Genomic DNA, 111,154 nt, shown 5'->3' with positions numbered 1-111,154 from the left:
GTGTACGTCGTGCCCAGGTGGGCAGTGAACTTGACGTCCTTGCCGTACGAGTAGACCTTGCCGTTGTTGTCGACGGTCAGCTTCGGCTTGGCGCGGGAGACGGCGACCGAGTCGGCGGCCTTCGCCGGCGTGTGCGTGGCGTCGCCGTCGTACGAAACCGTGTAGGTGACCTTGCCGCCGGACGGGGGCGTGTCGGTGAAGCCGAACGAGCCGCCGCTGCCCAGCGGCTTGGTGCCGAGCGACTTGCCCTTCGGCGACTCCATGTCCGTGCGGACCACCTTGAGCGGGGTGCCGGCGGGCAGGGCGAGACCGGAGGTGAGCTTGCCGGTGACCTTGAGGGACTTGGCGCGGGGCGCGCTCGTCGGGGCGTTCACCGTCAGGGTCGCCTGGTACTTGCGGGGCTCGTCGATCTGGTGCAGCCGGGAGGTCGAGCCCGAGCCCGTCTGCACGAACAGCTTCGCGCCGTCCGCCGACCAGCTGATCGCGTGCGCGCCCCACGGCATCCAGTCGTGGGAGACGTTGCGGACGCTCGGCTTGTCGGGACCGCCCGTGAAGACGTACGTGTCACCGATGTCGTCGGTGTCCAGGACGGTGGCCGCGACCGTGCCGTCCGGGGCGACGGCCACCGTCTCCGGCTGGTCCTTGACCGGGTACGTGCGCACCTGCGCCAGGTCCGAGAGCCGGTACTCGGTGAGGGCGCGGGTGCCGGGCCCTGCGACCACGACGTTCCGGCCGTCCGGCGTGAGGGCCGCGTCCTTGTAGAAGCCGCCCTTGTCCTCGGTGACGTGGATGACCGGCGTGCCCGAGGAGATGTCGTACACGATGATCGGGCCGGAGCTGATGCCCGCGTCCAGGGCGAGCAGCGTGCCGGGGTTGTCCGGGTCGGCGTACAGCTTGGGCGGGCTGGCGAAGTCGTGCCCGGCGGACAGGTCCAGGGTGACCGTCGGCGTCTCGGCGGTCAGGTCGACCACACCGAGACCGGACCCCCACTGGTCGCCGTAGCCGAACCAGAGCCTGCCGTCGGCGAAGGAGACGCTGGACGGCATGGTGCCCGGACCGGTCGGGTACTCGGCGGTCTGCTTCAGCGTCGCGGTGTCGATCGCGACGATCTTGTCGGCGCCGTAGAGCGCCGCGTACAGGGTGCTGCCGTCCGGGCTCAGTTCGAGGTCCCGGGGCTGAGCGAGGCCGGTGAGGGTGGTGCCGGTGTACCGGCCGGCGGCGTCGGTGACGACGATCCGGTTGCTGTACCGGTCGGCGAGGAAGATGTGCTGGTGGAGGCCGTCCACCACGGTGTCGCCGGCGTCCGAGAGCGGAACGGGCCGGTCGGTGTCGGCGTACGAGGGCACGGCGAGTGCCATCGGGCAGACGAGGGCCGCCAGGGCGGTGGCGGCAAGGAGAGAGCGCTTGCGCACGCTGATTCGAACCCCCCGGAACGAATGAAAGACATGGGTGCCACCCGGGCACGGCCACGGCGGCGTAGGGCCCCCGGTGAATGTGCCGTGTGTGCCTCGTGTGGCGAGTGTGCGCAAAGACTAGGTCATGCCACGGACAACAACGCCAGGGCCCCGGAGACGAGTGTGCGGACACCCGGGGCAACCGTGGACAGGTCGGGCGCGAAGAGGGGGCTGTGGTTGCTCGGCACCGCCGAGAACTTCTCCGCGACGGTGTCGCCGGGCGCCTGCTCCCACACCTCGGCGGGGGTGGAGGTGACGAACCAGAACGCGTACGGGATCGAGCCGAGCGCCAGGTCCGCGAAGTCCTCGCTGCCCATCGCCGGGCCCGGGTCGAACACCGTGCCCGCGCCGAACACCTCGCGGTGCGCGGCGGCCACGGCGGCGTCGGTACCGGCGTCGTTCACGGTCACCGGGAAGGAGCTGCCGACGGTCACGTCCGGCTCGCGCGGGCACCCGGCGGCCAGGCACTCGCCCCGCGCGATGCGCCGGATCGCGGCCAGCATCCGCCCCAGCACCGCCTCGGACTGGGTGCGCAGGTTCAGCGAGATCCGCGCCTCGGCGGGGATGATGTTGTGCCGGGTGCCGGCCTCGATCCGCCCCACCGTCAGTACGGCCGACTCGCCCGCCGCGATCTCCCGCGACACCACCGTCTGGAGCCGGGTGACGAGATAGGCGGCCGTCACCACCGGGTCCACGGTCGTCTCCGGGCGCGAACCGTGCCCGCCCAGGCCGTGCACGACGATGTCCACGTCGGTCGCGGCGGACATGATCAGCCCGGGTACGTGCGGGTACAGGCCCGCCGGGCCCGGGGCCGCGTGCTGCCCGAGCAGCACGTCGGGGCGCCCGAACCGCTCGTACAGTCCGTCGGCGACCATCCGGGACGCGCCCCGCCCGGTCTCCTCGGCGGGCTGTCCCACCACCAGCAGCGTCCCGCGCCAGGTCTCCCGCCCGGCCGCCAGCGCGGCGGCGGCCCCGGCCAGCCAGGTGACGTGCATGTCGTGCCCGCAGGCGTGCATGACCCCGGCCGTCTCCGAGGCGTACGGCAGCCCGGTCTCCTCGGCGACCGGCAGTGCGTCCATGTCGGCCCGCAGCAGTACGGTCGGCCCGTCCCCGTTGCGCAGGACACCGGCGACCCCGGTGCCGCCGACGCCCTCGGCGGTCTCGTACCCCGCCCTCCGGAGCCGCTCGGCCAGCGTGCCGGCCGTGCGGTGCTCGCGCAGCGACAGCTCGGGGTGCCGGTGCAGATCGCGGTACAGATCCTCCAGGCCGGTGACCGGGAGGTCGGAGGTGAGGTCCAGTGCGGTGCGCGCGGCGGCTGAGGTCACCGTCGCAGCGTAGGTCGGTTTCCTGGTTTCCGGCACCCTGCCGCATCCGCTCGGTTACGCTCAGCTACAAGCTGATCGCAGGGGGTGCCTCACGTCATGGTCAACATCCGCGAACTCGACCCCAGTGCCTCTCCGCTGGACTACTTCGGCTCGGAACTGCGGCGGAAACGGGAGGCGGCGGGGCTGACCCAGAAGGAGCTGGGCGCGGTCATCTTCTGCACGGGCTCCCTGATCGGCCAGATCGAGACCACGCTGAAGGTGCCGACGAGGGAGTTCGCCGAACGGGCGGACGCGGCGCTGCTGACGGACGGGTTCTTCTCACGGCTGGTGGGGCTGGTCCTGCGGAGCCAGTTGCCAACGTGGTTTCAGCCGTTCGCCGAGCTGGAGGCCAAGGCGACATACATCTCGACGTACCAGGCGCAGATGATCTACGGCCTCCTTCAGACTGAGGCATACGCCAGCGCTGTGCTGGAGACGGGTATGCCGGACAAGCTCGACGAGCTGGTGGCGGCGCGCATGGAGCGCCAGCGCATTCTGGCCCGCGAGCAGCCGCCGTTGACCTGGGTCGTTCTGGACGAGGCGGCCCTGCACAGGCCCATCGGCGGCGCTGACGTCATGCGTGACCAACTTGCCCACCTGTTGAGCTTCCGGGACGACAAGTGGGTGCGCATTCAGGTTCTGCCGTTCCGCGTCGGCGAACATGCCAGTCTTATCGGGTCGTTCACCGGCCTGCGGTTCAATGATCACCCCGACCTGATCTACACCGAGGATCTGATCTCAGGGCACACAACAGCCAACCCGGAGACCGTCAGGGAAGCGGCCTTTCGTTACGCTCACTTGCAGGCCTCCGCCCTCTCTGTGGAGGATTCGGCGGCACTGATCACTTGTGTGATGGAGGAACGCTATGCGCATACACCAGGACCTGACGAGCGCGCGATGGCGTAAGTCCTCGTACAGCGGCAACACCGGCGGTGAATGTGTCGAGGTCGCCGGTCTCCCCGCCCTCGTCGCCGTGCGGGACTCCAAGAACCCCCACGCTGCGGCGCTCACCATGGGCCCCGGGGCCTGGACCGCCTTCGTGGCCGCTCTCAGCGGTGAGGTGTCGGCGCCGACGCCGTGACCTGTGCCGCCCCGGCCGGCGAGGCCGCCCGTGCCGGGCCGGCGTTCGCCGCTAGGAGCAGGGCCGCCGCGGCGATCACCGCCGCCGAAACGGCCCGCCGGGCGGTGGGGCGTGCGTAAGGTGCGGATGTACGTCCGGACACGGCGACCTCGCAACACGACAACGGCCTGTTAAGCATGCTTAATTCACCGTTTAACCTAGGCGCTGCCGGAGCCTGACGGCAAGAGCCGCCAGGGGAGTTGGGGGGCCTAGGGGCATGCAGGAGCGGGACGACCCGGCGGTGGTCGGGCGGCGGGTACAGCGCCTGCGCACCCAGAAGGGGCTGACGCAGCGGCAGTTGGCGGAGCCCGCCTACACACCCGCCTACATATCCACCCTGGAGGCCGGCCGGGTCCGGGCCTCCGACGACGCGCTCCGGTACCTCGCCGAACGGCTCGGCGTCGCCTTCGAGGAGCTGGCCGTGGGCCGGCCCGCCCACCTCGCCACCGGGCTCCGGCTGCGGCTCACCGAGGCCCAGCGGGTCCTCGCCGACGGACGGTCCGAGGAGGCCGCCGCCCAGTACGCGGTGCTGCGGGCCGAGGCGCAGGCCCACGGGCTCGGCTGCGAAGAGGCCGACGCCCTGCTCGGACTCGGCGAATGCGCCCTGGAGACCGGGCGGTTGACCGAGGCCCGGGAGTGCTTCGAGCAGGCCGAGGAGCGGCTCGCCGGGAAGAGCCTGCCCGACCGGGTGCCCGCCGTGCGCGGCCGGGCCGTCGCGCACTACCTGGCGGGCGAACTCCGGTACGCCGTCTACCTCCTGGAGTCCGCCCTCGATGAGCTGAACCGGGGCGGACTGCACGACCCCGACGCGCTGCTGCTGCTGTACGCGAGCGTCATCGGGCCGTACATGGACATGGGCGCGCACGCCCGCGCCGCCCAGGCCGCCGAGTTCGCCCTCGCGCTCGCCCCGCAGGCCGGCGACCCCGCGCTGATCGCCCGTATGCACCGCTCGGTGGCTCGTACCCTGCTCGCCGAGGGCCGGACCGCCGAGGCCGACGCCTCCCTGGCCAAGGCGGCCGAGCTGTACCGCCAGCTGCGGCTGCGCACCGAGCTGGCCAACTGCCACTGGATGCGCGGCTACGTCTGCGCGCAGAACGGCGAACTGGACCGCGCGGAGACCGAGTTGCGGCTGGCGCACACCATGCTCTCGGAGACCCGGGCCGCCCTGTACCGCAGCCAGGCCGCCGTCGAGCTGGCCGACGTGCTGCACCGGCGGGGCAAGTCCGGGGAGGCCGCCGGGCTGCTGGAGGGCGTCCTCGGGGACTTCTCCTCCGAGCGCGGCGCCGTCCACGCCGCCGCCGCGCACCGCCTGCTCGGCATCATCGCCGAGGACGCCCGGGACACCGAGGCCGCCGAGGAGCACTACGTCCGCGCCCTCAGCCTGCTGGAACGGGCGGGCGCGGCCGGGGACCTGGCCGACCTGTGCCGCCTCCTCGGCGACCTGCTGCGCCGCACCGGCCGGGTCGAGGCCGCCCTGGACGCGTACCGCACCGGCCTCGGCCACCGCAGCACCACACCCGGCACCACCACCCTGGGCCCGGCCCCGGCCCAGCCGCCGCTGTGAGCGTCAGACCTGGGCCCGGCCCTGCCTGCGGATGTCCGCGAGACGGAGGGCGCCGATCTGGACGGCGGCCTGCGTCGCGTCGTTCGGGACGTCACCCAGACCGGCGTTGGTGAACGCGAAGGCGTCCTCGCCGACCCGGACGACTGCGACGTCCATGGTGAGCAGGTACTCCTGCCCGTCCGACGACGTACTGGCCAGCGTCACGCGCAGCCCCTGCCGCCTGTCCCCGACCTCCGGCAGCGGCAGGTCCACGACCTGCACGTCCTCCACGAGGTCGAGTTGCGTGGTGGCCGTGAACCGCGCGCACTGCACCGGCATCGTCCGCAGCCAGGACAGCGTCGCGTCGACGTCCGCCGGGCGGCGGGCGCCGATCTGGTAGCGCAGCTGGGCCTCGGTGTCGGCGTCGTCCAGGCCGATGGCCACCCGGGCCGGGGTGCCGAGGGGCTCGTCGCTGTAGAGGGCGTCCAGCAGCCGCTGGCACTGGCCGGCCGAGGTCTGCGCCTTCAGCAGCCCGTCCCGCCAGGTGGCCGCGCCGCGCGTGCTGGTCCAGGGGGCGCCCAGGTCGGTCTGGTTGATCAGCGCGGCCTCGGCCTGCTCGTCGGTGAGCGTGGAGCCGTCCGGCCGGGCCGGCCCCTTGGACTTCCCGCTCGGCGCGTCGACCGTGGGCAGGGGGTACGGGGCGCTCGCCGGATGATCGAGGCCGAGGGCCGCGCAGCCGCCGGCGACGAGCAGTCCGGTGGCGAGCAGGGGGAGGAGGACGGCACGGGGTATGCGGGGTATCGCGGGGGACATCGGTGCCTCCTGGGCTGCGTGCGGCCGACGGGGTGCCTGCTCTCACGGCACCACCGGCCCGACCCGCCCACCAGCGCTCCGGTCCGTACGGGTGAGGGGCCACGCCCCCGCCGGGGCATCGACGGACGCCCCGCCCGCGACCGGTCCGGCTGATCTAAGGTCGGCACGACGGAAGGAGTCCGCCGTGACCGGTCAGCCCATCCCCGTGATCATCGACTGCGACACGGGTGTCGACGACGCCCTGGCCCTGCTGTTCGCCGTCCGCCACCCGGGTCTCGACCTGCGGGCGGTGACCTGCGTGGCCGGGAACACCGACGTCGACGGGGTGGTCCGCAACACCCTCACCGTGCTGGAGCTCGCGGGCGCCCCCGACATCCCGGTGGGCCGGGGCGCCGAGCGCCCCCTGCTGGAACCGGCCCGCTCGGCCCGGCACGTGCACGGCGCCGACGGCATGGGCGACCTGGGCCTGCCCGCGCCCACCAGGGCCCCGGCGCCCGTCGACGCCGTCACCCTGCTGCGTCGCGAGATCCTCGCCTCGCCGCGCCCGGTCACCCTGATCCCGACCGCGCCCCTGACCAACATCGCCCTGCTGCTGCGCACCCACCCCGAGGTGACCCGGAACATCGAGCGGATCGTGTTCATGGGCGGCGCCGTCGCCACCGGCAACGCCACGCCGGTCGCCGAGTTCAACGTGTGGCACGACCCGGAGGCGGCGGCGATCCTGCTGACGGCCGGGGTGCCGATCACGATGTACGGCCTCGACGTCTTCATGCGGGTCGTCGTCCCCGCCGGCGAGGTGCACCGGCTGCGTGCGAGCGCCGAGCCCGGCACCCGCCTGGCCGGCGACCTGCTCGCGCACCGGCCGACCACCCAGGGCGAGGAGCCGGAGGCGGAGGAGGCGGGCGGCCTCGGCGACGCGGGCGCGGTGTGCGCGGTCGCCGACCCGCAGGGCATCACCACCCGGCCGCTGCCCGTGGAGGTCTCCCTGGCCCCCGGCCCGTCCCGCGGCCAGACGATCGTGGACCGCCGCCCCCGCCCCGGCGAGTCCGAGATCCACGAGGGCGGCCGGGACCGGCCCCTGGTGGACGTGGCCCTGGAGGTGGACGTCGACCGGTACGTGAAGCTGTACCTGGAGACGGTGGAGCGGTAGGGCGTTCCCCTGTCCGGCCGTACGCCGGCGGCCGGACGTTTCCGCTTCCCGGCGCCGTGGACAGAGTCTGTCCATGGCAGACCTTTCGTCCAGGAACCCCGACTGGTGGCGGCAGGCCGTCATCTACCAGGTCTATCCGCGCAGCTTCGCCGACGCCGACGGCGACGGGCTCGGCGACCTCAAGGGCGTCACCGAGCGGCTCGACCACCTCGCCGCGCTCGGCGTGGACGCCCTGTGGCTGAGCCCCTTCTACCCCTCCGAACTCGCCGACGGCGGCTACGACGTCATCGACCCGCGCGGGGTCGACGAGCGCCTCGGCACTCTGGACGACTTCGACGCGCTGGTCGCCGAGGCGCACCGGCTCGGTCTGAAGGTCGTCGTGGACATCGTCCCCAACCACACCTCCCATCTGCACCCCTGGTTCCAGGAGGCGCTGCGCGCCGGACCCGGCTCCGCCGCCCGGGAGCGCTATGTCTTCCGGCCGGGCCGGGGCGCGCACGGCGAACACCCGCCGACCGACTGGCAGTCGGTGTTCGGCGGCAGCGCCTGGCGGCGGGTGGCCGACGGCGAGTGGTACCTCCACCTCTTCGCCCCCGAACAGCCCGACCTCAACTGGGACAGTCCGGAGGTCCGCGCCGACCACCGCACCACCCTGCGTTTCTGGTCCGACCGGGGCGTCGACGGCTTCCGCGTCGACGTCGCCCACGGCCTCGCCAAGGACCTCGCCGAACCGCTGCGGGACGTCGGCGGCATCGGCGCGACCGGCGAGGAGGCGCTGGAGCGGGTCGCGCCGGGCAGCCACCCGTACTGGGACCGGGACGAGGTCCACGAGATCTACCGCGACTGGCGCAAGGTGTTCGACGCCTACAGCCCGCCGCGCACCGCCGTCGCCGAGGCCTGGGTGCCGGCCGTCCGCCGCGCCCTCTACGCCCGCCCCGACGAGCTGGGCCAGGCCTTCAACTTCGAGTACCTGGAGGCCCCGTGGGACGCGGATGCGCTGCGTGAGGTCATCACCGGCTCACTGGCCACCGCCCATGTCGCCGGGGCCTCCGCGACCTGGGTGCTGTCCAACCACGACGTCGTCCGCCACGCCTCCCGGCTCCTGCTGCCGCCCGGCACCGACCCGGGTGCCTGGCTGCTGTCCGGCGGCACCGCACCCGCGCTCGACACGGCGGCCGGGCTGCGCCGGGCCCGCGCCGCGACCCTGCTGATGCTGGCGCTGCCCGGCTCGGCGTATCTGTACCAGGGCGAGGAACTGGGCCTGCCCGAGGTCGCCGATCTGCCCGCCGAGGTGCTCCAGGACCCCATCTGGGAGCAGACCGCGCACACCCGCAAGGGACGCGACGGCTGCCGGGTGCCGCTGCCGTGGACGAGGACCGGACCCTCGTACGGCTTCGGGCCCGGCGCCGGCTGGCTGCCGCAGCCGGAGTCCTTCGCCGCGTACGCCGTCGAGGCCCAGGCCGGCACCGAGGGCTCCACGCTGGAGCTGTACCGCACGGCGCTCCGGCTGCGCCGCAAGCTTCTGGAGGGCGAGACGCTGGCCTGGACACCCGGTGCGCCCGCGCACGTGCTGGACTTCGCCCGCACCGAGACCTGGCGGAACGTCACCAACCTCGGCACCGGGCCGGTGCCGCTGCCGCCGGGCGAGGTCCTGCTGAGCAGCGGACCGCTGCCCGACGGGGGATCGCTCCCGCCGGACACCACGGTGTGGCTGGCCTAGCGCACCGTGGGACCGGGGCTCGCGCCCGCGCCCGCCCCGGGGTCCTGGCCGCCGGCGATGCCGTTGATGTCCACCGGTGTGGAGGTGGCGTTCGGCGGCGGGGTGAGCACCACCTCGGGCTGGCCGGCGTCCGGGGGCGGCGGGGTCAGGTCGGAGTCGGGCAGCTTCGGCGGAGTGGTCTGCTGGAACAGGGTCTGGTCGAAGTCGACGAGACCCGTCTTCTCCATCACGGTGATGTGGTCGAGCACGGTGTCGTTGGCCTGGTCGGCGAGGGCCCGCACCAGCGAGTTCTTCGTGGTGGAACGGATCTTCGCGACCGTGTTGAAGATCGAGCCGTGCGTCATCCGCAGGATGTTGGCGAAGTCGGTGTCGAACTGCTTGCCGCTGTCCGACTTCAGCTGGCTGACGAAGCCCTCCTGCTGGGGGCTGGCGACGTTGGGCAGCGTGATGTTCAGCATCGGCGCGATCTTGCGGCAGGTGGTGTCGAGCGCCGAGTGCCCGTCGATCAGGTGCTGGCTGGCCGTGAGCACCCCCTTCGACTGGCCCTTCTGCAGCCCGATCTGCCCCACCGGGTACTCCCACAGCCCGGCCGCCCGCACCTTCACCACGAAGTCCCGGTCGGACTCGGTCAGCGGACCCCACTGGGTGTTGGCGATGACACGGGTCGGGGAGCTGGAGACGGTGCTCAGTCCGAGCATGCCCGGATAGGCGAGCGCGGCGAGGGTCAGGGCCATCGCACCGCCCACGAAGAGAGTTCCCGTCGCGTTCCGCGAAAAGCGCACCGTGCCTCCTGCCCGGTCGGGGAGCCGTCCCGCACGGCGGCGGGACGGTTCGGACGCACAGCAGTACGGGCGCGGCGGCGATTCGTATCACCGGTGCCGGGTAAAGAATCGCCGGTGACGGTTGGTCAAAGGTTGGCCGCTCCCAGGCAGAAGATTGACCTCTGCCCGGGAGAAGGCAGACCGGGCCCGCGCCTACATTCGCCGCATGCCCCCACAGCCCCCGCCCCGCACCTCCCCCGCGCTGCCCGTCCTGCCCTACCGCAAGCCCACCAAGGGGCGCGACTACTGGGTGTTCGACGACGTCCTGCCCGACGCGGACGCGGTCCGCCGGCGCTGCCTGGCCAAGGACGACTGGGTCGAGGGATACCCGTACACCTCCGAGACCTGGCCGGGCCTGCGGGCCATGCCGGGACTCGAACCCGCCGAGCTGGCCCGGGTGGAGCGGCTGGTGAAGCAGGCGACCGGGGCGAAGGAGCTGTGGGTGCAGCGGGCGCCCGGCGGCGGCACCCTCAACCACAACTGCGTCCAGGTCGTCGGCGAGGGCGAGAGCGAGCCGCGTCCGCACTCCGACTCGCGCGCCCTGTGCCGGTACGCGGCCGTGCTCTACCTCAACCCCGGCGTACCCAAGGACTGCGGTACCGCCTTCTACCGCCAGTCGCTGCCCGGCGGCCGGCTCGGCGGCAACATCGTCCAGGCCCCGCACACCAACCTCGTCGAGGCCCTCGGCACCCGGTTCGTCCCGGCGGACCACTTCGAGGAGGACGTCCGCGTCCCGCACAGGTACAACCGGCTGCTCGTCTACCACGCCAACCTGGTGCACAGCGCGACCGGCTACTCGGGCCGCACGCTGGAGGAGAAGCGCATGACGGCCGTCTTCTTCTGGATGGCCTGACCCGCACCCCCGGCCGGCCCGCGGGTGCCGATGAGTCCGGTGACACGCCTGGTCAGGCTGGGCGCGACGGGCCGGGTACGGCACCATGATCCGGTGACCGAACTTATAGACAAGGCCGGGGGGCTCCTGCCCTCCTGCCGGCCGCTCCAGCTGTCGGGGCAGCTGGCCGCAGGGGGACTGCTGCTCGCGGGGGCCGCCTGGATCGCGCGCGGAGTGTGGGAGGCGCGGCTGGCGCTGGCCGGGGAACCGGCAGCGGGGCCGCCGGACCAGGGGGAAGGGGTGCACCGCCCGCTCAACGCCCTTGAGGACTCGTACCACTTCGTCACCGCGCTGGGCGGCGGCGCGGTGGTGCTCTGCGCGCTGCTCTTCATCGCCTGGCTGTGGCGGGTGCGGGACATCGCGCGCGACCTGTCGGGGCAGCCGCCGAAGTACGCCGGGCTCTGGGTCTACCTCGGCTGGTTCGTCCCGCTCATCAACCTGTGGTTCCCCCGGGGGATCGTCGTCGACGCCTTCCGGCGCGCGGTCCCGGGGCGGCGGCAGCCCGTCTCCGTCGACGTGTGGTGGACGCTGTGGGTGATCGGCATGCTGAGCGGCGTCGGGATCGTGGCCCGCGACTCGACCGACGAGATCATCGCCCGTGCCTACACCGAGGTGTGGCCGCTGCTGGCGAGTGACGCGGCGGTCGTCGGGGCGGCCGTCGCCGGCGCCTTCGCGGTGCGGGCCGTCACCGGCGCGCTGGTGGAGCGCCTGCGGCAGGCGGGGGCACCGCAACCGGTGTGAGGCGGCGGCCGGTGCGGTACGGATGGTGGGCATGACCAGTGTCGCCATCGTGGGAGCCGGGCCCGGGCTCGGGGCCGCAGTCGCCCGGCGGTTCGGGCGGGAGGGCTTCGCCGTCGGGCTCGTCGCCCGGGACCGGGGCCGGCTCGACGTGATCATCGACGCGCTGGCGGGCGAGGGCGTCACCGCGCACGGGTTCGCCGCCGATGTGCGCCGCCCGGAGGAGCTGGCCGGGGTGCTCGGCACCCTCGCCGAGGCCCTGGGGACCGTCGAGGTGCTCCAGTACAGCCCGGTGCCGCACCGGGACTTCATGCGGCCCGTGCTGGACACCGGGTACCGGGATCTGGTGGGCCCGATCGAGTTCTCCGTGTACGGTCCGGTGGCCGCCGTGCAGCAGGTGCTGCCGGGGATGCGGCGGCTCGGGCGCGGGACGATCCTCCTGGTGAACGGCGGTTCCGCCGCCGTACCGCATCCCGAGCGGGCCGGCACCTCGATCGCCTTCGCGGCGGAGAGCGCGTACGGCCATCTGCTGCACGACCGGCTCGCGCCGGACGGCATCCATGTGGCGCAGCTGGTGATCCCGGGGGCGATCACGGCCGGGCATGTGCGCAAGGACCCGGACGTGCTCGCGGAGACCCTGTGGGGCATGCACCGGGACCGGCACGGATTCCGGCACTACGCGGACGACCTCGACAGCTGACGGCGCGCGAACCGCGCCCGGGTTGCCGGTGCGGGGGCGAGCGGTTAAGGGGAGCCACGGGGGAGCGGTCGCCCGGAGCAGTCACCCTGCGGAGTGTGGATTTGTGGGCCAATATGAGCGTATTGGCCGCACTGCTCTCTTCAGAGGGGGCCTCCATGGCTGTCGACATCCCCGCGCTCATCAAGCCGTCCCGCCTCAGAAGCCGGGGCGGCCTGGTGGGTGAGTGCCTGGCGGAGTTCCTCGGAACCTTCGTGCTCATCTCGTTCGGCTGCGGTGTGGTCGCGATGGCCGTCGCCGCGCTGCCCGGTTCGGGCCGGGCGGCGACCGCCACCACGATCTTCCTCGCGGCCGGCGACTGGCTGCTCGTCACCTGGGGCTGGGCGTTCGCCGTCATGCTCGGCGTCTACGTCGCCGGCGGCGTCAGCGGCGCCCACCTCAACCCGGCGGTGACCCTGGCGATGGCGGTGCGCCGCGGGTTCCCCTGGGCCAAGGTCGTGCCGTACTGGTTCTCCCAGGTCGCCGGCGCCCTCACCGGGGCGGCGCTGGTCTACCTCGTCTACCACAACGCGATCGACGCCTACGACCAGACCGTCACGGGGCCGAAGGTGAACGGGCACACCAACACCACGTTCTCCATCTTCGCGACGTTCCCGGCCCCGTACTTCCACGGTGGCATCTGGGGCCCGCTGATCGACCAGATCGTCGGTACGGCGTTCCTGCTCATGCTGATCGCCGCCGTCCTCGACCTGCGCAACCAGGCCGTGAAGTCCAACCTCGCGCCCTTCATCGTGGGCCTGGTCGTCGCCGCCATCGGCATGTCCTACGGCGCCAACGCGGGCTACGCCATCAACCCGGCCCGCGACTTCGGGCCGCGCCTGTTCACCTACGCGGCGGGCTGGGACAGTCTGGCGTTCCCGGGGAGCGTCGCCGGCTCGTTCAGCGCCTACTGGTGGATCCCGATCGTCGGCCCGCTGATCGGCGGCACGATCGGCATCCTCCTCTACGACCTCTTCATCGGTGACGTCCTGCTGCTGCGCAACGAGCTCTCCGAGAGGCCCGAGGCCGGGAGAGCCACCCCGGTACGGACCACCGACGAGGAGTGACCCCGGGCCGGGCGCCGCCCACTGACCCGAGGTCAGACACCGGCGCCGGCGCCCGGACCCCGGCCGGCGTTCAGCGGGGCACGGGCGCCTCGGACTTCCGGCCGGCCGGGTCCGCCTGGTCCGCTTGGTCCCCTTGGGCCGCCTGGTCCGTCGCCTGCGCGGGTGCCGCGTGGGGGCTCGGGCGGCCCGGCGTCCGCAGCAGCGTCACCGCGCAGGCCGCCGCCAGCAGGACGAGGCCCGCGGCGACCAGCAGGCACAGGCGCAGGCCGTCCAGCAGGGACGCGCCGAGGGCGTCGTACACCCGCCCCGCCGCCGGACCCAGCGGCAGCCCGGAGACCGCGCCGAGGCCACCCGAGTCGGCGGTCGCGAGCACCGCGCGGCGGGTGGCCTCGGGCACCCCCGCGTCCGCCAGATGACCGGGCAGGGCGCCGACGGCCCGGGAGGTGAGCAGGGCACCCAGGACGGCCGGTCCCAGGGCCGCGCCGACCTGCCGGAAGGCGTTGTTGCCCGCCGAGGCCATACCGGCCAGGCGGTGCGGCACCGAGGCCACCGCCGTCGCCGTCATCGGCGTGGTGACCGCGCCCATACCGAGGCCCAGCAGCACAAGACGCCAGGCCACGGAGGCGTACGAGGTGTCCGCGTCGAGCGTGGTCAGGGACAGCAGGGCCGACGCGGTCAGCAGCAGCCCGGTGGTGATCAGCACGCGCGGGGAGATCCGGTGCAGCAGCCGGCCCGCCGGGACGCCCGCGGCGATCGCCGCCAGCGGGATGAGCACGATCCGGCCGGCCGCGGCCAGCGTGCCGAGCTGCTGGACCAGGCCGAAGTAGAGGCTCAGGACGAAGAAGAAGCCGATCAGGCCGAGGAAGGTGATCGCGGCCACCAGCGCCGTCGCGGTGAACCCCGCGCTGCGGAACAGGGCCGGGTCCAGCATGGGGCTCGCGCTGCGGCGCTCCGCCAGCACGAACGCGATGACGCCCGCCGCGCCCACCGCCAGCGCGCCGACCACCCGCGCCTCGCCGAAGGAGCCCGCGCCGCCCTCGATGACGCCGTACACCAGCGCGGTCACCGCCACCGCCGCCGTGATCTGGCCGGGCCAGTCCAGCCTGCGGCCGTGCGGGGCACGGGAGTCGGGCAGCAGCCGGGCGGCGATCACCAGCACGAGGAGGGCCACGGGTACGGGGGCGAGATAGATCCAGCGCCAGGAGGCGTGCTCCAGGATCAGGCCGGCCGCCAGCGGGCCGACGGCCAGCGCGGCGAGCAGGGCGGTGGCCCACAGGCCGATGAACTTGCCGCGCTCGCGCGGGTCGGGTATCGCATGGCTGATCAGGGCGAGCGTGGTGGGCAGCAGCGCGGCGGCACCGAGACCGGCCAGCGCCTGCCCCGTCCACAGGGTGTGGATGTCGTCCGCGCACAGCGCGACCGCCGCGCCCGCCGCACAGCAGAGCAGCCCCGCCTGGAAGACCCGCTTGCGGCCGTGGACGTCGCCGAAGACACCGGCGGTGAGGATGAACGCGGCCATGGGCAGGACGAACGCGTCCTGGACCCATGACAGTTGGGCGGTGGTCGCGTGCAGGGCCCGCTGGATCGCGGGCAGGCTGACCGCGACGGTGGTGACGGGCAGATAGGCGACGAACACGCCGAGGCAGGCCATGACGAGCGTGGCCGTACGCCGGCCCGCCGCCCCGGGCGCCGGGGTGAGGGCGTTCACAGGAGGGGTCTCCGGGTTCTGGTCGTCGGGGCGGGGCCCCGGGAGGGTGGAGCGAGGGAGAGGGAGGGAGGAGGGAGGGAGGAAGGAGGGCCGTACGGCCGTTGAAAGGATCCGCGGTTGCGGTCCGGATCCCCGATCCGCTCGTCCGTTCCGCCGAGAAACCTCCGGAATCCCGCCCAGAAGTGCGAGAATCCGCCCATGTTGCCGCCGACCGACGCGAGAATCCTCCACGCCCTCCAGTGCGCGCCCCGGGCGTCGTTCCGCCGGATCGGCGAGGCGGTGGGCGTCTCCGAGCAGACCGTGGCCCGCCGCTACCAGGCCCTGCGCCGGGACGGCGTGCTGCGGGTGGTGGGCCTGGTCGACCCCGCCGTGCACGGCAGGGCGCAGTGGGTGGCCCGGATCCGCTGCCGCCCGGACCGGGTCGAGCCGCTCGCCGAGTCCCTCGCCCGCCGCCCCGACATCGCCTACGCCAACCTGTCCTCCGGCGGCTCGGAGATCATCTGCACGATCCGGGCGCCCTTCGACACCGGCCCCGACGGCCGTGGCGGCGACGCCCTGCTGCGCCGGCTGCCCCGCTCGGCCGCCGTTCTGGACATCACCATCGACCTGCTGATCCACCCGTTCCTGGAGCCGACCGACCCGGCCGGCACCCCCGACTGGACCGGCTACGGCCCCGGACTCACCCCCGAGGAGCGGCTGCGCCTGACCGGCGACCGCCCCCCGCCCCCGGCCGGATCCCCCCGCGCCCCCGCCGACGAGGACGCCCCGCTGCTCGCCGCGCTCGCCGAGGACGGCCGCACCACCCACACCCGCCTCGCCGAACGCACCGGCTGGAGCGTCGCCCGCGTCACCCGCAGGCTGGCCGCCCTGGAGTCCTCGGGCACCCTCGTCTACGACGTCGACCTGCTGCCGGAGCGGCTCGGCCACCACCTGAACGCCACCCTCTGGCTCCGCGTCGCCCCGGCCCGGCTGCGGGCGGTGGGCCGGGAGCTCGCCGCGCATCCCGAGGTCGCCTTCGCCGGCGCGATCAGCGGCCGGCACAACCTGATGCTCAGCGTCATCTGCCGCGACCCCGAGGACTTCTACCACTACCTCACGACCCGTCTCGCCCCGCTGCCCGGCATCGACGCCTACGAGGTCAGCATCCGCGTCCGCCGCCTGAAACAGGCCGCGTCCCTCATCGCGCACGGGCGGCTCGTGCATCCCGGTTCGCCCGCGTCAAGGGACCCTGGTCTGCGATAATCGCGCTCCATGCCGTGACGGGGCGTCAACTCGCTTGAGGCAACGGGGGGTACGAGCACGATGAGTGACGGGCTACGGCGGGCGCTGCTGATCGGGGTGCCCGCGTATCCGCAGCTGGAGCAGGTGCCGGAGCTGAGCGCCGACTTCCCGAGCCTGCCCTTCACGGTGAAGGACACCGCGACGCTGCGCACCGCCCTGCTGCGCAGCGGCTACCAGTCGGAGCACGTGACCGTGCTCGACGAGGAGGAGACCACCGGCGAGGGCAACATCCGCGACCAGCTCGGCCGGTTCCTGAACTCCTGCCGGGACGGCGACGTCGGCCTCGTCTACTTCTCCGGCCACGGCGTCCGCTTCGGCGAGACCGACTACCTCGTGCCCAGTGACGTCCGTGCCCGGTGGGGACCGGACGGCGAACGCACCCTGGGCCCGCACGGGCTCATCGAGATCGTGCCCGACGAACTGCTCGCCCCCCTGCGCTCCAGCGCCACCGTGCTGCTCTGCTTCGACGCCTGCCGGAGCAGCGGGGACACCCCGCCGGCGAGCTTCGACGGGATGAAGATCAGCCGCAGCTGGGACAACGTCGTCCTGCTCAGCGCCTGCGCCCCCGGCGAGGAGGCCCTCGGGCACGCCGACGCCGGCAGCGTCCTGGGCAAGGCCCTCGGCGAGAGCCTGGTCCCGGAGTCGTCGGCGCGCACGTTCGGCCAGGTGATCCGGAGCGTGGAGGAGCGCGCCGGGGAACTGGCGGCGAACTACCGGTACAGCAGACCGCCCAGGCCCGGCCACCGGTGGCTCGGCAGCGACCGGACCGGCGGCAGCCACGCCGAGGTGGCGCTGTGCGAGGCGATACCCTCCGCCGGTCCCTGGACCGACGCCGTCCTGCGGTCGCACCTGTGGGAGCTGACCGAGGGCACACCCGCCCAGCACAACCGGGCCAAGGAGCACCTCGCGGCGGTCGTCGCGAAGACCGTCGCCATCCGCAGGCTGCGCGAGTCCGGCACCGACCCGTGGGACGACCCGCTCGTCCCGCAGCGGCTGATCGAACGGCTCGGCCACCTCGTCGCCGCCTCCGGCGCCCGGCTCAGCCTGATCGAGACCGTGGTGCTCCTGGGCACGCCGTTCCTGCGCGAGGCCGCGCTGTCCTGCGGCCTCGCCGCGCTCCGCACCCTCTACGGCGACGGTCCGGACGACAGCGCCACCGCGCGGGAGCTGCCCGAGGACAGCTTCGCCGCCCATCTCGACCGCGACATGGGCGATGTACGGCGGGCCCACCGGCAGATCGAGGCGACCCGGCGGACGCTGCTGCGCCGCGGGCACACGACCGACGCCATCGGCGCCGAGCACTGGCTGCGGCACCGCTTCCTCGCCGACTGGGACCTGCTGTGGGAACCGCGCGGGGACGCCGAGCTGGACAGCCTGCGCGCCGCGGTCGACCTGCTGGTGCAGGCGGCGGAGAGCGCCGCCGGCCTCACGCTGGGCACCCATGAGCGGGGCGAGCTGCGGCATTCCGTCGTCAAGGTCGTCGCCCAGCTGGGCACGGGCACCCCGGCCGACGCGGTCGCGCCCGACGGCACCCCCTGGGACTCCGCGCACGGCCTGTGCGCCTACCTGTGCGGGGAGGCGGAGCGGTGGAGCTGGCGCCCGCGCGAACTGGCCACGCTGCTGCATCTCGCCGGGCTCCTCGCCATCGACCCGCGCATGCTCGACGGCGTGCTCATCGACCACCTCGGCCCCCGGGAGCCCACCCAGATCCGGCCGCGGGGCATCATCGGCGAGATCGAGGCGAACGACGGCTTCCTTCCCGCCACCGGCGAGTGGACCGGCCGGCCCGCCGCCCCGGCCCATCCGGCGGGCACCTACTGGCGGCTGGTGTTCAAGTGCAGCGGCGCGGCCCTGTTCACGGCGCTCGACCGGCTCGCCGCCCGCATCGTCGCGGCGCTGGAGGTGACCCGGCGCGAGCAGGGCACCCTGCGCTCCGGCGACCTCCTCTTCGGCCTGCCGCAGCTGGTCAAGACCGAGGGGCTGATGCCCAGGAGCGGCGGGTTCGACAAGCCGCCGCCCCGGTTCCGGCTGGCCGAGGACGAGGTCAAGCCGCTCATCATGGGCACCCAGCTCTACGGGGACCGCATGCTGGCGGTGCGCGAGCTGTACCAGAACGCCCTCGACGCCTGCCGGGTGCGCCAGGCCCGGCGCCGCTACGACCGGGAGGAGCGGCAGAGCGCCGGCCAGACCGAGCGCGAGCAGCTCGCCGGGTGCCGCATCGTCTTCACCCAGGGCATCGACCCGGACACCGGCCGGATGTACATCCAGTGCGAGGACAACGGCGTCGGGATGACGGCCGAGGAGCTGCGGGACCTGTTCGCCCAGGCCGGCCGCCGCTCCGAGCAGTCCTCGGCCCGCATGCGGGAGATGCGCCGGTGGCGCCGGCGCGGCATCACCACGGAACTCAACAGCCGGTTCGGCATCGGTGTCTTCAGCTACTTCATGCTGGCCGAGGAGGTCGAGGTGACCACCCGGCCGGTCGACATGTCCGGCCACCTCGCCCGCGCCGACGGCCACCGGGCCAGCGTCACCGCCGGCTCGGGGCTGATGCACCTCAGCCGGGAGCAGCGGGAGCTGGAGGGCGGCGGCACCCGGGTCCGGCTCTACCTGCACGACGCGCCCGAGGAGACGGACGAGCAACGCCCTTCCCTGATCGAGGCGTTGCGGGAGTTCCTGCTGTGCACCCCGGTGTCGGTGAGCGCGACCGAGTTCGACGGCGACCCGGCGGTCTGGCACCCGGGCGAACTGTACGGAGACGCCTTCCTGCCCAGCGAGCGCATCGAGGGCACCGAGGGGGTCTGGTGGGTCCAGGGCACCGGCATGCTGCTGGCGGACGGCCTGCTGGTCTCGGACGCCGAACGCCCCGAGGGCTATGTGGTGAACCTCCGGGGGAGGCACCGCCCGGAACTGAGCGTGGACCGCAACCGCATCCTCGGATACGACCAACAGCGCGTCGAGGAGGATCTCAAGGAGGCCATCCCGGCGCTGGTCGGCTCGGCGTGGCGGCCGTTTCCGCTGGAGTGGCTGTGGACTCTCGCCGACTCCTGGCCGAGGCTCGCTGAGGAGGTCCTCGGTCAGCTGATGACGCACGACGTGATCGTGTCGGTGCCGCCCCGGTCGCGGACCCGGGTGGAGGAGTGGGCCACGCAGCGGTCGCAGCTGCCGCTGCGGGATGTCGGCTGTCTGCCCGTCGACGAGGGCATGCTCAAAGAGGACACGCGGCGGACGACGCTGGACTCCCTCTTCTTCGAGGCATGGCGCCACAGCGTCCTGGGCGTACGGCGTCACCAGGAGCCGATCGTCCGGAAGGGGGGCTTCCCCCGGCCCGAGCCCCTGGACGCGGCGCTGTTCCGCAGGGATCCGGACGGGTCCTTCCTGGGGCCGTTGCGCGCCGCCGCGGCTACGGGACATTCGCTGCGGGAGGCGACCGGCCGGCAGCGCCGGTACGCCATCACCGGCGTGCGGGTTCCGGAGGCGGTGGACATCCGCGCCTTGACCGACGTCGTTCCCAGCCGTCTGGCGGCCACGCTGTACGAGGAGTTCCGCGTGCGGGACCGAGGCGGCTGGCACGAGGACGGAGAGGGTGAGTACGGCGCCATGCGGCGGGCGATGGTGCGGCTCTCGGCCGGCGAGAAGGTGAGCCTCGGAACCCTGGCAGAGCTGTTCCACCAACTGTCGAGCCTCGATCCGTCGATTCCCCCGCCGCCGGACCTCAAGGAATTCGCGGCTCATCGCGTGGATGCGCGAGAACGCCGCGTCCTGCTGTACGAGGACGCGAGCACGGGCTTCATGCAGCGCGACCCCCTGCCGTTCTCGGGCTCCGTCCGGGCGGTGGAGGTCGCCTATCGGGCGGAGCAGACGGGGATCCCGCCCGCGGAGATCGAGGCGGTCGTGCGCCGCTTCGAACCGCTCGGTTACCGACTTGTCGAACCGAGGTTGCCGTGCACCCTCGACGAGGCGCAGCTCGTCGCCCTCAGCCGTGACCTGGACGCCCAGCCGCCCTTCCTCAAGCCGGGCCCGACCGGTCTGCTGCATCTGGTCAGGCTGGCCGCCCGGCGCAAGCAGACGGTGGGGGAGACAGCGAGCTGGCTGGCCGAATGGGCGGGCCCGCTGGGCGTGGAGGCCACGGACCCGGGCCCGCTCGCTCCGTTCCTGCCGCCCCCCTGGTGCGGACGGCTTCCGGCGCCGAGGGCCGCGACAGGCGGGAAGGAGGACGGCGGCGCCCGCGGCGTATCGCCGGTTCCCGCCTGGAGCGTGCTGGGGACGATGGAGGAGCTGGAGGAGGACCACGCCTCGGGGCAGCAGCACGTCGCCGGGGTCGAAGCGCTGGCGGACGCGGGCCTGGTGGAACGCCGGGCGGTCGAAGCGGTCCGGGCCTGGCTGGCCGAGCCCCTCGCCGTGCGGCCCCGGGGCCTGTGGCGGCGCGGCATCCCGCTCGGCACGCTGAGCCCGGGACTCAGCGTGCCGGCGCGGATCGGGCGGGACGCACGGGTGGAACTCGCCTCTCTGGTGTCGCTGGCCGCGGACATGGGCGAGCGCCTCGGCACCGCCGCTCTGCGTGTGTGGGAGCAGGTGGCCGCCTACGGCTTCGACGTTGCCGCGGTTCCCGAGGACGTCGCGGAGATGAAACCGGACCGCGCGGTGCGTAACGCCCTGTGCAGCACCGGAAACTGGCGCAACCGCATATCACTGCACGACCTCGTCACCTACGCGGACAGCAGCGCCACCGACCTCCCCACCGCCGCCGCCACCCTCAACGCCTACCGCTCCCTCGGCGCCCCCACCGTGCCCGTGCCCCCGGGCTGCGAACCGCCCGCCGAGCGCGGCGAACGCGACCGCGCCGCCGAACACGCCCTCCTCCAGCCCTCCCTCGACGAATCCTGGACGCTCACCCCCCTCGCCCTCGTCACAGCGGCGGGGCGGCTCGGGAGCGGGCTGCGGGAGACCTACCGCCGACTCGGGCCGTTCACCCGCGTCGGGCTCGACATCCCCTTCCCCGAGCCCGACTGCGACCGCGTCCCGGACTGGCGGGACGTCATCCTGCTCACCGCCCGGCTCACCGGACGGGAACCCGCGCTGTCCGGTGACGTCGACGCCGACCACGTCCAGCTGGCCGCCGAGGAGACGGACCTGACCGTCGACGAGGTCCGCGAGCGGCTGGCGGACTACGCGCCCCTGTTCGGACTCCGCCTGCCGACGTACGAGAGGACCTGACATGTCGCACCAGGACACCCCCTACGCGTCCCGTCACCTGCCGGACCAGACCGGATTCGTCTGGGACTTCTCCGGTGGCCGGCTCGTGATCACCGGTACCTGCCCGGCCTGCGCCGGCGCGACCCGCCATCCGCTCCCGGACGTCACGCCCGGCGCGATCGCGAAGGGCGCGCGCAGGGGCTCGGCGGCGGACGACGTGCCCGGCGAGGTGTACATGCGCTGCCGGTGCCGGCTGCCCCACCCCGGGGACGAGCAGGAGACCGGCGGCTGCGGCGCCAAGTGGGTGGCCGTCCGGCCGGCGGGCGCCGGCTCATGACGACGCCACCGCGCAGATACGAGCCCGAGGAGCTGGAACGCGCCCAGCTGCGGCTCGACGCGATGACCGAGGCGCAGCTGGAGATCGGGCGGGCGCAGGCGGAGGGCTGGCGGAACTTCCTCACCGTCGCCACCGGGCTGCTGGCCGCCGTGCTGGTCCTCAAGGGCCGGGAGAACGTCGCCGAGCTGCCCGACGGCTACCGCGAGGCGGTCGTCGCGCTGGTGGCTGCCGGTCTCGTCCTGCTGCTCGTGGCCGCCTTCCTCGCCGTGTCGGCGGCCCACGGCCGGCCCGGTGACGTGCTGAAGCACGCGCACGCCGCCAAGCTGCTGGACTGGGAGGAGGACGAGCGGAAGCGGATCGCCTCCCGGATCGGCGGCGCGCTGCGGGCCACCGTGCTCGGCGTGCTGGCCACCGCGGCCGGCATCCTGCTCACCTGGGTGGCGCCGGGACCTGACGAGCCGGCGCAGACCGTGCGGGTGCACACCCGGCAGGAGACGGTGTGCGGCGAACTCCTCGCGGTGGACGGCGCCGGCGTCACCCTCAAGGTCGAACCCAAGGGCGGCAAGAAGAGCAAGGAGGACGGCACCATCCGGCATCTCACCTGGCAGCGCGACGCGGTGAGCGCGGCCCCCGCCGACTCCTGCTGATCCCGCCGCCCCCACAGCTAGTGCAATGTTTGACGATCTTTGAGGATCGTTGACCCTCCTGTGCCTCCGCTGTCACTCCCGTCCCCTACGCTCCCCCTATCCCTTGGCTCAGCAGGGGCTCTTTGAGTTGCGGGGGTTCGAAACCACCGTGCGTATACGCACTCTTCCGGCCGCGACGGCGCTCGCGGTCCTTTCCGGTTCGGCCGCGTTCGCGGTCACGTCGGCCGCGCCCGCGCTGGCCGACTCCAGCGCCGTCCTGCCGGTGACGTCCACCGGTGACATGGTGGTGGACGGCGTCCACCAGCGGGTGTTCATCAGCGACCCGGCCGCGGGCAAGGTCGTCGCGACCGACTACAGCGGCACGGTCGTCGGCACCGTCGACGCGCTGCCCGGCGTCCGCGGCCTGGAACTGTCCGCCGACTCCGGCACGCTGTACGCGGCGGTCGAGGGCGCCGACGCGATCGTCGCCCTCGACACCGCCACGGCCACCGAGGCCCGCCGCTACCCGACGGGCACCGGCACCCGGCCGGAGTACCCGGCCCTGGCCGGCGGCAAGCTCTGGTTCGGCTACGGCAACGGCGGCAGCGGCAACATCGGCTCGCTCGACCTGAGCGGCGCCGACCCGGTGGTCGCCCTCCGGCAGGACACCACCCGCTCCTGGTACAGCGCCCCGGTGCTCGGCTCCTCGGCCGGCGCCCCGGGCACCCTGGTGGCGGGCGCTCCCGACCAGAGCCCGGTCGAACTCGCCGTGTACGACGTGTCGTCGGGCACCGCGAACCGCACCGCGTACGCGTTCGACCCGGGCAACAGCAGCGACCTCGCCGATCTCGCCGTCACCCCGGACGGCAAGGACGTCGTCACCGCCAGCGGCGCCCCCTACCGGCACCAGATGTTCAAGCTCTCGGACCTCTCGGAGGACGGCAGCTACCCCACCACCGCGTACCCGAACGCGGTCGACATCGCCCCGAACGGCGCCGTCGCCGCGGGCACCTTCTCCTGGTACGACCCGGACGTGCACGTCTTCGCGCCGGGCGACTCCGGCACGCTGCGCCAGTACGACCTCCCGAACACCGGCACCAGCACCGGCTCCGACACCCTCGCGGCGAACGGTCTCGCCTGGGCACCGGACACCAGCAAGCTGTTCGCCGTGTCGTACAACGACGCCAACGTGTACGCGCTGCGCGTCTTCACCGACCCGGCCAAGGCGGACACCGCCCTCACGGCCAGCGCCCCGGCCGCCTCGCCCCGCGCCAAGTCCCTCTCCGTCACCGGCAGGCTGACGTCGACGCACGCCTTCCCGGCGGGCGGCACGGTCTCCGTGACCCGCACCGACGCCGAGTCCCCGGCGGGCAGCGCACGCGGCACGGCGACGGTCGGCGCCGACGGCACGTACTCCTTCACCGACGCCCCGCCGGCCGCCGGCAAGGTCACGTACACGGTCACGTACGCGGGCGACACGTACCACGCCCGTGCCACCGCCACCGCCACCGTGACCGTCTCCCCCAGCACGGCCGCCCTGTCCCTGAACAACGGCGGCACGGCGTACGCGTACGACAGCGCGGTGAAGTTCACGGCGCACCTGGGCACGACGTACACGAACCGCAAGGTCGACATCTACGCCGACCCCTACGGCGGCGACAAGCCCGAGAAGCTGGTGAAGTCCGGCACGGTCGACTCGGCGGGCAATCTGTCCGTCACCCTCACCCTGACCCGGGACACCAAGGTCACGGCGAAGTTCGCCGGTGACACCCGGTACGCGCCCGCCGCGGCCACCAGCACGGTCGGCACCCGGGTGCGGGTGTCGTCCGCGCTCAGCGGCTACTACACCTCCAAGAAGGCCTGGGACCAGACCTACCGCTACTTCCACAAGTCCAAGGACCCGGTCTACGACACCACGATGACCGCGTACAAGGGCCGCAAGTACCAGGCGGAGATGCAGAGTTACTCCAAGGGCGCCTGGCGGGACACGCACACGGAGTTCCTCGCGCTCCCCCCGGGCGGCAAGGACACCCTGGAACTCACGGGCACCCCGCCGACCGGCGTCCGCTTCCGGATCCGCTCGTCCTACATCGACACGAAGTCGGGCGACAACGTGAACGCGACGACGTACGGCAGCTGGAAGTACTTCATCTTCACCAGCTGACGGCCCGGCGGCCCGCCGGCTCTCAGGTGCCGTCCCCGGTGAGCACGACCTGGGCGCCGTCGGCCGTGTGCTCGTAGAGCCAGCGGGCGTCGGCGGTGCGCAGACCGATCTGGCCCAGCGTGGACGGCCGGCGCCCGGGGACGTCGACCGCCGCGGGGTCGGTGCCGTAGACGAAGTGCTCGTCGCGCCGCGGGCCGAGGAAGACCAGCACCCACTCGTGCCGCTCCACCACGCCCGTCGGCGCCGAGCTGAACCGCGCGCTGCGCAGGCGCTCGGTGACCCGGCCGACCGAGTCGCCGCGGAACGGCTGGTTCATGCCGGGCGCCGAGATGGGGAACGTCCGCCCGCCCGCGCGCAGTTCCAGCGTGGTCAGGTCGATCCGGATGTCGTGGACGGCGGCGTCGTCGTCGGGGGACGGGGGCGGCGCCGGGGCCCTGGTGGAGGCGGTAGCGGCGGGCGGCGGCACCGGACGGCCGTCGGGGTGCAGCGCGGTGACACCGGCGAGGACGGCCGTGCCGGCGACGACGAGTCCCGCCGTCAGCAGCCCGGCCCTGCGGGTGCGGCGGCGCCGCACGGCCCGCCGCCGTACGTCCGCGCCCGGGGCGGGTGCGAAGCGGCGGCCCTCGGCGGCCACCTCGCGCAACGCCCGCGTCAGCCGGTCGGCCGGCTCCCCGGGCGCGGCCGGGCCCGACGGGTCATGAGGCATGGGTGGTGGCCTCCTTCGTCCCGGTCATGGTCTCAGCCTCCTCGGGCGACAGATGACGAGCGAGCGCGGCCCGGCCCCGGGCCAGCCGCGCCTTGACCGTGCCGGCGGGCGAGCCGGTCTCCGCCGCGATCTGCTCCACGCTCAGGTCGCACACGTGGTGCAGGACCACGGCCAGCCGTTGTGCCGCCGGCAGCTCGCGCAGCGCGGCGACCAGGGCGACATGTTCGGGTCCCGGGCCCGGGGCCCGCTCCGGCGGGGTGTCCGCGCGGACGAGTTCGAGCCAGCGCCGGGCCCGCCGGAAACGGCTGACCGCGAGCCGGGTGGCCACCGTGCGGATCCACGCCTCCGGTGCCTCGGCCGCGTCGAACGAGGCCCGCCGGTCCCAGGCGCGCACGAACGCCTCCTGCACCACGTCCTGGGCCTCGGCATGGTCGCCGGTGAAGGCGTACAACTGCCCCACGAGACGCGGGAACGCGCCCGCGTAGAAGGCGTCGAACTCCTCCTCGGTCACTTCGGCTCCCCCGCCCGTCTCCCCCGTCCCCGACTGGCGATTTTACGGCGCGGCGGCGGGCGGACGTCCCCGTGCGCGGGGCCGGGGAATTCCCCGGAGCCGGATGCAACCGGGCCGCCGCGGGGTGCGTACAGACCATGTCCGCACCGAAATCCAGGGGGAACCTCCGTGGTCACGCACGTCTCGACCGGCCGCCGTCCGAACCGCCCGCACCGTCCGCACCGCCCGCGCACCGCCGCGGCCGTCCTGGCCGCCGCCTGCGCGCTCGTCCTCGGCGCGACCGGCTGCGCCGCCACCACCTCGTCGGCCGGTACCGCGCCGGCCGCCGGCTCGCCGACCGCCTCCGGCGGCACGCACCGGCCCACCGCGGCGCCCAGCCGGACCGCGCCCGCCGTCGCGGAGCCCGCCGCCCTCGCCGGCGCCCGGGTCAACATCGGCGAGGGCGACACGGTCGGCGTCGGCATGCCGATATCCGTCACCTTCCCGCACGCCGTCCCCGCGTCCCGGCGGGCGGCGGTCGAGCACTGGCTCAGCGTCGGCAGCGAGCCCGCCGTCACCGGCGCCTGGAGCTGGGTCAAGGACCGCAACCTGTACGACGGTCAGCGCGTCGACTTCCGCCCGCCGGCGTACTGGAAGCCCGGCACCCGCGTCACGCTGCGCGTCGGCAGCCACGCCGTGCGGCACTTCACCGTCGGCCGCTCCCTGACCGCCACCGTCGACGTGCGCCGGCACACGATGACCGTCGAGGAGGACGGCAAGCCCGCCACCCGCATCCCGGTCACCGCGGGGCGGCCCGGCCTCGACACCTGGAACGGGACCATGGTGGTGATGGACAAGCAGCCCAGGGTCTACATGGACTCCCGGACCGTCGACCTCGGCGACGCCTACCGCGGCTACTACGCCTGGGCCGTGCACATCACCGCCTCCGGCACCTACGTCCACCAGAACCCCAACGCCAACACCTACGCCGGCCGGTCCAACGTCACCCACGGCTGCGTCGGCCTCGCCACCGACGGCACCGCCGAACGCTTCTACCGGCGGCTCGTCCCGGGCGACGTCATCCGCGTCACCGGCTCCACGGACACGGTCGAGGCCGGCAACGGCTACGGCGACTGGAACCTCGCCTGGCCCGCGTGGCTGGAGCACAGCGCGAAGGGACAGGTGAACACCGGGTCGGCGGCCCGGCCGTAGCGATCAGGTGCGCCCCGCACCGGGCCGGGGGCCGTGCCGCCGGCAGGGCTCCGGTCCGGCAGGGCTCCGGTCCGGCAGGGGCCCGGTCCGGTGGACCCTCGGTCCGGTGGGCCCCCGGTCCGGTGGGGCGGCGGTCAGTCCGTGGTGAGGCTGTCCACCTCGGCGGCGAAGAGCCGCGCGGCGTCGAAGCCCATCCCGGTGAAATGGCCGGCGAGTTCCAGGGACAGCACGCCGTGCAGCCGGGTCCAGAAGGCCAGCGCCCGGCGGAGCGCGGCGGCCGGGGCGGGGTGGCCGTCCGCCCAGTCCCGATGGTCCTCCAGATGCGTGTCCAACGGCGTCGCCGGGCCGTCCGAGGGCATCGCCGCGCCGGCGTCCAGCAGCATCGCCATGATCTCGGACGTGATCGCGACGGTGTCGTCGGGCGCGTGGTAGCCGGGCACGGGGGTGCCGTAGACGAGGAAGTAGCGCTGCGGGTCCTCCAGCGCCCAGCTCCGCAGCGCCCGCGCCAGCCCCGCCAGGTCCGCGCCGCTCTGCGCCGCCGCCCGGACGGCGTCGGCGAGGCTGCGGTACGCGTCCCTGATCAGCGCGGTGATCAGCTCGTCCCGGCCGCTGAAGTACCGGTACAGCGCGGGCCCGCTCATGCCCATCTGCTTGGCGATCGCGTTGAGGGAGAGCGCGGACGCGCCCGCCGTGGCGATCTGCTCCCACGCGCGCTGCTTGATCTCCGTACGCACCTGGGCGCGGTAGCGCTCGCGCGGGGTCTCCGTGCCGTGTTCCGCCACTGGTCCGCCACCTCTCGTCCTGCTCGTTCTGCTCGTCGTGCTCGTCCTGCGGCCGCAAGTGAGTTAGAGGTTATCACTAAAGCTATTGACTCCTCTTTCGCTGATGCGTTACAACTTCTAACGAACGCGAAGCCAAGTAACGAGCAGCGGGTGTCCGAGCCGGCTGCCATGGAGGTCGCCATGAACACCGAGGGACTCGTCGAGGTCGTCCTGCCGGGCAAGGTCGAGCCCGAGGGGCTCCAGGTCCGGCACGGGGCCGTGCCCGCCGCCGGCCCCGGCCAGGTCGTGATCCGGATGGAGGCCACCGGCGTCTCCTTCGCCGAGCAGCAGATGCGCCGCGGTCGCTACTACGACCAGCCGCCGTTCCCGTTCGTCCCCGGCTACGACATGGTCGGCACGGTGGGGGCGGCCGGGCCCGGCGTCCGGCCCGACCTGGTCGGCACCCGGGTCGCCGCGCTGGTCAAGGTCGGCGGCTGGGCCAGCCATGTGCTGGTCGACGCGGCGGACGTGGTGCCGGTGCCCGACGGGATCGGCGCGGCGGAGGCGGAGACGCTCGTCGTCAACGGCATCACCGCCTGGCAGATGCTGCACCGCAAGGCCCGCGTCCGCGCCGGACACACGGTCGTGGTGCACGGGGCCAACGGCGGGGTCGGCTCGGTCCTGGTGCAGCTGGCCCAGGCCGCCGGCGCACGGGTGATCGGCACGGCGTCCGCCCGCCACCACGCCGCGCTGCGGGAACGCGGCGTCGATCCCGTCGACTACCGCGCCGCCGACGTCACCGCCCGGATCCGCGCCCTCGCCCCCCGCGGGGCGGACGCCGTCTTCGACCACGTCGGCGGCCCGGGCATCGCCGACTCCTGGAGCCTGCTCGCCCCCGGCGGCACCCTCGTCTCCTACGGCAGCGCCGCCACCCGTGACGCCGAGGGGTCCAAGCAGTGGCCCGTCGTCAAGCTGCTGCTGCGGGTGTGGCTGTGGAACGCGCTCCCCAACCGCCGCCGCGCCTTCTTCTTCAACGTCTGGGCCGGCCGGGCCCTGGCCAAGGACCGCTTCCGCGCCCGGCTCCGCGCCGACCTCACCCAGGTCTTCGCCGCGGTCCTGCGCGGCGAGGTCACCCCCCAGGTCGCGGCCCGGCTGCCGCTCAGCCGCGTGGCCGAGGCCCTGCGACTCGCCGAGTCCGGCACGGTCGCCGGAAAGGTCGTCCTGAACCCGTGACGAGCGCGCACAGCCGCCGGACTCCGCACCCGTCACCGCGAAGAAGCGAAGAGAGGAACCCCATGTCCAGCAACGGCCGGCCGAACTCCCCCGAGCGGCAGCCCCGTTCCACCGCCCCGCACCCGCGCACTCCCGCCCACCGCCGCCGCGCGACCGCGGCCGTGGCGTCCCTCGCCGCCGCCGGCGTGCTCTGGGGCACGGCCCCGGCCGCGCAGGCCGCACCCGTCCACCCGGACCGGCACGGCGGTGCGTCCCGGTGCGCCGGGCGCGGGGTCGACCCCGACGCGCCCATCCGCTACGCGACCGACACCGTGATCAAGGCCCCGCTGAGCACCGTCTGGAAGCTGCAGACGGACATCGAACGCTGGCCGTCCTGGCAGCCCCCGGTCACCACCGCCGAACGCCTCGACGCCGGCCGCCTGCGCGAGGGCTCGCGGTTCCGCTGGACGACGCCCGCCCCCGCGACCCCCACGACGCCCGCCACCACCCTCACGATCACCTCCACGGTCCGGCAACTCCAGCGCGAGCGCTGCCTCCTGTGGACCGGCCCCGCGACCGGCGAGGGGCTGCGCATCGACGAGGGCGTCCATCTGTGGACGTTCCGGAAGGTCGAGGGCGGAGTCCGTGTCCACACCGAGGAGACCTGGACCGGCGACCAGGTCGAAGCGGACGTCCCCACCGCGACCCGGGCGCTCGGCACGGGCCTCGAAGCATGGCTGGACGACCTGAAGACCACCGCCGAGTCCCGCGCCGGCGACGGCCCGGCCCCCCCGCCCCTGACCCGGGGCGCCCGGCCCCCCCGCCCCTGACCCGGGGCGCCCGGCCGCACACCCGGGCCCAGGTCTCGGACCTGGGCCTTCAGCCGGGCGAACCGGCTGCGGGGTGCGGGCGCGAGCACACCCGGGGGAGGGATCAGTGGGGCACGCAGCCGAACCAGTGCACCGTGTTCTTCTCGGAGAGGTGCCCCAGGCATCTGACGGTTCGGTCGTGCACGGTCTTGGTCCGGTCGGCCCGTCCGGTCACGTACTCCGTCTTGTAGTACTTCTGCACGAGGGTGTCGATCTCGATCCGGTACCAGCGGTGGTCCTGGTCCGGGATGCTGCATCCGCGCGCGAACACGTCGATGCCGGGCGCCTCGCTCCACATGTCCCGCTCCGCGCTGTCGCAGTGCGCCCGTTCGGCGGCGCCCGCGCTGCCGGCACCGGCACCGACCAGCGCGGTCGCCGCCATGGTCACCGCCGCGGCGGCACCGAACACTCGCTTCGAGATGAGCTTTATCATCCGTCCTCCAGCCAGCCGTGGTGACCGTCGGTGATCACCGGTCGTCTAGAGGCGATGCTCACACCGATCCGGCGGGTCCGCTCTGCCAGTCCCTCTCCCCGGTGACATCGGTGCTGCCAATGCAGCAGACCCCGCGGCCCGGGGAGGCCGGCGGTGAATTACGCGGCGGCGCAGGGGAGGTGGGCGTCGCGCACCCGCACCGTGTGGGGTGTTCCGTAGTCCGTTCGAGCCGCACGGCCCCCGGACGGCGCCCTCGAAGAGCGCGGCGGGGACTGCCGCACTAGCCTCCGAAATGAGCGCAAAAGTGGATCTTTGGTGCGCTCCAGTCGAGCCGAGGAGGAGAAATGCGCAAGGTAAACAGGGCCGCTGTGGCGGCCGCGATCATCGTCGGTGTCAGCTTCATAGGCACCAGCACCTCCACCGCCCATGCCGCGCAGCACATGGGAGGCGGCGGGTGCAGGTCTCACGACCTGAACATCGACATCCTCGGGGAGGTGGGCATCCTGAACGGACTGGGCGGCAACCTGCTGAACGGCGAGGGCAGTCCGGGTGCCCAGGTCACCGATTTCTCCGACTGCGACGGCGGCTGGTAGGAGCGGTCTCCCGCTCACCGATCGTCTGACCGGCGGAAGTTGCTTGTGCGCATCTCGAAGTGGCTGACAAAGGCCCCGTACCGAGCCTGGTACGGGGCCTTCGTCATCGTTCCCGTCATTCCCGCGCCCGGATCCCGTCCGCTCAGGAAACCCCGCCGGAGTCCGCGCCGGACGCCGCGGCGGACTTGCTGTGGAGGACCTCGCGGGCCTGGTCCGCGGCACGGACGATGCTCTCGGACACGAAGTCGACGAAGCGGGCGATGTTTTCGAGGCGGGCGGCGGCGGGGGTGCCGGAGCCGAGGACGCCGACGCCCTGCCGCGCGACCTCGCCGAGCCGGGCGGTGGAGCGGGCGCCGGCCACCGTGGACTGGTACATGACGTCGTCGTCGACGATGTAGCGCTCCCGCCTGCGTTCGTCGCGTTCCCGGCGGATGAGTCCCTGGCTCTCCAGGAACGCGACCGCCTTGGAGACGGTCGCCGGGCTGACCTGGAGGTGCCGGACCAGTTCGGCGGCGGTGAGGCTGCCGGCGTCGGTGGTGTAGAGGCAGGTCAGCACGCGGGCGGTCATCTTGGGCAGGCCCGATTGCATGAAGACGGTGGTGAACATCTCCTCGTACGCGCGCACCGCCTCGGCGTCGCGTCCGTGCGGCTGCGCGGGGGTGCCCGGGTCGCGGGGGGCGGGCTGCCTGCGGCGGTGGGCGCGGTGCTCGGTGGCGCGGTGGGCGAGGTCGGCGCGGTAGGCGGTGGGGCCGCCGTTGCGCATGACCTCGCGGGTGACGGTCGAGGTGGGGCGCTCCAGACGCCTGGCGATCTCCGCGTAGGCGAGGCCGTCGGCCAGCCCCAGCGCGATCTGCTGCCGTTCCTGCTGGGTGAGCCTGCCTCCCGGCATCGCGGTCTCCTGTCGTGGTCCGTGGGATGCGCAGCATAGCGTTCACTCGCCATCTATTGCAACGGCAAGCAGGATCGCATGTTGCATTAGATGCCAAACCATTGCAATGATTTACCTACGCTGAACAGCGATTACGTAATTCACGCGCAACGAAGTAGTTGCCCAACCTATGAACGCAACGTAGCGTTTCCAATGTCAGAAACAACGGACCGAAGGAGTGCGACACACGATGTCGAAGAACCAGAGCGCCGCGCAGAAGTTCGACACCCCCGCCCCCGTCTCGGCCGTCCTCGACATCCCCGCCGGGCACATCCGCCTCATCGCCGCCGACCGGACCGACACCCTGGTCGAGGTCCTGCCCGCTGACGCCGGCAAGGCCCGCGACGTCAAGGCGGCGGAACTGATCACGGTCGCGTACGCCGACGGCGTCCTGCGGATCGAGGCCCCGGCGGCGAAGAACCGGATCCTCGGCACCTCCGGATCCGTCGAGGTGACCGTCCAGCTGCCCGCCGGCTCCCGCGTCGAGGCGAAGGCGGCCCTCGCCGACCTCCGGGGCGTCGGACGGCTCGGCGACGTCGTCTTCGAGGGCGCGCAGGCCGAGGTGAAGCTGGACGAGACCGCGAGCGCCCGCCTCACCGTCCAGGCCGGCGACATCTCCGTGGGCCGGCTGGGCGGCGCGGCGGAGATCAGCACCCAGAAGGGCGACCTCCGCATCACCGAGGCCGTCCGCGGCACGGTCGTGCTGCGCACCGAGGCGGGCGACATCACGGTCGGCGCCGCACGCGGCGTCTCCGCGTCCCTGGACGCCGGCACCGGCCACGGCCGGATCCACAACGCCCTCAAGAACACGGACGGCACCGACGGCGCCGCGGGCCTGGACATCCACGCGACCACCTCCTACGGCGACATCACCGCCCGCAGCCTGTAGCGGGAACCCCTCCCTGGGCGGCCCCGGCCACCGGGGCCGCCCGAAGGGAGCGCGTTCGGGGGTAGGTTTCCCCGCACAGGCCCGCCGCGAGAGGAACCCACCGTGACCGTCGAACGCATCGGCCCGCCCCTCCTCGGCACGGAACGCGAGACGCTGCGGGCGTTCCTCGAATTCCACCGGGCGACCCTGGCGATGAAGTGCGAGGGCCTGACGGAGGAGCAGCTCAAGGAGCGGTCGAGCCCGCCGTCGACGCTCTCCCTGCTGGCCCTGGTCCGCCACATGGCCGAGGTCGAACGGGCCTGGTTCCGCCGGGTGTTCGACGACAACGCCGCCCCGATGCTCTGGTCGGAGCGGGAGTTCGACTTCCAGGCCGCGTACGACACCGCGGGCGCGAGCGCCGAGGAGGCGTTCGCGGTGTGGCAGGCGGAGGTCGAGCACTCGCGCCGCGTCGAGCAGCAGGCCGGGTCCCTGGACCTCACCGGCCACCAGCCCCGCTGGGGCGAGGACGTGTCCCTGCGGATGGTGATGCTCCACATGATCCTCGAATACGGCCGCCACAACGGCCACGCGGACTTCCTCCGCGAGGGAGTCGACGGCACGGTAGGCGCCTGACCCGCCCCCCGCCACCCGTCCCGCCCCGTTCGAACCGACCACACCCAGCGCCCCTGACCGGAGACGAGTGCCGCGTGCCGGATGCCGCATCCCGCCGGGAACCCGGCCCCGTGCTGAAGGACCTCCTGTTCACGGACTTCGACGGGCTGCCCGCCGAGCCGGACGACGTCATCGCCGACGCCCTCGACGGCGGCTACGCGGAGCGGACCGAGGCCCTGTCGGCGCTGCTGCGCGACGAGGACGCCGATCCGGCCGCGCGCTTCCTGGCGTGCTGCGCACTCGCCTCCTGGGCGGATCCGCTCGGGTACGCGACGGTCGTCGAGGCCGCCGTCAGGCCCGACGACCTCGCGTGGCGGGGCCAGACGTACGACCGCTTCCACAGCCAGGACGACACGTTCGCGCACTTGGCCGAGGCGGTGGGCCGCAGCCGCGACATGACCGGCGAACGCGGTACCGCGGCCGAGCGCGTCGAGGCGGCCCGGGCGCTGATCCGGATCGCCGACCGGGTCCAGCTCGGCCGCGGGGTGAGCGACCTGCTCCACCCGGAACTCGTGTCGGCGTGCCGCGGTCAGCTCTCCGCGACCGTCGACCGGGGCATCGCCCGCCTTGCGGCAGGCGACCGTCCGGCGTTCGACCTCGGCATGCAACTCGCCCTGATCATCGGCGCCCTCGCCGCATCCGGGCCCGCCTGGGCCGCCGACGCCGGGCACCGGCTCGCCGCCGCACATCCCGGCGACCGGGCGCTGCGGGAACTCGCCGAGGCGGGGGCGGTGCTCTCGGGCTGAGGCCGAACGGCGCGGGCCGGGCAGCGGCGGGATTCTTCAGCGCAGCATCGTGCCGCCCGCGTGCCAGGTGTCGAGGAGCCGGGCCGCCAGGGTCTCTTCGAGGCGGGTGGTCGCGCGGATGCCGAAGACCACGTCGGTCTCCAGGGACGGTTCGGCCTCCAGGAGGCCGCCGACGACGTCGTGGCGTACGACCTGCTCGTGGACCGCGTCCGCTTCCACGTGCTCGGTGTAGAACCGCACGGCCGCGGGGCCGGCGCCCACGCGGCGCAGCGCCTCCGCCAGCCGGCGCGAGGCGGGGGACGAGGTCACCTCGACGGCGGCGAAGTGACCGACGAGCGCCCCGCGCAGCGCCCGGTGCAGACCGAACAGGGACATCAGGTTGACGGTGGTCAGCACCTCGGCCGGCGCGGCGTCGACGTAATGCCCGTAACCCGTGTCCAGCCCCAGGTCCGCCATCAGGTCGGCGAACAGCTGCGCGTGGATCTCGTCGGCGCGGCCGGCGCCGAACTCGTCGAACTCCACGGCGACCATGGCCGCCTTGGCCCGCCCGTGCAGCCTCGGGATGACCCAGGCGTGCGGGTCGGCCTCCTTCAGGTGGTACAGCGAGCGAAGTGCCGCGTATTCGCGCAGGTGGCCGAGGGTGCCGTGGTCCCGGAGGAAGTGCGAGACGCTGCCGGAGCCGTCCACCGGTTCGACCTGGAGCTCGTCCAGCGCCCGCCGGGCCGTGTCGGCGGCGTCGACCGGCACGTCCCTGCGCAGCGCGCCCAGGAAACGCTCCTCAAGCGCGCGCCGGCAGGCCAGCGGACGGCTGTCCCACTCCAGGTCCTCGCTCACGCCCTCGAAGCCCTGGTAGTGCAGCTCGTAGAGGACGTAGAGGGCGAGTTGCAGGTCGTCGCCGTACGGCGCGGAGCGCGCAGGGGACGGCATGCTCCCGGGGTCCGATCCCCGCAGCAGGGCCGTCACGGCGGCGGAGAGCGCACCGCGCGGCTCGGGCAGCGGCGGTGGCCGCAGCCGGGACTGCTGTCGCGGGCGCGCGTGGTTCACTCGGCCCCGCCTTCGCCGGGCCGCCTGTCGCGGCGGCGGTGGCTGGTGTCGCACCAGGGGAAGGTGCGGCTGCGGCGGCAGGTGCAGACAGCCACGGTGAAGCGCTCGGAGACGGTCACCTCGCCGTTCTCGCCCACCACTTCGACCGGCCCCTCGATGAGCAGGGGGCCCTCGCGCTGGACGCGGACGCGGCGGGGGCGTTCAGACGGGCCGGGCACGGATCACCACCAGTTCCTCGGTCTCCTCCGTCGTGCCGTCCCCCGTCAGCCCCTGCTCGCGCAGCCAGCCGAGCCGCGAGCGCAGTACGCGGCCGAAGGGCAGCCGGGCCCGGTCGACGACCTCCGCGCGCAGACCGGACCGCGCCAGCCGGGTCAGCGTGGTGCCGGTGCCGCACAGATGGGAGTGCACGATCAGGAGCGTCCCGGTCGGCCGCAGCACCGCCGGCGCGGTGTCGCAGATCCGGTCGATCAGCAGCCGCCCGTCCGCCCCGGCGTCCCAGGCCCGGGCGGGGCCTCTCGCCGGCAGCGGACCGGGGGCGGGCACATAGGGCGGGTTGGAGATCACCAGGTCGAACCGGCGGTCGGGCACGGCGGCCGCGAGATCCCCGTGGCGCACGCGCAGGGTCTCGCCGTTCAGCAGCGCGTTCAGCCAGGCGGCGGCGACCGCCCGCCAGGAGATGTCGACCGCGGTGACCCGGCCGCCGAGGCGGGCGGCCTCCACCGCGAGCATGCCGCTTCCGGTGCCCAGATCCAGTACGTCCGTCTCCGCGCCGACCCCTTCGCGGCGCATCGCCCGCCCCAGGAGCCGGGTGTCGCTCTGGGGGCGGTAGACGCCCGGAGGGACCCAGCAGCGCAGGCGTGGCGCGGCGGTGCGGACCTCAGCCGTCACATGAATTCCAGATAGTCCAGACATTCCGATATTCCGTAGATTCCGTAGATTCCGTAGATTCCAGGAATTGCAGGGACATTCCGCTGTCGACTCACGAGTACCCCCTGCCCGCGGATGTAACGGGTCGGGCCGCACAGGACAGGACAGCGCCCGCGAAGCAGCGCAAGCTGAGGGGAGTGCAAGGGGTGACACCGGAGATCGATCAGGGGGCACGGTGCGGGCCGTCCGCCGGGTCCGCAGGGTGCCGGGAGACGGAAGGCCGCTCATGCCGCGATCCATGCACGCGCTCGTAGCCGGAGAGACCGGCGAGCCGGACGAGGTCCTGCGGCTGGAGTCGCGGCCTGTTCCCGTGCCGGAGCCCGGCCAGGCGTTGATCCGGGTGAAGGCGACCCCGATCCACGCCAGCGACCTGCACGTACTGCGTGGCCGCTACGGCTTTTCCCCGGAGTTCCCCACGGTCGGCGGGCACATGGAGTGCGTGGGCCGGATCGAGGCCCTGGGCCCGGACACCGGGGGGCTGGAGGTCGGCGAGCGCGTGGTGGCCGTCGCCGTCCCGGCCGTACCCGGGCCGCGCGTGTCCGGCACCTGGCAGGAATACCTCGTCGCCGACACCCGCCGGCTGCTGCCGGTCCCCGGCCGGCTGAGCGACTCCAGCGCCTGTCAGCTCGCCGTCAACCCGCTGACCGCGCTGCTCCTGGTGACGCGCGAACTCGACGTGCGGCCGGGCGAATGGCTGGTGCAGACGGCGGCCGGATCCACCGTCGGCCGGCTCGTCATCCAGCTGGCCCGGCATCTGGGCATCCGCACCATCAACGTGGTGCGGCGACGCGCCGCCGTCGAGGAGATCAGGGCACTCGGCGGCGACGAGGTCGTCTGCACCGAGGACGAGGACCTGCCGCGGCGGGTGGCGGAGATCGCGGGGCCGGCCGGCGTGCGCAAGGCCGTCGACTGCGTCGCGGGCCACGTGGGCGCCCAGGTGTCCCAGGCGCTGGCCCCGGGAGGAGAGCTCGTGGTCTACGGCGCGCTCTCCACCCATCGGCAGACCGACCCGGCGGCACTGACCATCCCGCTGTCGGCGCGTTCGGTCATCTACGAGACCAAAGCGGTCCGCGGCTTCTGGCTGAACCGCTGGTTCGGCACCGCCTCGCCCGCGGACGCGCTGCGCGCGCTGTCCGAGGTGCGCGACCTCGTCGCGGACGACGTGCTGAGCATCCCCCGCGGCCGGCCGTTCCCCCTGGAACGCTTCACCGAGGCCATCGCCTTAGCCGAGGCACCCGCGCACGGCGCCAAGCCGCTCTTCGTCTTCGAGGACGGCCGGGACGGGGACGGCGGCCGGGAAGAGGACGGCACGGACGGCGAGTAGGCGCGGACGAGGAGCGGGGCGCGGGGCGCGGGGTGCGGGACGGGGAAGGGTGCCGGGGCGCCGCCCGCCCCCTCCCCGGTCACCGGGCCCAGTACTGGGCGAGGGCGCCCTCGCGGTACGGGGCGGGGCTGACGCTGAGATCCCCGGCGAAGGGGCGGTCCAGGACGAACACCAGGAGCAGGCTGAAGCCGACGAGCCCGGCGACCGACGCGACGAACAGGATCTGCACCCTCAGTTTGCGCATGCCGTAGAGGAACGTGAGCGGTACGAGGACCAGCGCGCCGCCGAAGGCCAAAGCCTGGAGCAGCACGGGGAGTTCCTGGCCCGCCATGGTGATCCGGGCCCGGCGCTGGGTGGCGACGTCGTCGAGATGGCCGACGGCCTGCTCGTAGAAGACCTGCTCCCGCTCGCTCTTCGGGTCGTACGTCTGGAGGACGCGGAAGGCGTCCTGGAGGTGGCGCTCCGTGGCCCCGTAGCTGGGGTGGCCCGCGCGCATCCGGGGCCACTGGTCCTCGACGACGGCGTGGACGTACCCGCTCATGGTGGCGTCGAGGCGGGCACGCACCGAGGCCGGGAACGAGGCGGCGTCACGCGTGATGAGCGCCGCGTCGGTGGCCTCGGAGGCGACGATGGTCTGGGTGTCCTCCAGCTGCGTCCACAGGGTGACGATCACGAACGCGAGGATGATGCCGTAGATGGCGCCGAACATCCCCAGCGTCACCCCGACCATGTCGTTGTGCTCACCGCGGGCCAGCGACGGGTACCTCCGGCGCATCAGCACACTCCCGGCGACGGCCAGGAGAACGGTTCCGCCGACGGTGACGACCGCCAGCGTGAGGGTGCTGAAGTGGTTGAGCAGCCATAGCGACATGAGCGCGGAGTCTAGGTGGGACACACCACTCCAAAACCACCGCTGCGGAGGCCGCTGCGGAGATACGGGAGGCGGTTCACACCACCGAGTGAGAGCCACCGAGTGAGAGCCAGTCCCGCCGCGTGGCTAGGATTGGCCGACTTTCAGGGTCCAAGGGGGAGTTGTCGATGGTGCGACGAAGATCGCTCGCTTTCGCAGGTGTGGCCGCGCTGGTACCGCTGGTCGCTTCCGCGGCTTGCGCCGTTCCCGCGCAGGCGGCCTCGGCCTCACTGGCCGTCACCACGCTGGGGCGGCACGGCGGCAAGGTCCCGACGACGGTCACCGTCGTCGCCGCATCGTCCGGCCAGACGTACAGCGTCAAGTCCGGCAAGCGGATCAGCCTGCCGTCGGGGCGCTACATCGCGATGGCCGACATCTTCGAGAGCGACGGGGACGGTCCGGGCACCGACACCATCGGCGCGCAGGTCGTCCAAGTCTCGGGCGGCAAGTCGGTGACGATCGACGCGCGCAGGGGCAAGGCCGTCAAGGTGTCGCTCGACACCCCCGCCGACGTGACCGGCCGGCCGCGGATCACCGCGCAGGTGTGCGCCGCCACCAGCAGCATGCCCTCCGCCTACAGCGTGGCCGGCTGGAACGACGCGGGCGCCCTCTACGCCATCCCGAACTCCTCCAAGCTGCTGCAGTTCGGGTACCTGGCGCAGTGGTCGGGCGACGACGGCTACGTCGCCGTGAAGAACACCACGGGCATCCCGGCCGCCCCCGGCGGGTCGTTCAAGCGGTCGAAGCTGGCGACGATGCGCTTCTCGGTGCGCGGCGGCACCCAGATGGCCCGGCAGAACAGCACCGCGATCCAGGCCCTGCCGAAGACCGACGACTGCACGACCGACCTGATGGCCGGGGTCCGCGACGACAGCGCGCCGTACACCGCCACCGTCCATGTGACTCCCGGGACCTGGCAGCCGCGTGACGACATCTTCGCGAGCAACGGCGACGACGTCGGCGGCGGTTTCCCGAAGGCCAGGACGCTGAAGGCGGGGCAGAGCGTCACCCAGTCCTTCGGCCGGGCCGTGTGGGGTCCGCTGCACCACCTGCCCATGGTCGGGCAGAAGTCCGTCAGGTTCGTCGCGGAAGGCCTGATCGGGGACCCCGACATCGGCGGCGGCTGGGGCGACCCGACGAAGGAGACGGTGGTCCTGTCCAAGGGGGGCACCACCGTCAAGAAGCAGACCCTGACCGACTGGGGTTCCGGTGACGCGGACTTCTCCGCCCGCATCCGCTCGGCCGGCACGTACCGCCTGACCGTCGACGCCCACCGCCACCGCCCGGGCATCACCTTCCCCGCCGGCATGCTCTCGTCGCGCGTCACCCTCGACTGGCGCTTCAAGGCCGACCCGGCCAAGTCGACGGTCGCGCCCGTCTTCCTGACCCGCTTCCTGCCCGCCGGGCTGGACAGCCGCAACCAGGCCGCGCCGGACAGCATCACGGCGGTCGACGTGCGTACCGTGCGCGCAGCCCAGGACCCCGACCTGAAGTTCCCCAAGGTGACCGCCAAGTCCGTCCGGGTCTGGTCGTCCGCCGACGGCGGCAGGACCTGGCAGGCGGCGACGGTCAAGCGCACCGGCACCAGCTGGCAGGCCGCCGTCCGCAACCCGGCCTCCGGTGCCGTCGCCCTGCGCTCCGAGGTGACGGACGCCGCCGGCAACCGCTCGGTGGAGACGGTGTACCGGGCGTACGCCATCGGCTGAGCGAGCCGCGCCGGCCGGCGGCGGAGAGCGACTTCACCTCCGCCCGCCGGCCTCGCGACGATCAGGCGCCCCCGGCCTCACCGGCCCGGGGCGCCTGGAAACAGCCCGCCGCGCGCTGCTGGCCCGGGGCTTCTCAGCGCTTGAAGGAGTCCTTCGCCCTCTCTTTCTCGCCCCGTATCCTGCCCCGCGCCTCAAGGGCGGCACCCTTGGCGGCGAGGGTCTCCTTGTGAACCGAGTGGGCCACCCGGCGCACGGTCTTCCCCACCGCCTGTTCGGCCTTCGCCTTGGCCTTCTCTCCGACACTCATCTCAGCACCTCCGCGCTCACTGGCCGGGTGCCCTGGGGGCCGGGGGAAAAACCCGGGCATGCGGTGGCCCACCGGCCCAGCCCCTGTCCGGCCCACCGGCCCAGCCCCTGCCGGCCCACCGGCCCCGTGAGCCGCGGCTGCGGACCCGGCCGGCCCGGCCGGGCCGGCACTCCCCGTCACGGCCGGCCGTTCCAGAAGGCGCACCGGTGCCGGGCCGCGGTGTCCGCCGGGCCGGTGTGCTCGGGGGCCAGGGACTGCACCGTGCCGGGCCGCCAGGAGCGGGAGGCCGCCGGGGCGGTCGAGGGGGCGCCGTTCGGGTCGCCCGTGCGCGCGAAGCGGGTCCAGTAGTCGATCATCAGGCCGGCCAGGCGGTGCTGCGCCGGGGTCATGGTCCGGGGACGGCCGCCCAGGTCGAACAGGTACGGGAGTTCGCTCGCGTGCGGTGCGCCGAGCGGGAACGGCGGTGTGCCCGGGGTGAGCGCAGGGGCGTGCTCGTCCGCGAACTCGTAGCGCCAGACCGGGACGCGGGCGGTGAGCAGGGTGCCGGTGCGCAGGGTGGGGCAGGCGAAGTTGCTGTCGCCGATGACCGCGCCGAAGACGGGTCCGCCGTCGGATCCGGTGACCGGGTAGGTGCGGACGACGGCCGCCGCCCGCGCCGGGTCGGGGAAGAAGGCGGCCACGGTGCCGGGCCAGGTCTCCGGGGTGACGGGGTGGCCGGCCTGGATGATCCCGGCGGCCCAGCCGTTGCCCTCGTCGCGGGTGGAGCCGATCAGCACCGGTACGCGGGGGAAGCGTCCCCGGGCGAGGGCCGTGCCGGGGTCCCGCGGCAGCAGGGGTGTTCCGTACGCGGGCTGCTGGTCGGTGTCCTGCGCGGCCAGCAGCCGGGGGACGCTCACCTGCCGCAGGCAGGCCAGCACGTGGGGGGCGCTCTCGCAGCCGACCTCGGCGGCCAGCCGCGCACCCGCCGCCCGTACCGCCGGCAGGGAGGCCGCCGAGGGCGCGAAGGGCCGCTCGGGCCGGCCGGTGCAGGGCCCGCTCTGGATGATCGCGCGGTCGAACAGGCCCGCGGCCGAGGGCGAGGCGAGTTGCGCGCAGACGCTGAAGCCGCCCGCCGACTCACCGGCCAGCGTGACATCGCGGGCGTCGCCGCCGAAGGCGCCGATCTCCGCCCGGACCCAGCGCAGCGCCGCCTGCTGGTCGGCGAGGCCGAAGGTGCCGGAGCCCGGAAGCCCGCCGTGCCCGAGGAAACCCAGGGCGCCCAGCCGGTAGTTGACGGTGACCACCACGACGTCGCCGCGCACCGCCATCCGGTGGGCGTCGTAGGAACTGCCCGCGCCGGTGGTGAACCCTCCGCCGTGCAGCCAGACGATCACCGGCTTCGGCCGCCGGGGCGAGGCGCCGGCGGGAGCGGTCACGTTCAGGTGGAGGCAGTCCTCGTCCGTGCTGCCGCCCGGCACCTCGCCGGCCTGCTGCGGGCACGCGCTGCCCGGCCGGGTCGCGTCCCGCACGCCCGGCCACGGGGACGCGGGCCGGGGCGGGGCCCAGCGCAGGGCGCCGACGGGGGCGGCCGCGTACGGGATGCCCTCGAAGGTGCGGTAACCGTCCCCGGCGCTGCCGCGAAGGGCGCCTTCGTGGGTCCGTACGACAGCGGCGGGTCGCGGCGCCGTCGTCTCCGTGGCCTGGGCCGGGACGGCGGTCCACGCGGCGGCCAGGCACGCCAGGGCCGCGGTCAGTCGTCGTACCGTCATCGTCTCCCCCTGTTCGGTGCGGTGCAGTGCGGTGCGGTGTGGTGGGGTCGTGCTCCGGTCGTGGTTCAGCCGCCGCCCATGCCTCCCTGCGCGGCGATCATGGTCGTGTGAAGTCCGCGTACGGCCTTCTCCAGGCCCGGCGCGAGCGGGCCGAGCCGGCCGGTGAGGTCGTCGACGCGGGCCCGGTGGACCCGGCTGTCCCGGCGCGGGACGACCGACGGGACCCGGCCCGCCGCGCACAGTGCCACCAGAGCGGCGTCGGCGACGTCGACCTCGGCGGCCGGCCCGCCGCCGCGCAGTACGGCGGACGCGTGATCGGTGAGCGCCCTGACGTCCGTCGGGTCGGTCACCGCGAGGCGCCGCCCGGCGAACCGCCACCCGCGCTCGTCGGCCGCCAGGAGCCCGCGCGTCGCGAGCCGGTCCTCCACCGCCGCGAGCGTCCGCGACCGGTGCAGCCGGATCAGGTGCTTCCAGCCGTGCGGGGAGCCGGCGGCCTCCCGCAGGACCTCGTCCAGTACCGGGTCGCCGGTCGGCGGTCCCGGCGCGGCCACCCGGACGACACCGTCGCCGGTCTCCACCAGGCGTCCGCGCAGCACGAGCTCGACGAGCGCGGCGGCCCGCACCAGGAACCCCGTCCTGCGGCGGTCGAAGGGGCCCCGGGCCGAGTCGTCGTAGGCGAGGAGGTACATGCGGTAGGGCAGTGTGTCGGTCACACCGTCGACGCTAGGGCCGCAGCGGCCGTCGCTGATCGGCCCCGGGTACGGACTCGCGATAGGCGCGAAGGGGGAGTGCCCGGCCGGCTCCTCCTCAGGGATGACCCCACCGGGGTGCGGAGCCGGCCGGGCTCAGGGGCGACGCGGTCGGACGAGCCCGCAGTCGTAGGCGGCGACCACGGCCTGGACCCGGTCCCGCAGCCCCAGTTTGCGCAGGACGGCGGAGACGTGGTTCTTGACGGTGGCCTCCGACAGGGCCAGTTCCCGGGCAATCTCGGCGTTGGACAACGCCTGCCCGACCAGCGTGAGCACCTCGGTCTCCCGCTGCGACAGACTCTCCAGACCCTGCGGCGGGCGTACGCGGGGCGCGGTGCGCAGCAGCTTGTCGAGCATGCGGCGGGTGACGCTCGGGGCCAGCGGCAGATCGCCGCGTGCCGTGCCCCGGATGGCGTCGACCAGCTCGGTGGGCCGGATGTCCTTGAGCAGGAATCCGCAGGCTCCCGCCCGCAGCGCCGCCAGCACGTGTTCGTCGACGTCCCAGGTGGTCAGCACCAGGACCCGGGCCGCCCCGCCGTCCGCCACGATCCGCCGGGTCGCCTCGATGCCGTCCAGGACCGGCATCCGTACGTCCATCAGCACCACGTCGGGTCGCGTCCGGCGTACCAGCCGCACCGCCTCGTCCCCGTCGGACGCCTCGCCGACGACCTCGAGGTCGTCCCGGGCATCGATGATCATGCGGAATCCCGTACGGACCAGGGCCTGGTCGTCGGCCACCACGACACGGATCGTCACGACGAGTCCTCCTCCTCGGGCAGTGCCCCGGCCTCCTCGGGCGGTGTCCCGCCCTCCGTGGGCAGTGTCCCGCCCTCCGTGGGCAGTGTCCCGCCCTGCGTGGGCAGGGTGGCGCGCACGCCCCAGCCGCCGCCGTCGAGCGGACCGGCCCGAAAGGTGCCGCCGAGCAGCGCCGCGCGTTCCCGCATGCCCGTGAGACCGTGCCCCGGACCCGCCGGCCCGGCCGGCCGCGCCCGCGAACGGCCGTTGTCGACCACCTCGACGTCCACCGCCCCCGCACCGAGCCGTACCGACACCCGCACCTCGTCGGCGCCGGCGGCATGGCGCAGGACGTTGGTGAGCGCCTCCTGGATGATCCGGTAGGCCGCGAGGTCCACAGCCGTCGGCGGCACACCCCCCGCGCAACCGTCCCCGGGCCCTTCCCGCCGCACGACGACCGAGAGCCCGGCGCCGCGCGCCGCGTCCACCAACTCGTCCAGCCGGGCCAGCCCCACCCGTCCCTGACCGGACCCGGCCTCCGGTCCGTCGTCCCGGAACGCCCGCAGCAGCCACCGCAGATCGGCCAGGGCCGAGCGTCCCACGGCCTCGATGTCCCGCAGCGCCTGCCGGGCCTGCTCGGGACGGGCCGCGAAGCCGTCCTCGGCGGCGCTCGCCTGGATCACCATCACGGACACGGTGTGCGCGACCACGTCGTGCACCTCGCGCGCGATGCGGGCACGTTCCTCCGCCACCGCCCGCCGCGTCTCGGCCGCCGCCCTGGCCCGCCGCGTCCGGTACAGCTCCCCGGCGGTCCAGGCCAGCGCCACGGCCAGCAGATAGAGCGGCAGCAGCCCCGGCCCGCCGCCCGCCAGGAGCGCGAGCGGCACCGGTGCGCACATCGCCGCCGCGCCCCGCAGCGAGACCCACCTCGGCCGCGTAGCCGCCAGCACGCACAGCGCGATCTGCGCGGCGAGCAGCGCGCCCGTCAGACTCAGCGCGGGAAGCAGCGCCCATGCCGCGAGGCCCGTCGCCATCGTCACGCCGAGCACGGCGACCGGGTTGCGCACGACCCGCCACAACGCACAGACCTGCACCACGACGAGGCCCGAGGCCACCGCCGGAGGCCAGCCCGAGCCGGCCCCCGCCACGGCCGCCGACGAGCCGAGCACACTCATCACGGGCGTACGGCACTCGGTGCGCGGCGCAGGCCGCGGAGAATGCGGAGGTCATGGCGGTCGCGCAGGCCATGGCGCTCGTGGCGGTCCTGGTGGTCATGGCGGTCGTTCACACGACATCTGAACCACGCCGCGCCGCACACCGCAAGCTGCCCACTCCTGATCCGCACTGATGCGCACTGATCCGTTCCGATCGGTCCCGATCCGCTGTGATCCACGTCCTGATCCGCACGGTGCCCGGCGATTCCCGCCCGGCGGGTCAGGTGGGTGGTCCGGGTCCGTCCGGGCTCCGGGAGAAGGCCGTGTCGCCGGCCGTCGCCACGATCGCGTCCTTGAGCAGCAGCACGTGCGGCGGGTAGTCCTGCGCCTTGTCGCCCGGGTCGTCCAGCGCGGAGGTGCGCCAGACCTCCGCCCCGGTGCGGCTGTCCAGTGCCAGCAGCCGTCCGAAGCGGTTGGCGAAATAGACCCGCTGGTACCTCCCCGACACCGCGGGCGCGGACAGGCTCTCCACGTCCGTCACCTTCTGCCAGAGTTGTCTGCCGCTGTCCGCCGACACCGCGGTGACCAGCCCGTCGGACCGGACGACGTAGACGACGCCGTCCACCAGGGTGGCCGCGCCGGTCAGCGGACGCGCCAGCGGTATCCGTCTGACCTGCCCGGTCTCCGGGGCCACCCGCAGCAGCGCGTTGTACGGCCGTTCGTACCCGGCTTCGTACACGTCCTTCGCGGTCTGGGGGGCGAGGAAGAGGGGGTGCCCGCCGACGGCGCCGAGCGCCTCCGCCTTCTCGGGCAGGGTGGCGGTCTCGGTCAGGCTGCCGGGTCCGAGCGCCATCAGCTCGACCGGGGCCCGGCCGGGCTCGGTGCCCGCCGAGCACAGGGCGTAGGGGACGCCCCCCGGCGCCGACGGAGTGCAGTACTCGTCCAGCGAGGGCGCCCGCCACAACTCCTTGCCGGAAGGCCCGTAGGCCACGAACGACGAGGAGTCGGGGGACAGGGTCAGCAACCCGCCGTCGAACAGGACCGCGTTCTCGGACTTGCTGATGTCGCGCTGCCACCGCCGGTGCCCGGTGGCGGCGTCGAGGGCCACCACGCGCCTGGTCCAGTCGTTCGGATCCTCGTACGCGAGGACCAGCCCGTCGCGCACGCCGATCGGCCGTGCCCCCTGCGGGCGGGTGCCGGCCCGCCACAGGGTGCGGCCGGAGGCCGCGTCGACCCTGGCGGCCGTGAAGCCCGTACCGCCGCAGAACAGGGCGCTGCCCTCCGCCACGCATCCGGGGTCGTCGTAGTCGAGCGGAACACCCTTCACGGCGGACCGCAGCTCCTTCTGCCACGGCCGCCAGCCGGCGGGCAGTGACGCGGTACGGGTCGCGGTGGTCTCGGCGGCGGAGGCGGTGGTGGTGTCCGTATCGGACACGAAGGCGCCCGCCCCGACGGCCAGCCCCGTGACGGCCAGCGCCGCGCCGAGGCCGGTGAGCAGCATCCGGGTCCGGCGTCGTCTGCCGGCACCGGTCGCGGCGCCCGTGGAGGCGGCGGCCGCGCTCCGGGGAGCGGAGCGGACCGGCGGCTTCGCGGACGGTCCCGTCCGGGGCCCGGTGGCTACGGATTCCGGCAGCGCCCGGAGCATGCGGTGGATGTCCGTGAGCTCCGGCCGTGCGGCCGGGTCCTTGTCCAGGCAGCGCTCGACGACGTCGAGGAAGTCTTCGGGCACCCCGCCGAGGTCCGGGGTCCCGAACACCACCTGGTAGCCGGTGATGTACGGGCTGTCGGCGTCGAACGGTCCCGTGCCGACCGCCGCGAACACCAGCAGCGACCCCAGCGAGAACACGTCCGAGGCCGGAGTGACGTCCCGGGGAGCGGCCAGCTGTTCCGGCGACATGAAGGGCGGGGTGCCGATCATCCGCCCGGTCGTGGTGAGGCGCTGGTTGTCGGAGGCGCGCGATATGCCGAAGTCGATGACGCGCGGCCCGTCCTCGGTCATCAGGACGTTGCTCGGTTTGAGGTCCCGGTGCACCAGGCCCGCCCGGTGGATGTCGCGCAGCGCCTCGGTGAGCCCCAGCCCCAGCGCGCGCAGCTCCCGCCGGCTCAGCGGGCCGTCCCTCTCGACGGTCTCGGCGAGGCTGAGCCCCGGCACGTAGAGCGTCGCCATCCAGGGCCGGTCGGCGTCCGGGTCGGCGTCCACGACGGGTGCGGTGAAGGCGCCGCTCACTTTGCGCGCCGCCGCGATCTCCTGCCGGAAGCGCGTCCGGAACTCCTCCTCCTGGGCGTACGGCCCGTGGACGAGCTTGACCGCGACCTGCCGTCCCGAGGCGGAGGCTCCCAGATAGACGACTCCCATGCCGCCCGCCCCGAGCCGGCCGAGGAGGGTGTACCCGCCTATGGACTCCGGGTCCCCGGTACTCAGGGGCGTCATCGCCGATCATCCTTCCCAGCGCCGGCCTGCCTCACGGTGATCAGCGTAGGGCCTGCCGCGCCGGAGACGGAGGCGCCCGTGTCGCGCGTCGGTGCCCGGCCCCGACTCCCCGCCCTCCCAGCGGAATTGGAGCCGGCGCCGATGGGTGCCGAGGCGTTCCCGCGTACCCGCCCGTTCCATCCGGCGTCCCAGGAAGACCACGTTTCCGCAGGTCAGAACCGGTGCGGGCATTCCAGCGTCCCGAAACCCCCGAGGAGGATGGCGGCCGGAACGCCGCAGGGCACAGGCTTGGGCCATCCGAACGCGGCGCCCCACCGGAGACGGTGACCGGACGCGCTCGACTCAGCCTTCGGGGCGCGTACTTCCGGCGCCCCCCGCGCACACCGAGCGCGGCACGCCTGAGACAAGCCTGTCCGGCACGGCCCCCGTTCGGAAGATCATCTTCCGGATATTCAGAGAAAGCAGCCCACTCATGCGTATCGCCACTCGTCTCGCCTCCCGCGCCGCCGCCTCCTCCATGGTCGTCGCCGCCACCCTGGCGCTCGTCGGCTTCCAGGCCGCCGAGCAGACCGCCTCCGCCGCCCCCGAGAAGGCCCCCTCGGTCGTCACCTGCACCACGGCGAACACCAAGCTGACCGTCACCGAGGTGTCCCGCCCGATCAACCACCTGCTGCTCAAGGCCACCAACACCGGCACCAAGCCCTGCTACGCCTACATCGCCCCGTTCCTGAGGGCCGGCGCCGACGCCCAGGCCCCGCTGGCGTGGGCGGAGGAGACCACGCCGCAGGCCGTGGTGACGCTCGAGCCGGGCAAGTCCGCGTACGCGGGCATCACGACGTCCACCCCCGAGGGCGAGGGCGGCGGCAAGGAGAAGACCCTGGGCGTGTTCTTCGCCGACCGCAAGGGCGACGCGATCGACAAGGAGAAGACCCTGAAGCTGCCGAACGGCGGCGTCTTCTTCAACAGCGCCGCCACCGTCACCTACTGGCAGGACAACGCGCAGGACGCCCTCGCCTGGTAACACCCCGGCGCCCGCCGCTCCCACAACGAACCCCAGGTCACCGACCTGGGGTTTCTCTCCGGAGCGGCCGACGACACACGAACTGGCGCTCTTGGGACTGCCGCTCGTCGAGGAGGGTGACCCTCCTCCGCGGGACTTCCGGCCCGCGCTCTCGTGCGGCCACCACAGGGCGCTCCGGGTGGCCCGAGTCCACGCGGTCAGCCGGAGCCGGAGCTGCCGGCCGCCTCGTCCGCGGCACGACGGTACTCGGCGTTGATGCGCTGAGCTTCCTCGAGCTGGTCCTCGAGGATGACGATGCGGCAGGCGGCCTCGATCGGGGTGCCCCTGTCGACGAGCTCGCGGGCGCGAGCGGCGATCCGCAGCTGGTAGCGGGAGTACCGGCGATGCCCACCCTCCGAGCGGAGCGGAGTGATCAGACGAGCCTCGCCGATGGCTCGAAGGAAGCCCGGTGTGGTGCCGAGCATCTCGGCTGCCCGGCCCATCGTGTAGGCGGGGTAGTCGTCGTCGTCCAGAAAGTCACTAAGAGGGTTGTCTGCTGTCATGTCACCTCGCTGTGGAACGCGTCGAGGGGCCTTGGTGCCGTACGGCACCAAGGCCCCGAAGGAAATTCAACACCATCTGTCGGCCCTACTGCTGTGCCGACCTTCTGTTTCCGCTACCCGGCCCGGCAGAGGGCGGGTGGGCGGGGGATCGCAGCTGCTTGACCGGGGACCACCATCCATTCCGGGGTCTTGCGGTACCCGGGCCGAGTGCTCGTCGGGCCGGGCGATCCTGATGGCGTCTGCTCCTCCGTTCCTCTCTGAACCAACCACTCGATGAATCGGTACTGCGGTACTGCTGCGGCAGCTCCTTGAGATGCGAGCCGCCCAGTGCGGCTCCCAGCGCCGTCGCCGTTCTGGGAAACCTTGGCTTCGAGGCTCGAGAGCCGCACTGACCTGCGAACTTCATGTACAGCTACCCGCCAGTTCGTCTCTGCCGGGTCTCGTTCGACCGTGTTCTACGCCAGAAAGCATAACCACGCCGAGAGGCAATGTCTACTCTGGCAAGAGTAGATTTCACCCCCATGACGGAAGAGGAATCCTGTCACCTGCGACGATGGCCTCCCCCTGGGCCGTCGCGGGCGGCGCCGCCCCGGTGCCCGGCCAGGAGTCCGCGAGCGGACGAGGACACAGCGGTGGGGGCTCTGCCGACACGCGTCGGCAGAGCCCCCACCGGGAATCCTGAGGGCGGTTGCCCGCCCGTTTTCACACGCCCACAGGGCAGGAGCCGTCGAGCAGTGCCGACGGGGCGCGGAGCGGAAGCGGAACGGTCACGGGCGCGGCCGCGGGGCCGTCGTGGCAGGTGAAGCCGAGGCGGGCCATGGCCCGGGTGACTTCGCCGACGGTGGAGTCACGGCGGTCCTGTCCCGTGGTGACCTGGCCCACCTGCTTGACGGGGTAGCGGCGGCGGCCGATGGTCACGGACGCGCCCGTGACCAGCTCGGGCTTGACGCCCTTCATCGAGGCCAGCACCCCGATCTTGGTGAGGTCGAACGGGTACCGGGCGATGACACGACGCATGATGCCTCCCAGGCGTGACGGAAAGGAACTGACCGGGGCGGGGTGGATCAGCCGCGGACGGGAACGGGCCGGAGCCGGCCGCCGAGGACGTCCCGCAGGCGGATGCGGTCCGTGTACGCGGAACTGGCACGGAGAACGGCGAGCCGGGCCAGAGTGACCGAACCCGTGCTCTGGTCGTCCCCGTCGCACACGGTCAGGTACTCGACACGTGCACCCGCCATGACGGCCAGAGCCACCTCCACGGTCATGTCGTCACAGACCCGAGGCCCGTACGCCTCCATGCCGTCGACCGTGGTCGTCGATGCGGGGTCCGCCACGCGGCACTGCGTCTGAGTGAGCGTCACAATGCCTCCCGTGTCACGGGTTGGCTGGCCCGGTGGCCCTTGCGGCCTGGGGAGGCCGCCGCGGCTCCGGGGTCGTGCTGGGCCTAGGCCGTCGGGTCGGCGGCGGGCCGCCGCTGTGTCCTGCGGCGCACCGCCGCGCCGGCGGTGCGCCCCTGGCCGCTGCGGCCCTGACGGCCACGGGACGGGGAGGACGTGCGGCGGGGACGCTCCATGGCCGGAGCGGCGATGACGACCGGGACACCGGACGGCGCCTGGGCGCCGGTGATGCGGCTCAGCTCCGCCTCACCCGAGCGCACCGGAGTGATGCGCGGGGTGATGCCGGCCGAGGCCATCAGTCGGCTCATGCCGCGGCGCTGGCCGGGTGTCACCAGGGTGACGACGCTGCCGGACTCCCCCGCACGGGCCGTACGACCGCCGCGGTGCAGGTAGTCCTTGTGGTCGCCGGGCGGATCCACGTTGACGACCAGGTCGAGGTTGTCGACATGGATGCCGCGGGCCGCGACGTTGGTGGCGACCAGCACCGTGACGTGACCGTCCTTGAACTGAGCCAGGGTCCGGGTGCGCTGCGGCTGGGACCTGCCACCGTGCAGGGCGGCGGCGCGGACGCCGCTGCTGAGCAGGTGCTCGGTCAACCGGTCCACGGCGTGCTTGGTGTCCAGGAACATGATGACCCGGCCGTCCCGTGCCGCGATCTCGGTGGTCGTCCGGTGCTTGTCCGCGTCGTGCACGTGGAGTACGTGGTGCTCCATCGTGGTGACGGCACCGGCCGACGGGTCGACCGAGTGGACCACCGGGTCGGTCAGGTAGCGACGGACCAGCAGGTCCACGTTGCGGTCCAGGGTCGCCGAGAAGAGCATCCGCTGGCCCTCCGGCCGCACCTGGTCGAGCAGGGCGGTGACCTGGGGCATGAAGCCCATGTCGGTCATCTGGTCGGCCTCGTCCAGGACAGTGACGGCGACGTCCCGCAGTCGGCAGTCGCCCCGGTCGATCAGGTCCTTGAGCCGCCCCGGTGTCGCGACGACGATCTCGGCCCCGGCCCGCAGCGCACTCGCCTGCCTGCCGATCGGCATTCCGCCGACCACGGTGGCCAGCCGCAGCCGGACGGCGCGGGCATACGGGGTGAGCGCGGCGGTGACCTGCTGGGCGAGTTCACGGGTGGGTACGAGGATCAGGGCCAGCGGCTCCCGTGGTTCGGCACGCCGGCCTGCCGTGCGGGCCATCACCGCGAGGCCGAAGGCGAGCGTCTTGCCCGAACCGGTGCGGCCACGACCGAGTACGTCCCGGCCGGCCAGCGAGTTCGGCAGGGTCGCCGCCTGGATGGGGAACGGTACGGTCACGCCCTCGTGGACGAGCGCGGCCAGCAACGGCGTCGGCATGGCGAGATCGGCGAACGTCTCGACGGCGGGCAACGCCGGTGTGGTCGTCTTCGGCGGTGCGAACTCACCCTGTGCGGCCCGCCGGTTTCCGTTGCCCTTGGGGCGGCTCTGAACACCGGAGCGGTCGTATGTGCGAGTTGTGCGTGTGCGATTCGTGCGGGCACGGTTCATGTGGAACCTTCCTCGACGTGGGCGCGTATCAAGGAATTTCCGCAGTGGGACGAACGGCGCAGAGAATCGCGAGAACGAGCCGAAAAAAACAGGGCTGAATCGCCCTGAAAATGAAGCGAGCCGGGGCCCGCACCCCAAGGTGCGGGCCCCAGCTGCGAAGTATGCGTCAGTGCCGACGCGTCAGGCGGGAACGATGTTCTCGGCCGTCGGACCCTTCTGGCCCTGCGCGATGTCGAACGAAACCTTCTGACCTTCCAGCAGCTCACGGAAGCCCTGGGCGGCGATGTTGGAGTAGTGGGCGAAGATGTCGGGGCCGCCGCCGTCCTGCTCGATGAAGCCGAAGCCCTTTTCCGCGTTGAACCACTTCACGGTGCCAGTAGCCATTTTGTTTCTCCTTCGGAAACGGTGTCAGGAATGCGCTCTGTGCGCTTTCCGTGTCGCCGTGATGATCAGCCGTCGGAAAAACCGTACTGGCAACCACACCTGCAACTGATACCGACAGTAGCACGGCGTGAGCGACCCGACCCGGTGAATAATTCCCGACCGTCTCCCGGCTCAGGAATATTTCTCGTGAGCCGTGTCGATTTCTCACTTCCCGACCACAGGAATTGCTCTCCCGGGCCGCCACTGTTGCCGTCGAGTCTGCCCGGTCGCAGCTCCGTGACCTCCTCCGACGGCTAGGCCGCGGCTGCCGCCGCCGTCGGCTGACGCCATGCCGGCGAACGCGCCGAGACCCCCAGCCGCGAGACGAAGGCCACACGGCGGTTCCGGCGGGGCGCCCGCGGCGGTCGTGCGACCCGCGGGCCGATCGAGCTCCGCACTTCGACGCGAGTGTCCTCGTACTGAAGTCCCCTCCACGGACGGGACCTGGTAGGCGGTCGCCTTCAGGAGAGGGGCACGCGACTCGGCCTCACCGAGGGAACGGCCGGCCGAGGGCCAGGACATGCGAACGCCTGCCGAGCCGGCCGCGAAACCTCGGACCATCGGCGCCCTTCGACGGACCGGCGCCCGGGGGGGTCTCCAGCAACACAAAGACCCCAGGCCACCGACCTGGGGTCTCATCATGGAGCGGGTGACGAGAATCGAACTCGCGCTCTCAGCTTGGGAAGCTGATGTTCTACCATTAAACTACACCCGCGTAAGTACGGACGGGCCCTGGTGGAGCCGGTGTCCGGACGCTCGCTCACTTTACATCATCGCAGACCCCCGGTGCTCGGATACCGCGGGTCTGATCGCGTTTCAGGGCGGGATCCGGCTGCGGGCGGCCCGAGTTGGGGCGTACCGTGGGGCCCCGGAGCGCCGCCTGGAGCACCGTCCCTTTGATCCCGTAATGTGGCTTTTGGCGTCCGGGCAGAAACGCCGGACGCGGCTCTTGGGGAAGGGACTTGAGGGACTTGATGGAACGCACCGTCGTCCGATGCGCGGACGGGCACGTCTTCAGCACCGCTTCGTTCCCGATGCAGCAGGCCGGCCGGCTCGGCCCCGGCCGGCTCGTGCGGTGCCCGCGGTGTGCCCGGCTCCGCAGCGCGGTCCCGGTGCCTGTCGCGGTGGAAAAGCGCTGACAGGAGAACCGGGGGACCGGCTGTAGTCGGACCGTGACAGCGGGCGCGCGGAGCCGCCGTGATTCCCATGGCCCCGCGCGCCTTGCGTATCCTCGCTACGTGCTTCTCTCAGACAAGGACATCCGGGCCGAGATCGACGCCGGGCGGGTACGGATCGATCCCTATGACGAATCGATGGTGCAGCCGTCGAGCATCGACGTGCGGCTCGACCGCTACTTCCGGGTGTTCGAGAACCACCGCTACCCGCACATCGACCCCTCCGTCGAGCAGGCGGACCTGACGCGGCTGGTGGAACCCGAGGGGGACGAGCCGTTCATCCTGCACCCCGGGGAGTTCGTCCTGGCCTCCACCTACGAGGTCATCACGCTGCCCGACGATCTCGCCTCCCGTCTTGAAGGGAAGAGCTCGCTCGGCCGGCTGGGGCTGGTCACGCACTCCACCGCCGGGTTCATCGACCCCGGGTTCAGCGGGCACGTCACCCTCGAACTGTCCAACCTCGCCACGCTTCCGATCAAGCTGTGGCCGGGGATGAAGATCGGGCAGCTGTGCATGTTCCGGCTGACCTCGCCCGCCGAGTCGCCGTACGGCAGTGAGCGCTACGGCTCCCGGTACCAGGGGCAGCGCGGGCCGACCGCCTCGCGGTCCTTCCTCAATTTCCATCGGACCCAGGTGTGAGGGCGACTACAGCATGAGCAGCGCAGACGTGCGGGAGAACCTGACCTACGAGCGGTTCGGGACCGCCATCCGCGAACTGGCGCAGACCATCGCCGACGACGGGTACGAGCCCGACATCGTGCTGAGCATCGCGCGCGGCGGGGTCTTCGTCGCCGGCGGCCTCGCCTACGCCCTGGACTGCAAGAACATCCACCTGGTGAACGTCGAGTTCTACACGGGCGTCGGGACCACCCTGGAAATGCCCGTCATGCTCGCGCCCGTGCCGAACGTGATCGACTTCTCCGACAAGAAGGTGCTGATCACCGACGACGTCGCGGACACCGGCAAGACCCTCAAGCTCGTCCGTGACTTCTGCCTCGACACCGTCGCCGAGGTGCGCTCCGCGGTGATCTACGAGAAGTCCCACTCCCTCGTGAAGTGCGAGTACGTGTGGAAGCGCACGGATGAGTGGATCAACTTCCCGTGGAGTGTCGAGCCGCCCGTGGTGCGGCGGGCGGGGCAGGTCCTCGACGCCTGAGTCCGCTGCGCGCACCCTCCCTCCGCGCATCCTCCGTACACGGACGAGAAGAGCCCCCGGCCGCACGCGCCGGGGGCTCTTTCCGTGCACGTCCTGCTAGAACGTGCCGAGCTTCACTATCGACAGCAGTGCCACCAGCTGGATCGCCGACGCGCCCAGGGCCTTCGGCCAGGGCAGGTCGTGGGAGCGGGAGACCATCAGGGTCAGCAGGGCGCCCGCGCCGATCCAGGTGGCCCAGCCGAGGATCTGGACGAAGCCGGCGTCGCCGCCGAAGAACATGGCGAAGATCAGCCGGGGGGCGTCCGTCAGGGCCGTGATCAGCATGGACAGGCCCACCGTGGGCTGCCAGGCGCCGTCGCCGCCGAGCTGGCGGGCCAGGGAGTGGGTGACCACACCGAGGACGAACAGGCCGATCACCATCACGACCGCGGTCACCAGCACGATCGGCACCGCGTTGGACAGGGTCGCGTTGATCGCGTCCGCGCGGGCGCCGTCGAAGCCGAAGACGGCGAGCAGGCCGTAGAGGAAGGTCACGACGAGGGCGGGGGCCCACATCGTGTAGTCCCGCATGCGCAGGAACGTCTGGTCGGGGGAGAGGACGATCCCCTTCAGGAGTTCCTTCCAGTGCAGCGGCGGGCCGACCGGGCCCGCGGGCGCCGCGGCGGAGCCGGCGTGGTAGGTCGAGCCCTGGGTGTAGCCGGCGGCCTCGTCCACCGAGAAGGCCTGGGTGTGGCCCGGGTTGTTCGCCGCGTACGGGTCGTACCCGCCGTGGCCGCCCTGTCCGCCGGGCCCGGAATCCGGGTAGCCGCCGTCGCCGAAGTACTCCGGCCCGTCGTCGGCCGGCCCCGGGTATCCGTACGCCTGCCGTCCCGGCTGTCCCTGCTGCTGTCCCTGCGGCGGGTACGGCGGCTGTGGCGCCGACGGGTAGCCGTGCGAGGGGCCCGAGGGGCGGCCCGAGGGTCCCGGCCGTCCGTACGGCGGCTGACCGTACGACGGTCCCCCGGGCTGAGCCGGGCCCTGCCCGCGTCCGTACGACGGTCCCTGGGGCGCCTGCTGTCCTTGGGGGGTGCGGTTGTCCCGGCCCCCACGTCCGATCCTGAATCCAGCCACGTCATCGAACGTACCTGGTCCCGGCCGTCGACGTGCCGGGCCCGGGGGGACGGGCCCGGCTTTGCGGCCGACCTGTGACATCCCCTAAGGGCCCGTCAGGCGCGGGACCAGGGGTTCCTGGGGGTGTTCCCCGGGTTTGGGGCCGGGGTGCCCGCTCAGTCCGCGAACACGACGCCGAACTGCGGGGTGCCGGAGGTCGAGACGCCCACGGTGTCCGCCCCGAAGGCGCGCGAACCGGTCGTGGTGATCTTCGTGCCGCTGGACGGCAGGTAGGTGATCGCGCCGTCGCCGCCGTTCTCGTACGAGCCGATCACCAGGTCGGCCTTGCCGTCGCCGTTGACGTCGTCGAGCTTGACGTCGGCGCCGAACAGGTCGGTCTTCTCGTCGCCGCCGGGCACGCCCGCGGTGCTCTGGGCGAAGGACTGGGCGCCGGAGGTGGTGTTCACCCCGGAGGCGGAGCCGTACAGGACGGTGACCTGGCCGGTGTTGGTGACGCCGCCGATGTCCTCGTTCGGGGTGCTGACGACCAGGTCCTGGTAGCCGTCGCCGTTGACGTCGCCGAGGTCGATGTCCCAGCCGAAGCCGTCGCCCGTCTCGGAGCCGCCGGGCACGTTGCCGGTGTCCTGGTTGATGGACGTGGTGGCGGCCGGCCCCGAGGCGGACCCGTAGGTGACGCTCACCCGGCCGCCCTTGGCGGAGTCGGGGATGGTGCGGCCGTCGCTGGTCCTGGTGTCCCAGGACGCGCCGGAGACGATGTCGCCGAAGCCGTCGTGGTTGATGTCGCCGATGCCGGTGATGATGCCGGACTTCAGGGCCTTGGCGGAGCCGGCGCCCAGCCCGCTCGCGGTGCCGGGCAGCCAGTAGTTGGTGTTCCAGTGCGACGAGGTCTTCGTCTCGTAGCCGTCGACGACGAGGTCGGTGCGGCCGTCGCCGTTCACATCGCCCGCGGTCAGGTTCATCGGGCCGTACGGGTAGTCGTTGCTGCCCGTCTGGATGGGCGGCTTGACGGTGGTGCGGGCGCCCGGGGTGCCGGTGGAGCCGATGCCGCCCTTGTAGAGGTAGAGGGTGGCGGCGGAGCTGCCGACGACCAGGTCGGTCCTGTGGTCGCCGTCGAAGTCGCCGGCGGCCAGGGTCTGGCCCCAGAAGTCGTGGGAGCCGGTGGCCGGGTCCCGGAGGTCGGTGCTCTTGCCGGTCAGGCCGCTCTTGGAGCCCCACAGCAGGGTGACGGTGCCGCCGTTGGTGTCGGTGCCGACCTTCTCGCTCGGGCTGCCGACGGCGAGGTCGTCGTAGTGGTCGCCGTTGAAGTCGCCGTACGCCAGGTCGGCGCCGAACATGTCGCCGGCCTCGGCGGTGCCGGGGACACCGGAGGTGTTCTGGCTGAGGGTGGTGCGCTTGGCGGAGGAGACTCCGGTCTTCGTGCCGTACAGGACGACGACCTGGCCGGCGCCCTTGTGGCCGCTGACGTACGCGGTGGGCGCCGAGGTGGCGATGTCGCCGATGCCGTCGCCGTTGAAGTCGGCCTTGGCGACCTGGAAGGAGTCGGCGGCGGAGGCGGGCGACGCGGCGAAGGTGAGCAGACCGCCCGTCAGAGCGGCGGCCACGGCCGTCGCGAGGGCCAGTCGCGGGTGCTGCGTGTGCATGCGGTCTCCTGCGGCATGCGGGGGACGCCTGGCGGGGCGTCCGCAGTTGATGGGGGCTGGCCGCTCGCCTGTACGGCGGCGCGGCCGGCGATCAGGAGACCCGTGGGGGCAGGCAAGGGTTGTACGCGCGTTCGGCAGGTTCCCGGGGCGCCGTGCCGTGCGCGGTCGCCGGTGTGCCGCGGGGCGGGGCTCCGCCGCCCGGACGGGCGGGCGGGGGAGCCCCCGGCCGGGTCATCTGCCGGCCGCCTCCCAGACGGTCACCGCCAGGGCTGTGCAGGAGACGACCGCGGCCAGCGACGGCAGGGGCCAGCGGGTGCGCTCCAGGGCGTCGAGGCGGTTCTCGTGGTCGCCGAGGGTCTTGTCGGTCTGGTCGGCGCGCTGCAGGAGGAGGGCCAGGTCACCGCGGGTGGTGGCGAAGCCGACGTCCACCGAGCGGCGCAGCCGCTCCAGCTCAAGGGCGACCCCTTCGCCCGGGTGGCCCGTCACGGTGCGTCCTCCTCCCCCTTGCGCAGCCACCGCGGCAGGGCCTCCTCCACGGCGGGCGCCGACATCAGCCGGCTGACCGCCGCCGCCACGGTCACCAGCGCGCCGAACGCAGGCAGGTCGGCCAGCCGGGGGTCGTCGGCCATCAGCGGGAGGGCTGCCGCGACCGCCAGCAGGGTCTGGACCGCCGTACGGACGGTCCTGCGGGTCGAGTCCGTCATGTCAGCCGGCTCCGTTCTCGTCGGTTCTCGTCGGTCTCGCACACGTGTGTCGTCGGCTCCCTCACACCCGCGGGACGCGCAGCTTCGTCCAGCTCGTGCGGCCGGGGACGCCGTCGGCGTCGGCACCGGTGTAGCCGAGCTTGCGCTGCCAGGCCGCGTAGGAGCGGCGGTCCGCCTCCGTCCAGTCGGGGCCCGGTCCCCGGTCGTAGCGGCCGCAGCCCTCCGCCACCAGGCGCCGGCCCATCGCGGTGATCACCGCGCTGTGCCGGCCGGCCGTGAAGAACGCCGGGCCCGGGAACGGCTCGTACGGGTCCGGGCCGGTGCCCGTGCCGAGCCGCCCGGCGATCCGGGTGCGCATCGACGGCATGGAGAAGCTGGGGTCGATCTTGCGGGTCGTCCACTCCTTGTGGCCGATCACGCGGTCGGCGCCCCAGCCGTGCGTCCGGCAGATCGCCGCCGCGATCCTCTCCACGGCCAGCAGCTGGGCCTCGGGGTAGGGGTCGCGTCCGTTGCCCCAGTTCTCGATCTCGAAGCCGTAGAAGTGGGCGTTGCCGTCGACCGCGTCCGGGCCCGGCCGGGCCGGGAGCGCCGTGCCGGTGCGGACGGCGTCGTAGATGGCCTGCGAGCCGCGGCCGGCGTGGTTGGTGCGGCCGTAGCCGACCAGGTGGGTCGTGCCGTCCTTGGCGATGACCGCGATGCACAGCGGTCCCGGCAGATCGGGGCGGCCGGTACGGCAGATGTCGACGCTGCCCGCGCCGACCGTGTGGTGCAGCATGACGCCCGCCATCGGGCCCCAGGCGCCGATGGCGTTGCGGTTGTGGGTGGACCAGGTGCCGTGCTCGGCGGTCCGGACGCCCTCGGCGCGCAGCGCGGCGCGGAAGGCGGAGGCGGGCAGGGGTGTCGCCATGGGGGTTCCTCTCGTGGGGCGGGAACGCCGGAGCCCCGGTGGCCGTGACGGGCACGGCACACCGGGGCTCCGGGGTGTTCGGTACGGCCGGTGTTCGGTACGGCGGGTCAGAGAACGGGGTCGACGCGGATGAACCGGTTGTCGTAGCCGGCCGTGTTGGTGCCCGAGGAGGGCACGGAGGACCAGTACGTCGGGGTGGCCGAGTACGCCGTGCCCGGGGTGAGACCGGTGACCACGAACTGGCTCGACGCGGAGATGCGGTCGGTGTTGTAGACCGAGCAGGCGCGGTCGATGGAGGACGCCAGGAACACCGAGTTGTCCGAGAGCTTTTTCACGGTGGCGCCCATGAAGCCGGACGCGGCCATGGAGCAATTGATCCAGGCGCCCACCGTGATGATCACCTTGCCGCTGGGCGGGGCGGTGAACGCGCCCACCAGCGGGTCGCCGGTCGCGCCCGAGAGGGTCTCGGCCGGGGTGGTCGAGGTGGTCGTACCGGCGTCGTTGTTGTAGAGGAACACCGGTGTCGCCGCCACCGGCAGCCAGGCCGTGCCGGTGTAGTACGTCAGCTGACCGGGGCCGGACAGCCAGGCGACCATGCCGGCGGCCGGGGTGGTGACGGCCGCGTCGCGGGCGGCGGCGGTCGCGTAGCGCAGGATCGTGCGGGCGTCGAGGGTTTCGGCGAGGCTCTGCAGGTGCTGGGGCAGGTTGGCCGGGTCGGTGGGCTGGGGGTAGGGGATGCCGCTGAGCGGGGTGTAGGCGGTCATGCGGGGCTCGGCTCCTCACTGAGGTCGGGGTCGGACGGGTCCCCGTCCGGCGGTGGGGCGGGTACGGACGGGGCGGGGCCCGGCTGCGCTTCGGCGAGTACGACGCCCTCGTCGGTCTCCGGGGGCGCGGGCCGCTCCTCGGGCGGCAGCTGTGTGACGGTGACCTCGACAGGCGTCATGATCACGACCGGGTCGCCGGGGGTGTCGTCCAAGGCGGGAGGCACCTGGTCCACGGTGGTCTCAGACACGTGCTCCCTCCTTGACCGCGGCCCAGGTCAGACCGGACGCGGTGAGATCGGACAGCTTCGGGTAGGCGGCGGTGACCGCCGCGTACGTCACCGAGGGCACCGGCGCCGGGCTGCTCGGCGCGTCCGGGGTCAGCCCGGAGTCGGCCGGCAGGGCGCCCGGATCGACCCCGCGCAGGGTCAGGGTCTGCTGCACGCCGCCGTCCGCGGTGGCCTCGGTGCGGATGCCGACGACCCGGGCGAGGGTGTCGAGGGCGGCACCGGTGCCGTCGACGACGCGGACGACGTCCCCGAGCTGGATGCGCGGGTCATATAGCACGTCGACGTCACTGATGACCGGTACGGGCAGCACGCCCGCGTTGCGCATCGCCTTCGCCAGGGCCGCGGCGGAGGCGGCGTCCTGCATCCAGTCGGTGCTGTCGGCGGTGTACTCCTGCCGACCGTAGTACTTCTCGCTCGCGACGCCGCTCGGGTCGTTCGCAGGGTCGTCCAGCATGGCGACGGCCACCCGGTCGACCGCGTCGGACTTCGGCTTGAGCGTGACCAGGACGAGGGACGGCTTTCCGTCGGTGGTGACGGTGTAGAGCGTCCGGGTGTCGCGGTTGGTGTACCGGACGACCAGGTAACCGTCCTCCCGGCGGATGAGCATGTCCACCATGCCCTTGACGGCGGTGCCGCCCGTCGGCGCCGTGCCGAAGCGGACGTTGCTGCCGCCGGTGATGCCGGAGTCGTCGTCGGTGGTGGGCGGACTGCTGTCGTACTCGTCGTTCGACAGCAGGTACTTGACCGTGGTCGTCGAGCGGCCCGGCAGCTTGCGGACCACGCTGTCCTGGGTCCGCACCCCCGTGTCGTACCCGGCGCCCCGCCAGTCCCGGTACGGCTGGACGCAGTAGTTGCGGCACGCGTCGATCTCCTCGGTGGCGGTCAACGAGGCGATCTCCCGGGTGCTGGTGAGGGTGAGGTCGGGGGTGGTGGGCCGGGTGGCGAACCGGGTGTGGTTGCGCCACCGGAACACGCCCCGCTCGTCGATCTCGGCCGTGGACATGCTGGCCTTGGCGATCTGTGAGAGCACCTCCCACTGGGAGCCGCTGATCCGGGGCAGCGCGTACAACGGCAACACCAGGTCGTCCAGTTCGACGCTCTTCGTCCACGCCCAGGCGCCGGTGTGCGCGAACTCCGCTGTCGTCGGCATCGCCGGCAGCCCGCTGGTGACTTGCAGGCACTCGGTCGGCAGGTCGGTGAACAGGGCCACCTGGTACAGCTCGGAGGCGTACTGCAGGGCGCTCGCGTTGGAGAAGGTCGCCTCGCCGCCGAGGAGCTGGGAGCCGTCCGGCGCGGTGAGCCGGGGCTGCACGGTCGGGTAGACGCTGCTGGTGCCGTTCGTGGTGTCGACCCAGAAGCCGAGGTGCCAGGCACCCCGCTGGCTGAGCGCGGACCAGGTCCACTCGAAGCACCAGACGGAGTCGAGGTCGTTGGAGACGATGCGTACCCAGCGCTCCGCGAAGTTCACGATGAGCTTCAGGAAGCCGACGTCCGAGCCGTTGCGGTTCAGGTCCAGCTGGAGGACGACCTTGTCGCCGTTGCCGATCCCGTCGTCACCGCTGCCGCTGTCGTAGCGGACCGAGTTGTCGACCCACACCTCGGCGAACAGCTTGCTGCCGGGGACGGTGACCCGGCTGCGCGGGAACCAGGTCGCCCGCAGCTGCGGCTGCTTGGGCACGAGCGCCATCTCGTGCGGGGCCCCCACCCGGCTGAAGGTGTACGTTTCCGGGTCGGGCAGGACCTCCGGCTGGCCGTAGGGGGTGCTGAACCCGCCGTGCAGGGAGGCGTACACCAGGGTCAGCGGCTTGCCGTCGGCGAAGTCCGGGTAACGGGGCGGCGGGCAGGCGTACAGGCCGCCCTGACGCAGCAGTTCGGACACGCACCAGGTGGCCGAGGAGACGGGGCGGTTCCAGTAGAAACCGGCGTACGGCTTCGGCAGCCAGGCCGGGCCGCGCAGCCGCTCCGCCCCGTCGAGCGCGGTGATCTGGACGGCGTCGCCGCCGGAGGCGGCGGACCGGGAGCGGACCGTGCCGCGGAAGGCGGGCAGCGGGGCGCCGCCGACGCCGCCCTCGTGGACCACGGACTGCCCGGGCCGCACGACGTCGCCGGTGGCGCGGTCGGCCCACGGTGAGTACAGCTTCGGGGCCGTCCGCCCGCCCGCGCCCGACAGCTGCAGCTGCAACTGGGCCGCGGAGGAGCCGGAGAAGGCGCGCATCGCGGCCGGCAGGTCGGTGGCGTACGACCGCTCCAGCTGCCAGGACTGCACCTGCGCGGAGACGTCCTTGCCGCCGAGCCGGGTGCGGTGCCGGGTGATCCGCTCGCCGGCCGCCAGGGCGGCCGCGGTGGTGTCGTCAGCCCGCTGCACCGGACACCTCCACGAGGTCGAGGCCGATGCTGCGGTAGGGCAGCGGGCGGCCCGGGGTGTCGCTGTAGCCGGTGACCGACATCGGCGGCAGGCCGTCGCCGGGGACACCGGCCTCCGCCGTACCGCCGTACGTGAAGCAGGCACCGGCAAGCGCGTAGGTGCCGGCGGCGCCCGGCTTGGCGGTGGGGGTGGCGTACACGGCGCCCGCCGGGACGGCGCCGGTGACGTAGGGACCGGTGGCCGTGGCGGAGGCGAGCCAGCTGCCGTCGGCCTTCTTGAAGTCGATGCCCGCGCTCAGCGTGCCGAGTGCGGCCAGGGCGGCCGGTGCTCGGAAGGACACCTGGAGACCCGGGGAGACGGGGAAGTTGCCGAAGGTGCTGGTGTGGCGCCAGCCAACGGCGCTGTTGGCGTCGGCGGCGGTGAAGACGAAGGTGCCGGGCGCGGTGGTGCTCTCGGCGACCGTGCCGGTCGTGGAGGTCTTGAACCACTGTGCGAGGCCGGTGATGTCCGTCGCGCCGGGGACGCCGGTACCGGCGGCCTGGGACGCGCCGAGCGCGTTGCCGGCGGCGGGGTCGACGACGTACACCGGGCCGGGGCCGTCGACGCGGCGGGCGATGCGGTCCAGGGTGCGTGCGTGCACCGGGGCGAGCAGGTCCCAGGACAGCTTCAGCCGGCGGACGGGGAACTGGTTGCGGGTGACGGTGACCCGGCCGCCGAGCGACTTGAACTCGATGACGCCCAGGTCGGCGCTGCGGTCGAAGGACTTGGCGGCCTGGTCGATCTCCGTCATGGCACCGGGCGGGCCGATCCAGAGGTTTCCCATGAGGACTCCTGAAGGCATGAAAAAAGGCCGACGGGCGTGAGCCGTCGACCGGAAGGCGAACTTCTGCCGGGTGGCGCTACCGCCGGGCCAGCTGCCGCTGCCCCAGGAACACGGCGCGGGCGATCTCCTGCGAGTCGACCTGGACGACGACGGGCCGGTCGGCCAGCCGTTCCACCGCGGCGGCGAGGGTGCGCAGACCGCCGCCGTGCCCGAGCATCCGCTCCAGCTTGGACAGCGGGATGACGGCCTCGTTCTCGCCGGCCTCGCCGAGCAGGGCGAGCGTGCCGCCGGGGCTGGCCTGGACGACACCGCCGGTGGCCAGGTGCGGGACCGGCACGTGCAGGCGGGGGAAGCCGAAGGAGCGGCCGCCGAACTTCGGCACCCAGTCAGGAATGTTGATGTGGATCCCGGCGAGCGCGCCGAGGAGGCCGTTCAGGGCGTTGGCGAGGCCGGTCATCGGGGCGAGCATCGCGTTGCCGAGGCCGCGCAGCAGGGGGCCGGCGTTGTGCACCAGGCCGCCCACCGCGGAACCGATGGCCTTCATGGCGTACGAGACGCCCTTCTGCAGCAGCTTGGTGATCTTGTCCATGTTGATGAACTGCGCGATGAGCGGGGTCAGCAGGGTCATCACCAGGCCGAAGGGGTTGGCGGCCATCGCCAGGTTCAGCCCCTTCTGCGCCAGCGAGGCACCCTTGAGCCCCTTGCCGAGGCCGCCCATGGACTTGCCGCCCTTGTCGGCGTTCTTCGCGGCCTTGCCGACGGACTTCTCGACGGCGTCCGACTGCTGCTTGACGTTCTTCAGCTCACCGTGGGCCCCCTTGGCGGCGGCCTTCAGCTTGTCGAAGGAGGACTTGAGCTTGTCGGTCCCGGTACGCGCCTTGCCGAGCCCGCCGTCGGCCCCGCCCGCCGCGGTCTTCATCTTGTCCAGGCCCGTGTGGGTCTGGCCCAGCGCGGACTTGAGCTTTCCGGCGGAGGTGTTGAGCCGGTCCGAGTTCCCGCGGAGCTTGTCCAGCGAGGAGCCACCGGTGGCGGCGGCGGTCTGGAGCCGCCCCACCACGGACACGGTCTGGGTAATCGAGGTACGGAACCTCGCGAGCGATCCAGAGGCACTGATCGCGCTCTGTGCCAGTGACATGGTTACTCCTTCGGGTCAGGCGATCTGGCGCGCGGCCGTACGGACGTCCGTGGTGAGTTGGATCAGGGACTTGGACAGCGCGATGGATGACTTCTGGAGGTTCCTAACGCGTTCTATGTCAATCGTCGTGATAGGGACCTGGGCTGCGTCTGGCCGCGGGCGCTTGCGCGGGATTCCCCGCTCGTCCCTTTGGTATCCCCGCTTCTCTAGCATCGAAGTGATAAACGCATCCTTGTCGAAGAAATTAGTGATGAGGAAGCCGGCCACCACTGCTCCCAGAGCGGACCAGGATGCCACTTGACTGACCTTGAAATCCTGAACGGTTTTGACAACTTCGTCGAGGCCGAAGCCGATGGTCTTCGCCCATTGCTCCAGCTGCGAGGGTTCGTCCTTCTTCTCCCCTTCCTTCTTCCCCTCCTTGTCGATTTTGACGTCCTTGAACTTCTTGTCGAGGTATTCCCGGGAGGCTATGCCGCCTCCCGACTCCAGTTGTTTCTTGATCTCCACGACTTGACTGTGCACTTCGTCGATCGAGTGCTGAGCCATGATCGCGTCTCCTTGACTGCTCGTCCGGTGGGTGATATGGAAGGGGCGGCTTATTGGTGTTGGAGGGGGCGGTATGGGCGGGCCGGCGATTCCTGTTGCCGTGATTGCGGGGTTTGTACTCTTCTTCTCGTGGGGAATCTATTGGCGGGGGCGCGCCTTGCGGACGCGGGGGATTCGTACGCGGGCGAGATGTGTGGCGACCCGGACTGAGAACGGCCGGACCAGGCTGTTGGTGCAGTTCTCCGTCAAGGAAGGGTCCAACCGGATCGAGGTGGGTGTGTTCAAGTGGCCTCCCGTCTCGGTCGGTGGCACGGTCGAGGTGATCTATGACCCGAAGGATTTGAGCAATGTCCTGATGCCCGACGATGTCGGGACCGGCCGTGTCGCGCTCCTGCTCACCATCGGCTCCAGCCTGCTGCTCCTCTTCTGCCTGCTGGCGATCGTCAGCACCTTCGTCACATGGTGATGACTTCGGCGACGGCGAGGAACATGCCCGGGAAGAGGGTGTGATCGGCACCAGACCGATCAGTGTCCTGCGGTAGATGCGGAGGGCGGTGTCGAGCAGGCTCGCGAGTTCCGCCTTATCTGGTGTTCATCACCTCGCTGCCTGGGGTGGACGCGGGTGGAAACCGCCGCCAGGAGGCCGAGTTGGGCGAGATCCTGGCGGTACTGCGGTGCCTGGTAAAGGAGTTCGGCGACGGGGGTGACGCCGTGTACACGGGGGCCGAGGTCGAACGCCGGGAGTTCGTCGCGTATGCGCATGGCTGGAAGGATGCCCTCGCCTCCCTGCCCGCACAGCTGCGCCAGTCCGAACTGACCTTGCTGGAAGGCGGAGAGGTCATTCCTTTCCTGGAGCGGCAGGGCGTGCCGGAGGAGGGGGGAGGGCGGACGCGGCGACAGCCCGGCCGACGAGGGCTCGGCCCCGGCCCGGCAGCGTCCCCGGTTCGCGCAGAAGAGTCCCCGGTCGAGGAGCCGACCGTACCGAAGGTGGAACGCGGAAGGTCCCGACGGAAGGACCGCCGGGACTTCCTCGATCACTGAGCGCTCAGGACAGGTCGTCCGAGGGGTGCGGACGCGCGGTCGGCGGACCCGACGGATGCGCGTGCGGGCCGGGCGACCGCGACGCCGGCGGCTGCGGCACCGGTGCGCTCTGTGCCGACGTCTGCGGAAACGGCAGGACCTTCGCGCCGTCCGCCGTCCGGGCCGCCGGATCCGTTCCCTCGGCCCGCCGCGCCTCGTATTCGCTCCGGTCGCGCCAGCCCTGCCCGTACGCCCGGAACTCCCGCCGCTCGATCTCCGACCGCGTGGTGACCACCAGGTCGGGAGGGAGGGGGCGACCCCGCAGGCGTTCGGCCAGCGTGCGCCGCAGCTCGCCCGTGGCCTCGACGTAGTCGATCCCGCCCGGCACCGCGCCCTCGTTCTTCGTCACTCGGCCCCATCCTCCCGCACCGCTCTCCCCGTGATCGAACACTTGAGCGATTACTCATCGAGAATACCTGACTCCGTCCTGACGCCCATCGGAAACAGGGGGACGCTTCAGGCCACTTCGTACGTGCCGCCGATCCGGATGACGTTGCCGCTCACGAAGGCCGTACCGAACACGCCCCCGCTGCCGATCTGCCCGATCCCGGAATCGGACGCCGAGGTCGGACCCCACAGCGTGTACGACGTCGCGCCCGTCGACGCCGCCGGCTGGGCGGCGAGGATCGCGCGGTTGCCGGGCACGGTCGCCACGCCGTGGAACTGTGGCAGGCCGCCCAGCGCCCCGGCCGTGACCGGCAGGCCAAGGCTGTATGAGCCGCTCCCGTACGCCGTCGTCGAGCCGAAGGTGACGAGCGCGGTGAAGTGGCACACCTTGCCCACCACCGCGTACTTACCGGTCAGCGTGCCGTTGCCGATCGCGGGCGCGGTCGTCATCGCCCTCCAGGCGGGGGTGTACGTGTTCCACGCGCCGAGCGCGATCCACGCCGAGCCCGTGTAGTAGCTGAGTGCGCCGGGCGTGGTCAGCCAGGCCACCATGCCGGCCGCCGGGGTGGTGACCGCCGCGTCCCGGTCGGCGGCGGTTGGGTACCGCAGGATCGTCCGGCCGTCCATGCCCTCGGCCAGGGACTGCAGGTGCAGGGGCAGGTTCGCGGGATCGGTGGGCTGAGGATAAGGGAGTGCGTTGAGCGGGGTGTAACTCGTCATGGATCGTTGCTCCCTACAAGAAGAACTGGGCCAGTTCGGTCGCCGTTGGGTTGCGGACCGGCGGTGGGTCCTCAGCACCGGTCGTCCGCTCGGCCGCGCCCGGCCGTGGTACCGGCTTCGGGTAGTCCAGCGGTTCGGCGTCCTCGTCCCGGTTGACCGTCGCGAACATCCAGTTGGCCTCGGCGAGTTGGTCGACAGCGGCGGCGAGGAGGTAGTCGCCGACCGTCCAGCCGGCCGCCTCGCCGTGCAGCTCCCGCAGGGTTGCGCTGTCCTGCGGCAGGTGCCTGACCAGCACCGCGAGCCGGCGTGAGGAGAGCCGTCCGCGGTGCCAGTCCAGCAGGTCCACGCCGTAGTGGCGGAGCAGGTCCGCTTCCAGGGCCTCGGCGTGCTCGTCGACCAGCTCGCCGAGGCTCAGCCTTCCCCCAGGCCGAGCCCGGTCTCCCTGCCGTACGCCTCCATGATCGCGGCGATGTCCTGCATGGTGATGTCGTGCCGGTCGAAGCGGGCGTACTGGGCGTCGCCGAGCAGCACGCGCAGCAGCCCGTCCACGTCGTTGTCGTCCAGCCGGCGCAGGGCGTGGGCGGTCTTGCGGGTCAGCTCGGTGGGGAGCGTGAAGCTGTCGCCGTCGATGGTGAACGACCAGCTGCGGCCGAGCGCCTCCAAGCGCTGGGCCCGGGCGGCGCCGACGTCGAAGCCTGCCATGGATCAACTCCGTTCGTGCGAAAGCGGATGGGGGTGCGGGCGGACCGGGACGCGGGGAGTGCGTCCCGGCCCGCCCGCCGGGGGAGGGGAAGGGTCAGGAGGCCGTGCTGTACGCCGGGTCCTTCATCAGGAAGGTGGCGAGCGGCTTGGTGTCGTCGACCGACAGGGCCGTGAAGGTGACGCCGAGCTTGATGGAGGCCGTGCGGGTCAGCGACAGCTCCTCGGTCTCGGTGACCTGGCCGCGCGGGATGACGAAGCGGTAGGTGATCGAGCTGCCGTCGGTGAACTCGATGCCCAGCGCCTTCTCGTTGAACTTCGGGGCGACGGCCAGGTCGTACTTGTAGATGCCGGAGCCGGTGGCCGTCTCGGCGAGGGTGTCGCCGCCCATGAAGAACGGCAGGGTGTCCTCGTTCAGCTGGAGCAGCTGGAACTTCACGGTCAGGTCGCGGTCCGAGTAGATGAACCGGGCCGGGGAGACGGACTGCCAGGTCTCGACCGGGTCCAGCTTGTCCTTCTTGGACAGCTTGATGCCGTCCTGCGAGGTGTAGCCGAGGTCCTTCCAGGCCGCCGCCCAGGCCGCGGCGGTGTCGGTCGGCGCGGCCGTGCCGACCGGGGCGACCAGGATGCGTCCGGTACCGGCGACACGGATCTCGTTGGCGTTGTTGCCAGCCATGCGTAACTCCTCTGAGTGGATGGTGAATTGCCCGGCACCGGGAGGTATCCGGACAGCGCGAAGGCCCTGCCGTTCACGGGAAGGCGGGCAGGGCCTGTTCGGGGGCGGCGCTCAGGCCGTGTGGATGAGCAGCCGGACCGTGGAGTAGTAGCGGTTGGCCGCCGACCGGTTCCAGTCGGGCAGCCAGCGCGGGCCGTCGGCCTCGACGACGTCGGTGACGCGCGCCGTGCCGTAGAGGGTGCCGCGCAGCGTGAGGACTGCCGAGCGGACCTTCAGGGCGAGTGTGTGCGCGGTGGTCTTGTCGGGGCCATAGACCTCGAAGTCCACCAGCGGCTGGTCGAGACGCTGGTCGTCGATCCAGGCCCCGCCGGAGCGGGAGACCAGGACGACCTGCTGGGTGCCGTCGAAACCGCCCGGTGGGACGTTGTCCACGGTGGCGGTGGCGAGTTCGGCGCGGGTCTTCAGGTAGTCGACGACGAGTCGTTCGACGTCGGGGAAGGTGACCGTCGGATCGGCCACGGGAGGGCCTCCCTTCGCGGAGGGGGTGGCTACGACGAAGCGGCGGGCCGGTGTTCGGGTCCGTTTCCGGCGCCGGGCACAGCTCCGCCGCTGCACCAACTGTGACATGTTGCGAGCGCGTGCGCAACACCGAATTTCCGGGGGAGTCGCGGCGCCGGCGGGAACGCGGATCGCCCCTTCGCGCCACAGGGTGCGAAGGGGCGATCGGACGGAAGGCGCGGTCATCCGGGACCGGGCCGCCCCCGCGCGGCCCGCTCGGCGGCGAAGACGTCCTCCAGGCGGAAGAGGTGGGCCCGGCCCTGCTTGCCGACCGCGGTCAGCCGGCCCAGCTGCACCCACTTGCGCACGGTCGCGGCCGTGACCCCCGCTTCCGCCGCGGCCGCGGGGCCGGTCATCAGGGTCGGCCCCGCGGGCACCAGCCGGCTCGGCGTAAGGCTCATCGGGAGGCCCCTTCCGCCGCCTCGGCGGCGTCGACCGCCGCGGTGATCGCGGCGGGATCCGCGCCGGACTCCCGGGCGAGTCGCTCCCACGCGGACTCCGCCCAGCTGTGCCGGTGGCCCGGGTCGTCGGCGCACGCGCACCCCGGATCCGCGCACCGGCAGCCGGGGTTGATACACAGGACGGTCCGCGCGGCGGGCAGCGCGCGCAGGGAGACCGAGTCGCACCACGGGCAGCGGCCGTCGACACGGACCATCGCCTCCGGCGTGCCGAGGGTGCGGCCGCCGCGGCGGGCCATGCGCCGGCACTCGTCCAGGACGTGGCGGGCGAGGGCGGGGTGGTCGGCGACCCGGTCCAGCAGCCCGGCGATGCGGCGCAGCCGCTCCGGCACGTCGGCGCGCGGCGCGCGACCGAGCCCCAGCTTGTCCCGTACCGCCTCCTCCAGTTCGGTCACGCCGTCGGTGATGTCCCGCAGGGCGTCGGAGACGTGGAGCCGGATCGGGGCCGCTCCCGCGCCGCCGCCGGCGCCACGGGAGCGGCCGGCCAAGAGGCCGGCTCGACCACCGCCCGGGGCCAGCTCCGCCAGCAGATCGGGGAACTGGCGGGCGAGGATGTCGATCCAGCGGGCGGCGCGTGCGGTGTCCTGACGGGCGGGGTCGAAACTCATGGAAGGGCACTCCGATCGCTTGGCGGCGGGTGTTGTCGACGGTGGGACGCTGTCGGCGGTGGGGCGGTGAGGCGCTGTCGGCGGGCGGGTCGGCACAGGAGGCCGACGGGCAGGGCGGCCGGGAAGGCCACACCGGCGGGCTTACCGGGATCACTTGTTGCGTGCGCGCACACAGTGTCCCATGTTGCGTGGGCGCGCGCAATGGAATATGACACTGCTGGCCGGTTCGGCGGACGAGGTCGACGCGCCTGTCCTTTCACGGAATCCTTACCGCTGTGCGTGCGCGCACCCACATATTTCGTGTGCGCGCGAACGCTAGAGTGGGGCGCGGGGGAAGCGAAGAACAGGGGAGCACCACAGATGAAGAGCGATGCCGAGCACATCGAGGATTTCGCCGGCTGGGTCGAAGACGTGATGCGGGCGCGCGGCTACGACATCGACAGCCCGCGTGGCGGCGGCAAGACCAAGCTCGCCGAGGACGCGGGCGTGCACCGGGCGGCCGTCACCCGGCTGCTGCAACGACAGAGCATGCCGGACCTGGACACCATGCGGGGGCTCGCCCGAGCCCTCGGCGTCCCCGTCCGGGACGTCCTGATCCGGTCCGGCAAGCTGACGGAGGAGGACCTGCCCCAGGCGCCCGCCCCGCCCGCCGTGCCGTCACCGGCCGCGGCCCTCTCCGCCGAGCAGGCGGCGGCGGCCCTGGGGATCCCGGAACACCTGCGCGCCGCGTTCGTCCAGATCACCGAGCAGCTACGGGTGGGTACGGCCGGGGTGTCGCCTGAGGGCGAGGCCGAGGAGCAGGCGCGATCCTGATGCCGGGCCGCCCCGGCCGTCGGTCCGACGGCGGCCGGGGCGGCACCGGAGCGACATCGCCGCCCACCCGCACGCGGGGCCGCCGACTGTGCCGTCCGAGGGGGAACCGGACGGCCGCGGCACCGCGGGCCGGGGATGTCGCCAGGGCCGCCGTACCCCGGCCCGCCCCTTGCCGGCGCAAGGGCCGGGAGTGCCGTGCGGCACCGGCCGCCGCATGGGACAGGATGGGTCCATGAGCGTAGTGAAGATCAACGTGCTGACCGTCCCCGCCGAGCAGCGGGAGACGCTGGAGAAGCGGTTCGCCTCGCGGGCCCACGCGGTGGAGAACTCCGACGGCTTCGAGTGGTTCGAGCTGCTGCGCCCCGTCGAGGGCACCGACCAGTACCTCGTGTACACGCGCTGGCGTGACGAGGAGTCCTTCCAGGCGTGGATGGAGGGGCCGATGAAGTCCGCGCACCAGGGCGGTGGCGAGGGCGGTGGCGAGGGCGGCGGCGAGCGGCCGAAGCCCGCGGCCTCCGGCTCCACCCTGTGGTCCTTCGACGTGGTGCAGCAGGCGGGGCCGAAGGGCGCCTGACCTGCCGCGGACACGGCGGCGCCCCCTGCCTGTGCGGGTCAGGGGGCGCCGTCGGGTCTTTCAGCGGGGGGTCACTTCACCGGCTCGGGCTCCGGCTCGCTCTCGTGCTCCGGTTCGCCGGCCGGGTCGACCGGCGTCCTGACGGAGTCGAGGAGCAGCTGGGCGACGTCCACGACCTGGATGGACTCCTTGGCCTTGCCGTCGTTCTTCTTGCCGTTGACCGAGTCGGTCAGCATGACGAGGCAGAAGGGGCAGGCCGTCGAGACGATGTCCGGGTTCAGCGAAAGGGCCTCGTCGACGCGCTCGTTGTTGATGCGCTTGCCGATCCGCTCCTCCATCCACATCCGGGCGCCGCCGGCGCCGCAGCAGAAGCCGCGCTCCTTGTGGCGGTGCATCTCCTCGTTGCGGATGCCGGGGACGCTGGCGATGATCTCGCGCGGGGGCGTGTAGATCTTGTTGTGGCGGCCCAGGTAGCACGGGTCGTGGTAGGTGATGATGCCCTCGACCGGGGTGACCGGGACCAGCTTGCCCTCGTCCACCAGGTGCTGGAGCAGCTGGGTGTGGTGGATGACCTCGTAGTCGCCGCCGAGCTGCGGGTACTCGTTGCCGAGCGTGTTGAGGCAGTGCGGGCAGGTGGCGACGATCTTCTTGGCCGACTTCGGCTTGCGGGACTCCTCGGTGACCTTGCCCTCGTCGTCCGTCTCCTCGCCGAACGCCATGTTCAGCGCCATGACGTTCTCCATGCCGAGCTCCTGGAACAGGGGCTCGTTGCCGAGGCGGCGGGCGGAGTCACCGGTGCACTTCTCGTCGCCGCCCATGATCGCGAACTTGACGCCCGCGATGTGCAGCAGCTCGGCGAAGGCCTTGGTGGTCTTCTTGGCGCGGTCCTCCAGGGCGCCGGCGCAGCCGACCCAGTACAGGTACTCGACCTCGGTGAGGTCCTCGATGTCCTTGCCGACGACCGGGATCTCGAAGTCGACCTCCTTGAGCCACTCCAGGCGCTGCTTCTTCGCCAGGCCCCAGGGGTTGCCCTTCTTCTCCAGGTTCTTGAGCATCGTGCCCGCCTCGGACGGGAACGCGGACTCGATCATCACCTGGTAGCGGCGCATGTCGACGATGTGGTCGACGTGCTCGATGTCGACCGGGCACTGCTCGACGCAGGCGCCGCAGGTGGTGCAGGACCACAGCACGTCCGGGTCGATGACGCCGTTCTCCTCGGCGGTGCCGATCAGCGGGCGCTCGGCCTCCGCGAGGGCGGCGGCGGGGACGCCCGCCAGCTGCTCCTCGGACGCCTTCTCCTCGCCCTCCATGGTCTTGCCGCCACCCGCGAGCAGGTAGGGCGCCTTGGCGTGGGCGTTGTCCCGCAGCGACATGATCAGCAGCTTGGGGGAGAGCGGCTTGCCGGTGTTCCAGGCGGGGCACTGCGACTGGCAGCGACCGCACTCGGTGCAGGTCGAGAAGTCCAGCAGGCCCTTCCAGGAGAACTGCTCGACCTGGGAGACGCCGAAGACGTCGTCGTCACCGGGGTCGGTGAAGTCGATCGGCTTGCCGCCCGAGGTCATCGGCAGCAGGGCGCCGAGCGAGGTCTCGCCCTTCGCGTTCCGCTTGAACCAGATGTTCGGGAAGGCGAGGAAGCGGTGCCAGGCCACGCCCATGTCGGTCTTCAGGGCGACCGTGATCATCCAGATGAAGGAGGTCGCGATCTTCAGGCCGGCGAAGAAGTAGGTGAGGTTCTGGAGCGTGGAGACGTCCATGCCCCGCAGCCAGGAGACCACCGGGTAGGAGATGAAGAAGGAGGCGTCGTACGAATCCACGTGGTGCTGGGCGCCCTCCAGCGCGTGCAGCATGAAGATGCAGACGCCGACGATCAGGATGACCGTCTCGACGAAGTACGCCTGGCCGAAGTTGGAGCCGGCGAAGCGGGACTTGCGGCCCGGCTTGTTCGGCTTGCTCAGCTGGCGGATGACGATGAGGACGAGGATGCCGAGGACCGTCATCGTGCCGATGAACTCGACGAAGACGTTGTACGGCGCCCACTCGCCGATGACCGGCAGCAGCCAGTCCGCCTGGAACAGCTGCCCGATCGCGTTCACGATCGTCAGCAGCAGGGAGAAGAAGCCCACCGCCACGAACCAGTGCGCCACGCCGACGATGCCCCAGCGGTTCATCCGGGTGTGGCCGAGGAACTCCCGGGCCACGGTGATGGTGCGCTGTGCGGGGTCGTCGGTCCGGGTGCCGGCCGGCACCGGCTGGCCCAGCCGCATGAAGTTGAAGATCTGCAGGAGGGCGCGGCCGAACAGTGCCACGCCGACCACGATCAGGACCAGCGACACGATGATCGCGGCGAGTTGCATTGGGGCTCCTGGGGCGGCCTCGGTCTGACTAGCTGACTGAGCTGGGCGACATTACTAAGCGGTAACTTATGCAGTCCGTCTGAGACTACCCCCATCTTCCTTCGGGATGCAGCCGGGTGCGGGGTGATCTGGGTCGCTGAGGGTTACCTCCGTTGTCGCTCCGCAGGCAATCCGATCGTGTTATTCGTACCCATTTGATACTTTCGCCCCTACCTTAGAGCCGTGCTCTACGGGATTGCAGCCGCCACCGCCGCCCTCCTCCTCACCGCCGTGCTCGCGGCGGCGCTCCGGCTGCCCGCCCTGAGAGCCGGAATCCTCGACCGGCGCCGGCAGCGGCCCCTGCCGCTGCTCGGCGGTCTCGCCGTCGTGGCCGTCACCTGTCTGGTCGCCGGGGTCGGGGAGTGGACCCGGGTCGCCCCGCTCGGGCAGGGGGTGGGCCGGCTGCTGGTGGCCGCCGTCGTGGTGGCGGGCCTCGGCCTGGTGGCCGACGTGTGGCGGCTGCGCCCGCGCGTGCTCGTCACCGGTACGGCCCTCGCGGCGGTCTGCGTGGTCCCGTACGACGAGACGGGCGTGCCCGGCGGGCTGCTGGCCATCGGCTGGATCGTCGTCGCCACCCTCGCCTTCAAGGGGCTCGACCACGCCGACGGGCTGGCCGGGACGGTCGGGGTGGTCACCGCCTTCGGCGCGGGGGCCTGTGCCGCCGCCGAGGTGATGGACGGGCTCGCCGTCCTGCTGAGCGTGGTCGCCGCCGCCCTCACCGGCTTCCTGATGCACAACTGGCATCCCGCGCGGGTCGGCCTCGGCGCCTGCGGATCGCTGTTCACCGGGTTCGTGCTGTCCTCCGCGGTCGTCTTCACGCGCGCGGGGTACGACATCGGGCCGAGCGCGGCGGTGGTGTTCTGCCTCGGTGCCGTGGCCGCGGCCGACGCCCTGCTCGTGGTCGCCGTCCGCGGGCTGGCCCGGCGTCCGCTGCTCAGACGGGGCCCGGACCATCTCGCGCACCGGCTGCGGCGGCTCGGGCTCACCCCGCAGGGGTCGGTCGTGGTGCTGGGGGCCGCGTCCTTCGCCTCGGTGGCGGTGGGGGTGCTGGTGCACGCGGGATGGGCCGGGAAGGGGGCCGCGCTCTGGGTGGCCGGTGCGGTGGTCCTCGTGGTTCTGGTGCTCGTCCTCCTTCGAAACTCTGTCCAGCACTCCCGCCATATGACATCTACGCAGGTCAGCGGCCACTTGCGCGTAAGGAACGGATAAGACTTGAGTCTAGACGACTCATGTCTGTTGACCGGGCGGATCTCCTCGGGCACACTTGAGCCTGTTCCACTCAAGTCAGCTGGAGGAATCAACCATGGCACGTGCGGTCGGCATCGACCTGGGCACGACTAACTCCGTCGTCAGCGTTCTGGAGGGCGGCGAGCCCACCGTCATCACCAACGCCGAGGGCGCCAGGACCACGCCGTCCGTCGTCGCCTTCGCCAAGAACGGCGAAGTGCTCGTCGGCGAGGTCGCCAAGCGCCAGGCGGTCACGAACGTGGACCGGACCATCCGCTCGGTCAAGCGCCACATGGGCACGGACTGGAAGATCGAGCTCGACGGGAAGCAGTTCAACCCGCAGCAGATGAGCGCCTTCATCCTGCAGAAGCTCAAGCGGGACGCCGAGGCCTACCTGGGCGAGAAGGTCACGGACGCGGTCATCACCGTCCCGGCCTACTTCAACGACTCCGAGCGCCAGGCGACGAAGGAGGCCGGCGAGATCGCCGGTCTGAACGTCCTGCGCATCGTGAACGAGCCCACCGCGGCGGCGCTCGCCTACGGCCTGGACAAGGACGACCAGACGATCCTCGTCTTCGACCTCGGCGGCGGCACCTTCGACGTGTCCCTGCTGGAGATCGGCGACGGCGTCGTCGAGGTGAAGGCCACCAACGGTGACAACCACCTCGGTGGTGACGACTGGGACCAGCGCGTCGTCGACTACCTGGTCAAGCAGTTCCAGTCCGGCCACGGCGTGGACCTGTCCAAGGACAAGATGGCCCTCCAGCGCCTCCGCGAGGCCGCCGAGAAGGCCAAGATCGAGCTGTCCTCCTCCACCGAGACCTCGATCAACCTGCCCTACATCACCGCGTCCGCCGAGGGCCCGCTGCACCTGGACGAGAAGCTGACGCGCGCTCAGTTCCAGCAGCTGACCGCGGACCTGCTGGAGCGTTGCAAGACGCCGTTCCACAACGTCATCAAGGACGCCGGTATCGCCCTGGGCGAGATCGACCACGTCGTCCTCGTCGGCGGCTCCACCCGCATGCCCGCCGTCGCCGAGCTCGTCAAGGAGCTGACCGGCGGCAAGGACGCCAACAAGGGCGTGAACCCGGACGAGGTCGTCGCCATCGGCGCCGCGCTCCAGGCCGGTGTCCTCAAGGGCGAGGTCAAGGACGTCCTGCTGCTCGACGTCACCCCGCTGTCCCTCGGTATCGAGACCAAGGGCGGCATCATGACCAAGCTGATCGAGCGCAACACCACGATCCCGACGAAGCGCTCCGAGATCTTCACGACGGCCGAGGACAACCAGCCGTCGGTGCAGATCCAGGTCTACCAGGGCGAGCGCGAGATCGCGGCGTACAACAAGAAGCTCGGGATGTTCGAGCTGACCGGTCTGCCGCCGGCCCCGCGCGGTGTCCCGCAGATCGAGGTCGCCTTCGACATCGACGCCAACGGCATCATGCACGTGACCGCGAAGGACCTGGGCACGGGCAAGGAGCAGAAGATGACCGTCACCGGCGGCTCCTCGCTGCCGAAGGACGAGGTCGACCGCATGCGCGAGGAGGCCGAGCGCTACGCGGAGGAGGACCACAAGCGCCGCGAGGCCGCCGAGTCCCGCAACCAGGGCGAGCAGCTCGTCTACCAGACCGAGAAGTTCCTCAAGGACAACGAGGACAAGGTCCCGGGCGAGATCAAGACCGAGGTCGAGGCCGCCGTCGCCGAGCTGAAGGAGAAGCTCAAGGGCGAGGACACCGCCGAGATCCGCACCGCCACCGAGAAGGTCGCCGCCGTCTCGCAGAAGCTGGGCCAGGCCATGTACGCCGACGCCCAGTCCGCCCAGGCCGCGGCCGGCGACGCCGAGGCGCCCAAGGCCGATGACGATGTCGTCGACGCCGAGATCGTGGACGACGAGCGCAAGGACGGTGCCGCGTGACGGAGGAGACCCCGGGCTTCGAGGAGAAGCCCGACGTCCCCTCCGGCGCGACCCCCGATGACGCCGAGCCGAAGGCCGCTCCCGAAGAGGGGGCGGCCCCGGCCGGGGACGTAAGTGCAGACGCGGGCCTGGTGGCCCAGCTGGACCAGGTGCGCACGGCGCTGAACGAGCGCACGCTGGACCTCCAGCGGCTCCAGGCCGAGTACCAGAACTACCGCCGCCGCGTCGAGCGCGACCGGGTCGCGGTCCGGGAGATCGCCATCGCGAACCTCCTGACCGAGCTCCTGCCCGTGCTCGACGACATCGGGCGCGCGCGGGAGCACGGCGAACTGGTCGGCGGCTTCAAGTCGGTGGCCGAGTCGCTGGAGACCGTGGCGGCCAAGATGGGCCTGCAGCAGTTCGGCAAGGAGGGCGAGCCCTTCGACCCGACGATCCACGAGGCCCTGATGCACTCGTACGCGCCGGACGTCACCGAGACGACCTGCGTGGCGATCCTGCAGCCCGGGTACCGCATCGGCGAGCGCACCATCCGCCCCGCGCGGGTGGCCGTCGCCGAACCGCAGCCCGGCGCGCAGACCGCCAAGGCCGAGGGTGCCGAAGAGGACACGCCGGCCGACGACAAGGAGAACGGTGGCCCGGAGGAGGGCTGACGTAGACACCGAGCGGAAGGAGGGACGTCGGGGATGAGCACCAAGGACTTCATCGAGAAGGACTACTACAAGGTCCTCGGCGTCCCCAAGGACGCCACCGAGGCCGAGATCAAGAAGGCGTACCGGAAGCTCGCCCGCGAGTTCCACCCGGACGCCAACAAGGGCAACACCAAGGCCGAGGAGCGCTTCAAGGAGATCTCCGAGGCGAACGACATCCTCGGCGACCCCAAGAAGCGCAAGGAGTACGACGAGGCGCGCGCGCTGTTCGGCAACGGAGGCTTCCGCCCCGGACCGGGCGCGGCCGGCGGCAACTTCAACTTCGACCTGGGCGACCTCTTCGGAGGCAACGCCCAGTCCGGAGGCTTCGGCGGCGGAATCGGTGACGTCTTCGGGGGCCTGTTCAACCGCGGCGGTCCCGCCGCGGGCACACGTACCCAGCCCCGGCGCGGCCAGGACGTCGAGTCCGAGGTCACGCTGAGCTTCACGGAGGCCATCGAGGGCGCCACGGTGCCCCTGCGGATGTCCTCCCAGGCGCCCTGCAAGGCATGTTCGGGCACCGGCGACAAGAACGGCACACCGCGTGTGTGCCCGACCTGTGTCGGCACCGGCCAGGTCGCGCGGGGTTCGGGCGGCGGCTTCTCGCTCACCGACCCCTGCCCCGACTGCAAGGGCCGCGGCCTGATCGCCGAGCACCCCTGTCTGGAGTGCAAGGGCAGCGGGCGCGCGAAGTCGTCCCGGACCATGCAGGTCCGCATCCCCGCCGGGGTGACCGACGGCCAGCGCATCCGGCTGCGCGGCAAGGGCGCACCCGGCGAGCGGGGCGGCCCGGCAGGCGACCTGTACGTGGTCGTCCACGTCGGGGAGCACCCGGTGTTCGGGCGCAAGGACGACAACCTCACCGTCACCGTGCCGGTGACGTTCGCCGAGGCGGCGCTCGGCGGCGAGGTGCGCGTGCCCACGCTCGGCGGCCCCGCCGTCACCCTGAAGCTCCCGCCCGGCACCCCGAACGGCCGGACCATGCGGGCGCGCGGCAAGGGCGCGGTCCGCAAGGACGGCACCCGCGGCGATCTGCTGATCACCGTGGAGGTGCGTGTCCCGCAGGACCTGTCGGGGAAGGCTCGTGACGCGCTGGAGGCGTATCGCGAGGCGACCGCGGACGAGGATCCGCGGGCGGAGCTGTTCGAGGCCGCGAAGGGAGCTTGAGGGTGATGGACGGCCGTCGGCGTAATCCGTATGAACTGACCGAGGAGACCCCGGTCTACGTCATCTCGGTGGCGGCCCAGCTCTCCGGACTCCACCCGCAGACGCTGCGCCAGTACGACCGCCTCGGCCTGGTCTCCCCGGACCGCACCGCGGGCCGGGGCCGCCGCTACTCGGCCCGTGACATCGAGCTGCTCCGCCAGGTGCAGGCGCTGTCGCAGGACGAGGGCATCAACCTGGCCGGCATCAAGCGGATCATCGAACTGGAGAACCAGGTCGCCGCGCTCCAGTCCCGGGTCGCCGAGATGGAGGCGGCCCTGGACGGCGCGGCGGCGGCGATGCAGCAGCGCGAGGCCGCCGTGCACGCCTCCTACCGGCGCGACCTGGTCCCGTACCAGGAGGTCCAGCAGACCAGCGCCCTGGTGGTGTGGCGGCCCAAGCGGAGGCAGCAGGACTGAGCACAACGGCAGCACGGCCAAGGGGCCGGCGGGAGTGATCCCGCCGGCCCCTTAGCCGTACGCGCGGTGGCTGGGATTGTTCGGTCCTCTGATCGAGTCGGAGCGCGGCCGGGGCCACCGGCGAGCACGGCTCGCACCCTGCGGGCGTGACTGCCCGGATCTTGGCAAAACCATGAACTTCCTCTGGATGGAGGGTCCGTAAAGGCCCTTTGAAGGGGGATTCGCGTGGCCTTCACAGATACAGCTGTGCGTGGTGTTGCGCACTCGTTAAGTGATTCTTCTTGACGGCGGGTACGCCATCCGCGTTGTCTTTTCAGACACCTGGGTCGTATAGCAGCACCCACGTCCGGAACGCACCTGAAGTGAGCACCGCATGCGTCGTATCGTCCTGTCCGTGGCCGCGTCCACGATGACCCTCTCGCTCGCCGGCTGCGGTGTGCTGAACGCGGCGGGGGACGGCGCGAGCGCGAGCCCGACCAAGGGCAACGACATCACCGTGGGCCTGTTGCTGCCCGAGAAGGCCAACACCCGCTACGCGAAGTTCGACTACCCCATCATCAGGGACAAGGTCGCCGAACTCACCCGCAAGCGGGGCAAGGTCGAGTACGCCAACGCCGACGCGAGCGCCACCCGGCAGGCCGAGCAGCTGCAGAACATGATCGACAGCAAGGTCGACGTCATCCTGCTCGACGCGGTGGACGCGCACGCCGTCGCCGACGGGGTGAAGAAGGCCAAGGACGCGGGCATTCCGGTCATCGCCTACGACCGGCTCGCCGAGGGTCCGATCGACGCGTACATCTCCTTCGACAACGAACTCGTCGGCGAGGTGCAGGGCCGCTCCCTGCTGTCGGCCCTGGGGTCGGGCGTGGACACCTCGGACAAGATCGTCATGATGAACGGCTCGCCCACCGACCCGAACGCCAAGCAGTTCAAGGAGGGCGCGCTCTCCGAGCTGAACGGCAAGGTGACGATCGCGGCGAGCTTCGACACCGAGGGCTGGAAGCCGGAGAACGCCCAGGCCAACATGGCCAAGGCGATCACCGAGATCGGCAAGAGCAACATCGCCGGTGTCTACGCCGCCAACGACGGCATGGCCGGCGGCGTCATCGACGCCCTGAAGGCGGCCGGCGTCACCGCGCTGCCCCCGATCACCGGCCAGGACGCCGAACTGGACGCGGTGCAGCGGATCGTGGCCGGCGAGCAGTACATGAGCGTGTACAAGTCCTACCCGGACGAGGCCGAGGCCGCCGCGCAGATCGCCGTCACCAAGATCCAGGGCAAGGACATCCAGTTCGACGCCCTCACCCAGGACCGGGTGGACAGCCCCACCGCCAAGGACATCCCGTCCAAGCTGGTCCAGGTGACGGCGCTGACCAAGAACACCGTCAAGGACACCGTCGTCGCGGACGACATCTACTCCGTCGGCGACATCTGCACCGCCAAGTACAAGGCGGCCTGCGCGGCCATCGGCCTGAAGTAGGCCCGGCGGACCTGGGAAAGCGCTGCCCGGGCGGCGCCTGTGCCGACGCCTCCGACTTCCTGCGAGGTGAAGGACGGACCGTCGCCGAAACCCGGGCATACCGGGGGTTTTCCAGTGTCACCCTCAAGTGAGCCGTGTTGCGGACCCGGTCGGCGCCGCGCATAGTTGCGCTGCGGAAGTGGCAGCACACCGGGGGTGGAATGGGCGATGGCCGGGCGCGGGGCGGAGGAGCATCCTCACGGTGCCGACCGGCTGTGCGAGGCCGGGGACCGGGTGTATTCCCGTGCCGTCCGCCGGGGCCGGGTGCCGCGCACGGACGCAGGTCCGGTGCCCTGCCTGCTGGAGCTGGCCCTGCTGCACCCGGATCCCGACGACATGGACTGGCTGGTGCCGACCTCCCCGCAGGAGGTCATGACCCGGCTGCTGCGCGGGGTCTACGACGAGGTCAGCGAGAGCCAGCGGCGGGTGGGCTCGGCGGTGGCCGCCTTCGAGTGGTACGCGGGCCTCGGACGGCAGCTGAACGCGCTGGCGGCACCGGCCGAGGGCAGCGCCATCCGGGTCCTGGACGGGCTCTCCCGCATCCAGGCCGCGATGGACGAGGCGACCGAGGCGTGCACCACCGAGGTGCTCACCGTGCAGCCCGGCGGCATCCGCCGGGAGGCTGAGCTGACGGAGGGGCTGCACCGGGCCCTCGCGCTGCGCGGCCGGGGCGTGCGCATGCGCGACCTGTACACGCATGTGGCCCGGCACGGCCAGGGCCTGCTCAACTACCTGGAGCTGATGGGCGACACGGTGGAGGCCCGCACCCTGGACGAGGTCATCGACCGGCTGATCCTCTTCGACCGCACGGTGGCCTTCATCCCCGCCAACGCCGACCGCACGATGGCCCTCGAACTGCGCCACCCGGCCCTGGTCGAGTATCTGGTGACGGTCTTCGAGCGCCTGTGGCGCCTGGCGATCCCGCTCACCGCGCCCCTGCCCGACACGGGCATCGAGGGCATCTCGCACCGCGAGCAGTCCATCGCCGCGCTGCTCGCCGAGGGCCACCAGGACGCGGTGATCGCCGAGCGGCTCGGCATCAGCGTGCGCACCTGCCGGGCCCATATCGCCCGCCTGTCGGAGACGCTGGGCGCGGCCAGCCGTACCCAGCTGGGCGTCCGCATCGCCCAGGTCGGCCTGGACGGGCACCGGCCGCCCCCGCCGACCGCGGCGCTCGCCGGCCCGGAGCAGGAGCCCCCCGCGGTGCGCTGAGCGCCGTACGGCCCCGCGCCGGGCCGGTCAGTGCTCCCGGTCGAGGATGCCGGACTGGGCGATGAGATAGCCGAGCTGGGCGCGGCTGCCGCTGCCCAGCGCCTGGGCCAGCCGGGCGATATGGGCCCGGCAGGTGCGGACGTTCATACCGAGGCGGCGGGCGATGGCCTCGTCGACGTGGCCCTCCACCAGGAGCTTGGCGATGGAGTGCTGGATGTCGGTGATGCCGTCGGGGGCGGTCTCGTAGGGGCTGCCGGCGCGCAGCGGGACCGCGCGGCTCCACATGAACTCGAAGACCTTGATCAGGTACGACACGAGACCGGGGTGGCGCAGTTCGAGGGCGACCTGCCGGTCGTCCCTTATGGGGATGAAGGCGACGGTCTCGTCGCAGATGATGAGGCGCTCGACGAGTTCGTCGATGGTGCGGTACTCGGCCTTGCCGTTGGAGAACTGGTCGACGTAGGCCAGTCGTTCGGGGATGTACCGCGCCGTGTGCTGGTACAGCGTGCGGATGCGGATGCCGCGCTCGATCAGCGTCCGGTCGCGCTCCAGGCCCTCGATGACCCTGCGCTGGGGGTGCCGGACGCTCGGCTGGACGGTGAGCACCTCGTTGCGGCACTGGTCCGTGGCCAGGTCGAGGGCGCCGTTGATGCGGTCGAGCCCTTCCAGCACGGTGATCGAGTGGGTGGGGGCGGCGCCCTGGGCGGTGAGCGAGAGGAAGGGTTCGAAGATGTCGGCGATCTCCATGGAGGTGCGCCTGCGCTCGGAGATCTCGCGCTCCAGCGGGTTCAGACGCTGGGCCATGGCCACCGTGGGGGGAACCGGGCGCAGCCAGTCCGCGTCATCGGGATCGGCGTGCAGGAGCGCGAACTCCATCAGGCAGGGAGCGGCCTCCGCGTCCGCGCGGGCGAGGCGCCCGGTGCGCAGCGCGTTGGCGTAGAGACGCCTTCCTTCCTCGCACAGTTCGGTGAGGGTGTGGGGATGTGTCGCGTCTGTCGGATTTGTAGTCAAATCTCCACCCCCCAGGGTCCTGAACATGCAGGAACATGATGCACTGATTGTGTGGTCATGGAGTGCCTGAATGAGCCATCGTCTAATCCGACGGGGGAAGAGGGGACCTTCAAGTGAGGACGAAGCCGACTATGCGTAAGACAATGCTTCGCTCGGCGCTTGTCGCCGCCTTCTCAGCCGTTGCGGCCTTCGGCATGCTGAATGGCCTCTCCACTGCGAAGGACGATGCACGGGCGGGCGACACCCAGTGGTCGATCGTGCGGGCCGGCGGGGCTGGCGACGGCGACGTGGTGGCCACCCCCGACGACACGCAATGGTCCTGACATGACGACGCCTCCGGACGACCGCTCGTTCCGTCGGGAAATGGCCACCGCGTACCGATCGGGCTGGCACTTCATCGACCTGGTCACCGCCATCCCCCACAGCGGTGACTCGTTGATGGTGACGGTGTTCGGCGAGCCGGTCGTCGTGACACGGGACGAGGAAGACGACGTACGGGCGTACCGGTGCCTGCGCAAGCCGCGCGGGGCGCCGCAGCCGGTGCGATGTGCCATCCGGTACGGAATGATCTTTGTGAACCTGGACCAGCGGGACCATCGGCTGTCCGAGCCGACGGATTCCGATCTGAGGACCATCTCGGCCACCCCCCGCAGTGCCTGACGCGATTCCCCCGTCGTAACAGATCGCTCAGGTGCTTCCCCCCGCAGCGGCGTCACCGTGACCTGAACACGGTGACGCCGCTGCAGTTTCCGGGGATATTTCGGAGTATGGGGGTACTCCACGGTGGCTGGAAACCGGTGTGAATCAGCCGGGCCCGTCATCCGTTCCCCAGCGCCCTGCGCACCTCGATCTCGATCACCACACGGGCGGGATTCGGCCGCGGCCACCGCTCGTACCGCTCGGCGTACCGCCGCTCCGCCTCGGCCACCCGCTCCGGCTCGGTCCGCACCCGCGCCCGCCCCTCCAGCGTGGCCCAGCGCCGCCCGTCCACCTGGCACACCGCGACCGGGGCGCCCTCGGCGCCCGCCGCCGCCACGTGCCGGGCCTTCGTGCTCGTCCCGCTGGTGATCACCCGGGCCAGCCGGGCCCCGGCGTCGTACGTCACCCCCACCGGCACCACATGCGGGCTGCCGTCCGCGCGCAGGGTCGTCAGGGTGCACAGATGCCGCTCGCGCCAGAACGCGAGGAAGGGTTCGCCGGGGGACGCCGGGTCCACGGAATGCCTCGTCATGCCCGCAACCTAGCGCCGGAAGGCTCCCCGCCGAACCTTGAGCGGAATAGACTCAACTTTGTGTACGCTGGTGAGGTCAGCGCTGGAGAGTGTGGCCGAGGAGGAGAACGGACGACGTGGACGCCGAGCTGACCAACAGGAGCCGGGACGCGATCAACGCGGCGAGCAAGCGCGCCGTGACGGAGGGGCACCCGGACCTCACCCCTGCCCACCTGCTGCTTGCTCTGCTCCAGGGGCAGGACAACGAGAACATCACCGACCTGCTGGCCGCCGTGGGCGCCGACCAGGCCGCCGTGCGCGCCGGCGCGGAGCGGATCCTCGCCGCACTGCCCAGCGTGGCCGGGTCCACCGTGGCGCCGCCCCAGCCCAACCGGGAACTGCTCGCCGTGATCGCCGACGCCGGCCGGCGGGCGCAGGAACTCGGCGACGAGTACCTCTCCACCGAGCATCTGCTGATCGGTGTCGCCGCGCAGGGCGGCGCGGCCGGCGAGCTGCTCCAGGAGCAGGGCGCCGAGGCGAAGAAGCTGCTGGAGGCCTTCCGGAAGGCCAGGGGAGGACGCCGCGTGACCACCGCCGATCCCGAGGGCCAGTACAAGGCCCTGGAGAAGTTCGGCACCGACTTCACCGCCGCCGCCCGCGAGGGCCGGCTGGATCCGGTCATCGGCCGGGACCAGGAGATCCGGCGGGTCGTGCAGGTGCTCAGCCGGAGGACGAAGAACAACCCGGTGCTCATCGGCGAGCCCGGCGTCGGCAAGACCGCCGTCGTGGAGGGGCTCGCCCAGCGGATCGTGAAGGGCGACGTGCCCGAGTCGCTGAAGGACAAGCGGCTTGTCTCGCTCGACCTCGGCGCGATGGTGGCCGGCGCCAAGTACCGCGGCGAGTTCGAGGAGCGGCTCAAGGCCGTCCTCGCCGAGATCAAGGACTCCGACGGGCAGATCATCACCTTCATCGACGAGCTGCACACCGTCGTGGGGGCCGGTGCCGGCGGCGATTCCGCCATGGACGCGGGCAACATGCTCAAGCCCATGCTCGCCCGCGGCGAGCTGCGGATGGTCGGCGCCACCACGCTGGACGAGTACCGCGAGCGGATCGAGAAGGACCCGGCGCTGGAGCGGCGCTTCCAGCAGGTGCTGGTCGCCGAGCCGACCGTCGAGGACACCATCGCCATCCTGCGCGGGCTCAAGGGCCGCTACGAGGCCCACCACAAGGTGCAGATCGCGGACAGCGCGCTGGTGGCCGCGGCGACCCTCTCCGACCGCTACATCACCTCCCGCTTCCTGCCCGACAAGGCCATCGACCTGGTGGACGAGGCCGCCTCGCGGCTGCGCATGGAGATCGACTCGTCCCCCGTCGAGATCGACGAGCTCCAGCGCGCCGTCGACCGGCTCAAGATGGAGGAGCTGGCGATCGGCAAGGAGACCGATCCGGCCTCGCGCGAGCGGCTGGAGAAGCTGCGCCGCGACCTCGCCGACAAGGAGGAGGAGCTGCGCGGCCTCACCGCCCGCTGGGAGAAGGAGAAGCAGTCCCTCAACCGGGTCGGCGAGCTGAAGGAGAAGCTGGACGACCTGCGCGGCCAGGCCGAACGCGCCCAGCGCGACGGCGACTTCGACACCGCGGCCAAGCTGCTCTACGGCGAGATCCCCGAGCTGGAGAAGGAGCTGGAGGCCGCCTCCGCCGCCGAGGAGCAGGCCGCGCGGGACACGATGGTCAAGGAGGAGGTGGGCTCCGACGACATCGCCGACGTCGTCGCCGCCTGGACCGGGATCCCGGCCGGCCGGCTGCTGGAGGGCGAGTCGCAGAAGCTGCTGCGCATGGAGGACGAGCTGGGCCGGCGGCTCATCGGCCAGACCGAGGCCGTACGGGCGGTCAGCGACGCCGTGCGGCGGGCGCGGGCCGGGATCGCCGACCCGGACCGGCCCACCGGGTCCTTCCTCTTCCTCGGTCCGACCGGTGTCGGCAAGACCGAACTCGCCAAGGCGCTCGCGGACTTCCTCTTCGACGACGAGCGGGCCATGGTCCGCATCGACATGTCGGAGTACGGCGAGAAGCACAGCGTGGCCCGGCTGGTCGGCGCCCCTCCCGGCTACGTCGGCTACGAGGAGGGCGGCCAGCTGACCGAGGCGGTGCGCCGCCGCCCGTACAGCGTGGTGCTGCTGGACGAGGTGGAGAAGGCCCACCCCGAGGTCTTCGACATCCTGCTCCAGGTGCTGGACGACGGCCGGCTGACGGACGGCCAGGGCCGTACGGTCGACTTCCGCAACACCATCCTGGTGCTCACCTCCAACCTGGGCAGCCAGTACCTGGTCGACCCGGTCCTCGGCGAGACGGAGAAGCGGGAGCAGGTGCTGGAGGTCGTCCGGGCCTCCTTCAAGCCGGAGTTCCTCAACCGCCTCGACGACCTGGTGGTGTTCTCGGCCCTGGACAAGGACGAGCTGGCCCGGATCGCCCGCCTCCAGATCGACCGGCTCGCGGCGCGGCTGGCCGAGCGCCGGCTCAGCCTGGAGATCACGCCGGAGGCGCTGGCCTGGCTCGCCGAGGAGGGCAACGACCCGGCCTACGGCGCCCGGCCGCTGCGCCGCCTGGTGCAGAGCGCCATCGGCGACCGGCTCGCCCGGGAGATCCTCTCCGGCGAGGTCAAGGACGGCGACACGGTCCGCGTGGACCGTTCCGGCGAGGGCCTGCTGGTCGGCCCGGCGACCGGGAAGACGCTCTGAGCGAGGGCCCCCGCCGCCGGGCGGGGGCGCGAGGGGCATGACGACACGGCCGGGGTGCCGGTGACGTACGGCGGTCACCGGCACCCCGGCCGTCCTCGTGCCGGGAAGGGGTGCCGCGCGTTTTGGGCGGGGCGGTGGCCCCGGCAGGCCCGCTAGGCCGGGTCGGCCAGCAGGGCGCGGGCCGCGGTCAGGTACCCCGCCTGGAAGCGGCTGTCGGCGCCCAGTTCCTGGAACAGGTCCGCGATGTGCTTGCGGCAGGTGCGCAGGGAGACGCCCAGCCGGCGGGCGATCACCTCGTCCTTGAGGCCCTCGCTCAGCAGCCACCGCCGCCGGGCCCGCGTCGCCGACGCCGGGGTCCGCGGGTGGGCCGCCCGGGCCCTGGACGGGGCGGCGGGGTGGCGGGCGGTGTCCGGGGCGGGATCACTTATACGTTGCTTTTCCTGGCCTCCCTCGGCTACTGCCGTCCGGCCCGCGTCGCTGACGCCGGGGTCCGCGGGTGGGCCGCCCGGGTCCTGGACGGGGCGGCGGGGTGGCGGGCGGTGGCCGGGGCGGGATCACCCATACGCTCCTGTCCCCCCCCCCCCGGGCAGCCCCTGCCTCTGCCCCGGCCCGCACACGGGCGTCCCGTGCGGTCCGGCCGCGGGCCGGGACGGGCGAGTCCGTCCCGCTTCGACGCGTTCCCGCCGGACGCCCACCGCAAGACCGACCGCGGGGCGGTGGCCGGCCGGCTGTCAGCTGAGGGCTGACCGGCGGGTCAGGGGTTGCCATCACCCGCCCCTCCTGGGGGAGGATGGCCGCATCCGCATGAAGGGAAGTACACGGTGAGCATCGACCCGTCCTCGATTCCGAACTTCGGGGGCCAGCCCGAACCGCAGCCGCAAGGACCGGCGGGCCCCGTCCTCCCGGATCAGGACCTGGTGAAGCAGCTTCTCGACCAGATGGAGCTGAAGTACGTCGTCGACGAGGAGGGTGACCTCGCCGCGCCGTGGGAGCAGTTCCGCACCTACTTCATGTTCCGCGGGGAGGCCGAGCAGCAGATCTTCTCGGTGCGGACCTTCTACGACCGCCCGCACAAGATCGACGACAAGCCGCAGCTGCTGGAGTTGATCGACGACTGGAACCGCCGCACCCTGTGGCCCAAGGTGTACACCCACACCCATGACGACGGCACCGTGCGTCTGATCGGCGAGGCCCAGATGCTGATCGGCACGGGCGTCGACATCAACCACTTCGTCTCCTCCACGGTCAGCTGGGTGCGGGCCGCGGTCGAGTTCGACAAGTGGCTGGTCGAGCAGCTGGGCCTGGAGCCGGAGGGCGACGGGGCCGACGACGCCGAGGAGCCCGAGGGCGACGGGGAGTAACCCGGACCCGGCCGGGTCCGGGGCGCCGCCCCCGGACCCGGTTCACAGGCGCCGCAGCCGCTCGGCGGCCTCGCGGAGGACCTCCTCCCGCTTGCAGAAGGCGAACCGCACGAACGGCGCCCCCGCCTCCCGGTCGTCGTAGAAGACCGCGTTCGGGATGGCCACCACGCCCGCCCGCTCCGGCAGGGCCCGGCAGAAGGCGAAGCCGTCCTTCTCGCCGAGCGGCCGGATGTCGGTGGTGATGAAGTACGTGCCGGCCGGCCGGAACACCTCGAAGCCCGCCGCCGTCAGCCCCTCGGCCAGGATGTCCCGGCGGGCCAGCATGCCGGCGCGGAACTCCTCGAAGTAGGAGTCCGGCAGGGCCAGGGCCTCGGCCACCGCGTACTGGAAGGGCCCCGAGGCGACGTACGTCAGGAACTGCTTCACCGAGCGGACGGCGCTCACCAGCTCCGGCGCGGCCGTCACCCAGCCGACCTTCCAGCCGGTGAACGAGAACGTCTTGCCCGCCGAGCCGATCGAGACCGTGCGCTCGCGCATCCCGGGGAACGAGGCCAGCGGCAGATGCCCGGCGCCGTCGAAGACCAGGTGCTCGTAGACCTCGTCGGTCACCACCAGCAGGTCCCGCTCCACCGCCAGCCCGGCGATCGCGGCCAGCTCCTCCCGGGTGAGGACCGTGCCGGTCGGATTGTGCGGGGTGTTGACCAGCAGCAGCCGGGTGCGGTCGGTGACCGCGGCGCGCAGCTCGTCCAGGTCGAGGCGGAAGGCGCCCTCGTGCGGCCGGAGGGTGACCGGCACCCGGGTGCCGCCCGCCAGCGCGATGCTCGCCGCGTAGGAGTCGTAGTACGGCTCCAGGGCCACCACCTCGTCCCCCGGCTCGACCAGCGCCAGCAGCGCGGCCGCGATCGCCTCGGTGGCGCCCGCCGTGACCAGCACCTCGGTGTCGGGGTCGTAGGACAGGCCGTAGCGGCGCCGCTGGTGGGCGGCGATCGCGGTCCGCAGCTCGGGGACGCCGGGGCCCGGCGGGTACTGGTTGCCGCGGCCGTCGCGCAGCGCCCGTACGGCGGCCTCCCGGATCTCCTCGGGGCCGTCGGTGTCGGGGAAGCCCTGGCCCAGGTTGATCGACCCGGTCGCCACGGCGAGCGCCGACATCTCGGCGAAGATCGTCGTCCCGAACTCGGCGAGCCGGCGGTTGAGGTGAGGACGTGCGCTGGAGGTCATGCCGGCCATCCTGCGCGCAAGCTCTGGAGTTCCTCAACTCTGCTTTGCGGCGCGTCCGGGCCGGGCATCCCCCCGGCACCGCGCGAGAAGCGGTGCGGGGCGAGGCGCCCACGGGGGGCCGCTTCGGGGGAACGAAAGGAGGGTGGCGCCATGAGTGACAACGCGATCGAAGGCATCATCCTGGCGGTGGCCGTCGTCGTGATCATCGCGGCGAGCCGGACCCGTCAGCGGCGCAGGACCCGGCTGTCGCTCGGCAAGGGCGGCGGACGGGGCCGCGGGTACCGCTCGTCGGCGTCGTCGGCGTCGGCGTCCTCGTCGGCCGCCTACGCGAGCGACAGCGGTTCGAACAGCTGGTGGGTCGGCGGCGGTGACTCCGGCTCGTCGGGGGGCCACGGCGGGCACCACGGGGGCCACTCCTGCGGCGGGTCCTCCTCCTGCGGCGGGTCCTCCTCCTGCGGAGGGGGCTCGTCCTGCGGCGGGGGCTCGTCGTGCGGCGGCGGGGGCGGATGCGGGGGAGGCGGCTGACACGGGGCAGCCGAGCTTCCGGAACGGGGGGAACCGCATCCGGAACGGCCCACCGCCGAGCGCCCGCCGGGCAGTACGTCCGGCGGGCGCGCGGCCCTGTCGGATCCGCGCCGGGCGTACGCCATGGTTGAACAGTTGAGCTGTGGAGCCCTCGGAGGGATGGAAACCCCACGAAGTTGGGTAAAAACGCTGTGGCGACGCCACTGTTCATGATTCCCTCTAAATCGCCAACGCAGCCCCTCGGACGTCCCTCGGACTCCCCACACCCGGCCGGGCCGGCCGGGCTGACATGGCCGATCTCCCCTTCCTTGCGTGTTAGCGGAGCCGATCCATGCTCACGACCCTGAACACCTCCTACACCGATACCCGCGCCGCCGACCTGGCCTGGACCCTGGGGCGCGAGCCGCTACCCGCCCTCGCCACCCGCGATCTGGAACTCGACGGCGCCAAACTCCAGTTGAGGCTGCTCGGCGCCTCCCACCAGGTGCTCCTAGAGGAGGCGTGCGGCAACTGTTCGGAGACGGTCGCGTGCATCCCCGGGTCCAGCACCCCGCTACCGCTCGGCGTCGCCAAACGGGTCGGCGACTGGGAGTACGAGTTCGCCGCCCGGGTGGAAGTCCTCACCCCCGGCTCCTTCGCCGGCCGCGCCCAGGAACTGCTCGCCCTGGTCTCCGACCACCCGCACGGCCTGGCCGGCGTCTTCCCCGGCAGCCCGCACGCCTTCACCGCGCTGCTGGCCCAGCGGTACGAGGGCCAGGTGCACTGGCGCACCTGGCACGCGTATCCGCAGGACGGGCAGCTGGTGGCCACCCGGACCCGGGTCGGGGTGCGCGCAAAGGCGGCGCAGCCTGGCTGATCACTCCTCGGCACGACATAAACCCGTCAGCTGACAAGTGCGCCCAGATCCACACGTGTGGGTGACGAAGCGTCGCGAGCGCGTGACGTAACGTCGCAGCGTGATCGAACCGCACGCACCCGCGCCCCCGGGCGCACCGCCCTCCCGGACGGGCCCCGCGCGGCTGCCCGTGCGGCCCGGGACCGGGCGGTTCCTGGTCCTCGTGTGCGTCTTCGTCTGCGCGGCCTGCGGACTCGTGTACGAACTCGAACTGCTCGCGTTCGCCTCGTACTTGATCGGCGACTCGGTCACCCAGGCCTCCGTGGTGCTGTCCGTGATGGTGTTCGCGATGGGCATCGGCTCGCTCGGCGCCAAGCGGCTGCGCTGGCACGCGGCGGCCGGGTTCGGCGCGGTCGAGACGGCCCTCGCGCTGGTCGGCGGGTGCAGCGCGATGGCGCTGTACGCGGTGTTCGCCTGGACCGCCGGCTGGGGCGGGATCTGGGCCGAGGGCCCGCGCTGCCTGCTGGTCGCGTTCTCCCTCGCCATCGGTCTGCTCATCGGCGCCGAGGTCCCGCTGCTGATGGAGCTGATCCAGCGCATCCGCCGGCAGGACGCGGGCGGCGCGGTGGCCGACCTGTTCGCCGCCGACTACGTCGGCGCCCTGGTCGGCGGTCTCGCCTTCCCCTTCCTGCTGCTGCCGTTCCTGGGCCAGTTGACCGGCGCCCTGCTCACCGGCTCGGTCAACGTGGTCGCGGGCGGCGCCCTGGTCCTCGGCCTCTTCCGCCGCGACCTCACCCGCCGCGCCCGCTGGACCCTGCTGCTCGCCGGGCTCACCGTCCTCGGCGTCCTCGCCTCCGCCGCCGCCCTCGCCGGCGACTTCGAACGGGCCGCCCGGCACGCGGTGTACGGCAAGGACGTGCGGGTGGCCGTGCGCACCGGCGTCCAGGAGGTCGTCCTGTCCGGCGGCACCGGCGGCCGGCCCCTCGGCCTCTTCCTCGACGGCCGGCTGCGCGCGGGCGGCCGGGACGAGCACCGCTACGGCGAGGCCCTGGTCGCCCCCGCCCTGGCCGGCCCGCACGCGCGCGTCCTGATCCTCGGCGGCGGCGACGGCCTGGCCGCCCGCGAGGTGCTGCGGCACGGCGGGGTGCGCCGCGTCGACGTCGTCGAACGCGACCCCGGCCTGGTCGGCCTGGCCCGCCGCGACCCCGGCCTGTCCGCCGCCAACGGCCACGCCTTCGCCGACCCGCGCGTCCACGTGGCCACCGCCGACGCCCTCGGCTGGCTGCGCGGGGCCCGCGGACCGGCGTACGACGTGGTGATCGCCGACCTGCCCGACCCCGGCATCACCGAGAGCACCAAGCTGTACTCGCAGGAGTTCTACGGCCTGACCCGGCGGGTCCTGGCCGCGGACGGCCGCCTGGCGGTGCACGCGGGCCCCGTCACCACCTGCCCCCGCGCCTTCTGGACCGTCGCCGCGACCCTGCGCACGGCCGGCTTCGCCGCCTCCCCCTACCGGGTGCCCGGCCACGACTCCGGCTTCGCGGCGGGCGCCGCCCGCGCCCCGCGCGACTGGGGCTTTCTGCTGGCGGCACCCGGGCGCACCCCGCCGCCCCTGCGGCTGGGCCGGGACCGCCCGGACACCCTGACCCCGGCCGGGCTGAGAGCGGACGCCCGGGCGGCGCGGCGGACCCGGATCGACGGGCTGCCGGCGTCCACGCTGGTGCATCCGCGCTACTGAGCGCCCGCCGCCTCCGCCTGCTCCCTCCGCCGGCCGTCACCGGCACGCCGGCCGGTGTGCAAACGGGGGTCCGGGGGACGGACGTCGGCACGGCAGGGTGAGTCCGGGCCACAACTGGGTAGGCTCCCGCACCATGGAGCACCAGGTCTTCGTCCCGGCCCCCGCCGACAGGCTCGCCGCGGCACTGGCCGACCACGTCCGCGTCGCGCGAGCGGTCCCCGGCCTGCAGCAGGACGCCGGTGCCGAACCGATCACCGGGCGGCTGAAACTCCGCGTCGGCGGACACTCCGTCACCTACCGGGGAACGGCACGGGTGACGCCCCGGCCGGACGGCACGTACGCCGTCGACGCCGACGCCGCCGAGGCGCGCGGCTCCGGCACGGTCCGGCTCGCCCTCACCCTGCGCCTCACCGACACCGACGGCGGCTGCACGGTCACGGCCGAGGGCACGGCGGACGCGTCCGGCCGGATCACCGAGCTGCCGGCGGAGGCGGTGGCCGCGGCGGCGGTCCGGCTCCTGAACCGTTTCCTGGAGGGCCTCGCGGCGGACGGGGGCGCGCGGCAGGAGCCGGCGGAGCCCGCCGCGGAACCGGAGTCCGCCGACGCCGGCCCCGCCCGCACCTCCGTCTTCGACACCGAGATCCCCGCGCCCGCCCTGGACCCGGACGTGGACGAGGGCGCGGACGTGGACGAGGGCACGGACAAGGGCGGCGTCGCCGGGTATCCCGACCGGTTCACCGGGGACTTCACCGACACCGGCGAACCGCCCGCCGAGGCCGCGCACGCGCGCCGCACGATGATCGGCCGCAGCGCCGAAGAGGTCGACCACGCCCCGCCGCGCGGCCGCTACGCCCCCGTACCGGCCCCCCAGAGCGTCACCGGGAACCAGGTGCTGCGCTGGGCGGCGCCCGCCGCCGCGCTGGCCCTGGCCTCGGCGGTCGTCGTCAGCCGGGCCCTGCGCAAGCGCCGCTGAGCCGGATGGGCCCGGCGGAGCGGAGCGGTGTCTGTAGTGTCGTCCCGTGAGTAACGACGACATCACGCTGACCGCGGGCGAAGCGGAAGTACGCGTCAGCCCCGCCGACGGCGGCCGTATCAGCGGGCTCAGGATCGGTTCCCTCGAACTGCTGCGGCAGGGCCCGCGCTTCGGCTGCTTCCCGATGGTGCCCTGGTGCGGCCGGATCCGGGACGGCCGCTTCCTGGACGGCGGCACCGTCCGCCAGATGCCGCTCAACTCCCCGCCGCACGCCATCCACGGCACCGCGCGCGACGGCGCCTGGCGCACCGCGCGCGTCACGGCGGACGAGGCGGTGATCACGTGCGAGCTGGCCGACCCCTGGCCGCACCGCGGTCGGGTCACCCAGATCGTCTCGCTCGCCGAGGACGGCCTGACGCTGACGATGTCCGTGGAGGCGTACGACGACTCCTTCCCGGCGCAGCTCGGCTGGCACCCGTGGTTCCACCGCACCCTGGACGGCGTGGACGCCCGGCTGGACTTCAAGCCCGCCTGGCAGGAGGAGCGCGGCGCCGACCACCTGCCCACCGGCAACCGGATCGACCCCCTGCCGGGCCCCTGGGACGACTGCTTCGGCATGCCCGGCGGGGTCGATGTGACCCTCACCTGGCCCGGCCTGCTGGAGCTGAAGGTGGCGAGCCGCGAGGAGTGGGTGGTGGTCTACGACGAGCAGGCCGAGGCCGTCTGCGTCGAGCCGCAGACCGGGCCGCCCAACGGCCTGAACACCTCCCCGCGCCTGGTCACCCCGCTGGACCCGCTGGAGGCCGCGACCGCCTGGAGCTGGCGCCGCCTCTAAGCTGGTCGGCATGACGGACGTACGTGGCGAGCTGCTGCAGCAGATCAAGGACAAGGCCGTGGTGCACGGCAAGGTGACCCTGTCCTCGGGCAAGGAAGCCGACTACTACATCGACCTTCGCCGGATCACGCTGGACGGCCAGGCCGCGCCGCTGGTCGGTCAGGTCATGCTCGACCTGACCGCCGAGCTGGACTTCGAGGCCGTCGGCGGCCTCACCCTGGGCGCCGACCCGGTGGCCACCGCGATGCTGCACGCCTCGCACGCGCGCGGCAGGACGCTGGACGCCTTCGTGGTCCGCAAGGCGGGCAAGGCGCACGGCCTGCAGCGCCGGATCGAGGGCGCCGAGGTCAAGGGCCGCCGGGTGCTGGCCGTCGAGGACACCTCCACCACCGGCGGCTCGGTGCTGACCGCCGTGGAGGCGCTGCGCGAGGCCGGTGCCGAGGTCGTCGCCGTCGCCACGATCGTGGACCGGGCGACCGGCGCGGCCGAGGCGATCGCCGAGCAGGCGGGCGTGCCGTACCTGTTCGCCTTCTCGAAGGATGAACTGGGTCTGGACTGACGAGCGGAATTGACCTGGACTTGACCGGCGCGTGGACCATCGGCTCAGGTCTGGAAAGATGGGGCCGACGATGACGTCGCACCCCAGGTCTAGGTCAGGGCCGTAACGCAGAACGCCAACCCGCAACTCAAGGAGCGGACAGATGCCCATCGCAACCCCCGACGTCTACAACGAGATGCTCGACCGGGCGAAGGCAGGCAAGTTCGCCTACCCGGCCATCAACGTGACGTCCTCGCAGACCCTGAACGCGGCCCTGCGCGGCTTCGCGGAGGCGGAGAGCGACGGCATCGTCCAGATCTCGACCGGCGGGGCCGAGTTCCTCGGCGGCCAGTACAGCAAGGACATGGTGACGGGCGCGGTGGCCCTCGCCGAGTACGCGCACATCATCGCCGAGAAGTACCCGGTCAACATCGCGCTGCACACCGACCACTGCCCGAAGGACAAGCTCGACGGGTACGTGCGTCCGCTGCTCGCGCTGTCGAAGAAGCGCGTCGACGCCGGTCTCGGCCCGCTGTTCCAGTCGCACATGTGGGACGGCTCGGCCGAGACCCTCGCCGACAACCTGGAGATCGCGCAGGAACTGCTGGAGCAGGCCCGCGCCGCCCAGATCATCCTCGAGGTCGAGATCACCCCGACCGGCGGCGAGGAGGACGGCGTCTCCCACGAGATCAACGACTCCCTCTACACCACGGTCGACGACGCGATCCGCACGGCTGAGGCCCTCGGCCTCGGCGAGAAGGGCCGCTACCTGCTGGCCGCCTCCTTCGGCAACGTGCACGGCGTCTACAAGCCGGGCAACGTCGTCCTCCGCCCCGAGCTGCTGAAGGAGCTGAACGAGGGCGTCGCCGCCCGGTTCGGCAAGGAGTCCCCGTTCGACTTCGTCTTCCACGGCGGCTCCGGCTCCTCCGAGGAGGAGATCGCCACCGCGCTGGAGAACGGTGTCGTGAAGATGAACCTCGACACCGACACCCAGTACGCCTTCACCCGTCCGGTCGCCGGTCACATGTTCGCGAACTACGACGGCGTCCTGAAGGTCGACGGCGAGGTCGGCAACAAGAAGGCCTACGACCCGCGCACCTGGGGCAAGCTGGCCGAGGCGTCCATGGCCGCGCGTGTCCTGGAGGCCACGCAGCACCTGCGCTCTGCGGGCAACAAGATCAAGTAAGCGGTACCCCCAGCGGGCCCGGCGGCTGTCCATGCCGCCGGGCCCGCTGTATACCTGGGAGCATGCCCGACGTCCGGATGGCCTCGCCGCAGGGCAAGTGGATCCTGCTGACCACCGTCCTCGGCTCCAGCATGGTCCTGCTGGACTCCACCGTCGTCAACGTCGCCCTGCCGCGCATCGGCCGCGACCTGGACGCGGGCCTGAGCGCCCTGCAGTGGACGGTCAACGCCTACATGGTCACGCTGGCCGGGCTGATCCTGCTCGGCGGCTCCCTCGGCGACCGCTACGGCCGCCGGAAGGTCTTCGTCATCGGGGTGGTCTGGTTCGCCACCGCCTCGCTGCTGTGCGGCCTGGCCCCGACCTCCGGCATCCTCATCGCCGCCCGTGCGCTCCAGGGCGTCGGCGGCGCCCTGCTCACCCCCGGCTCGCTCGCGCTGATCCAGGCGTCCTTCCATCCCGACGACCGCAGCAGGGCGGTCGGCCTGTGGTCCGGCTTCGGCGGGATCGGCGCCGCTGTCGGCCCCTTCCTGGGCGGCTGGCTGGTGGCGGGACCCGGCTGGCGCTGGGTGTTCCTGCTCAATGTGCCGCTGGCGCTGCTCTGCGTGCCGGTGGCGCTGCGGCATGTGCCGGAGTCCGCCGACGAGCGGGCGCACGGCCGCTTCGACATCCTCGGCGCGGTCCTGGGCGCCCTGGCGCTCGCCCTGGTGACGTACGCGCTCATCGAGGCGCGGGCCGGCTCCCTCGCGGTGACGCTGAGCGCGGTGGCGGGCGTCGCGGCGGCGGCGGCCTTCGTGTACGTCGAGCGGCACCGCCCCGACCCGATGCTCCCGCCGGGCATCTTCGCCTCGCGCCAGTTCACGGCGGTCAACCTCGTCACCCTGTGCGTGTACGCGGCCTTCGGCGGCTTCTTCTTCCTCACCGCGCTCCAGCTCCAGGTGGTGGCCGGCTACTCGCCGCTGGCGGCCGGTACGGCCCTGCTGCCCACCACGGCCCTCATGCTGCTGTTCTCGTCCCGCTCGGGCGCCCTCGCGGACCGTACCGGGCCGCGGCTTCCGCTGACGGTGGGCCCGCTGCTGTGCGCGGCGGCGATGCTGCTGATGCTGCGGGTGGGACAGCACGCGGACTACCTCACCGACGTGCTCCCCGCGCTCCTCGTGATGGGCACCGGCATGGTCGTCCTGGTGGCCCCGCTGACCGCCACGGTCCTCGCCTCCGTCGACACCGCCCGGGCGGGTCTGGCCAGCGGCATCAACAACGCGGCGGCCAGGGCGGCGGGCCTGATGGCGGTGGCGGCGCTGCCGCTGCTGGCCGGCATGGGCCCGGAGGCGTACCGCTCGGCCACGGCCTTCGACGCGGCCTTCGACCGGGCCATGCCGATCTGCGCGGGTGTCCTGGTGCTGGGCGCGGTCCTGTCCGCCACCCTGGTCCGCCGCCCGGCCCCGGGCTGCGTGCGGCCCGAATGCAGACAGCACGGCTGCGTGACGACTCCGCCCCTGGAGCGGGTGAGCCACCCGTAGCCCGGACTGACCTCACCGCCAGGGTCACGGGGAACTGCGCGACCGCCCCCGCCGGACGGCCCGCCCGCGCCGGGGGTGGCTGTGAGACCCCGGTGCGGGCGTCGCCGCCAGGGGCGCGGGGAACTGCGCGACCGGCCTCGCCGGACGGCCGGCCCGTGCCGGGGGTGGTTGTGAGGCCCCGGTGCGGGCGTCTCCGCCAGGGGCGCGGGGAACTGCGCGACCGGCCTCGACGGTGCGGCACCCGTAGGTCGGCCGGCCCGTGCCGGGGGTGGTTGTGAGGCCCCGGTGCGGGCGTCGCCGCCAGGGGCGCGGGGAACTGCGCGACCGGCCTCGACGGTGCGGCACCCGTAGGTCGGCCGGCCCGTGCCGGGGGTGGTTGTGAGGCACCGGTGCGGGCGTCTCCGCCAGGGGCGCGGGGAACTGCGCGACCGCCCCCGACGGTCGCCGCACCCGCAGGTCGGCCGGCCCGTGCCGGGGGTGGTTGTGAGGCCCCGGTGCGGGCGTCGCCGCCAGGGGCGCGGGGAACTGCGCGACCGGCCCCGACGGCGCCGCACCCGCAGGACAGCCCGCATGCGCCAGGTGCCCCACGTGCCGGGTGCCCACACGCGTCCGGGGCCGGTCGGGCCGCCACGGCCGACCGGCGGCGGGTGCGCGAGACTGGTCCCATGACGATTCACGAGAACCTCCTCGGCGGCCCGCCCCCCACGCACCTGCCCGACGACCCGGAGCCCCGTCAGCTGCTCGCGCAGGGCACCGCACCGGCGGAGGTGGCCGCCAAGTACCCGACCTCCTCCCTCGCCTGGGCCCAGCTGGCCGACGACGCGTTCGAGCGGGGCGCGGTCGTGGAGTCGTACGCCTACGCCCGTACGGGCTACCACCGCGGCCTGGACGCCCTGCGCCGCAGCGGCTGGAAGGGCCACGGCCCGGTGCCCTGGGAGCACGAGCCGAACCGCGGCTTCCTGCGCGCCCTGCACGCCCTCGCCCGCGGCGCCCAGTCGATCGGCGAGCAGGAGGAGTACGAGCGCTGCTCGCAGTTCCTGAAGGACTCCTCGCCGACGGCCGCCCAGACCCTGGGCTGACCGGCACGGACGTCACCGGTGTGGCCCGTCTGGCAGCGGACGGGCCTTGCCGTACCCGGGGGCATTGCGGAGGATGCGGGGTGGGGACCGGGGCCCCCGTGCCGGCATCGGCAGGGGCGGACCGCTACCCGGAGCAACATCAGGAGACAGCGATGTCCCAACAGGCTCACCCCCCTTTCGAGGCCGCTGAGCCCGAGACCCCGAATCTCGACTTCGCGGGGACGACGCCGTACGAGGACTACGTCAAGGCCGACGTACTCACCCATCTCCAGCACACCCTCTCCGACGATCCCGGAGAGCTGGTCTTCCTGGTGACCACCCAGGTCATGGAGCTGTGGTTCACGGTGATCGTGCACGAGTGGGAGACGGCCGCGCAGGCGCTCCGCTCGGAGGACGTGCCGACCGCGATCGCCGCGCTGAAGCGTTCCGTACGGGAACTGGAGGCCCTGAACGCCTCCTGGAAGCCGCTCGGCCAGCTGACCCCGGCGCAGTTCAACTCCTACCGCTCCGCCCTCGGCGAGGGCTCCGGCTTCCAGTCGGCGATGTACCGGCGCCTGGAGTTCCTGCTCGGCGAGAAGTCCGCGTCCATGCTCGTACCGCACCGCGGCGCCCCGCGCGCCCACGCGGAACTGGAGAAGGCGCTGCACGAGCCGAGCCTGTACGACGAGGTGGTACGGCTCCTCGCCCGCCGCGGCCACCCCGTCCCCGCGTCCGTGCTGCGCCGGGACGTCACCCAGCGGTACGAGCACTCGGACGCCGTCGAGGCGGCCTGGGCGGAGATCTACTCCGGCGACCAGGACGGTGAACTCGCCCGTCTGGGCGAGGCGTTGAGCGACGTGGCCGAGCTGGTGTGGCGCTGGCGCAACGACCATCTGGTCGCCACCCGGCGCGCGATGGGCGCGAAGACGGGCACGGGCGGCTCGGCCGGCGTGGCCTGGCTGGAGAAGCGTGCCCGCAAGAACGTGTTCCCCGAGCTGTGGACGGCGAGGTCGCATGTCTGAGCTGGCCCTGGACGCAGAGAAGCTGGACGCGGCGGACGGACTCGCCGCCCTGCGCGAGCGCTTCGTCCTCGACCCGGTGTCCGAGCACGCGCCCGACGCCACGGGTGTGTACCTGGATGGCAACTCCCTCGGCGCCCTCCCCGCGCACGTGCCCGGCCGGGTGGCGGACGTGATCCGGCGCCAGTGGGGCGAGCTGCGCATCCGTTCCTGGGAGGAGAGCGGCTGGTGGACGGCGCCCGAGCGGATCGGCGACCGGATCGCCCCGCTGGTGGGCGCCGCGCCCGGCCAGATCGTCGTCGGCGACTCGACGAGCGTCAACGTCTTCAAGGCGCTGGTGGCGGCGGTCCGGATGGCGGACCCGAGCCGTGACGAGCTGCTGGTCGACGCGACGACCTTCCCCACGGACGGCTACATCGCCGAGTCGGCGGCCCGGCTGACCGGCCGCACCCTGCGGGCGGTGACCCCGGCCGAGGTGCCCGGGGCGCTGGGCGAGCGCACGGCCGCGGTGCTGCTCAACCACGTCGACTACCGCACCGGCAGGCTGCACGACCTGCCCGCGCTCACCGCCGGGATCCACGCCCGCGGCGCCCTCGCGGTCTGGGACCTGTGCCACAGCGCGGGCGCCCTGCCGGTCGGCCTGGACGAGCACGGCGTGGACCTCGCGGTCGGCTGCACCTACAAGTACCTGAACGGGGGCCCGGGTTCGCCCGCGTACCTGTATGTGCGCCGGGAGCTGCAGGACCGCTTCGACTCCCCGCTGCCCGGCTGGAACTCGCACGCCGAGCCGTTCGGCATGAGCCCGTCCTACACCCCGGCACCGGGCGCCCTGCGCGGCCGGGTCGGCACGCCGGACATCCTCTCCCTGCTGGCGCTGGAGGCCGCCCTGGACGTCTGGGACGGGGTGTCCGTGGATGCCGTGCGCGCCAAGTCCCTCGCGCTGACGGACTTCTTCCTGCGTTGTGTGTCCGCGTACACCGAGCCCGGCCGGGTGGAGTGCCTGACCCCCGGACGGCACGCGGAGCGGGGCAGCCAGATCGCGCTGCGGTGCGCGGACGCGGGTGAGGTGATGAAGCGCCTGATCGCCCGGGGCGTGGTGGGCGATTTCCGCCACCCCGACGTCCTCCGCTTCGGCTTCACGCCGCTGTACGTGGGCTTCCGGGACGTGGAACGGGCGGCCCGGGCACTGGGGGAGGAGCTGGCCTGACGGAGTGCCGGCGCGGGAGGGCGGGGCTTCCCGTCCTCCCGCGTCTTCCCTCTCCCGTACTGGCCTCCCCGTACTGGCCTCCCTGTACTGGGCTCCCCGTACGGGCCTTCCGTGCCGGCCTCCGCAGCGGGCACGCGGCGGGTCATGGACCGTTCGTCCCTCACCGCGTGTCACATCCCCGTATCCCCGCACGTCACCGGCCTGGTACCGTCCCCGCCAACGGCCGATGTCCCACCTGGTCCGCCACAGCCTCCCCCCCCCCCCCCGTGCCGAAGGCCGGGGAGGTACCCCCCCATCGCCCATCGTCGCTGAGAGGTTGGAGCATGCCGGACGACGCCGCCGCTGCCCGCGCCGCCGCCGAGGAGGAGTCGGCCTTCTCGCATCCGCCGGTCGACCCGGACGTCACCGCCGCCTACGGCGACCACCCCGACCAGGTGATCGACTTCTACGCCCCCCGCCCCGGCCCGGAGTCCGCCGCCCCGGCCGCCGCCCCGCTGGTCGTCGTCCTGCACGGCGGTGCCTGGCGGGCCCGCTACGACCGCCGCCACATCACCCCGTTCGCCGGCTTCCTGGCCCGCCGGGGCTTCGCGGTGGCCAACGTCGAGTACCGAAGGGGCGGCGAGCCGCTGATCCCGGGGCAGCAGTCGGGGGAGGGGGCGCCGGCCGACGCCACGCCGCCCGCCGGGCGCTGGCCCGACACGTTCGACGACATCGCCGCGGCCCTGGACGCGCTCCCCGCGCTGGTCCGTGAGGCGCTCCCGCAGGCCGACCCCCGCCGTACGGTGCTGACCGGCCACTCGGCGGGCGGCCACCTGGCGCTGTGGGCAGCGGCCCGCCATGTCCTGCCGGCGGACTCCCGGTGGCGCACCGGCGGCCCGGCGCTGCTGCGCGGCGTCGTCGCGCTCGCCCCGATCGCGGACCTGGAGGCGGCGGAGAAGCTGGCGGTGTGCGGACACGCGTCCCTGCAACTCCTGGGCGGGCATGGCGTTTTCGCCGAGCGCCGCGCGTACGCGGACCCGGTCCTCCTGCTGCCCACGGGCATCGCCACGACCCTGGTCCAGGGCCGTGCCGATCTGGAGGTGCCGCAGCAGGTGGCGGAGTCGTACGCGGACGCGGCGGCGAAGGCGGGCGAGGTGGTCGGGCTGACCCTTCTGGAGGACGTGGGCCACTTCCCCCTCATCGACCCGGCGGCCGACGCCTGCGCGGTGGCGGCGGAGGAGATCGCCCAACTGGCCTGGTAGCAGTACGGATCGGGGCCGTCGCCGTCTTCGCTGGAGGGCGGACCCGGTGATACCCGTAGTACCTGAGAGCTACCCGGCAGGACAGCTCCCTGGCGGGACGCCGGTGACACCCGTCTCTCCGTAACTTCCTTCTCAGTCAAGCCCGATGGCCGGGCTCTCTGGAAGGAAGCCACCCATGGGGCAGACACCGCAGCGGTCCACAGCCGCGCAGACCTCACCAGCGAACAGCACAGGTCGACCGTCCCGCCAGAGAGCCCTCCCGCAGCCGCAGCCGCGGTCGCGGTCGCTGTCGGAGCCGCAGCCGCAGCCGCGGTCGCGGTGGCAGTCGCAGTCGCAGCCGCAGCCGCAGCCGCTGTCGCTGTCGGCGGAGCCGCACCGCAGGGCCCTCTCGCTCCCGCGCGCGGGCCTCCCGCGGTCGCCGACGGCGCATGCGCCCCACGAGGGCCACCCGCGGCCGACGACGAAAGCCGCACGGGTGATGCGGGTGGGAAACCGATCCCGGCAGGAGGCGGGGCACCCACCCACCGACCCGCTCCCGAGCCCGAACCCGCACCCGAAGCCCCGCCGCCCCCGCCCGGCCCGGCAAAGGCTCCGTACGCTGCTCGCCGCCGCCCTCACCGCCGCCATCGTCCTTCCCCTCGCCGGCGCGGCCCGCCCGGAGATCCCCGCCCCGCCGCCCGCTCCCGCCGCCCACGCCCCCCTCACCCCTTCCACCCTGCACTCCGCCTACGCGGCGAACCGAGCCAACGCCGACGCCGCGGCCCGCATGGCCGCCGCCCACGGCGACACCGGCCGCGCCGCGGCGGACCGCGCCCTCGTGGCCCCGTCCCGCCACCTCCTCGCCTTCGACGGCCGGGGCGCCGGCCAGGCCACGGAGGTCCTCGGCGACCTCGCGCACGCCGACCGCATCGCCGTGCTCGTCCCCGGCTCGGACACCTCCCTTGACACCTACACCCGCTTCCACCGCACCGCCGCCGCGCTGTACGCGGAGCTCGGCCGGCGGGCCGCCCCGGGCACCCGTGTCGCCGTCATCGCCTGGCTCGGCTACGAGACCCCGGCCACGGTGAGCACCACGGTCACCACGACCACCCGCGCCGACGAGGCCGCCCCCCGCCTGCGCGCCTTCCTGCGCCGCCTGCACACGGCCGTCCCCGCGACCGCCCGCCTCACCCTGGTCTGCCACTCCTACGGCTCCGTGGTCTGCGGCCGGACGGCCCCCGGTCTGACCCCGGACGACGCACACGCCGTACAGGGGGCGGCCGACGCACACGCCGCACCTCGCGGGGCCGCCGCACACGGCCCGGACGACATCGTCCTGATCGGCAGCCCCGGCACCGGCGCGGACTCCGCCGCCGCCCTGCACACCCGCGCCCGGATCTGGGCGGCCCGCGGAAGCGGCGACTGGGTGGCGCACGTCCCGCACCTGAGCGCCGGCCTCTTCGGCACCACCGTCGGCTTCGGCACCGACCCCGTCTCCGCCGCCTTCGGGGCCCGGGTCTTCGACGCGGCCGGCGCCGGCCACAGCGGCTACTTCACCCCGGGCTCCGCCGCGCTCGCCAACCTCGCCCGGATCACCCTCGACGAGCCCTCGGAGGTCACCCGTGCCTGAGCCCTCCCGGCGTACGCGCCGCCCCGCCGCCCGCCCCGTACGCCGCGCGCTGCTCGCCCTCCACCGGGGCGCCCACCGGGTGGACGCCGCCACCCCGGCCTCCCGCGACCGTGCCGTGGACGCGCTGCGTGCCTGCGCGATCCTCGGGGTCGTGCTGGGCCACTGGCTGGTGACGGCGCTGGTGGCGAAGGACGGCGCGCTGCACACGGTGAGCCCGCTGCAGGCCATGCCGTGGCTGGCCCCGGTCTCCTGGCTGTTCCAGACGCTGGCCGTGTTCTTCCTGGTCGGCGGTCATGTGGCGGCACGCGGCCTGGCCACGGCCCGCGCCCGGGGCGACTCCTACGGCCGCTGGCTGCGCGCCCGCCTGAGCCGCCTGCTCCGCCCGGTCGCCGCGCTGCTGGCCCTGTGGGCGGTGGCCGTCACCGCCCTGCTCCTCGCCGGTGCGCCCCTGTCCACGGTCCACACCCTGTGGAAACTGGCGCTGTCCCCCCTGTGGTTCCTGCTGGTCTTCGCCGCCCTGACGGCCGCCACCCCGCTCGTCGCCCGGCTGCACCCGCTCTGGCCGCTCGCCGTCGTCCTCCACGTGGACCTGCTCCGCTTCGGCCTGCACCTCGGCCCGTCCTGGCTCGGCTGGGCCAACCTGGCCGCCGGCTGGCTGGTCCCGTACACGCTGGGCGCGGCCTGGGCCCGGGGCGAACTGGACGGCCGCCGCCCGGCGCTGGCCCTCTTCCTCGGCGGTACGGCGGCCACCGCGCTCCTCATCGGCTGCGCGGGATACCCGGCGTCCATGGTCGGCGTCCCCGGCGGCGCGGTCTCCAACCTGAACCCGCCGACCCTGGCGGCCGTCACGTTCGGCCTGGCCCAGTGCGGGCTCGCGCTCCTGCTGCGCGACCGGCTGCGCCGGGCGATGGCCCGCCCGCTCGCCTGGGCGGCGGTGGCGCTGGTCAACCTGTCCGCGATGACGATCTACCTCTGGCACCAGACGGCCATGACGGCGGTCACGGCCGCGGCTCTGCCGGCCGGCCGGCTGCCCGGTCTGCACACCGCACCCGACGCACCGGCCTGGGTGGCCTGCCGCCTCGCCTGGCTGCCGCTGTTCGCCCTGGTACTGGCCCTGTGCCTGGCGGCCTTCCGGCACCATGAGCAGGGCCGTCGCCGCCCGCTCGACCGCGCCTCCCGGGTGGTCCGCCGCCACCTCCCGCCGACGAAGTCCCCGCACCATGCCTAAGGTTGATCACGTGCAGCCCGCGGACCCGAACCCCACCCCCACCCCCTCCGACGGCCGGCACACCCCGACCCGCCCCGTCCATCCCACCCGCCCCACCCGCCTGCGCCGGCTGCGCACCTGGCTGGGCGAAGCCCCCTCCCGTTGCGCCCCGCCCCTCTCCAAGTACCGCTGGCTCAGGCTGATCTCCTACCTCCTCCTCGGCTGGCTGGCCCTGGGCATCGGCCTCACCGGCCCCCAGGAGGTCTCGGGCTCCTACGGGCTCACCTGGTCCGACGCCTTCCTCATCGTCCTTCCCCAGGCAGCCGCCATCGTCCTGGCCATCCGGCGCCCCTTCGTCGCCTGGGCCGTGTCCCTGACGGGTGCCACGACCACCGCCCTGCTCGCCCGCCCGCACCTGACGGCGGTCCCCGACCCGGGCCCCAACTGGCCGTGGTCCGTCCACGCCCTGCTGGCCCAGGCGGCCGTCCTGCTGCTCCTCGCGCTGCGCGTCCGGCTGCGCGGCACGGTCGTCGCGCTCACCGTGACGGTTCTCGTGACCCTGGTCCTGCAGGGCGGCATGGCGACGGGGCGGTACTCCGGCACCGGCACGCTGGCCGTGGCCCTGTTCGTCGTCGTCGCCCTCATAGGGGCGGCCCTGCGCAGCCGCAGCGAGGCCCGTAGCGAACTGGTCCAGCAGACGACGATCACCGCCGAGGAGCGGGCCCGGCGCACGCTGCTCGAGGAGCGCAGCCGGATCGCCCGCGAACTGCACGACGTGGTCGCCCACCACATGTCGGTGATCTCCATCCAGGCCCAGGTGGCCCCGCACCTGGTGGAGCGCCCCTCCGACGAACTGCTGGAGAACCTGGCCGGCATCCGCAACAACGCGCTGGAGGCGCTCACCGAACTGCGCCGGGTGCTCGGCGTGCTGCGCTCCGAGAACCCCGAGGACCCCTACGGCCTGGGCGGTCCCGGGACCGGTGCCGCCCCGGACGCGCCGCAGCCCACGCTCGACCGGCTGGACGCGCTGATGGAGAACACCCGCGCGGCGGGCCTGGACGTGAGCGCCGAAGTCGTGGGCGAGATACGGCCGTACGCTCCGGGGGTGGAGCTGTCGGCGTACCGGATCGTGCAGGAGGCGTTGAGCAACGCCCTGCGGCACGCGCCCGGGTCCCGGGTGCATGTCGAGGTCGGGCACTTCCCCAACGGCCTGCACCTGCTGGTGACCAACTCGCCGCCGCTGCACCCCGTCCCGCCCTCCCCGGGCGCCGGACACGGGCTGCTCGGCATGCGCGAGCGCGCCGCGATGCTCGGCGGCCATCTCGTCGCGGCCAGAACCCCGGGCGGCGGCTTCAACGTCACGGCCTTCCTCCCCGGGGACCTCACCCCGGACCCGGCCGACACGACACCGACAGGAGAAGAGACACCATGACGAGCGGTGCCGGCAGCATCCGGGTGATCATCGCCGACGACCAGCAGATGGTCCGGCAGGGTTTCACCGTGCTGCTCAACGCCCAGCCCGGCATCGAGGTGATCGGGCAGGCGGTGGACGGCCGGGACGCGATCGCCCGGACCGCCGAACTGGCCCCGGACGTGGTGCTGATGGACATCCGGATGCCGGAGCTTGGCGGCATCGAGGCGACCCGCCGGATCGCCGCCGACCACCCCGCCGTCAAGGTGCTGGTACTGACCACGTTCGACCTGGACGAGTACGTGTACGACGCGCTGCGGGCGGGCGCCTCCGGCTTTCTGCTCAAGGACGCCTCGGCGGACAAGCTGGCCGAGGCGGTGCGGGTGGTGGCCGCGGGGGACGCGCTGCTGGCGCCCGGCATCACCCGCCGGCTCATCGCGGAGTTCTCCCGCCTGGACGGCAGCGGCCGGGTCCCGCTCAAGCGCCGCGTCGGCGATCTCACCGAGCGCGAGACGGAGGTGCTGGCGCTGATCGCGCAGGGCCTGTCGAACGCGGAGATCGCCGAGCGGCTGTTCGTGGCCGAGCAGACGGTGAAGACGCATGTGGGCCGGATCCTGGTGAAGCTGGGCCTGCGCGACCGCACCCAGGCGGCGGTCTTCGCCTACGAGTCCGGTCTGGTCCGCCCCGGGGCGCACTGACCGCGGGCCGCCCTGGGCACCCTGGCCCCGCTTCTCACCGGCGCCGGGTCCCTGTCCTTCCCGTAGTACCTGAGAGGGATCCCGGAGGACCCCTCTCCAAGGGGACGACCGCGCGTCCGCCCGCGCCTACCGTTTCCCTTGTGACCGAGACGACGACGCACATGCAGACGACACCGCCGGAGGCGGCCGGCCGGCCGCGCAGCCCGGAGTTCCGGCTGGCCGTCGACGCCCTGCGGGGGCTGCGCCAGGACCTGTTCCACGGGGCCTTCGCCTACCGCCCGATGCCCCGCATGGCCGTCGACGGCCCGCTCACCCGCCGGCTGTCCGGCCGCGCGCGGGAGTACGCGTCCTGGACCCCGCACGCGCTGGTGGCCGGCGCCGGCACGGTGGCGATGCTCGCCAACGCGGCGAGCTTCTCCGAGGGCCGGGTGACCCAGCTGGTGTGCGCGTTGCTCGCGCTGGCCCCGGTGCTGCTGACCCTGGCCCGTCCGGTCGGCGCGTTCTGGCTGTCGCTCGGGGCCACCGCGGTCATCGCGGCGTTCGGTGACTCCTGGGACACCTGGCCGTGGCTGCCGGGCAGCTTCATCTCCCACCTGGCGGTCCTCACGGTCGTGGCGATCCGCACCCGTCCGCGCACCGCGGCCTGGATGTGGCTGCTGACCACGGCGTTCGGCCTGTGGTGCGTGGCCGTCTTCGGCTCCGGCTACTACGACGTCGACGTGGCCCCGATGGCCATCCTCTCCGCGCTGGTCCTGCTGGCCGTCACCGTCCGGCACACCCGGAGGGAGGCCCGGCAGGAGGTGACCGCCCAGCTGACGGTGACCGAGCACGAGCGCTCGCGGCGCACCCTGCTGGAGGAGCGCACGACGATCGCCCGTGAGCTGCACGACGTGGTCGCCCACCACATGTCGGTGGTCGCGATCCAGGCGGAGGCGGCGCCGTACCGGGTGGAGAACCCGCCGCCGGAGCTGGAGAAGGCGTTCGCCACCATCCGGGAGAACGCGGTGGCGGCCCTGACCGAGCTGCGCCGGGTCCTCGGCGTGGTCCGCGCGGAGGACTACGCGGCCCCGGACGCCCCGCAGCCCACCCTGGCCGATCTGGACGGACTGCTCGCCAATGTCCGCGAGGCGGGCCCGGAGGTGGCGAAGGTGGTGACCGGCGCGGTGCGGGAGCTGCCGCAGGGGGTGGAGCTGTCGGCGTACCGCATCGTGCAGGAGGCGCTGAGCAACACCCTGCGGCACGCCCCCGGCGCGGACGCCCGGGTCGAGATCGGCTATGTACTCGGCGGTCTCGGCCTGCGCATAGTCAACGGTCCGCCGCCCAACCCGCAGCTGGTCAAGGCCTCGCCCGGCGCGGGGCACGGCATCACGGGCATGCAGGAGCGCGTGTCGATGCTGAACGGCGAGATGACGGCGGTCCCGGCGGCCGACGGAGGCTATGAGGTGACGGTGTTCCTTCCGGTGCCCGCCGCCGCGGAGACCGAGGGCGCGGCATGACGATCCGCGTGCTGATCGCGGACGACCAGATGATGGTCCGCGAGGGATTCTCGGTCCTGCTGAACGCGATGCCGGGCATCGAGGTCGTCGGCGAGGCCGTCAACGGCCGCGAGGCGGTCGAGCGGGTGCGGGAACTCGCCCCGGACGTGGTCCTGATGGACATCCGCATGCCGGAGCTGAACGGCATCGAGGCGACCCGGGAGATCGTCGCCGCGGACGAGACGGCGAAGGTGCTGGTGCTGACCACGTTCGACCTGGACGAGTACGTGTACCAGGCGCTGCGCGCGGGAGCCTCCGGCTTCCTCCTCAAGGACGCCTCCGCGCGCCAGCTGGCCGACGGGGTACGGGTGGTGGCGGCCGGCGAGGCCCTCCTGGCGCCCACCGTCACCAAGCGGCTCATCACGGAGTTCTCCCGCCTCGCGGACACCCCCAGGCTGGTGCCGGCGGCCCAGGCGGCGTACGGGGAGCTGACGGAACGCGAGACGGAGGTGCTGGTCCTCATCGCGCAGGGCCTGTCCAACGCGGAGATCGCCGGGCGCCTGGTGGTGGCGGAGTCGACGATCAAGACCCATGTGAGCCGGATCCTGGTCAAGCTGGGCCTGCGCGACCGCACCCAGGCGGCGGTGTTCGCGTACGAGGCGAGACTGGTCACTCCGGGCTGACGGGCCGTCCCGCGGGCGTGCGGGGCGGGGGCGTGCGCGCGGTGCGGCGGGGCTGCCCCTGGTCAGGCGGCGGGGTGAGGGGTTAGCGTCCCCGCATGGCAGGCCCCACCGTCCTCGCTTTCGACCCCTGGGACCCGGCGTTCGTCGCCGACCCCTACCCGGCCTACGCCGAACTGCGGGCGCGCGGCCGGGTGATCCGGTACGAGCCGACCGATCAGTGGCTGGTGCCGCGGCACGCGGACGTCTCGGCGCTGCTCCGGGACCGCAGGCTCGGCCGCAGCTATCAGCACCGGTTCGCCCACGAGGAGTTCGGCAGGACCCCGCCCCCCGAGGCGCACGAGCCCTTCCACACCCTCAACGACCACGGGATGCTGGATCTGGAGCCGCCGGACCACACCCGGATCCGGCGCCTGGTGTCGAAGGCGTTCACCCCGCGCACGGTGGAGCGGCTGCGGCCGTATGTGCACGGGCTGGCGAACGACCTGGTCGCCGGCCTGGTCCGGGAGGGCGGCGGCGATCTGCTGACGGACGTGGCCGAGCCGCTGCCGGTGGCGGTGATCGCCGAGATGCTCGGCATCCCCGAGGCGGACCGGGCGCAGCTGCGCCCCTGGTCGGCGGACATCTGCGGGATGTACGAGCTGAACCCGTCCGAGGAGACGGCGCGGCGTGCGGTGCGGGCGTCGCGGGAGTTCTCCGGCTATCTGCGCGAACTGATCGCGGCCCGCCGCGAGGAGCCCGGCGAGGACCTGATCTCGGGCCTGATCGCGGCCCATGACGAGGGCGACCGCCTCACCGAGCAGGAGATGATCTCCACAGCGGTGCTGCTGCTCAACGCGGGGCACGAGGCGACGGTCAACGCCACGGTGAACGGCTGGTGGGCGCTGTTCGCGAACCCCGGCCAGCTCGCCGCCCTGCGCGCCGATCACTCCCTGGTCCCCTCGGCGATCGAGGAGCTGATGCGCTACGACACCCCGCTCCAGCTCTTCGAGCGCTGGGTGCTGGACGACATCGAGATCGACGGCACGACGATTCCCCGGGGCGCCGAGGTCGCCCTGCTCTTCGGTTCCGCCAACCACGACCCGGCCGTCTTCGCCGACCCCGGCCGCCTCGACCTCGCCCGCGCGGACAACCCGCACATCTCCTTCAGCGCCGGCATCCACTACTGCATCGGCGCACCCCTGGCCCGTATCGAACTGGCCGCCTCCATGACGGCCCTGCTCCGCCAGGCCCCCACCCTGACCCTGACGGCAGAACCGGAGCGCACAGCGAACTTCGTCATCAGAGGCTTGCGGAGCCTGCGCGTCACAGTGGCCTGACGCCCTGAAGGGGCGCGGGGAACTGCGCGACAAGCCACCACCCAGCCGCAGCCGCCCGAACCCCGCACAAGGCCCCCCGTACGCCTGCCCCAAGTTGCCCCGTCCCCCGTTCCCCCGCCCCAAGCTGCCCGTCCCGAATTCCCCCGCCCCCGCCCCCGCCCCCGGCGGAGCGTCACCGTTCCTTCGTCTCCTCCAGCACCGTCCGCCCCACCAGCGCATACCGCTCGGGCGCGCGCCGCTTGAGGTACTGGGCGTATCCGACGCCGGTCCCCGCCACCAGCGCCACCAGCCACGGTGTCGCCTTCAGCACCAGCGAGCCGGACTCGGGGCCGGCCGCCACCCCCATGTTGGACACCAGCAGCACGACCACCGCGAGCATCGCGATCCCGCCCAGCAGGGGCGCGGTGAAGGTGCGGAACCAGTGCCGGCTCTCCGGATGGTGCGAGCGGAAGTACGCCAGCACCGCGAACGAGCACACGGCCTGGACGACCAGGATGGCCATGGTGCCGAGGATGGCGAGCAGGACGTACGTCCCGGTGTAGGGGTCCTTGCCCGCGGCCCAGAACGCGCCGACCAGCACCGCGCTGACGGCGGTCTGCACCAGGCCGGCGATGTGCGGGGAGCCGTGCCGGGCGTGGGTGCGCCC

At 72.7% G+C, this 111,154-nt stretch carries 110 protein-coding genes and 1 tRNA gene (2 of these 111 cut by a window edge); 60 read left to right on the top strand and 51 right to left on the bottom strand.

The features are described 5' to 3' along the window. A protein-coding gene (locus ACF073_RS22010; RefSeq protein ID WP_392072401.1) for an Ig-like domain repeat protein crosses the window boundary here: on the bottom strand, positions 1-1,412 show its 5' portion. The gene continues 553 nt to the left of window position 1, outside the view; 1,412 of the gene's 1,965 nt are visible here — the first part of the coding sequence; the start codon lies at positions 1,410-1,412; its stop codon lies off the left edge, out of view. A 125-nt stretch (positions 1,413-1,537) separates the two neighbouring features. Then, positions 1,538-2,779, bottom strand: coding sequence for an amidohydrolase (locus ACF073_RS22005; RefSeq protein ID WP_392072399.1), 1,242 nt, complete (start codon positions 2,777-2,779; stop codon positions 1,538-1,540). Between the two features lie 96 nt (positions 2,780-2,875). Between ACF073_RS22005 and ACF073_RS22000 the strand changes: the two genes are divergently transcribed. From ACF073_RS22000 to ACF073_RS21990, 3 genes are all read left to right on the top strand, one after another. Beyond that, complete coding sequence (locus ACF073_RS22000; protein WP_392072397.1) at positions 2,876-3,724, top strand: Scr1 family TA system antitoxin-like transcriptional regulator; 849 nt, start codon at positions 2,876-2,878, stop codon at positions 3,722-3,724. Then, on the top strand, positions 3,684-3,899 hold the full coding sequence (locus ACF073_RS21995; protein ID WP_392072395.1) for a DUF397 domain-containing protein: 216 nt from the start codon (positions 3,684-3,686) through the stop codon (positions 3,897-3,899). Before ACF073_RS22000 ends, ACF073_RS21995 begins: the two co-directional genes overlap by 41 nt. Before the next feature lie 256 nt (positions 3,900-4,155). Continuing rightward, the gene (locus ACF073_RS21990) at positions 4,156-5,502 is read left to right on the top strand and encodes a tetratricopeptide repeat protein (protein ID WP_392072393.1); all 1,347 of its coding nucleotides are present in this window, start codon (positions 4,156-4,158) and stop codon (positions 5,500-5,502) included. A gap of 3 nt (positions 5,503-5,505) precedes the next feature. Here the strand turns inward: ACF073_RS21990 and ACF073_RS21985 are convergent, their stop codons facing one another. Beyond that, positions 5,506-6,294 (bottom strand): hypothetical protein, encoded by a 789-nt coding sequence (locus ACF073_RS21985; RefSeq protein ID WP_392072391.1) that lies wholly within the window; start codon positions 6,292-6,294, stop codon positions 5,506-5,508. 184 nt (positions 6,295-6,478) lie between these two features. Here ACF073_RS21985 and ACF073_RS21980 point away from each other — a divergent pair, with 184 nt between their 5' ends. Then, positions 6,479-7,444, top strand: coding sequence for a nucleoside hydrolase (locus ACF073_RS21980; RefSeq protein ID WP_392072388.1), 966 nt, complete (start codon positions 6,479-6,481; stop codon positions 7,442-7,444). 73 nt (positions 7,445-7,517) lie between these two features. After that, positions 7,518-9,164 carry a glycoside hydrolase family 13 protein gene (locus tag ACF073_RS21975; protein ID WP_392072386.1) on the top strand — a complete coding sequence of 549 codons (1,647 nt, stop codon included), beginning with the start codon at positions 7,518-7,520 and terminating at the stop codon, positions 9,162-9,164. Here the strand turns inward: ACF073_RS21975 and ACF073_RS21970 are convergent. Continuing rightward, complete coding sequence (locus ACF073_RS21970; RefSeq protein ID WP_392072481.1) at positions 9,161-9,910, bottom strand: DUF4142 domain-containing protein; 750 nt, start codon at positions 9,908-9,910, stop codon at positions 9,161-9,163. The genes ACF073_RS21975 and ACF073_RS21970 overlap by 4 nt on opposite strands. Before the next feature lie 241 nt (positions 9,911-10,151). Here ACF073_RS21970 and ACF073_RS21965 point away from each other — a divergent pair, with 241 nt between their 5' ends. The 4 genes from ACF073_RS21965 (at position 10,152) to ACF073_RS21950 (ending at position 13,418) form a co-directional block, all read left to right on the top strand. Next, the gene (locus tag ACF073_RS21965; RefSeq protein WP_392072384.1) at positions 10,152-10,838 is read left to right on the top strand and encodes a DUF6445 family protein; all 687 of its coding nucleotides are present in this window, start codon (positions 10,152-10,154) and stop codon (positions 10,836-10,838) included. Positions 10,839-10,931: 93 nt separating this feature from the next. Beyond that, positions 10,932-11,618 carry a DUF4328 domain-containing protein gene (locus ACF073_RS21960; protein ID WP_392072382.1) on the top strand — a complete coding sequence of 229 codons (687 nt, stop codon included), beginning with the start codon at positions 10,932-10,934 and terminating at the stop codon, positions 11,616-11,618. Positions 11,619-11,649: 31 nt separating this feature from the next. After that, the gene (locus ACF073_RS21955) at positions 11,650-12,315 is read left to right on the top strand and encodes an SDR family NAD(P)-dependent oxidoreductase (RefSeq protein ID WP_392072380.1); all 666 of its coding nucleotides are present in this window, start codon (positions 11,650-11,652) and stop codon (positions 12,313-12,315) included. Between the two features lie 155 nt (positions 12,316-12,470). After that, on the top strand, positions 12,471-13,418 hold the full coding sequence (locus ACF073_RS21950) for an MIP/aquaporin family protein (RefSeq protein ID WP_392072378.1): 948 nt from the start codon (positions 12,471-12,473) through the stop codon (positions 13,416-13,418). A 70-nt stretch (positions 13,419-13,488) separates the two neighbouring features. Here ACF073_RS21950 and ACF073_RS21945 read toward each other — a convergent pair whose 3' ends face one another. Next, the gene (locus tag ACF073_RS21945) at positions 13,489-15,069 is read right to left on the bottom strand and encodes an MFS transporter (protein WP_392072479.1); all 1,581 of its coding nucleotides are present in this window, start codon (positions 15,067-15,069) and stop codon (positions 13,489-13,491) included. 255 nt (positions 15,070-15,324) lie between these two features. Here ACF073_RS21945 and ACF073_RS21940 point away from each other — a divergent pair, with 255 nt between their 5' ends. From ACF073_RS21940 to ACF073_RS21920, 5 genes are all read left to right on the top strand, one after another. Next, positions 15,325-16,368 (top strand): Lrp/AsnC family transcriptional regulator, encoded by a 1,044-nt coding sequence (locus ACF073_RS21940; RefSeq protein ID WP_392072376.1) that lies wholly within the window; start codon positions 15,325-15,327, stop codon positions 16,366-16,368. Positions 16,369-16,428: 60 nt separating this feature from the next. Beyond that, a complete protein-coding gene (locus tag ACF073_RS21935; protein ID WP_392072374.1) occupies positions 16,429-21,621 on the top strand; it encodes a caspase family protein in 5,193 nt (1,730 codons plus the stop codon). A gap of 1 nt (position 21,622) precedes the next feature. Then, positions 21,623-21,937, top strand: a complete 315-nt coding sequence (locus ACF073_RS21930; protein WP_392072372.1) for a hypothetical protein — start codon at positions 21,623-21,625, stop codon at positions 21,935-21,937. After that, the gene (locus ACF073_RS21925; protein ID WP_392072371.1) at positions 21,934-22,584 is read left to right on the top strand and encodes a hypothetical protein; all 651 of its coding nucleotides are present in this window, start codon (positions 21,934-21,936) and stop codon (positions 22,582-22,584) included. The genes ACF073_RS21930 and ACF073_RS21925 overlap by 4 nt, the downstream gene beginning before the upstream one ends. A gap of 148 nt (positions 22,585-22,732) precedes the next feature. Further along, positions 22,733-24,727 carry a YncE family protein gene (locus ACF073_RS21920; RefSeq protein WP_392072369.1) on the top strand — a complete coding sequence of 665 codons (1,995 nt, stop codon included), beginning with the start codon at positions 22,733-22,735 and terminating at the stop codon, positions 24,725-24,727. A gap of 22 nt (positions 24,728-24,749) precedes the next feature. Here ACF073_RS21920 and ACF073_RS21915 read toward each other — a convergent pair whose 3' ends face one another. Together ACF073_RS21915 and ACF073_RS21910 are read right to left on the bottom strand one after the other, a co-directional pair. Continuing rightward, positions 24,750-25,433, bottom strand: coding sequence for a L,D-transpeptidase (locus ACF073_RS21915; protein WP_392072367.1), 684 nt, complete (start codon positions 25,431-25,433; stop codon positions 24,750-24,752). Continuing rightward, positions 25,423-25,944 carry a SigE family RNA polymerase sigma factor gene (locus tag ACF073_RS21910; protein WP_392072365.1) on the bottom strand — a complete coding sequence of 174 codons (522 nt, stop codon included), beginning with the start codon at positions 25,942-25,944 and terminating at the stop codon, positions 25,423-25,425. The genes ACF073_RS21915 and ACF073_RS21910 overlap by 11 nt, the downstream gene beginning before the upstream one ends. Positions 25,945-26,112: 168 nt before the next feature. Between ACF073_RS21910 and ACF073_RS21905 the strand changes: the two genes are divergently transcribed. Next, complete coding sequence (locus tag ACF073_RS21905) at positions 26,113-27,135, top strand: Ig-like domain-containing protein (RefSeq protein ID WP_392072364.1); 1,023 nt, start codon at positions 26,113-26,115, stop codon at positions 27,133-27,135. A gap of 134 nt (positions 27,136-27,269) precedes the next feature. Here the strand turns inward: ACF073_RS21905 and ACF073_RS21900 are convergent, their stop codons facing one another. After that, complete coding sequence (locus ACF073_RS21900; RefSeq protein WP_392072362.1) at positions 27,270-27,917, bottom strand: TetR/AcrR family transcriptional regulator; 648 nt, start codon at positions 27,915-27,917, stop codon at positions 27,270-27,272. Between the two features lie 180 nt (positions 27,918-28,097). On the opposite strand from ACF073_RS21900, the gene ACF073_RS21895 reads away from it, so the two are divergent. Then, the gene (locus ACF073_RS21895) at positions 28,098-29,129 is read left to right on the top strand and encodes a medium chain dehydrogenase/reductase family protein (RefSeq protein ID WP_392072360.1); all 1,032 of its coding nucleotides are present in this window, start codon (positions 28,098-28,100) and stop codon (positions 29,127-29,129) included. A gap of 62 nt (positions 29,130-29,191) precedes the next feature. Continuing rightward, complete coding sequence (locus ACF073_RS21890) at positions 29,192-29,938, top strand: SRPBCC family protein (RefSeq protein ID WP_392072359.1); 747 nt, start codon at positions 29,192-29,194, stop codon at positions 29,936-29,938. A 103-nt stretch (positions 29,939-30,041) separates the two neighbouring features. Here the strand turns inward: ACF073_RS21890 and ACF073_RS21885 are convergent, their stop codons facing one another. After that, positions 30,042-30,410: a hypothetical protein gene (locus ACF073_RS21885; protein WP_392072357.1), complete on the bottom strand. Its 369-nt coding sequence runs from the start codon at positions 30,408-30,410 to the stop codon at positions 30,042-30,044. 344 nt (positions 30,411-30,754) lie between these two features. Here ACF073_RS21885 and ACF073_RS21880 point away from each other — a divergent pair, with 344 nt between their 5' ends. After that, positions 30,755-31,003, top strand: coding sequence for a hypothetical protein (locus ACF073_RS21880; protein WP_392072355.1), 249 nt, complete (start codon positions 30,755-30,757; stop codon positions 31,001-31,003). 142 nt (positions 31,004-31,145) lie between these two features. Here the strand turns inward: ACF073_RS21880 and ACF073_RS21875 are convergent, their stop codons facing one another. Then, positions 31,146-31,892: a helix-turn-helix domain-containing protein gene (locus tag ACF073_RS21875; protein WP_392072353.1), complete on the bottom strand. Its 747-nt coding sequence runs from the start codon at positions 31,890-31,892 to the stop codon at positions 31,146-31,148. 229 nt (positions 31,893-32,121) lie between these two features. Here ACF073_RS21875 and ACF073_RS21870 point away from each other — a divergent pair, with 229 nt between their 5' ends. The 3 genes from ACF073_RS21870 (at position 32,122) to ACF073_RS21860 (ending at position 34,217) form a co-directional block, all read left to right on the top strand. After that, a complete protein-coding gene (locus ACF073_RS21870; protein ID WP_392072351.1) occupies positions 32,122-32,820 on the top strand; it encodes a DUF4097 family beta strand repeat-containing protein in 699 nt (232 codons plus the stop codon). A 102-nt stretch (positions 32,821-32,922) separates the two neighbouring features. Next, complete coding sequence (locus ACF073_RS21865) at positions 32,923-33,432, top strand: DinB family protein (protein ID WP_392072349.1); 510 nt, start codon at positions 32,923-32,925, stop codon at positions 33,430-33,432. Positions 33,433-33,542: 110 nt separating this feature from the next. Further along, positions 33,543-34,217 (top strand): hypothetical protein, encoded by a 675-nt coding sequence (locus ACF073_RS21860; protein ID WP_392072347.1) that lies wholly within the window; start codon positions 33,543-33,545, stop codon positions 34,215-34,217. A gap of 36 nt (positions 34,218-34,253) precedes the next feature. On the opposite strand, the gene ACF073_RS21855 is transcribed toward ACF073_RS21860, so the two are convergent. Genes ACF073_RS21855 through ACF073_RS21845 form a run of 3 tightly spaced genes read right to left on the bottom strand, consistent with a single transcriptional unit; the run spans position 34,254 to position 36,149 of the window. Beyond that, positions 34,254-35,261, bottom strand: coding sequence for an iron-containing redox enzyme family protein (locus tag ACF073_RS21855; RefSeq protein ID WP_392072345.1), 1,008 nt, complete (start codon positions 35,259-35,261; stop codon positions 34,254-34,256). After that, positions 35,258-35,479, bottom strand: coding sequence for a CDGSH iron-sulfur domain-containing protein (locus ACF073_RS21850; protein ID WP_392072344.1), 222 nt, complete (start codon positions 35,477-35,479; stop codon positions 35,258-35,260). The genes ACF073_RS21855 and ACF073_RS21850 overlap by 4 nt, the downstream gene beginning before the upstream one ends. Continuing rightward, positions 35,463-36,149: a HemK2/MTQ2 family protein methyltransferase gene (locus ACF073_RS21845; protein ID WP_392072342.1), complete on the bottom strand. Its 687-nt coding sequence runs from the start codon at positions 36,147-36,149 to the stop codon at positions 35,463-35,465. The genes ACF073_RS21850 and ACF073_RS21845 overlap by 17 nt, the downstream gene beginning before the upstream one ends. A 277-nt stretch (positions 36,150-36,426) precedes the next feature. On the opposite strand from ACF073_RS21845, the gene ACF073_RS21840 reads away from it, so the two are divergent. After that, the gene (locus ACF073_RS21840) at positions 36,427-37,512 is read left to right on the top strand and encodes a zinc-dependent alcohol dehydrogenase family protein (RefSeq protein ID WP_392072340.1); all 1,086 of its coding nucleotides are present in this window, start codon (positions 36,427-36,429) and stop codon (positions 37,510-37,512) included. Between the two features lie 79 nt (positions 37,513-37,591). On the opposite strand, the gene ACF073_RS21835 is transcribed toward ACF073_RS21840, so the two are convergent. After that, positions 37,592-38,383, bottom strand: a complete 792-nt coding sequence (locus tag ACF073_RS21835; protein WP_392072338.1) for a DUF4239 domain-containing protein — start codon at positions 38,381-38,383, stop codon at positions 37,592-37,594. A gap of 167 nt (positions 38,384-38,550) precedes the next feature. Here ACF073_RS21835 and ACF073_RS21830 point away from each other — a divergent pair, with 167 nt between their 5' ends. Continuing rightward, positions 38,551-40,128 (top strand): hypothetical protein, encoded by a 1,578-nt coding sequence (locus ACF073_RS21830; protein ID WP_392072336.1) that lies wholly within the window; start codon positions 38,551-38,553, stop codon positions 40,126-40,128. Positions 40,129-40,261: 133 nt separating this feature from the next. Here the strand turns inward: ACF073_RS21830 and ACF073_RS21825 are convergent, their stop codons facing one another. The 6 genes from ACF073_RS21825 to ACF073_RS21800 all read right to left on the bottom strand — a co-directional run bounded on the left by ACF073_RS21825 (position 40,262) and on the right by ACF073_RS21800 (position 47,252). Next, positions 40,262-40,435, bottom strand: a complete 174-nt coding sequence (locus ACF073_RS21825) for a hypothetical protein (protein WP_392072334.1) — start codon at positions 40,433-40,435, stop codon at positions 40,262-40,264. Between the two features lie 176 nt (positions 40,436-40,611). Then, positions 40,612-42,183, bottom strand: a complete 1,572-nt coding sequence (locus ACF073_RS21820; RefSeq protein ID WP_392072332.1) for a carboxylesterase/lipase family protein — start codon at positions 42,181-42,183, stop codon at positions 40,612-40,614. Between the two features lie 65 nt (positions 42,184-42,248). Beyond that, positions 42,249-42,896: a GPP34 family phosphoprotein gene (locus ACF073_RS21815; protein ID WP_392072331.1), complete on the bottom strand. Its 648-nt coding sequence runs from the start codon at positions 42,894-42,896 to the stop codon at positions 42,249-42,251. Between the two features lie 132 nt (positions 42,897-43,028). After that, a complete protein-coding gene (locus tag ACF073_RS21810) occupies positions 43,029-43,688 on the bottom strand; it encodes a response regulator (protein ID WP_392072329.1) in 660 nt (219 codons plus the stop codon). After that, entirely contained in the window at positions 43,685-44,842 is a 1,158-nt protein-coding gene (locus tag ACF073_RS21805) for a sensor histidine kinase (RefSeq protein ID WP_392072477.1), read from the bottom strand. Before ACF073_RS21805 ends, ACF073_RS21810 begins: the two co-directional genes overlap by 4 nt. A gap of 259 nt (positions 44,843-45,101) precedes the next feature. Beyond that, positions 45,102-47,252 carry a PQQ-binding-like beta-propeller repeat protein gene (locus ACF073_RS21800; RefSeq protein ID WP_392072327.1) on the bottom strand — a complete coding sequence of 717 codons (2,151 nt, stop codon included), beginning with the start codon at positions 47,250-47,252 and terminating at the stop codon, positions 45,102-45,104. Between the two features lie 472 nt (positions 47,253-47,724). Here ACF073_RS21800 and ACF073_RS21795 point away from each other — a divergent pair, with 472 nt between their 5' ends. Beyond that, positions 47,725-48,273, top strand: a complete 549-nt coding sequence (locus ACF073_RS21795) for a DUF4232 domain-containing protein (RefSeq protein WP_392072325.1) — start codon at positions 47,725-47,727, stop codon at positions 48,271-48,273. A gap of 197 nt (positions 48,274-48,470) precedes the next feature. On the opposite strand, the gene ACF073_RS21790 is transcribed toward ACF073_RS21795, so the two are convergent. The 6 genes from ACF073_RS21790 to ACF073_RS21765 form a co-directional block, all read right to left on the bottom strand. Further along, positions 48,471-48,815, bottom strand: coding sequence for a MerR family transcriptional regulator (locus ACF073_RS21790; RefSeq protein WP_366354565.1), 345 nt, complete (start codon positions 48,813-48,815; stop codon positions 48,471-48,473). A 702-nt stretch (positions 48,816-49,517) separates the two neighbouring features. Further along, the gene (locus ACF073_RS21785; RefSeq protein WP_392072323.1) at positions 49,518-49,832 is read right to left on the bottom strand and encodes an SCO5918 family protein; all 315 of its coding nucleotides are present in this window, start codon (positions 49,830-49,832) and stop codon (positions 49,518-49,520) included. A 47-nt stretch (positions 49,833-49,879) separates the two neighbouring features. Beyond that, positions 49,880-50,149, bottom strand: coding sequence for a CBS domain-containing protein (locus ACF073_RS21780; RefSeq protein WP_392072321.1), 270 nt, complete (start codon positions 50,147-50,149; stop codon positions 49,880-49,882). A 110-nt stretch (positions 50,150-50,259) separates the two neighbouring features. Beyond that, the gene (locus ACF073_RS21775; RefSeq protein WP_392072319.1) at positions 50,260-51,723 is read right to left on the bottom strand and encodes a DEAD/DEAH box helicase; all 1,464 of its coding nucleotides are present in this window, start codon (positions 51,721-51,723) and stop codon (positions 50,260-50,262) included. Positions 51,724-51,903: 180 nt separating this feature from the next. Next, on the bottom strand, positions 51,904-52,107 hold the full coding sequence (locus ACF073_RS21770; RefSeq protein WP_392072317.1) for a cold-shock protein: 204 nt from the start codon (positions 52,105-52,107) through the stop codon (positions 51,904-51,906). Positions 52,108-52,787: 680 nt separating this feature from the next. Beyond that, a tRNA-Gly gene (locus ACF073_RS21765) sits at positions 52,788-52,861 on the bottom strand. A gap of 523 nt (positions 52,862-53,384) precedes the next feature. Here ACF073_RS21765 and dcd point away from each other — a divergent pair. Both dcd and ACF073_RS21755 read left to right on the top strand, forming a co-directional pair. Beyond that, positions 53,385-53,960, top strand: a complete 576-nt coding sequence (gene dcd / locus ACF073_RS21760) for a dCTP deaminase (protein WP_318202246.1) — start codon at positions 53,385-53,387, stop codon at positions 53,958-53,960. A gap of 13 nt (positions 53,961-53,973) precedes the next feature. Then, on the top strand, positions 53,974-54,477 hold the full coding sequence (locus ACF073_RS21755; protein WP_392072316.1) for a phosphoribosyltransferase: 504 nt from the start codon (positions 53,974-53,976) through the stop codon (positions 54,475-54,477). Positions 54,478-54,573: 96 nt separating this feature from the next. Here ACF073_RS21755 and ACF073_RS21750 read toward each other — a convergent pair whose 3' ends face one another. The 11 genes from ACF073_RS21750 to ACF073_RS21700 form a co-directional block, all read right to left on the bottom strand. Beyond that, positions 54,574-55,668 (bottom strand): YIP1 family protein, encoded by a 1,095-nt coding sequence (locus tag ACF073_RS21750; RefSeq protein WP_392072314.1) that lies wholly within the window; start codon positions 55,666-55,668, stop codon positions 54,574-54,576. A 74-nt stretch (positions 55,669-55,742) separates the two neighbouring features. Beyond that, a complete protein-coding gene (locus ACF073_RS21745) occupies positions 55,743-57,227 on the bottom strand; it encodes an FG-GAP and VCBS repeat-containing protein (RefSeq protein ID WP_392072313.1) in 1,485 nt (494 codons plus the stop codon). Positions 57,228-57,458: 231 nt separating this feature from the next. Continuing rightward, entirely contained in the window at positions 57,459-57,713 is a 255-nt protein-coding gene (locus ACF073_RS21740; protein WP_392072311.1) for a hypothetical protein, read from the bottom strand. Further along, the gene (locus ACF073_RS21735; RefSeq protein ID WP_392072309.1) at positions 57,710-57,931 is read right to left on the bottom strand and encodes a hypothetical protein; all 222 of its coding nucleotides are present in this window, start codon (positions 57,929-57,931) and stop codon (positions 57,710-57,712) included. The genes ACF073_RS21740 and ACF073_RS21735 overlap by 4 nt, the downstream gene beginning before the upstream one ends. 61 nt (positions 57,932-57,992) lie before the next feature. Next, positions 57,993-58,838: a peptidoglycan-binding protein gene (locus tag ACF073_RS21730; protein ID WP_392072307.1), complete on the bottom strand. Its 846-nt coding sequence runs from the start codon at positions 58,836-58,838 to the stop codon at positions 57,993-57,995. A 107-nt stretch (positions 58,839-58,945) separates the two neighbouring features. Continuing rightward, the gene (locus tag ACF073_RS21725) at positions 58,946-59,602 is read right to left on the bottom strand and encodes a hypothetical protein (protein ID WP_392072306.1); all 657 of its coding nucleotides are present in this window, start codon (positions 59,600-59,602) and stop codon (positions 58,946-58,948) included. Further along, on the bottom strand, positions 59,599-59,850 hold the full coding sequence (locus ACF073_RS21720; RefSeq protein ID WP_392072304.1) for a hypothetical protein: 252 nt from the start codon (positions 59,848-59,850) through the stop codon (positions 59,599-59,601). The genes ACF073_RS21725 and ACF073_RS21720 overlap by 4 nt, the downstream gene beginning before the upstream one ends. After that, entirely contained in the window at positions 59,843-62,254 is a 2,412-nt protein-coding gene (locus ACF073_RS21715; RefSeq protein ID WP_392072303.1) for a hypothetical protein, read from the bottom strand. The genes ACF073_RS21720 and ACF073_RS21715 overlap by 8 nt, the downstream gene beginning before the upstream one ends. Next, the gene (locus tag ACF073_RS21710) at positions 62,241-63,077 is read right to left on the bottom strand and encodes a hypothetical protein (RefSeq protein WP_392072301.1); all 837 of its coding nucleotides are present in this window, start codon (positions 63,075-63,077) and stop codon (positions 62,241-62,243) included. Before ACF073_RS21710 ends, ACF073_RS21715 begins: the two co-directional genes overlap by 14 nt. A gap of 76 nt (positions 63,078-63,153) precedes the next feature. Further along, a complete protein-coding gene (locus ACF073_RS21705) occupies positions 63,154-64,212 on the bottom strand; it encodes a hypothetical protein (protein ID WP_392072299.1) in 1,059 nt (352 codons plus the stop codon). A gap of 15 nt (positions 64,213-64,227) precedes the next feature. Beyond that, a complete protein-coding gene (locus ACF073_RS21700) occupies positions 64,228-64,758 on the bottom strand; it encodes a hypothetical protein (protein ID WP_392072297.1) in 531 nt (176 codons plus the stop codon). Between the two features lie 73 nt (positions 64,759-64,831). On the opposite strand from ACF073_RS21700, the gene ACF073_RS21695 reads away from it, so the two are divergent. Continuing rightward, a complete protein-coding gene (locus ACF073_RS21695) occupies positions 64,832-65,224 on the top strand; it encodes a DUF3592 domain-containing protein (RefSeq protein ID WP_392072295.1) in 393 nt (130 codons plus the stop codon). 122 nt (positions 65,225-65,346) lie between these two features. Further along, positions 65,347-65,799, top strand: coding sequence for a hypothetical protein (locus ACF073_RS21690; protein WP_392072293.1), 453 nt, complete (start codon positions 65,347-65,349; stop codon positions 65,797-65,799). Between the two features lie 4 nt (positions 65,800-65,803). Here ACF073_RS21690 and ACF073_RS21685 read toward each other — a convergent pair whose 3' ends face one another. From ACF073_RS21685 to ACF073_RS21650, 8 genes are all read right to left on the bottom strand, one after another. Next, positions 65,804-66,187, bottom strand: coding sequence for a hypothetical protein (locus tag ACF073_RS21685; protein WP_392072291.1), 384 nt, complete (start codon positions 66,185-66,187; stop codon positions 65,804-65,806). 107 nt (positions 66,188-66,294) lie between these two features. Further along, entirely contained in the window at positions 66,295-66,945 is a 651-nt protein-coding gene (locus ACF073_RS21680; RefSeq protein ID WP_392072289.1) for a hypothetical protein, read from the bottom strand. Positions 66,946-66,958: 13 nt separating this feature from the next. Further along, positions 66,959-67,291: a hypothetical protein gene (locus tag ACF073_RS21675; protein WP_392072287.1), complete on the bottom strand. Its 333-nt coding sequence runs from the start codon at positions 67,289-67,291 to the stop codon at positions 66,959-66,961. 65 nt (positions 67,292-67,356) lie between these two features. Beyond that, the gene (locus tag ACF073_RS21670) at positions 67,357-67,647 is read right to left on the bottom strand and encodes a hypothetical protein (RefSeq protein ID WP_392072285.1); all 291 of its coding nucleotides are present in this window, start codon (positions 67,645-67,647) and stop codon (positions 67,357-67,359) included. 94 nt (positions 67,648-67,741) lie between these two features. Further along, complete coding sequence (locus ACF073_RS21665) at positions 67,742-68,320, bottom strand: phage tail protein (RefSeq protein ID WP_392072283.1); 579 nt, start codon at positions 68,318-68,320, stop codon at positions 67,742-67,744. A gap of 111 nt (positions 68,321-68,431) precedes the next feature. Then, positions 68,432-68,839 carry a hypothetical protein gene (locus tag ACF073_RS21660; protein WP_030342365.1) on the bottom strand — a complete coding sequence of 136 codons (408 nt, stop codon included), beginning with the start codon at positions 68,837-68,839 and terminating at the stop codon, positions 68,432-68,434. Positions 68,840-69,060: 221 nt separating this feature from the next. Further along, positions 69,061-69,279 (bottom strand): hypothetical protein, encoded by a 219-nt coding sequence (locus tag ACF073_RS21655; protein ID WP_392072281.1) that lies wholly within the window; start codon positions 69,277-69,279, stop codon positions 69,061-69,063. Beyond that, positions 69,276-69,944 carry a hypothetical protein gene (locus ACF073_RS21650; protein WP_392072279.1) on the bottom strand — a complete coding sequence of 223 codons (669 nt, stop codon included), beginning with the start codon at positions 69,942-69,944 and terminating at the stop codon, positions 69,276-69,278. The genes ACF073_RS21655 and ACF073_RS21650 overlap by 4 nt, the downstream gene beginning before the upstream one ends. 360 nt (positions 69,945-70,304) lie before the next feature. Here ACF073_RS21650 and ACF073_RS21645 point away from each other — a divergent pair, with 360 nt between their 5' ends. Together ACF073_RS21645 and ACF073_RS21640 are read left to right on the top strand one after the other, a co-directional pair. Next, positions 70,305-70,757 carry a helix-turn-helix domain-containing protein gene (locus ACF073_RS21645; protein WP_053708007.1) on the top strand — a complete coding sequence of 151 codons (453 nt, stop codon included), beginning with the start codon at positions 70,305-70,307 and terminating at the stop codon, positions 70,755-70,757. A 232-nt stretch (positions 70,758-70,989) separates the two neighbouring features. Next, positions 70,990-71,331, top strand: a complete 342-nt coding sequence (locus tag ACF073_RS21640) for an antibiotic biosynthesis monooxygenase family protein (protein WP_392072277.1) — start codon at positions 70,990-70,992, stop codon at positions 71,329-71,331. A 71-nt stretch (positions 71,332-71,402) separates the two neighbouring features. Here ACF073_RS21640 and ACF073_RS21635 read toward each other — a convergent pair whose 3' ends face one another. Then, complete coding sequence (locus ACF073_RS21635) at positions 71,403-73,685, bottom strand: (Fe-S)-binding protein (protein ID WP_392072275.1); 2,283 nt, start codon at positions 73,683-73,685, stop codon at positions 71,403-71,405. Between the two features lie 222 nt (positions 73,686-73,907). Here ACF073_RS21635 and ACF073_RS21630 point away from each other — a divergent pair, with 222 nt between their 5' ends. The 7 genes from ACF073_RS21630 to ACF073_RS21600 all read left to right on the top strand — a co-directional run bounded on the left by ACF073_RS21630 (position 73,908) and on the right by ACF073_RS21600 (position 81,902). Continuing rightward, entirely contained in the window at positions 73,908-74,933 is a 1,026-nt protein-coding gene (locus ACF073_RS21630; RefSeq protein WP_392072273.1) for an MraY family glycosyltransferase, read from the top strand. 94 nt (positions 74,934-75,027) lie between these two features. Continuing rightward, entirely contained in the window at positions 75,028-76,863 is a 1,836-nt protein-coding gene (dnaK, locus tag ACF073_RS21625; protein ID WP_392072271.1) for a molecular chaperone DnaK, read from the top strand. Continuing rightward, entirely contained in the window at positions 76,860-77,513 is a 654-nt protein-coding gene (grpE, locus tag ACF073_RS21620) for a nucleotide exchange factor GrpE (RefSeq protein WP_392072268.1), read from the top strand. Before dnaK ends, grpE begins: the two co-directional genes overlap by 4 nt. 33 nt (positions 77,514-77,546) lie before the next feature. Then, positions 77,547-78,716, top strand: coding sequence for a molecular chaperone DnaJ (dnaJ, locus tag ACF073_RS21615; RefSeq protein WP_392072267.1), 1,170 nt, complete (start codon positions 77,547-77,549; stop codon positions 78,714-78,716). A gap of 5 nt (positions 78,717-78,721) precedes the next feature. Beyond that, positions 78,722-79,171: a heat shock protein transcriptional repressor HspR gene (locus ACF073_RS21610; RefSeq protein WP_392072265.1), complete on the top strand. Its 450-nt coding sequence runs from the start codon at positions 78,722-78,724 to the stop codon at positions 79,169-79,171. A gap of 373 nt (positions 79,172-79,544) precedes the next feature. After that, positions 79,545-80,651, top strand: a complete 1,107-nt coding sequence (locus ACF073_RS21605) for a sugar ABC transporter substrate-binding protein (protein ID WP_392072263.1) — start codon at positions 79,545-79,547, stop codon at positions 80,649-80,651. A 207-nt stretch (positions 80,652-80,858) separates the two neighbouring features. Continuing rightward, on the top strand, positions 80,859-81,902 hold the full coding sequence (locus tag ACF073_RS21600; RefSeq protein WP_392072261.1) for a LuxR C-terminal-related transcriptional regulator: 1,044 nt from the start codon (positions 80,859-80,861) through the stop codon (positions 81,900-81,902). A gap of 27 nt (positions 81,903-81,929) precedes the next feature. Here the strand turns inward: ACF073_RS21600 and ACF073_RS21595 are convergent, their stop codons facing one another. Beyond that, entirely contained in the window at positions 81,930-82,940 is a 1,011-nt protein-coding gene (locus tag ACF073_RS21595) for a helix-turn-helix transcriptional regulator (RefSeq protein ID WP_392072260.1), read from the bottom strand. 104 nt (positions 82,941-83,044) lie between these two features. On the opposite strand from ACF073_RS21595, the gene ACF073_RS21590 reads away from it, so the two are divergent. Both ACF073_RS21590 and ACF073_RS21585 read left to right on the top strand, forming a co-directional pair. Beyond that, positions 83,045-83,236: a hypothetical protein gene (locus tag ACF073_RS21590; protein ID WP_392072258.1), complete on the top strand. Its 192-nt coding sequence runs from the start codon at positions 83,045-83,047 to the stop codon at positions 83,234-83,236. 1 nt (position 83,237) lies between these two features. Beyond that, positions 83,238-83,573 carry a hypothetical protein gene (locus ACF073_RS21585; RefSeq protein WP_392072256.1) on the top strand — a complete coding sequence of 112 codons (336 nt, stop codon included), beginning with the start codon at positions 83,238-83,240 and terminating at the stop codon, positions 83,571-83,573. A gap of 157 nt (positions 83,574-83,730) precedes the next feature. On the opposite strand, the gene ACF073_RS21580 is transcribed toward ACF073_RS21585, so the two are convergent. Next, positions 83,731-84,144 (bottom strand): pyridoxamine 5'-phosphate oxidase family protein, encoded by a 414-nt coding sequence (locus tag ACF073_RS21580; protein WP_392072254.1) that lies wholly within the window; start codon positions 84,142-84,144, stop codon positions 83,731-83,733. Positions 84,145-84,260: 116 nt separating this feature from the next. Between ACF073_RS21580 and clpB the strand changes: the two genes are divergently transcribed. Next, positions 84,261-86,858: an ATP-dependent chaperone ClpB gene (gene clpB / locus ACF073_RS21575; protein WP_392072252.1), complete on the top strand. Its 2,598-nt coding sequence runs from the start codon at positions 84,261-84,263 to the stop codon at positions 86,856-86,858. A gap of 152 nt (positions 86,859-87,010) precedes the next feature. On the opposite strand, the gene ACF073_RS21570 is transcribed toward clpB, so the two are convergent. Further along, entirely contained in the window at positions 87,011-87,151 is a 141-nt protein-coding gene (locus ACF073_RS21570) for a hypothetical protein (protein WP_392072250.1), read from the bottom strand. Between the two features lie 528 nt (positions 87,152-87,679). On the opposite strand from ACF073_RS21570, the gene ACF073_RS21565 reads away from it, so the two are divergent. Continuing rightward, positions 87,680-88,219 (top strand): YbjN domain-containing protein, encoded by a 540-nt coding sequence (locus ACF073_RS21565; RefSeq protein ID WP_392072248.1) that lies wholly within the window; start codon positions 87,680-87,682, stop codon positions 88,217-88,219. 42 nt (positions 88,220-88,261) lie between these two features. Here ACF073_RS21565 and ACF073_RS21560 read toward each other — a convergent pair whose 3' ends face one another. After that, positions 88,262-89,446: a pyridoxal phosphate-dependent aminotransferase gene (locus ACF073_RS21560; RefSeq protein WP_392072246.1), complete on the bottom strand. Its 1,185-nt coding sequence runs from the start codon at positions 89,444-89,446 to the stop codon at positions 88,262-88,264. Between the two features lie 141 nt (positions 89,447-89,587). Between ACF073_RS21560 and ACF073_RS21555 the strand changes: the two genes are divergently transcribed. The 19 genes from ACF073_RS21555 (at position 89,588) to ACF073_RS21465 (ending at position 110,508) form a co-directional block, all read left to right on the top strand. Further along, positions 89,588-89,962, top strand: coding sequence for a hypothetical protein (locus ACF073_RS21555; RefSeq protein WP_392072244.1), 375 nt, complete (start codon positions 89,588-89,590; stop codon positions 89,960-89,962). A gap of 331 nt (positions 89,963-90,293) precedes the next feature. After that, positions 90,294-90,818 carry a DUF2617 family protein gene (locus ACF073_RS21550; RefSeq protein WP_392072242.1) on the top strand — a complete coding sequence of 175 codons (525 nt, stop codon included), beginning with the start codon at positions 90,294-90,296 and terminating at the stop codon, positions 90,816-90,818. Between the two features lie 100 nt (positions 90,819-90,918). Beyond that, positions 90,919-92,535 carry a polyamine aminopropyltransferase gene (locus ACF073_RS21545; RefSeq protein WP_392072240.1) on the top strand — a complete coding sequence of 539 codons (1,617 nt, stop codon included), beginning with the start codon at positions 90,919-90,921 and terminating at the stop codon, positions 92,533-92,535. Positions 92,536-92,668: 133 nt separating this feature from the next. Continuing rightward, a complete protein-coding gene (locus tag ACF073_RS21540) occupies positions 92,669-93,508 on the top strand; it encodes an SRPBCC family protein (protein ID WP_392072238.1) in 840 nt (279 codons plus the stop codon). A gap of 46 nt (positions 93,509-93,554) precedes the next feature. Next, complete coding sequence (locus ACF073_RS21535) at positions 93,555-94,343, top strand: aldose 1-epimerase (protein ID WP_392072237.1); 789 nt, start codon at positions 93,555-93,557, stop codon at positions 94,341-94,343. A gap of 10 nt (positions 94,344-94,353) precedes the next feature. Continuing rightward, positions 94,354-94,902, top strand: a complete 549-nt coding sequence (gene pyrE / locus ACF073_RS21530; protein WP_392072235.1) for an orotate phosphoribosyltransferase — start codon at positions 94,354-94,356, stop codon at positions 94,900-94,902. Positions 94,903-95,044: 142 nt separating this feature from the next. Then, positions 95,045-96,067 carry a class II fructose-bisphosphate aldolase gene (gene fbaA, locus ACF073_RS21525; RefSeq protein ID WP_392072233.1) on the top strand — a complete coding sequence of 341 codons (1,023 nt, stop codon included), beginning with the start codon at positions 95,045-95,047 and terminating at the stop codon, positions 96,065-96,067. Between the two features lie 62 nt (positions 96,068-96,129). Beyond that, the gene (locus ACF073_RS21520; protein WP_392072231.1) at positions 96,130-97,584 is read left to right on the top strand and encodes an MFS transporter; all 1,455 of its coding nucleotides are present in this window, start codon (positions 96,130-96,132) and stop codon (positions 97,582-97,584) included. 665 nt (positions 97,585-98,249) lie between these two features. Then, complete coding sequence (locus ACF073_RS21515; RefSeq protein WP_392072229.1) at positions 98,250-98,663, top strand: DUF3151 domain-containing protein; 414 nt, start codon at positions 98,250-98,252, stop codon at positions 98,661-98,663. Between the two features lie 152 nt (positions 98,664-98,815). Further along, a complete protein-coding gene (locus tag ACF073_RS21510; protein WP_392072226.1) occupies positions 98,816-99,664 on the top strand; it encodes a tryptophan 2,3-dioxygenase family protein in 849 nt (282 codons plus the stop codon). Then, on the top strand, positions 99,657-100,868 hold the full coding sequence (gene kynU, locus ACF073_RS21505; protein ID WP_392072225.1) for a kynureninase: 1,212 nt from the start codon (positions 99,657-99,659) through the stop codon (positions 100,866-100,868). Before ACF073_RS21510 ends, kynU begins: the two co-directional genes overlap by 8 nt. Positions 100,869-101,191: 323 nt before the next feature. Continuing rightward, positions 101,192-102,109 (top strand): alpha/beta hydrolase, encoded by a 918-nt coding sequence (locus tag ACF073_RS21500; protein ID WP_392072223.1) that lies wholly within the window; start codon positions 101,192-101,194, stop codon positions 102,107-102,109. 598 nt (positions 102,110-102,707) lie between these two features. Further along, positions 102,708-103,718 (top strand): alpha/beta hydrolase, encoded by a 1,011-nt coding sequence (locus tag ACF073_RS21495; RefSeq protein WP_392072475.1) that lies wholly within the window; start codon positions 102,708-102,710, stop codon positions 103,716-103,718. Further along, positions 103,711-104,946 (top strand): acyltransferase, encoded by a 1,236-nt coding sequence (locus tag ACF073_RS21490; protein WP_392072221.1) that lies wholly within the window; start codon positions 103,711-103,713, stop codon positions 104,944-104,946. Before ACF073_RS21495 ends, ACF073_RS21490 begins: the two co-directional genes overlap by 8 nt. Next, entirely contained in the window at positions 104,939-106,357 is a 1,419-nt protein-coding gene (locus ACF073_RS21485; protein ID WP_392072219.1) for a sensor histidine kinase, read from the top strand. The genes ACF073_RS21490 and ACF073_RS21485 overlap by 8 nt, the downstream gene beginning before the upstream one ends. After that, positions 106,354-107,034, top strand: coding sequence for a response regulator (locus ACF073_RS21480; RefSeq protein ID WP_392072217.1), 681 nt, complete (start codon positions 106,354-106,356; stop codon positions 107,032-107,034). Before ACF073_RS21485 ends, ACF073_RS21480 begins: the two co-directional genes overlap by 4 nt. A 161-nt stretch (positions 107,035-107,195) precedes the next feature. Next, a complete protein-coding gene (locus ACF073_RS21475) occupies positions 107,196-108,530 on the top strand; it encodes a sensor histidine kinase (protein WP_392072474.1) in 1,335 nt (444 codons plus the stop codon). Further along, complete coding sequence (locus tag ACF073_RS21470) at positions 108,527-109,192, top strand: response regulator (protein ID WP_392072215.1); 666 nt, start codon at positions 108,527-108,529, stop codon at positions 109,190-109,192. Before ACF073_RS21475 ends, ACF073_RS21470 begins: the two co-directional genes overlap by 4 nt. Positions 109,193-109,287: 95 nt before the next feature. Further along, positions 109,288-110,508, top strand: coding sequence for a cytochrome P450 (locus tag ACF073_RS21465; RefSeq protein WP_392072213.1), 1,221 nt, complete (start codon positions 109,288-109,290; stop codon positions 110,506-110,508). Between the two features lie 172 nt (positions 110,509-110,680). Here the strand turns inward: ACF073_RS21465 and ACF073_RS21460 are convergent, their stop codons facing one another. Then, positions 110,681-111,154, bottom strand: partial view of an APC family permease gene (locus ACF073_RS21460; protein WP_392072212.1) — the 3' end only. 1,038 nt of this gene lie beyond the right edge of the window; the window shows 474 of its 1,512 coding nt (coding positions 1,039-1,512); the start codon falls outside the window, past its right edge; the stop codon is at positions 110,681-110,683.

Source organism: Streptomyces sp. NPDC015171 (assembly GCF_043079545.1).
Taxonomy (GTDB): Bacteria; Actinomycetota; Actinomycetes; order Streptomycetales; family Streptomycetaceae; genus Streptomyces.
Note: the sequence above shows the minus strand (reverse complement) of the source record. Positions and strands in the feature narration are given on the sequence as shown.

Bases quoted from the DNA above. Each gene is read 5' to 3' on its own strand.
- ACF073_RS22000 (WP_392072397.1), top strand. From the start codon at position 2,876: ATGGTCAACATCCGCGAACTCGACCCCAGTGCCTCTCCGCTGGACTAC.
- ACF073_RS21995 (WP_392072395.1), top strand. From the start codon at position 3,684: ATGCGCATACACCAGGACCTGACGAGCGCGCGATGGCGTAAGTCCTCG.
- ACF073_RS21990 (WP_392072393.1), top strand. From the start codon at position 4,156: ATGCAGGAGCGGGACGACCCGGCGGTGGTCGGGCGGCGGGTACAGCGC.
- ACF073_RS21985 (WP_392072391.1), bottom strand. From the start codon at position 6,294: ATGTCCCCCGCGATACCCCGCATACCCCGTGCCGTCCTCCTCCCCCTG.
- ACF073_RS21975 (WP_392072386.1), top strand. From the start codon at position 7,518: ATGGCAGACCTTTCGTCCAGGAACCCCGACTGGTGGCGGCAGGCCGTC.
- ACF073_RS21965 (WP_392072384.1), top strand. From the start codon at position 10,152: ATGCCCCCACAGCCCCCGCCCCGCACCTCCCCCGCGCTGCCCGTCCTG.
- ACF073_RS21955 (WP_392072380.1), top strand. From the start codon at position 11,650: ATGACCAGTGTCGCCATCGTGGGAGCCGGGCCCGGGCTCGGGGCCGCA.
- ACF073_RS21950 (WP_392072378.1), top strand. From the start codon at position 12,471: ATGGCTGTCGACATCCCCGCGCTCATCAAGCCGTCCCGCCTCAGAAGC.
- ACF073_RS21945 (WP_392072479.1), bottom strand. From the start codon at position 15,069: ATGGCCTGCCTCGGCGTGTTCGTCGCCTATCTGCCCGTCACCACCGTC.
- ACF073_RS21940 (WP_392072376.1), top strand. From the start codon at position 15,325: ATGTTGCCGCCGACCGACGCGAGAATCCTCCACGCCCTCCAGTGCGCG.
- ACF073_RS21935 (WP_392072374.1), top strand. From the start codon at position 16,429: ATGAGTGACGGGCTACGGCGGGCGCTGCTGATCGGGGTGCCCGCGTAT.
- ACF073_RS21930 (WP_392072372.1), top strand. From the start codon at position 21,623: ATGTCGCACCAGGACACCCCCTACGCGTCCCGTCACCTGCCGGACCAG.
- ACF073_RS21925 (WP_392072371.1), top strand. From the start codon at position 21,934: ATGACGACGCCACCGCGCAGATACGAGCCCGAGGAGCTGGAACGCGCC.
- ACF073_RS21915 (WP_392072367.1), bottom strand. From the start codon at position 25,433: ATGCCTCATGACCCGTCGGGCCCGGCCGCGCCCGGGGAGCCGGCCGAC.
- ACF073_RS21895 (WP_392072360.1), top strand. From the start codon at position 28,098: ATGAACACCGAGGGACTCGTCGAGGTCGTCCTGCCGGGCAAGGTCGAG.
- ACF073_RS21890 (WP_392072359.1), top strand. From the start codon at position 29,192: ATGTCCAGCAACGGCCGGCCGAACTCCCCCGAGCGGCAGCCCCGTTCC.
- ACF073_RS21885 (WP_392072357.1), bottom strand. From the start codon at position 30,410: ATGATAAAGCTCATCTCGAAGCGAGTGTTCGGTGCCGCCGCGGCGGTG.
- ACF073_RS21880 (WP_392072355.1), top strand. From the start codon at position 30,755: ATGCGCAAGGTAAACAGGGCCGCTGTGGCGGCCGCGATCATCGTCGGT.
- ACF073_RS21875 (WP_392072353.1), bottom strand. From the start codon at position 31,892: ATGCCGGGAGGCAGGCTCACCCAGCAGGAACGGCAGCAGATCGCGCTG.
- ACF073_RS21870 (WP_392072351.1), top strand. From the start codon at position 32,122: ATGTCGAAGAACCAGAGCGCCGCGCAGAAGTTCGACACCCCCGCCCCC.
- ACF073_RS21840 (WP_392072340.1), top strand. From the start codon at position 36,427: ATGCACGCGCTCGTAGCCGGAGAGACCGGCGAGCCGGACGAGGTCCTG.
- ACF073_RS21835 (WP_392072338.1), bottom strand. From the start codon at position 38,383: ATGTCGCTATGGCTGCTCAACCACTTCAGCACCCTCACGCTGGCGGTC.
- ACF073_RS21830 (WP_392072336.1), top strand. From the start codon at position 38,551: ATGGTGCGACGAAGATCGCTCGCTTTCGCAGGTGTGGCCGCGCTGGTA.
- ACF073_RS21825 (WP_392072334.1), bottom strand. From the start codon at position 40,435: ATGAGTGTCGGAGAGAAGGCCAAGGCGAAGGCCGAACAGGCGGTGGGG.
- ACF073_RS21820 (WP_392072332.1), bottom strand. From the start codon at position 42,183: ATGACGGTACGACGACTGACCGCGGCCCTGGCGTGCCTGGCCGCCGCG.
- ACF073_RS21805 (WP_392072477.1), bottom strand. From the start codon at position 44,842: ATGAGTGTGCTCGGCTCGTCGGCGGCCGTGGCGGGGGCCGGCTCGGGC.
- ACF073_RS21800 (WP_392072327.1), bottom strand. From the start codon at position 47,252: ATGACGCCCCTGAGTACCGGGGACCCGGAGTCCATAGGCGGGTACACC.
- ACF073_RS21795 (WP_392072325.1), top strand. From the start codon at position 47,725: ATGCGTATCGCCACTCGTCTCGCCTCCCGCGCCGCCGCCTCCTCCATG.
- ACF073_RS21790 (WP_366354565.1), bottom strand. From the start codon at position 48,815: ATGACAGCAGACAACCCTCTTAGTGACTTTCTGGACGACGACGACTAC.
- ACF073_RS21785 (WP_392072323.1), bottom strand. From the start codon at position 49,832: ATGCGTCGTGTCATCGCCCGGTACCCGTTCGACCTCACCAAGATCGGG.
- ACF073_RS21775 (WP_392072319.1), bottom strand. From the start codon at position 51,723: ATGAACCGTGCCCGCACGAATCGCACACGCACAACTCGCACATACGAC.
- ACF073_RS21770 (WP_392072317.1), bottom strand. From the start codon at position 52,107: ATGGCTACTGGCACCGTGAAGTGGTTCAACGCGGAAAAGGGCTTCGGC.
- ACF073_RS21755 (WP_392072316.1), top strand. From the start codon at position 53,974: ATGAGCAGCGCAGACGTGCGGGAGAACCTGACCTACGAGCGGTTCGGG.
- ACF073_RS21750 (WP_392072314.1), bottom strand. From the start codon at position 55,668: ATGTCACAGGTCGGCCGCAAAGCCGGGCCCGTCCCCCCGGGCCCGGCA.
- ACF073_RS21745 (WP_392072313.1), bottom strand. From the start codon at position 57,227: ATGCACACGCAGCACCCGCGACTGGCCCTCGCGACGGCCGTGGCCGCC.
- ACF073_RS21735 (WP_392072309.1), bottom strand. From the start codon at position 57,931: ATGACGGACTCGACCCGCAGGACCGTCCGTACGGCGGTCCAGACCCTG.
- ACF073_RS21730 (WP_392072307.1), bottom strand. From the start codon at position 58,838: ATGGCGACACCCCTGCCCGCCTCCGCCTTCCGCGCCGCGCTGCGCGCC.
- ACF073_RS21725 (WP_392072306.1), bottom strand. From the start codon at position 59,602: ATGACCGCCTACACCCCGCTCAGCGGCATCCCCTACCCCCAGCCCACC.
- ACF073_RS21710 (WP_392072301.1), bottom strand. From the start codon at position 63,077: ATGGGAAACCTCTGGATCGGCCCGCCCGGTGCCATGACGGAGATCGAC.
- ACF073_RS21705 (WP_392072299.1), bottom strand. From the start codon at position 64,212: ATGTCACTGGCACAGAGCGCGATCAGTGCCTCTGGATCGCTCGCGAGG.
- ACF073_RS21700 (WP_392072297.1), bottom strand. From the start codon at position 64,758: ATGGCTCAGCACTCGATCGACGAAGTGCACAGTCAAGTCGTGGAGATC.
- ACF073_RS21695 (WP_392072295.1), top strand. From the start codon at position 64,832: ATGGGCGGGCCGGCGATTCCTGTTGCCGTGATTGCGGGGTTTGTACTC.
- ACF073_RS21680 (WP_392072289.1), bottom strand. From the start codon at position 66,945: ATGACGAGTTACACCCCGCTCAACGCACTCCCTTATCCTCAGCCCACC.
- ACF073_RS21670 (WP_392072285.1), bottom strand. From the start codon at position 67,647: ATGGCAGGCTTCGACGTCGGCGCCGCCCGGGCCCAGCGCTTGGAGGCG.
- ACF073_RS21665 (WP_392072283.1), bottom strand. From the start codon at position 68,320: ATGGCTGGCAACAACGCCAACGAGATCCGTGTCGCCGGTACCGGACGC.
- ACF073_RS21655 (WP_392072281.1), bottom strand. From the start codon at position 69,279: ATGAGCCTTACGCCGAGCCGGCTGGTGCCCGCGGGGCCGACCCTGATG.
- ACF073_RS21650 (WP_392072279.1), bottom strand. From the start codon at position 69,944: ATGAGTTTCGACCCCGCCCGTCAGGACACCGCACGCGCCGCCCGCTGG.
- ACF073_RS21645 (WP_053708007.1), top strand. From the start codon at position 70,305: ATGAAGAGCGATGCCGAGCACATCGAGGATTTCGCCGGCTGGGTCGAA.
- ACF073_RS21640 (WP_392072277.1), top strand. From the start codon at position 70,990: ATGAGCGTAGTGAAGATCAACGTGCTGACCGTCCCCGCCGAGCAGCGG.
- ACF073_RS21635 (WP_392072275.1), bottom strand. From the start codon at position 73,685: ATGCAACTCGCCGCGATCATCGTGTCGCTGGTCCTGATCGTGGTCGGC.
- dnaK (WP_392072271.1), top strand. From the start codon at position 75,028: ATGGCACGTGCGGTCGGCATCGACCTGGGCACGACTAACTCCGTCGTC.
- dnaJ (WP_392072267.1), top strand. From the start codon at position 77,547: ATGAGCACCAAGGACTTCATCGAGAAGGACTACTACAAGGTCCTCGGC.
- ACF073_RS21610 (WP_392072265.1), top strand. From the start codon at position 78,722: ATGGACGGCCGTCGGCGTAATCCGTATGAACTGACCGAGGAGACCCCG.
- ACF073_RS21605 (WP_392072263.1), top strand. From the start codon at position 79,545: ATGCGTCGTATCGTCCTGTCCGTGGCCGCGTCCACGATGACCCTCTCG.
- ACF073_RS21600 (WP_392072261.1), top strand. From the start codon at position 80,859: ATGGCCGGGCGCGGGGCGGAGGAGCATCCTCACGGTGCCGACCGGCTG.
- ACF073_RS21595 (WP_392072260.1), bottom strand. From the start codon at position 82,940: ATGTTCAGGACCCTGGGGGGTGGAGATTTGACTACAAATCCGACAGAC.
- ACF073_RS21590 (WP_392072258.1), top strand. From the start codon at position 83,045: ATGCGTAAGACAATGCTTCGCTCGGCGCTTGTCGCCGCCTTCTCAGCC.
- ACF073_RS21585 (WP_392072256.1), top strand. From the start codon at position 83,238: ATGACGACGCCTCCGGACGACCGCTCGTTCCGTCGGGAAATGGCCACC.
- ACF073_RS21580 (WP_392072254.1), bottom strand. From the start codon at position 84,144: ATGACGAGGCATTCCGTGGACCCGGCGTCCCCCGGCGAACCCTTCCTC.
- ACF073_RS21560 (WP_392072246.1), bottom strand. From the start codon at position 89,446: ATGGCCGGCATGACCTCCAGCGCACGTCCTCACCTCAACCGCCGGCTC.
- ACF073_RS21555 (WP_392072244.1), top strand. From the start codon at position 89,588: ATGAGTGACAACGCGATCGAAGGCATCATCCTGGCGGTGGCCGTCGTC.
- ACF073_RS21550 (WP_392072242.1), top strand. From the start codon at position 90,294: ATGCTCACGACCCTGAACACCTCCTACACCGATACCCGCGCCGCCGAC.
- ACF073_RS21540 (WP_392072238.1), top strand. From the start codon at position 92,669: ATGGAGCACCAGGTCTTCGTCCCGGCCCCCGCCGACAGGCTCGCCGCG.
- pyrE (WP_392072235.1), top strand. From the start codon at position 94,354: ATGACGGACGTACGTGGCGAGCTGCTGCAGCAGATCAAGGACAAGGCC.
- fbaA (WP_392072233.1), top strand. From the start codon at position 95,045: ATGCCCATCGCAACCCCCGACGTCTACAACGAGATGCTCGACCGGGCG.
- ACF073_RS21520 (WP_392072231.1), top strand. From the start codon at position 96,130: ATGCCCGACGTCCGGATGGCCTCGCCGCAGGGCAAGTGGATCCTGCTG.
- ACF073_RS21515 (WP_392072229.1), top strand. From the start codon at position 98,250: ATGACGATTCACGAGAACCTCCTCGGCGGCCCGCCCCCCACGCACCTG.
- ACF073_RS21510 (WP_392072226.1), top strand. From the start codon at position 98,816: ATGTCCCAACAGGCTCACCCCCCTTTCGAGGCCGCTGAGCCCGAGACC.
- kynU (WP_392072225.1), top strand. From the start codon at position 99,657: ATGTCTGAGCTGGCCCTGGACGCAGAGAAGCTGGACGCGGCGGACGGA.
- ACF073_RS21500 (WP_392072223.1), top strand. From the start codon at position 101,192: ATGCCGGACGACGCCGCCGCTGCCCGCGCCGCCGCCGAGGAGGAGTCG.
- ACF073_RS21485 (WP_392072219.1), top strand. From the start codon at position 104,939: ATGCCTAAGGTTGATCACGTGCAGCCCGCGGACCCGAACCCCACCCCC.
- ACF073_RS21480 (WP_392072217.1), top strand. From the start codon at position 106,354: ATGACGAGCGGTGCCGGCAGCATCCGGGTGATCATCGCCGACGACCAG.
- ACF073_RS21475 (WP_392072474.1), top strand. From the start codon at position 107,196: ATGCAGACGACACCGCCGGAGGCGGCCGGCCGGCCGCGCAGCCCGGAG.
- ACF073_RS21470 (WP_392072215.1), top strand. From the start codon at position 108,527: ATGACGATCCGCGTGCTGATCGCGGACGACCAGATGATGGTCCGCGAG.
- ACF073_RS21465 (WP_392072213.1), top strand. From the start codon at position 109,288: ATGGCAGGCCCCACCGTCCTCGCTTTCGACCCCTGGGACCCGGCGTTC.